Origin of the sequence: Streptomyces sp. NPDC018029 (assembly GCF_044327655.1) — a bacterium.
In the GTDB taxonomy this organism is placed as follows: domain Bacteria; phylum Actinomycetota; class Actinomycetes; order Streptomycetales; family Streptomycetaceae; genus Streptomyces.
The window spans coordinates 453,109-568,451 of sequence record NZ_JBIRFV010000006.1 but is presented as its reverse complement, the minus strand read 5'-3'; the positions used below and the strand labels follow the sequence as shown (position 1 = coordinate 568,451).

Here is a 115,343-nt window from a genome sequence, read left to right as displayed (position 1 = left end):
CCGGCACGTCCGCTTGCCGCAGGCGCGCCGCGTACGCCTCCCCCTCGTCCCGGAGCACGTCCGCCTCCGCCGTGAGGACCAGCGCCGACGGCAGCCCGCGCAGCAGGCTCACCGGTGCGCGCAGCGGCGAGACCGCGGCGTGCGCACGGCTCTCCGGGTCCGGCGCGTACTGCCGCCAGTATTCGCGCATGGCGGCGCGGCCGAGGAAGTACCCCTCCGCGAACCGGCGGTAGGACGAGGTGTCCATCGCCGCGTCGGTCACCGGACAGACAAGGACCTGGTGGCGGAAGCCGGGCCCGCCGCGCTCGCGCGCCGCGAGGGTGAGGGCCGCCGCCTGCTGGGCGCCCGCGCTGACGCCGACGACCGCCATCCTGCTCCCGTCCAGGCGGCATTCCGCGCCGTGCCGGGCGACCCACCGGGCGACGGTGTGGGCACGCTCCACGGCGTGGGGGTGCCGCGCGTCCTCCGGTACGTCGTACTCGGGAACGACGACCGCGGCGTCCGCTCCGAGCACGAGGTCCGTCACCAGCCGCCGGTGCGCGTACGCGTCCGTCAGCATCCAGCCGAGTCCGTGCAGGTACAGCACGACGGGCAAGGGCTCGTCCGTGCCGGCGGGGCGCAGGATCCGTACCCTGATCCGGCTCCCTGCGGGTCCCGGCAGGGCGAGCCACTCCTCCTCGACATCCGGTTCGTCGCCACCGCCGCCGTCCCAGAGGGCCGCGACGCGGGCCCTGGACGCGGCAGGGTCGGTCTCCGACGGCACGGGGCACGCGTACGCCTCGGCGAAGGCCCGTGTCCATCGTTCGAGGACAGGTGTCTCCCGGGCGGCCGGGACGTCTGCTTCCACGGGGACTCCTGCACGAGGGGCGGATCACGGGGCCGTTCGCGGCTCCGCCGGGCACGGAGTACTCACCCTAGGACGCCGTCGGCCCGAAAGGGGCCCGGCCACCTTACGGATCCATGCCGCTGCGTGCACACTTCGGCCGCCCACCCCGCCGGCCACCCGCCCTCATCACACCGAAGGACAGTCATATGACCTAACGCCTCCCCCGGTTGTCGGCCGAGACTCGCGGCAGGGCCGTGGGCCAGGGGCGACCGTCCCCCTCTGCCACGCACCGTGCACCGGCCCGGGGACGGACGAAGGGAGCCCTCCGTGAACGCTCGATCCGCGACGGCCGTGTCACCGGGCCCGGGCACCGAGACGTCGACCGACGTGGCAGCCGCCTTCTCGCGATGGCTCACGCCCGTCGTCGCACCCGCCGAACCGGACACGCGCCCCGACGGGCTCGTGACACTCCACCACTTCGGATACGTACGCGTCCTCACCTGCGAGGCGGTCGGGCCGCTGCGCCTCGTCCGCAGCTCCCGCTCCCCCGCGCGGGACTCGGCAGACGCGGTCGCCCTCCTCGTCCCCCGCGAAGGGACCGTACGGCTGGCGCAGGACGGGCGCGGCACGACCGTGTCGAGCGGCGAGCTGACCCTGATCGACCTGCGCCGTCCCTTCTCGATCGAGCACCAGGAGCAGGCCCGGACCCTCATCCTCCGCCTGCCCCTGCACGCGCTGCACCTCCCCGCGGTGCCCCTGCGCTCCCTCACGGCCCGCGCCGTCACCCCGTCCGAGGGCGCGGCCGCGCTCCTGCCCGCGCTGCTCCCGCGGTTGGACGCGCCGGGGTCCCGGGTGCCGGCTCAGGTGGGCGAGCGGCTCGGGGGCGTCATCGCGGACCTGGTCGCGGGTCTCGTCGAGGACCTCGCCGCCGACGCGGAGGGCCCACCGGGCCCCGACCGCCACCCTCTCCTCGTCACGATCCTCGACTACATCGAGACCCACCTCGGCGACCCCGACCTGTCCGCGGAACGCATCGCCGCGGCACATCTCATCTCGATCCGCTACCTCCACCGCCTCTTCGAGGCAGAGGGCGTGACCGTGGGCCGGCTGATCCAGCGTCAGCGCGTCGAGAAGTGCGCCCACGAGCTCGCACGACGCGGGCGGGTGAGCCCGTCCATCGCCGTGGTGGCCGCCCGCTGGGGCTTCCGCAGCGCGGCCCACTTCAGCCGCGCGTTCAAAGCCGTCCACGGTCACTCGCCACAGCAGTGGCGACGCCTGGCGACCTCGCCGGAGGCGGACCCCAGCTGACGGCTCCCGCGGCGGCCTACGCGGCGGGTCTCGTCCTGCCGTCGCGCCAGTCGCTGGGGGACATGCCGTATGCCGCGCGGAAGCTGCGGCTGAAGTGGGTGGCGCTGGCGAAGCCCCAGCGGCGGGCGACCGCCGACACCGTGATGTCGTCGCGCCCGGGGCGGGCGAGTTCCCGCCGCGCCTCCTCCAGGCGGCGGCGCTGGATCCACCGGCCGACCGTGCTGTCCCGGCCTTCGAAGAGCTTGTGCAGATAGCGGATCGAGATGTGCTGGGCCTCGGCGACGCTCGCCGGGGTCAGGTTCCTGTCCCACAGATTGGCGTCGACGTACGCGTGCAACCGGCCCATCAGGGCCTCGCGTTCCTGCCCGCCCTCCCGCGGCACGGGGCCACTGTCGCCCGGACCGCTTTCGTCGTCCTCGACGGCGAGCAGCCCGACCAGGTCGGCGACTGCACCCGCGAGCCGGAGCTCGGTGCGTGGCGTCTGCCCGGGCCGTGAGCCGGCGACGTCCCGCAGCAGCGGACCGAGCAGCGGCGCGACGGTCCCGTCGGCGAAGGGGACCCGGCCGCCCAACTCCCTCACCTGCCGATCGGTGAGGGTGAGCGCGCGCCGCGGTATCCGTACGAGGTGCAGTTCGAAGTCTCCCTCCTCGTCCAGGACGAAGGGTTCCGCTCCGTCGCAGGCGAAGAGGTCACCCGGCAGGCAGACCTCGGTGCTCCCCCGCCGGACGAGGGTGGCCCGGCCGAGGCTGTGGATGCCGAGGAGGACGTACGGTTCGGTGACCGCGTCGCCTTCGGGGTCGTGGTGGGGGTCGTGCCGCACGGACTGTGCCGTTCCCCGCACCGTACGCACGTGGAGGAAGCCGACCGTGCGGGCGGTACGGGCGTCGCACATGGCGGTGGGGCTGTGGGTCATGATCGTTGTCAGGCTCATACGGAGTCAGCCTGGGGTGTCCTGCCGTCCTTGACGAGGGCGTGCGGCATGCCCTGCGGGCAGGGGCAAGAGCCGTGCACGGTGGGGCATGGCGGCGGTGTCACGGTGATTCGGAGGCGGTCCGTACGCGACGGAATGCGGTCGGCGGATGGATACGGCCGGCGGGTGAATGCGGTCGGACCGGTGCGTGCTGTCGGACGGGCCACGGGCCATGGCAACGGGACGAGGGGAAGGTCATGGGGAACGGACAGGGCGACAGGACACTTGTCGGCCGCCGGCGCGAACAGGCGCTGCTGGAACGGTCCCTGGAACGTGCGCGGGCGGGAGCGGGCGGCTCGGCGACGGTGCTGCGCGGCGACGCCGGCATCGGGAAGACCACCTTGCTCGACTGGACGGCGACGCGCGCGGCGCGGGACGCCTTCACCGTCCTGCGCGTCGTGGGGAACGAGGCGGAGTCCGGCATCGCCTTCGGCGCGCTGCACCACGTACTGCGGCCGCTGCGCGAGAACTCACGCGCGCTGCCCCCGCACCAGCGGCTCGCGCTCGAACGGGCCCTCGGCCTGCGGGACGGGCTGCCCCCGGAGGGCTTCATGGTGGGCGCGGCGGCGCTGGCCCTGCTCGCGGAGGAGGCGCGCCGCCGTCCGGTGCTCGTCCTCGTCGACGACCTGCACTGGGTGGACCCGTCCAGCGCCGCCGTCTTCGTCTTCCTTCATCAGCGGGTCGCCGAGCTTCCCGTGGTCATGGTGTGCACGAGCCGGCCCGACCGCGCCGCCCTGGAGGGCTGGCCGGCCCACCCGGTGGACGTCGAGGCGCTGTCGGGCGAGGACGCCCGCACCCTGCTGCGGCGCTGGCACCCCGGGCTCGCGGCCGCCACTGCCCGGCGCGTGATGGACGAGGCCGCGGGCAATCCGCTGGCTCTGGCCGAGTTGCCCGGCCAGTTGGCGGCCGAGCACCGCAGGGGTGTGGTGCCGCTGCCGGAGAGGCTGCCGCTGGGCGAGCGCCTGGAGGAGCTGTTCGCCCGGCGGCTGCGGTCGCTCCCCGAGAGCGCGGCACGGGCCCTGCTGCTCGCCGCGCTGGACGGCGCCGCCACCGTCGGGAACGACGCGGTCGGAAACGACACTGACGTGAACGACGCAGGCGGGAACGACACAGACGGGCAGGAGGCGGACGAAGACCGTGCCGAACGGATTCTCGGGCGTATCGAGGCGAGCGGTCTCGCACGCCTGGACTCCGTGGGGCGGCTGGTGTTCCGGCATCCGCTGGTACGCAGCGCGGTGATCGCCTCCGCATCGGCGGCCGAGCGGCGCGCCGCCCACCGGACGCTCGCGCAGCGGCTTCGCGAGGACGACCCCCGACGGCTGCTGCACGAGGCGTCCGCTGCGGACGGCACGGACGAACGGCTCGCCGCGCGGCTGCAGGAGGCGGGGACCCGCATCGCGCTGCGCGGCGGTGACGCGGAGGGAGCGCTGCTGCTCGACCGCGCGGCGGCCCTCGGGGCCGACCCCGGCGACCGGGCGCGGCGGCTGACGTGGGCCGCCGTGATGTCGGCCCGGGGAGGACGCCTCGCGTACGCGGCGGAACTGGTGAGGGAGATCCGGCGCGGACCGGTGCCCGAGGACATCGCCCCGCTGTTCGCCTACGCGGTCGTGTACGTCGACCAGAGTCATCACGTCGACTTCGCCTCGTCGTTCGCGCTGCTGCCCGGCGCCCTGGCCGCGCTGACCGCTCCCGGCGCCCCGGCGTTCGGCGATCTCGTCGAGCAGATGGCGTTCAAGCTGCTGCTGGCCTCGGCCTACACCGGCGACCGGCGGGGGTGGGAGGCGCTGGAGCGGCATCGCGAGCACCTCTCCCCCGCGGCTCTGCTGTGCCACCGCGCCTGGTCGGACCCGCCGCGCACGGCGCACGGCGCGGAGGCGGAGCTGCGGGGCCTGGTGGCGCGTATGGCGGTGCAGCGGGAAGCCGCCGGTGCGTGGCTGCTGTTGTGGGCGGCGGCGGCGGTGGACGCGGCCGACGAGAAGCTGTGGCGGCTCTTCAACGACGAGCACACCTATGCCACTCAGGGGTCCGTCGCCAAGGCGCGGTGCCATCAGGCGTTTCTGCGGGGGCGTTGGGATGACGCGGAGGCGTGTCTGCGCGAGGCCGACATCGCCGAGGAACTCGGCTACCACTGCAATGCCCTGCTCTTCCGGCACTACTACGCGCACTTCCTGGCAGGCCGCGGCGACGAGCGGGGCCTCCGCGCGGTGCGGGCCCGCGTCGAACCGGCGGCGGCGCGGGCACGGATGCGGTTCGTCACCGACCACCTCGACCGCCTCCAAGCCCTCGCGGCCTTGGCGCACGGTCGGCACGAGGAGGCGTACACGCTGCTACGCCGTTTGATGGCGCCGGGTGAACTGCCGCGCGGCCTGGCCTGGTTCCACCTCCCCTTCTTCGACTTCGTCGTCGCGAGCCTGCGCTGCGGCCGCCGGGCGGAGGCACTCGCCCACGTCGAGGCCGGGCGGGCGGCGGGGATGGACGCCGTCTCCGCGCACCACGCCTTTCTGCTGGCCGCGGCCTGCGCGATCACCGCCGACGACGAGGAGGCGGATGCGGCGTACGCGGCGGCCTATGCGGTACCGGGCGCCGGCGAGTGGGTCTTCGACCTGGCACGCCTTCGCCTGTCGCACGGCAGCTGGCTGCGCCGCCGGGGCCGGTGCGCCGAGGCGACGGAGCCACTGCGCGCCGCGGCCCGCGCCTTCCAGGAACTGCGCGCCGACCCCTGGCTGGCCCAGTGCCAGGCGGAACTACGGTCCGCGAACCGCTTCCGGGTCTCCGCACCTGTTTCGCCCCCCTCGACCGCTGCAACTCTCCCCACCGTCTCGACTCTCCCGAATCTCCCGACCGTCTCGGCCGACGTGCTCACGGCCCAAGAACTCCGCATCGCCCGCCTCGTCTCCACCGGCCTGACGAACAAGGAGGTGGGCGCCGCCCTACACCTGTCCCCACGCACGATCGGCGCCCACCTCTACCGGATCTTCCCCAAGCTGGGAGTCACTTCACGGGCCGCTCTGGCGAGGGCGCTGCCGGGGCCGGACTCCGGACGAGCCGATCACCGCGCCACGCGATAGCGGAGGTAGACGACTTTGGAGTTGAAGGTGCGGGTTTCTACGAGGTCGAGGTTCACTCGGCGCTCATGCCGGGGGAAGAACGGGGTGCCGCCGCCGACCAGCACCGGGTGGACCACGGCGCGGTACTCGTCGATCAGGTCCGACGCGGCCGCCTCGGCGGCGAGGGTCGCGCCGCCGATCGCGATGTCGCCCTCGCCCGGCTCGGCCCGCAACCGCTCGATCTCCTCGGCGAGGCCGCCGGAGAGCAGGCGGGCGTTGCCCTGCACCGAGGTCAGCGTGGTGGAGAACACCACCTTCGGGAGCGGGTTCCAGAGTGCGGCCCACTCGCGCATGGAGTCGTCGAGCGAGGGGTCCTGGTCGGCGGTCTCCCAGTACAGCATCGTCTCGTACAGCCGTCGTCCCAACAGGTGAACGTCGACGTCTCGGATCTCGTCGATCCAGAAGCGGAAGACATCCGGGTCGGGGTCCGTCCAGTCGAAACCGCCGTCCGGGCCGACGATGTAGCCGTCGAGCGAGACGCCCATCGAATAGGTGACGCTGCGCATCAGAAGTCCTCCTCGGTGACGGTCGCGTCCGTACCGTCCGTACGGACGCCGGACGCGCCGGTGGCGTCAGGGGAAGTACAGGGACGCCTTCTCCAGGACGTGACGCGTGAACATTCCGCCCCACGCGACTCCGCCCCGGTACATGGTGACCCGGGTGGCTCCCGGGGCTGTCTCCACCGTGAGAGGGCGGCCGACCACGGACGTTCCCAGGATCCGGGCGTCTCTGGCAGCCCACTCTCTCGCGGACGGCTGGACGCCGCCACTGACCAGAGCGGGCAGGACCATCATCGCGTTGCGGGCACCGGGCAGGCCGCTACGGAGGCTCTGCGCATAGCTCAGCGCCCACCCGGTGAACTCGGCCAGCGAGGCGTCGTCGACTTCGGGGACCGCGGCGGCGAGGACGAACAGCTCCACCTTCGTGCCGAACCACCGCGCTTTGCGGTCCGAGCGGCTGCCGACCGCTACCGGGTGCTCGCGCCAGGTCGTCGCGGTCACCCCGCATCCGTCGGCCGCCAGCCGCTCACGAAGTGCCTCCACGTAGCTGTCGGCCGCGTCGGCCGGTGGTGCTCCGTCGGTTCGCTGCTGAGTCATGCGGGGATCATCCAGCACAAGGGGGGCACGGGGAAGACGGTTACACCGATCGGCCCGCTGCCTGCTCTCCGTCTTCGAGGGCGCGGGCGATGCCGGCCCGCGTCGTGATGCCGAGCTTGGGGAAGACGCGGTAGAGGTGCGCGCCGATCGTGCGCGGCGACAGACCGAGTCGCTCACCGATCTGCCGGTTGGTCAGCCCTTCTGCCGCGAGTTCGGCGATGCGTGTCTCCTGTGCCGAGAGGGACGGGTGCCGGTGTCCTCCGGTTGGTCCGCCGGGTGTCCCGACGGCCGCCGTTGCCGCAGCGAGTTCCTGCGATGCCTGTGCGGCCCAGGGCGCGGCGCCGAGACGGTTGAACGCGGTGAGCGCCGTCCGGCAATGCGTGGCCGCCCGCTCGGGCCGACCGTGGCGTCGGAGCCACGCCGCGTGGGCCAGGTGGGCGCGGGCGAGCGGGAAGGGCCAACTCTCCGCGCCGGGCAGGGTGTACACGGCCTCGTACCGCTCCGCCGCCTCGTCCTCCTCCGCGGCGAGGGCTTCGGCGACGGCCACCAGGAAGGTGTGGTGCGCTGACGTGCGGGCGAGGCCGGACGAGCTGACGGCGTGCAGGTGGCGTCGCGCTTCCGCGCGCCGTCCGCTGTCGACCGCCGCCTGTATGCAGTCGACGAGCGACAGATGGAGCCACGGGCTGCGGGCGGGGAGCTCGCCGGGCGGCATGAGAGCGCGCGCGTGATGCCACGCCTCCTCGGCGAGACCGTGCCCGAGTGCGCACAGCACTTGCGCCGCCCGCAGGCGATCGGTGACCAGGCGCAGGCCGTGGGCTCTGGCGGACGCGCCGAGCGCGGACTCCAGCGCGGCGAGCCCGGCCCGGTCCCCGCGAGCGGCGAGGATCTGTGCGGTGTTCTGCAGGAACAGCGTCTCGGTCAGCGCGTAGCCGTGGTCCGCGGAGGTGCGGGCGCCCGCGCGGGATGCGGTCAGGGACGCGTCCCAGCGGCCGTGCAGGAAGTCGTCGTGGGCGCGCAGGCTGTCGATGAACGTCTGCGTCGCGTACGCGTGGCGGCGCGCGAAGGCGCTCCAGAGCGCGTCGTGCTCGCCGACGGCGTCGACAGCGGCGGCTGCCCACAGGAGGAGCCAGGCGCCGGTGGTCTCTCGGTCGGCCGGCAGGGTCGCGATGGTCTCGCGGAGCCGGAGAGGCACGTCGTGGACGGCCTTCTGGAGAGGCACCTCGTGGACGGCCTTCCGGAGAGGCACCCCGTGGGTGGGCTTCCGGAGCGGTGTCTCGTACGCGGCTCGCCCAGGACCGGACCAGGCCTCCAGGGACAGCGTCGCCGCCGGAGAGGCGTGCGCCGCGTGGCGTTCGACGGCAGCCCACGCCCGCTCGTCCCCGGTGAGAACGGCCGTCACGAGGAGAAGGAAGAGCATCGGCTCGCGGAGCACGGCCCGCTCGTCCCGGCGGCCCTCACCTTCCGGTGACGGTGACGACGACGATGGCGATGACGTCTGCGCGTCCAGCACGGCCGGAAGCAGTTCGATCGCGGGGTTCGGATCGGCGTCGAGCTGGAGGCGGGTGTAGGCGACGGCGAAGGCGTATGGGGCCGCGGGTTCGGGTTTTCCGGGGCAGGCCTCCGTCTCGGCCTCGGCGACGAGTTCCGCCGCGAGGTGCGGGCGGCCGCTGCGCACGGCGGCGGCCGCGGCGGCGACGAGGCGGGCCGTTCTGCTCGCCGGGTCCGGGCTCAGCCGGGCCGCCCGCGCCATCAGCTCGGCCGCCTCCGGGTCACCGCCCTGGGCGGCCATGCTGTCGGCTTCCGCGTGCAGCAGTGCGGCCAGTTCGCCGTCGGTGCCGAGCGCGGCGGCGGCCAGGTGCAGGGCGCGGCGGGGGCTCTTGGCGGGCAGGGCGTCCGCGAGCAGCCGGTGTGCGGCGCGGCGCTCGGCCGGTGAGGCGATGTGCACCAGGCAGGCGCGCACCAGCGGATGGTGGAACACGACGAGGCCGCTCTCCGCGTCGGTGTGCGCGAGACCGGAGCTTTCGATGTGCTCCTTGAGCTGTGTCCACGGTGTGCCCGTGGCACGGTCGGCCATGTCCCGCAGCACGGTGCCGCGCCGGGCGGACGCGTCGTCGAGGGCGGCCACCAGCAGGAGGCGCCGCACGGCGTCGGGCAGGGCGCGCAGCCTGTCCTCGTACAACCGCCCGAGGCGCTCGCCCAGCGGCAGTGCGTCGAAGGGTTCGGTCAGTCCGAGCGCGGCGGGGCCCGCGAGGAATTCGGCGCGGTCGGCGGCCACGCGCCGCAGTTGTTCGGGGAGTTCGTGCAGGGCGAGCGGGTTGCCGCCGGCGGCCCGCAGCACCCTGCGGCGTGCCCCGTCGGGCAGTGCGGGGTGGATCGTGCGGAGGAGCCGCTCGGCCTGTGGCGCGTCCAGCGGCGGCAGGTCGATGACCTGTCCCGGCAGGCCCTGGGTGGCGTCGCGCTTCTCTTTGACGGCGGCCGGCGCGCGGCCGGCCGTGTCGCCCGCCCGCCGGGTCGCGGCGATGGCGACGACGGGCAGCGGGGCCAGATGACGTTGTACGTATCCGAACACGGCGATGCTGGAGGAGTCGGCCCACTGCAGGTCGTCCAGGAGAACCACCGCGGGGCGGCGCGCGGCGGCGTGGGCGAGCAGGGTGAGGGCGGCGCTCGCCACGGTGAAGCCCTCGGGCGGCGTGCCTTCCCGAATACCCAAGGCGCTTTCCAGGGCGTTCCGTTGCTCCTCGGAGAGGCCCTGCGCGTCGTCGAGCAGCGGCCAGAGAACCTGGTGGAGGGCGGCGAAGGGCAGCCCGGCCTCGGCCTCGGCGCCGGTCATCCGCAGTACGCGCAGACCGGCACGACGGGCTGTCGCCTCGGCCGACCTCAGCAGCGCGGTCCGCCCCGTGCCGGGGTCGCCGCGCAGGATCACCGAGGTGCCGGTGGAGCCGATGTCCGCCAGGGCGGCCTCGATGACCGCGATCTGGGCTTCACGCCCCATCAGGTGGGGGGCGTCGCGGCCCGTCGGATCGGCAACGTCAGCGCCCATCAGCGTTTCAGCACGCCGTCCAGCCATTCCACGACCTCGGGGGTCACCGGGTCGGCGAGATCGGCGAACTCCTCGTGCTTCGTCAGGAACTTCGCCACGTAGGGGCAGACGGGCACGATGCGCAGGCCGGCGCTTCGCACGTCGTCCAGTGCTTCTTGTACGAGGGTCGAGGCCAGGCCCTGTCCCGCGTAGGCGTCGTCGATCTCGGTGTGGAAGAACACGCGCCGGCCGTCCCGGTCGCGGTACGCGGTGAATCCCGCGGCCTTGTCCTCGACCAGGATCTCGTACCGGTGCCTGGCGTCCACGCGTCGAACCACCGGAGCCGCTGCGGGCTGCGTCATTGTCGTACTGCCTTTCGGTGGCGCCGATGAAATACCACCACATCTTAAACAGTTCCGGCGTCTGCCCAGGTCAAGAGCGTGATCTGGGAGGTCGGCCCGGATTTGTCAGAGGCGGCAAGTAGCCTCAGGCTCCATGGGGATTCAGATCGATGTCGTGGTGCAGTATCCGGACGGCGACGAGATGGAGCGGGTGCTCGGGCTGGCCGAGGCGGTCGGCGAACCCGTCGCCGTCACGTTCGTGTGGGAGGGGGGTGCGGAGGCGGAGCGGGCCGTGCTGGTGCCCGCGGCCACGCTGGCGCTCTGGGAGCATTGGGCCCCCACGGCATACGCAATGAGAGGCGCCGACAACTCCGGTGACGAAGACGGAGCTGAGGCGCGGGAGCCGGAGCTGGCCCACCCCGCGGAGTTCGGCGCGTTCACGCTCTTTCGGCGTCGCGCGGGAGGGCGCACGGCGGTCGCTCGCGGAGGCGTGGTGGTCGCCGAGCTGCTGGATCCCCACGAGGCGCACTGGTTGGACGAGCAGGCCCGCCACGTCCGCCAGGGCTTCATGGACCCGAAACAGAGGGCGGCGTTCGAGGAGTTCCTCTCCCGACAGCCGCCCGTCCATGAGCAGTGACGCGCCGACTCGATCAGTGACAGTGTCCGACGCCTCGGCGGATCGCGATCTCCACGGGAGAGTAGTGGTCCCCGTCCGGACGTTCGATGCTCGGCCCTTGACCCGGCGCGGGAAGCAGCGGCGGCTGCGCCATGAAGCGGGGTTCGGCACCGTGGTGCGGCTGCGCGGCGTGGACGAGGAAGGGGTGGCAGAGGTAGACGTCACCGGCCCGGCCGGTGGCCAGGGCGAGCGGCCGGTGCTCGGTGGCGGGCACGGCACGCTCGGCGAGTTCCATGAAGGGCAGACCGCCCTCCTGCTCGGGTCCGAGGAGTGCGGCGACGTCCAGGTGGGACCCGACGCGGATCCGGGTGGGCGCGTCGTCCTTCCCCACGTCGGACATGAGGAACAGCATCAGGAGCCACCGCCCGCGAGAGGCGACGTTCACCCGGTAGGACATGAAGTCGGCGGGGTCGTCTCCCGGGTAGCTCGCGTCGATGTGCCATCCGTCGTCGCCCGGGTCCCGGTCGCTGGGGAACCGCACGGGGAACGTACCGAGTCCGCCGAGAGGCGCCCAGCGCCCCTCACCGACGAGGGCATCGAACGCGGCGTGGAGGCGGGGCGAGTTGGCGGCGGCCCGGAAGGGCTCCTGCGCATAGGCGCCGAGCCGCACCACGGGGCTCTGCCACGTCGCCGGGTCGTCGGGCTCACCGTCGATGTCCTGCCACATGATGTCTCGGCAGGCCGCCGCGAGATCGCGCGAGAAGGCCCCCTCCACGCGGAGGAACCCCTTCTCCACGAACTCGGACACGTCGCCGTCACTGATCACTGACTCACTCATGCTGTGAGCGTGTCATCGGGGCGAGGACGCCCACCCGACAATTCCCGCACGGCTGCTGTCGGGCGACACGGCTGCCTGTCAGGCGACCCGGCTAGAACACCGACCAGCCCGTCACCGTGGTGAAGTGGTCGAGCGCCGCCACGCCCGCCACAGAGTTGCCGTAACTGTCCAGGCCCGGGCTCCAGACGCACAGGGTGCAGCGTCCCGGGATGACCGCGACGATGCCGCCGCCGACCCCGCTCTTGCCCGGCAGGCCGACGCGGTAGGCGAAACTGCCCGCCGCGTCGTACGTACCGCAGGTGAGCATGACCGCGTTGACCTGCTTCGCCTCGCGCGCGGGCAGCAGGCGCGTGCCGTCGCCGCGCAGCCCGTGCCGGGCCAGGAAGGCCCCCGCGAGCGCGAGGTCGCGGCAGCTCATACGGATCGCGCACTGCCGGAAGTAGTGCTCGAGGACCGTGGCCACGGGGTTGTCGAGGTTGCCGTAGCTCGCCATGAAGTGCGCCAGAGCCGCGTTGCGGTCGCCGTGCTCGGCTTCGGAGGCCGCGACCACCGGGTCGAAGGCGACGTCCGGGTTGCCGCTCTCCGTGCGCAGGAACTCCAGCATCGTCGTGGCGGCGTCTCCGGTGAGGCTCTGCAGCCGGTCCGTGACGACCAGCGCGCCGGCGTTGATGAAGGGGTTCCGCGGGATGCCGTTCTCGTACTCGAGCTGGACCAGCGAGTTGAAGGGGTTGCCGGACGGCTCCGTGCCGACCCGGTCCCAGATCCGCTCGCCGCCCTCCGCCAGGACGAGCGCGAGGCTGAAGGCCTTCGAGATGGACTGGACGGAGAACGGCTCCTGCCAGTCCCCCACCCCGTGCACCTCACCGTTGACGTCGGCGACCGCGATGCCGAACCGCTCGGCGTCCACGCCCGCGAGCGCCGGGATGTACTGAGCGACCTGGCCGCGGCCCACCAGCGGCCGGGCGAAGGCAGCGACTTCTTCTAGAACGGCCTGGTAGTCCACAACAACCTGAGCTCTCTGCGTGTACGGCGCGGCCGTCTCATCCTGAAAAGCCGCTGGTCCGGGGCTGTGTCGTCGACCGCGGCCACAGAATATCGCCCGGTGGAGACGTCCTCTTGTCCGGGATGTCGGGATGGCCTGTTCACCGCAGACGAGCGCGCAGGAACCTCCCGCCGAGCCGCACCGCCGCAAGCGTCGGCGGGCTGTCGCGCAGAGCGGTCAAGGACACGAAGTCGTGGACGGTGCCCTGGAAGCGCGCCGCAGTAGCGGCGACACCGGCCTGGCGCAGCCGGTCCGCGTACTCCTCCGCCTCGTCCCGTGCGACATCGGCCTCCGCGGTCACGATCAGCGCAGGCGGCAGTCCCGCCAGCTCGGCCATGCTCGCACGCAGCGGGGCCGCGGTCGGCTCGTCCCGCTGCCGGGGTTCGACCGCGTACTCCCGCCAGTAGGACCACACGGCATCCCGGGTGAGCTGGTATCCCGTGGCGAACAGCCGTTGCGACGGGCTGTCGCAGCGGGCATCGGTCAGGGGGTAGTACAGCAGCTGGGCGCGGAGCTCCGGGCCCCCACGCTCCCGGGCCAGCAGCGTCAGCCCCGCGGCAAGGGTGGCCCCGGCGCAGTCACCGGCGACCGCGAGCCGTTCGGTGTCGAGCCTGAGCGACTCGGCCTGTCCGACCGTCCAGTTCAGCAGGGCGTAGCACTCTTCGAGGGCGATCGGGTAGCGGCTCTCGGGTGTGCGGCTGTACTCGGGCACGACGGCCGCGACACCGGCTTCCCGCACCAGCTCGCTCACGAGCCACGCGTGGGTCTGCGCGTCGCCCAGCATCCAGCGGCCCCCGTGGGCGTACAGCATGGTGGGGGGCCGGCCCGTGACTCCGGTCGGCCGGAAGACCCAGAAGCCCACCAGGCCGGTGGGTCCGACGGGCGCCGCGTGAAACGTGGCAGCCACGTCGAAGTCGTCGATCCGGTCCCCCTGGGCCTCCTGCAACGCCTGGCGGGCGGTCGCCGGTTCCAGCTCGTGGAGGAAGGGTGGTGTCGCCGATGCGTCGACGAGCCGTTGCACCAGGGGGTCGAGAATCACGGGCCGCGGCTGCTCGGCGTGCCTCTCCCGGTCAGGCTCCGGCCGCATTCGTTCCGCCTCTCGCTCGGGCCCCTGGGTACGGGTCGTTCGCACGTCAGCTGTCGTGCAGGAGGTCCCGAAGTTGATGGCGGTTGCTGATGCCCAGCTTGGGATACACGTTGTAGAGGTGCGAGCCCACCGTACGCGGCGAGAGGAAAAGCCGTTCGCCGATCTCGCGGTTCGACAGGCCGGCCGCGGCGAGCCGCGCAATCTGATGCTGCTGGGCCGTCAGCTCGGCAAGCCCCTCCGCCGAGGCCGAGGTGGCCGCGGAGGCGTCGACGGCGCCCGTCGCGCGCAGTTCGCCGCGGGCGGCTTCCGTGAGTTCCTTGGCGTCGAGCCGGGCCGCCGTCTCGAGCACCGCGGTCAGCTGTGCGCGGGCCTCCAGGGGCCTGCGGCGCCTGCGCAGCCAGATCGCGTAGTGCAGACGGGCCCGGGCCCGTTCCATCGGCCAGGTGTCGCCCTCGGGGTTGACCAGAGCCAGCCGGAAATGGTGCTCGGGGTCCGCTGTGGCGTCGACGAGTGCCGCTGCGTGGTGCATCAGGAGTGTCATGCGGGTCGTCGGCCGCTCGCCCAGGCCCGCCCGCACCGCGTCGAGCACGCGCGCCGCCTCGCCCTTCCGGTCCACGCGCTGCGCGGCGGTGGCCAGCTCGCCGACGGAGCGCGCGGGCAGGAAGGGGACGACTGGCGATCCGTCTGCACCGAACAGGGACCTGAAGTGGCGGAACGCACGCTCGGCATCCCCCAGGGCGAGCGCGTGCAGGCCGCTGGCGCGCAGCATCCTGGCCCGGGTGGCGCGGTTCTCGTCGAGGCTGACGGAGCGCCAGTGCGAGCTGGTGAACGGGATGTCCGGCAGGCTGTCGCCGCGCAGTGCGCGCAGCGTCACGTCCAGCGCCTCGAGGTCCATGTCGACACGGGGCAACCGGTGGACGACCGCCTCGGAGCGCCCTTCTTCGATCAGGGCCTGGGCCTCCGGCCATCGGCCCATGGCGATGAGGGTGTCCACGTGGTTCGGCAGCGTCCACAGCCGTGAGGCCCACGTCCGGTGGGCGCCGTGCAGTGTGCTCGCCTGCCGGTACATCTCCGCGCACCGCTCCGACTCGTCGGCGTAGTACGCCACCGAGGCGTGGGTCAGCAGCCGGGTGGGTGGAGTCGGGCCGGCATGCGTTCCGGCGTGCGGTCCGGACGGTGGGACCGGCGTCCGGCGAGTTCTGCCGCCCCCGCGGGCATGGGCATCGAGACCGACCGATACGTAGGTTTCCAGGGCAGCCAGGACACCGGGCCCGGTGAGGCCGGAGAACTCGCACGGGTCCACGCGTTCGGTGCCTCCGGCGGGTCCGGTGTCTCCGACGGGTTCAGTGCCTCCGGTGGGTGTGTCGCGTTCGGAGTGCTCGGCCCGGTCGCCCCCCGGCCCGGGTGTCGCCCGGGCCAGCCGGCGTGCGTGGTCGAGCAGACGGGGCAGCTCCTCCCGATGCTCCGGCAGACCCGACTGCTGGGCGATCGCCGCCACGAGCGCCGTGAGCGCGAACGACGTGGTGGCGGTACGCGGTGGAGCGTGCCGCGACGTGTCCAGCAGGAGCCCGAAGGCTTCCCTCTGGAAGGAGAGCAGCGACAGTGCGGCGGCCATGGCACAGGCCGCGACGCAGCGCAGGTCCGGGTCGCGGGCGACCCGGGAGAACTCCGCATACAGCTCACAGACCCACTCCGGGTCCCCGAGCATGCTCGCCGCCGTCATGGCCGCGGTGAGGCGACGGGCCCGGCCCTCGTCGTTCCCGCTGAGCCGCGCCGCCTGCTCCAGTGCCCTCGCCGCGATGTAGTGGTCTCCCGCGTTCGCGGCGTGCACGGCGGTCACGCGTTCCAGTGCGGCGGCGACCTCCTCGTCGGGACCCATCGCGGCGGCAGCCAGATGCCAGGCTCGGTACGCCGGGTTCTGGCCCTCCGCCGCCGCCAGGTCGCGGTGGGCCCGCTGCCGCAGCTTCGCAGGCACTCGTTGGAATGCCGCCGCGCGCACCAGCGGATGTCCGAACGCGAGGCGGCCGTCGGCGATGCGGATCAGCCCGCCCTCCTCCGCCGGGGTCCAGACGGTGAGGTCGTCGGTGTCCAAGGCCGCCATCACGACGCGGAGTTCCTCCTCCCGGAGTGCGGCCGAGGCGTAGAGCAGCGCGCGTTGTGCGTGATCAGGAAGGGCCTCCAGACGTGACGCGAACACCTGCGGGGCCGAGGCCGATCCGGCACCGGCGCGCGATGCCCGGTGCAGGTCCACGATCGCCAGCGGGTTGCCCTCCGCCTGCCGCAGCAGGTCCAGCCGGAGCCGCCCCCGAGGCGCGTCGGGCTGCGCGTCCAGGAGCCGGGCCGCTGCCCCGGCGGACAACGGCCCGAGCCTGAGGACGGGAAGATCCGCCGGGACTCCGGACGGAGGGGCTTCGCCGCGTGCGGTGAACAGCATGGTCACCGCCTGGTCCGTGAGCTGCCGCCATACGGAGAACAGGACGTCCAAGGAGGCGTTGTCCCACTCCTGCACATCGTCCACCGCCACCAGCAGCGGGTTCCTGCGCGCGAGGCGGGTCAGGAGTGCCAGCGTGGCGGCGCTCAGCGCACGTCGCTCCCGCACAGCTCCCACGCCCGGCTCGTACGCGGTACGCGGCACCGGCCACCGGGCCCACGGAAACATGTCCGGCTCCTCGGACACCGGGAGCAGCAGCCGGTGCAGCGCGGCGAAGGGCGCCGGTTCCTGTCCGCCCGGGCCGCGCGTCGACAGAACCCCGGACCCTTGCGCCGCGGCCGACTCCGCGGCGAACCGCAGCAACAGAGACGTGCCGGTGCCGGTCTCCCCGAGCACGAGCAGTCCCTGCGGGCCGGACCGCGCGTCAAGGCACCGCAGGAGCCGGCTGACTTCCTCCTCACGGCCGATCGGCACAGCCGCGCGTCCCGCTTCGAACTCCGTCATCGCACTCCGAACTCGCCTTGCGGGCGGCTTCTTCCCACCCCCGCGGGAATGGTCCCAAGAGGGGGTACAGGCCGCTTCTGTCATGTGACCAGTCATGCGGGCCGAGCGCCTGGCAAGATGACATCAACGCTGTGAGCAGGTATTTCGCGGCTGACCCCGCACCACTGGGCGGTCCGGGGCAGCCGTGGGGGCGGGACTGGGGAGAACATGGACGTCGGCGCCGTGGAGGCACACACGCGGAGCATCCGCGGCAGGGCCCGTGAACGGGAGCGGATCGGCGGACTCGTCGACGCCGCGGACGGCCCCGGCGCGAAGGTGCTGGTGCTGACCGGTCAGCCGGGTGCCGGCAAGAGCACCCTGCTGGAATACGCCGCCGACCTTGCAGCGGCGCGAGGAAGGCGGGTGCTCCGCGTGCGCGGCTGCGAGGGTGAGCAGAGCCTCGACTTCGCGGGAGTGCACCAACTGCTGCGCCCCGTACTCCGCGACCTCGGCCGGTTGCCGACGCGTCAGCGCGAGGCCCTACGACACGCGTTCGGTATGGACGACGGTGACGGTGTCGCCCACGGAGCCGGCGGCACGGACGACGGTGACGACACAGGCGACGGGGCCGGGCAGCAGATCCCTGAGCCGCTGGTGATCAGATCCGGGGTGCTCACCCTCCTCTCCGAGGCGGCGACGGAACGGCCCCTGCTCATCGTCGTCGACGACGCCCAGTGGCTGGACGTCTGCTCCCTGGACGTGCTGGCGTTCGTCGCCAGGCGTCTCGAAGGCGAACGGATCGCCCTGCTGCTCGCGGCACGGGACGAGTCGGTGCCGGCGCGCTTCGACCGCGACTTCCCCCATCTGGCGACCGGCCCCCTCGACGGGGCGGAGGCAGGCCTTCTCCTGGACGACCAAGCGCGCCCGCCGCGCGGCAGGGCACGCGCCCAGATCATCGAACAGGCCGCAGGCAACCCGCTCGCACTCATCGAACTCGCCCAGGCCTTCGCCGAGGGGCGGGGCCTTCACAAGCCCGGTGCGGTCGACGCTCTGCCCCTCACCACCCGGCTCGAGCGGCTGTTCGCGGCCGAGCTGCCGGGACTTCCGCCCAAGACCCGGCACGCGCTGCTCCTGGCGGCGGCCGCCGGCACGGACCGGCTCTCCGATGTCCTGCACGCCGTGCCGGGCCTGGACGACCCCGAGGTGTGGCGGCCCGCCGAGGAGGCACGGCTCGTCCGGGTCGAGAACGGCGACGTCCGGCTGCGCCATCCGCTGATCCGCTTCGCGATCCACCAGGCCGCCTCCTTCGCCGACCGCCGTGAGGCCCATCTGACACTCGCCGCCGCGCTCGCACACGAGCCCGACCGTCGAGCCAGGCACCTCGCCGCGGCCGCGTTCGGCCCGGACGAGGAGGTCGCCGACGCTCTGGCGCAGAGCGCCGAGCGCTCCCGGCGGCGCGGCGGATACGCGGCAGCGGCCACCGCGCTGGAACGAGCGGCCGAACTCACCCCGGACACCGAGCGTCGCGCCCGGCGCCTGCTCGCCGCCGCCGTCTCCGCCATGTTCGCCGGATATCCCCAGTGGGTCGGCGAGATCGCGGCCCGGGTGGGCCCCCTGACGCAAGATCCCGAGCTGCTCGCCGAGGCCTCCCTGTGCGGAGGCTGGTCGCTGTCCGTCACCCTCCGACATGAGGACGCGCTGCGCTTCCTGCTGCCGGTCGCCGAATCGATGGCCACCGCGGCGCCCGCCCTGGCGTTGGACGCGCTGGGGACGGCGGCGACTCCGGCGTACAACTCCGGTGACCCCTTCTACCGCGCCGAACTCCAGCGCGTCGGTGACCTGATCCCCTTGCAGCCGGACCGGAGCGACAGGCTGTGGGCCGAGGCGGTCGCCCACCCCTTCACGGAGCGGGAAGAGGCGCTGCGACGTCTGCGCGACGTGGCGGGCCCCTCCTGGGAGGGCCCGGTCTCGGACCCCACCACGCTCGGCGACCTCACCATGCTGGGGGCCACCGCCTGGATCCTGGACGAGACCGACCTGTCCGTACGTCTCCTCGGCCGGGCCATGGACCACTACCGTCCGGCCGCCACGGCCGGCGCCAACTGCACGGTCACGCAGGCACTCGCCCTCGCCCTCTTCGACAGCGGGGCATGGACGGCGGCCTGGTCCGCGGCCGAGGACGCCTACTCCCTGGCCGCGGAAGCCGGGGCGGAGAACGTCGCCGTGGGGGCGCCGATCCTCCAGGCCACGTTGCGTGCCGTCCGCGGTGACCACGCCGGTGCGCGGGAGCGGGCCGCAGCGGCCGTCCGCGGCGTCGAGCTGGGCAAGTCCCGCAGTCTGTACGTCCGGCACTGCCAGGCGCTCGGCATGGCGGCGCTCGCGGAAGGCGACCACGGAGCGGCATACGAGCACTTTCGGCGCGTATTCACGCAGGATTCCCCTCCCGTCCCCGTGCACCACCATGCTTCGCCCTACCATCTCGCCGATCTCGCCGCGGCCGCCGTGCGCGTCGGCCGGGCGGACGACGCCCGGGCCGTGCTCCGAGCCGTCGAGGACCACGTGGGCACGCCACGCTCCAGCCGCCTGGCCACGATCGTGCACCGTGCCACGGCGCTCCTGAGCCCACCCGACGACGCTGAGCCGCACTTCCTTTCGGCGCTCACCGACCCCGCCGGCGCGCGGTGGCCCTTCGAACGCGCCCTCGCACAGCTGGACTTCGCCGAATGGCTGCGCCGTCGCCGCCGGGTTGCGGAGGCACGCCCGCTGCTGGCGAGCGCCCTGGAGGTGTTCGAGCGGCTCGATGCCCGCCCGTGGACCGAACGTGCCATCGCCGAGCTCCGCGCGGCCGGCGTGGCCGTCGGGGCCTCCACCGCCCCGGAAGCCGTGGCCGGTCTGACGCCGCAGGAGCTGCAGATCGCCCAACTGGCCGCCGAGGGGCTGACGAACCGGGAGATAGGCGCCCGGCTCTATCTGTCCCCTCGCACCATCGGCTTCCACCTGCACAGGATCTTCCCGAAGCTCGGCATCACGGGACGCGGTCAGCTGCGGGACGCCCTCAGCCCTTGACCGGACCTCCGTCAGCCCCTTCCACCGGTGAGCTCGCTGATGGCGCGGTCGAGGTCCAGGTGGAGGTTCTCCGCTCCCTCGGGCACCAGCGCGAAGGTCCGCCGGAGAAACATGGCCACCTCCGGAACCGCCATTTCGACCAACGCCGAGCCGCTGGTGTTCCTCAGGACGATGCGCAGGGAGCTCCGATGGCAGCGGTGCCGGGGAATGACCAGCACGTCACCTGAGCCGGTCGGCCGGTGCAGTCCTTCGGTCATCAGCTTCCGGGCGAACACCCAGTCGACGGGTCTCGTCAGCGGTGCGCCCAGGGAAAGGCGGACGGCGTAGGGGTCCGTCATGTCGTAGTGCAGCTCCGCGGGCAACGGTGCGGGCATGCCCTTCGGAACGCTGACGTGCGCCGTCACCGCGTACGTGACCGTGCTGAGACGCTGATCCATGAATGCCCCAAAGAATGATTGCGGAAGCGGTTTTCTACGCCCGACCATAAATTTCGGTGGCTGGCACAGGTTGTCGCGGAACGCACGGAACATGGCCCATGAATGAACTGTGTTCCGGATCGTGTCTCCACGAATGCCACGCGAATTCGACCGGTGGTCGTCCGGCGCCCATGGGCCGAAAGCCGAGCGCTGCCGTGGTGCACTGCCGGGCCCCGAACAGTGCACGGAGGGACAACTGCTGCGCCCGGCTCCTCATTAGCGTGGCCACCGCCCCGTGAGCGACCATCCGAGGAGCACCCGTGCCCAAACAGACCGTTGCCGAGCAGTACGTCGACCTCATGGCCCGCGCCGGAGTGCGCCGCATGTACGGGGTGGTGGGCGACAGCCTCAACCCCGTCGTCGACGCCGTCAGACGGCACGACGCCCTGGAGTGGGTCCAGGTCCGGCACGAGGAGGTCGCGGCCTTCGCCGCCGGCGCCGAAGCCCAGCTCACCGGCAGGCTGGCGGCGTGCGCGGGGTCCTGCGGACCGGGAAACCTGCACTTGATCAACGGCCTGTTCGACGCCCACCGTTCGATGGCTCCGGTCCTCGCGCTGGCCGCGCAGATCCCCAGCCGCGAGATCGGAACCGGCTACTTCCAGGAGACGCACCCTGACCGGCTGTTCGAGGAGTGCAGTCACTACTCCGAGCTGATCTCCTCGCCCCGGCAGATGCCGCGGGTGGTGCAGACGGCGATTCAGCACGCGGTCGGGCGGCGTGGAGTGTCCGTCGTGTCGCTGCCGGGAGACGTCGCCGCCGAGAAGTCCCCGGTGGGCGGGGCCGAACTCGCGATGCCGCTGGACCGGCCGGCGATCCGTCCCGCCGACCATGACCTGACCCGGCTGGTGGAGCTGGTGGACGCCGCCGAGACGGTGACCGTGTTCTGCGGCCGGGGTGTCGCCGGTGCCCACGCCGAGGTGATGGCGTTCGCCGAGAAGGTCAAGTCCCCGGTCGGCCACGCGCTCCGGGGCAAGGAACACATCCAGTACGACAACCCGTACGACGTCGGCATGTCCGGACTGCTGGGATACGGCGCCGCGTACGAGGCCATGCACGAGTGCGACCTGCTGATACTCCTCGGCACCGACTTCCCGTACACGAACTTCCTGCCCCGGCACGTCAGAACGGTCCAGATCGACATCCAGCCCGAACGCCTCGGCCGCCGCACCCAGTTGGACTTCGCCGTGTGGGGGGACGTCCGCGAGACGCTGCGGTGCCTGACCCCGGCCGTGCGGGAGAAGCCGTCCCGCCGGTTCCTCGACCGGATGCTGGACCGGCACGTCCACGCCCTGGAGGGCGCCGTCGGCGCCTACACCCGCGATGTCGACAAGCACACCCCCATCCACCCCGAGTACGTGGCGGCGGTCCTCGACGAAGAGGCCGCCGACGACGCGGTGTTCACCGTGGACACCGGGATGTGCTGCGTGTGGGCCGCGCGCTACCTCACACCGAACGGCCGCCGCCGCATCCTGGGCTCCTTCGTGCACGGTTCGATGGCCAACGCCCTGCCGCAGGCCATCGGCGCGCAGTTCCTCGACCGGACGCGTCAGGTGGTGTCGCTCTCGGGCGACGGCGGCTTCTCCATGCTGATGGGCGACTTCCTGACGCTGGTGCAGTACGGACTGCCCGTGAAGGTGGTCGTCTTCAACAACTCCTCCTTGGGCATGGTCGACCTGGAGATGATGGTGGACGGGCTGCCGCCGTACGGCACCGGCTATCCGCACACGGACTTCGCGGCCATAGCCACGGCCGCCGGTGCGCGCGGCATTCGCGTCGAGAAGCCCTCGGAGGTGCGTGACGCGCTGCGTGCGGCCTTCGCCCATGACGGGCCCGCCCTGGTCGACGTGGTGACCGATCCCGACGCACTTGCGATCCCGCCGAAGATCACCTCCGAGCAGCTCACCGGCTTCGCCCTGTCGGCGAGCCGCACCGTCCTCACCGGTGGTGTCGGACGCATGGTGCACCTCGCCCGCGCGAACATCCGGAACATGCCGCGGCCATGAGAGACCGGGACCAGCCCGGCAGCCCCATCCCCCCCGAACCGACTGGACACACATGGAAGACCCGACCGGCACGACACATCACACCGCCGTACTCAACGGGATCAGGCAGCACTGGGTGACCGCCGGGCAGGGTCCGCCCGTCTACCTGCTGCACGGCTTCCCCGAGACCTGGTACGGCTGGCGCAAGCAAATACCCGTACTGGCCGAGCGGTTCACCGTGATCGCTCCGGACCTTCGCGGCTACGGAGACACGGAGAAGCCCGCCTCCGGCTACGACAAGCGGACCATGGCCAACGACATCGTCGCGCTGATGGACCATCTCGGGCACGAGAGGATCGCCCTCGTCGGCCACGACCGCGGAGCGCGCGTCGGCACCCGGTTCGCCAAGGACCACCCCGGCCGGATCGACAGGTTCGTGGCCATGGACAACATCCCCACCCGGATCATCGCCGATACCTACGACGTGAGCCTCGCCCGGCAGGGGTACTGGTTCTTCACCTTCCTCGGCGTGCCCGACCTTCCCGAGGCACTGATCTCCGGCCGTGAGGAGATCTGGCTCACCCACTTCTACCGGAGCTGGTCGTACAACCCCGACATGCTCACTCCGGAGGAGATCGCCGTCTACGTACGCGCCTACCAGCAGCCGGGCGCGGTGCGCGGATCCTGCATGGACTACCGAGCTGCACCCGAGGACGTCGCCCAGGACCGGGAAGACGCCGACCAGCTCATCGACTGCCCGGTGCTGACCCTGTGGGGCGAGGACTTCAGCGCCGTCGGACAGGCATACGACGTCCTGGACGTATGGAAGGGCATCGCTCGCGACGTCCGCGGCGTGCCCATCGCCCAGTGCGGGCACCTCTGCCAGGAGGAACGCCCCGACGTCGTCAACCGGGAACTCCTCGACTTCCTGGCCGACTGGAACGGCTGACCGGGACGCCGTATCCCGGTCCCGGCCCCGGGAAGAGCGCGCCCGCCGACGTGGACACGCTCAGGCCACAGACAGGGCGCTGACAGACAAACACCCCGGCCGGCCGTCCCTAGAGTTGCTCACATCCGGTCAGCGCATAACGCACGCAACCGGCACCGGGGGCGGGACCCGCGACATCTCGCGGTATTTCCCCGACGCCGCCTCACGGCATCCCCGCCGAACACCCAACCCCACCCCACCACCCCATTGATGAGGGAGTTTCCCATGCCCAGTTCCGCCAAGCCGACCGTCGTCCTCGTGCACGGCGCTTTCGCCGACGCCTCCAGCTACGCCCAGGTCATCCCCCGGCTGATCGCCCGCGGCCTGGACGTGGTCGCCCCGGCCGTCCCCAACCGCAGCCTGATCGGGGACGCCGCCTACGTCGCCTCCGTCGTCCGGCAGATCCCCGGTCCTGTCGTCCTGGTCGGCCACTCCTACGGGGGCGCGGTCATCACCGTCGCCGGTACCGAGGACAACGTCAAGGCACTGGTCTACCTGGCCGGTTACGCCCTGGAGAAGGGCGAGAGCCTGGGCGAGCTGCAGGGCCGCTTCCCGGACAGCGACCTCGCCGCCGCGCTCGTCTACACCCCTTTCCCCATCGAGGGCTCGGCGACGCCCGGCACCGACGTGTCGGTCCGTACCGACAAGTTCCCCGCCATCTTCGCCGCCGACGTCGACCCGGAACTCGCCGCCGTCCTCGCCGTGTCCCAGCGACCGCTGGCCGCACAGGCCTTCGCCGACGCCGCCCCGGCCGCGGCCTGGAAGACCAAGCCGTCCTGGGGCCTGGTCGCGTCGTCCGACCACACCATCAACCCCGACGTGGAGCGCTACGGCTACCAGCGCGCCGGCATGACCACCGTCGAGGTCGACTCCTCCCACCTGGTGATGCTCGCCCACCCCGAGCGCGTCGTCGACCTGATCGAGGAAGCCGTACGGGCCACCTCCAGCTGACGCCACACCCACCTCTTCGCAGATCCTCCACCCCTCCCAGAGAGCTGAACGATGAACCCACCGATCTCCCGCCGCACCGTCACCGTGTCCCTCTTGGCCGGCGCCGCCGCCCTGGGGACCGCCGGTGCCGCACAGGCCGCATCGGCCGCACAGCCGGCCACGGCCGACCGCCCCGCCGACGGGTACGGACGCCCCGCCGCGCCCACCATCGTCCTGATCCACGGCGCGTTCGCCGACGCCTCCAGTTGGAGCGCGGTCGTCGAACGCCTGCAGCACCAGGGCCACCGCGTACTGGCACCGGCCCTGCCCCTGCGCGGACTGGCGAGCGACGCCGCCTACATCCGCAGCGTGCTCGACAGCGTCCCCGGACCGATCGTGCTGGTCGGGCACTCCTACGGCGGAGCGGTCATCAGCCAGGCCGCGGCCGGCCACCCGCGGGTCAAGGCACTGGTCTACGTCGCCGCGTTCGTGCCCGACGTCGGGGAGAGCGCGCTCCAGCTCACCGACAAGTTCCCCGGCAGCACGCTGGGACAGGCGACCGCCACGCAGTACTACCCGCTGCCCGACGGCGGACAGGGAGAGGAACTGGTCATCAAGAAGGACCTGTTCCGCAAGCAGTTCGCGGCCGGTGTACCCCGGCAGACCGCCCAGGTCATGGCCGCGGGACAGCGTCCCATCACCCTGGCGGCCCTCCAGGAACCGGCCACCGCGGCCGCGTGGAAGAAGATCCCCAGCTGGTACCTCGTGGCCACCGAGGACCGGAACATCCCGCCGGCCGCCGAGCGTTGGATGGCCAAGCGTGCCCGTGCCCACACGGTCACCGTCCGCGCCCCGCACGCGGCCGCGGTGAGCGATCCCGGCCCCGTCACCGGCCTGATCCTGCGCGCGGTCCGCTCCGTCCGCTCCCACCACTGACCGGACCCGCCCCCGGACGACATACCTCGCCATGGAAAGGAGAGCCGTATGGCCCTGCTCGATCCGGAACCGGGAAAGCTGCGCCCGCGGCAGACCCGGCCCCCTGCCACCGACCGGGTGCCCGACGAACGGGCGTCGGGTGCTCCCGAGGCCCTGCGGGACGACCTGATCCGCCTGCTGGGCTCCCACAAGGTGCTGCACACCCTGTCGGACCTGGTGAAGTACGCCTCGGACGCCAGCCCCTACCGCTTCGTGCCCCAAGTGGTCGTGATCGCCGAGCACGTCGAGGACGTGGCCGCGGTGCTGCGGTACGCCCACGAGCAGGACCGCGAGATCGTCTTCCGGGCGGCCGGGACCTCGCTCAACGGCCAGGCCCAGGGCAAGGACATCCTGGTCGACGTGCGCCGCCACTGGACCGGGGTCGAGGTGCTGGACGGCGGGAAGGAAGCCAGGATCGGGCCGGGTACCACCGTGGGACGCGCCAACATCACCCTGTCCCGTCACGGCCGGCTGCTGGGCCCCGACCCGGCGAGTTCCAGCGCCTGCACCGTCGGCGGGGTGGTCGCCAACAACGCCTCGGGCATGACCGCAGGAGTCACCCGCAACTCCTACCGCCTGCTGTCGTCCCTCACTGTGGTCCTGCCGTCCGGCACGATCGTCGACACTGCGGCTCCGGACGCCGACGCGCGCCTCCGGGAGGCCGAGCCCGAGCTGTGGGCGGGGCTGCTGTCGCTCAAGGGCGAGATCGAGGCCGACACCGAGTTGGTCGCCCGGATCCGCGCGAAGTACGCGTTGAAGAACACCAACGGCTACCGTCTCGACGCCTTCCTGGACGGCTCCACCCCCGTGCAGATCCTGCGCGGGCTGATGGTCGGCTCCCAGGGCACGCTCGGCTTCATCGCCGAGACGGTGTTCCGGACGGTCTCCCTGGACCGGCTCACCCACACGGCGCTGTTGTTCTTCCCCGACCTCGCCGCCGCCGCGGCCGCGGTACCGCTGTTCAACGACGCCGGAGCCCGCGCCGTGGAGGTGATGGACGGCAACACTCTCCGTGCCTGTGCGAGCGTCGAGGGAGTCCCCGCCGACTGGGCCGACATCCCAGGGGACACCGCGGCACTCCTCGTGGAGTTCCGCGCCGCGGACGCGGCGGCCCGCGAGGCCTACCGGCAGGCCGCCGCCGCTGTCCTGGCGAACCTGACGCTGGTGGCCCCGGTGGCTTCCGTCACCAACCGCTTCGTCGAGGACCCGGCCACGATCCGGACGTACTGGCACGCCCGCGAGGCGTTCATGACGGCGGTCGGCAAGGCACGGCCCGCCGGGTCCACGCTGATCACCGAGGACTTCGCGGTACCGCCCGCCCGTCTGGCCGAGGCGTGTGAGGCCCTGGCCGAGCTGCAGCGCCGACACGGCTTCGACGCCGCGGTGGCCGGCCACGCGGCCCACGGCAACCTGCACTTCCTGCTCGCCTTCGACGCCGCCCGTCCGGAGGAGGTCGAGCGCTACGCCGACTTCATGGACGAGTTCTGCACCATGGTGGTACGCCGGTTCGACGGCTCGCTCAAGGCCGAGCACGCCACCGGCCGCAACATGACGCCGTTCCTCGAAGCCGAGTGGGGCGCCCGTGCGACCAGGTTGATGTGGCAGGTCAAACAGACCCTCGACCCCGCGGGGGTACTCGCCCCCGGCGTGGTCCTGAACCGCGACCCCGAAGCCCATCTTCAGGGACTCAAGACCATCCCCACCATCGAGGCGGTCGCCGACCCGTGCATCGAGTGCGGCTTCTGCGAGCCCGTCTGCCCGAGCCGCGACCTCACCACCACGCCGCGTCAACGGATCGTCCTGCGGCGCGAGATGCTGCGCCAGCCCAACGGCTCCGCCGCCCTGGAGAGCCTCCTTGAGTCCTACGGATACGACGCGGTCGACACCTGCGCCGGCGACTCGACCTGCAAGACGGCCTGCCCGGTCGGGATCGACACCGGCGCCATGATGAAGGCGTTCCGCCACCAGCGGCACTCCGAGCGGGAGGAACGGAACGCGGCCCGGGTCGCGGAGCGGTTCTCCCTCGTGGAGTCATCGGTCAGGACCGCCCTCGGCATCGCGGACCATGTCGGCGACCAGGTCCTGGGACGCGTCACCTCCGCCGCCCGCAAGGTGGTCTCGCCCGACCTGGTGCCGGAGTGGATTTCCGCCGTACCGTCCCCGGCGCGTACGCAACTGCCCGGCACGGCCCGCGGGACAGCCGTTGCCGTCTACTACGTCGCCTGCGTCAACCGAATCTTCGCGGGACCCGACGGCGTGGCCGGGCCCACCCTGCCCGAGGCGATCGTCGAGGTCTCCCGGCGTGCCGGGCGGCCGGTGTGGATACCGTCGGACATGGCCGGTTCGTGCTGCGCCACCATCTGGCACTCCAAGGGGTACGACGACGGAAACACCGTCATGGCGAACCGCATAGTCGAGCGGGCCTGGGAGTGGACCGACGCCGGACGCCTGCCGCTCATCGTCGACGCGTCGTCCTGCACACTCGGCATCGGGCAGGAGGTCACGCCGTATCTGACGGCCGAGAACGCGCGCAGGCACCGCGCTCTCACCGTGGTGGACTCCGTCGTCTGGGCCGCCACCGAACTGCTGCCGCACCTCGACGTCACCGACCCGATCGACAGCGCGGTGCTCCACCCCACCTGCTCCATGCGTCACCTGAAGGACGTCGACCAGTTGCGGGCCGTCGCCGAGTTCATCGCGCGGGACGTCAGCGTGCCCGTCTACGCGGAGTGCTGCGGCTTCGCCGGTGACCGGGGGCTGCTGCACAAGGAACTGACCGAGGCGGCGACAGCACACGAGGCAGCCGAAGTCTCCTCGGGCACGTTTGACGCCTATCTGTCGGCCAACCGCACCTGCGAGCTCGGCATGGAGCACGCCACGGGCCGCCCCTACCAATCCGTGCTGCTCGCACTGGAACGTGCCACCCGACCTTCCACCTGACAGGGAGCGCGCCTTGCGCATCGCCCATCTCGCCGGCCGACTGGTCGTGATCACCCACGGCCTGGCAGCCGACGTGCACACCGCCAGCGGCGGCCTGTTCTCCTCCGACCCACAGGCGGTCTACTCCCGCTGGGACGAGTTCCGCACCTGGGCCGCCCGGGCCGACCTCGACGGCGTCCCCTTCGACCCCGCGGACCTCGGTGCGCCCGCGCCGGCCCCGCGCCAGCTCTTCGCCATCGGACTCAACTACAGGGAGCACGTCGTCGAGGCCGGATTCACCACGCCCGAGGGCATGCCGCCGGTCTTCACCAAGTTCGCGACCGCTCTCACCGGCCCGGTGACCGAGGTGACGCTGCCACGGGACAGCCACACCGACTGGGAGGTGGAGCTGGTGGTGGTTGTCGGCAAGGAAGCGCGCCGGGTGCCCGAAGCCGACGCCTGGGACCACGTCGCGGGCCTGACGGTCGGCCAGGACATCTCCGAACGCGTCCTGCAGATGGGCGGCCCTGCCCCCCAGTTCAGCCTCGGCAAGTCCTACCCGGGCTTCGCTCCGACGGGCCCCTGGCTGGTGACCCCTGACGAGTTCGATGACCCCGACGACCTGGAGTTGACCTGCGCCGTCAACGGTGAGGAGGTGCAGCGTGGCCGTACCCGGCAGCTGATCTTCTCCGTGCCGGCCCTTGTCGCCAAGCTGTCCGATGTGCTGCCGCTGCTGCCGGGAGACGTCATCTTCACCGGCACACCGGCCGGTGTCGGCCTCGGCCGCACGCCTCAGCGTTGGCTGTCCGTCGGCGACGAGCTCGTCAGTGCCGTCGAGGGCATCGGCGAACTCCGACAACGGTTCGTCGCCTGACCCTCTCCGAGTTCCGGCGTTTCCCGAGTTTCCCGTAATCGACCACCCATCGAAGACAAAGAGAAGAGACCCCCATGCCCGGATTCCTGACAGGCACGCGCACCCGCCTCCTGGCCTCCGCCGTCGCGGCGGCGCTCACCATGACCGCGGCCGGCGCCACGGCGGCGGCCACCGCCGCCCCGAAGCCGCACGTGCGCTTCGTGGCCCACCTGAACATGGCCGACGGACAGCGCCCGGAGAACATCACCCTGGAGCCCGGCGGCAGTGCCGTCGTCACCTTCGCCTACAGCCGTCAAGTGGCCCGCGTCCACCGCGACGGCCGCGTACAGGTTCTCGCCACTCTCCCCGAGCCCCCGGTCGGCGCGGAGACCCCTGCCCTCTCCTCGCCCTTCCTCGGCGGCATCGTCCGTGCCCATGACGGAACCCTTTACTTCCTGTACGCCACCGGCAGCAGCGACCTGACCGGACTGTGGCGTCTGCGCCCCGGCGGCACCCCGCAGCGCATCGCCGCGCTCCCGGCCGACGGCCTGCCCAACGGCCTCGCCCTCGACCGGCACGAAGGCCGGTTGTACGTGGCCGACTCGGTCCTCGGCACGGTGTGGCGGGTGCCCGTCACCGGGGGCAAGCCCGCCCGCTGGACCACCGCACCCGAACTGGCCGCCACCGGGTTCCTCGGAGCCAACGGCATCAAGGTCCACAAGGGGGCGGTCTGGGTGTCCAACCTGGACAAGGGCACCGTGCTGCGCATCCCCGTCACCCGGTACGGCGCCGCAGGCCGCGTCGAGACCCGGGCCACCGGCCTGACCAACATCGACGACTTCGCGTTCACCGGCCCCGGCACCACGCTCCTGGCCGCGATCAACGCGGACAACGAGGTGGCCCGCGTCAGGCCGGACGGCAGCCACACCGTCGTACTGACCGGCGCCGACGGCCTGGAGAACCCGACCTCGCTCGCCGTGCGCGGCAACAAGGCCTACATAGCCAGCGGCGCCTACTTCACCAACAACGACCCCAACCTCTTGGCCGCCCGGATCACCCCGGCCCGCTAGAGACCCCGAACGAGAGGACAGAGTCGATGACCCAGCAGGACACACGGCAGGCACCAGTCACCGAGCCGCCCGAGTTCGACCCCGGAACATTCCTGGTCGTCCCGGCCAGATCCTTCGAGGACCTACGCGTCGGTGAAGTCTTCCGAGCCCCCAGCCGCACCCTGACGGACGCTCACGCCGCGGCCTTTCAGACCGTCTCCGCGGACAATCACCCGGTGCATTACGACGCCGAATGGGCACGCAAGCACGGGCACTCGGCGCCGGTGGTGCACGGCCTGCAGGTGCTCGCCTTCACCGCGCCGGGCGCCACCCTGTTCCCCCACTTCATCGGAGAGGTGTTCATCAGCTTCCTAGAACTATCCTGCACCTTCCTGGCCGAAGTGCACTCCGGAGACACCCTGTACCCGGCGCTCACCATCACCGGCCTGCAACATCAGGACGACAACGGGGTCGTGGTCACCGCGGCCACCATCCACAACCAGCGCGGCGAGCTCGTGCTGTCCGGCCGGCACAAGTACCTGCTACGGCGGCGAAGTGAGGAGGCGACGTAACGTACGGCAGACCAGTCGGCCGACTGATGCGTCCGTCCCCGGTGCGAAGGCACGCTTGCCCACATGTCAGCAATCTTTACCGGGCCGCAGATGCGTCGTCGACAAGTGACCGGCACGGACGGCCTCGGCTCGCTGCGGGCCTCCGTGCTGTGTTCCGACGACAGGCAGACCGCCGTCCCGCCCTGGCTGTCGGAGGCCGGCCACGAAGATGTCCTGTACGTCGCCCTGCATGTCCACGGTTCAGTCGCGGTCTGTCACGACGGAGGCGACGCCTTCCTGCAACCGGGTGACATGGTCTTCTGCGACACGCGGCTGCGTGACGCCCCTCGCTTCGGCGAGCGGTTCCGGCTGACGGTCTTCCGTGTGCCGCGACGCCACCTGGAGGTCGCCGAGTCCGATCTGCGCCGGGTCATGGGGGCGCCTCTCCGCTGCGGAGACGGTGTGGGAGCGCTGGTGTCCAGCTTTCTCTCCGCGCTCGCCGCTGAGACGGCGTTCCACCAGACGCACATCGGCCACCGGCTCGCCCGCAACGCCGTGGATCTCCTCGCCGCACTCGTCACGGAGTTCGTCGAGGAGGAGCGCGCCGACGCCTCAGGCGTCGGTGCGCAGACGACGCTCTCACGCATCCGGACCTTCATCGAGCTGCACCTCGCCGATCCGGACCTGTCACCGGAGTCGATCGCGCGCGCCCACCACATCTCCGTCCGCTATCTGCACAAGCTCTTCCGGAGCGAGGGCACGACAGTGAGCCGGCTCATACGGCTGCGCCGACTCGAGGCCTGCCGACACGAGCTGAGCCGGGCACCGGAGCGCAGGCTCGCCGTCGCCGCTGTGGCGCACCGTTGGGGTTTCGCCAGCGCGTCACACTTCAGCCGGGTGTTCCGGGCCACCTACGGCATGTCGCCCACGGAGTGGCAGGCTTCGGCGTGACGGCAGCCGGTCGTCGTGCCGACCGGCTGCCCGACAGGCCTCAGAGCTTGCGCAGCTTGGTCGTGAAGACGTGGTTGGCGATCTTGTCGCCGAGTACGAGGCCGTCCTCGGCGTCCCACGGGAAGTGGACACCGAGCCAGACCCGGCTCTGGGCGTCCTCCTTGGCGGCCTGGCTGAAGCTGGTGAACGAGCGGGACTTGATCGGGGACTGCGGTTCGTCGGTGGTCATGGTGAAGGCGATGTCGTCGTTGCGGAAGTAGCGCTTCATCACGCCGGCCCAGGCGGCGCCGAAGGTCGCGTGTCCGGAGGCCCAGGCCGGGAAGCACGGCGTCACGTTCACGCCTGCGCGCGTCTTGAGCAGGGGCTTCCACTCGCGGTCCAGGCCGCTGTCGCGGATGGCGGAGACCGGCCGCCACAGGTCGATCTGGGTCAGGAACTTCACGTCCCGCACCGCGATCCCCGCGTCCGCCATCGCGATGGAGACGAGTGCGAACAGACGGGCGTTCTCGTACGTGTTGAGCTTCTGCTGGGTCGCGACCTCACGGGTGGCCTGGAGCAGCTGCCCCGGCGGCTTGTACGTGCCGTCCTCGTCGTTGGCCCAGAACCAGGCCACCGCTTCCTGTTCCGTGGTGCGGTTGATCTCGGGGGTCTTGGCGGTGGGCCCGTCGGCGCCGGCCTTGCGCACCACTTCGACCTGCTGCTTGTAGGCGTCGCTGGCCAGCAGCTTCTCGTAGGTGCCGTACAAGCCGGGGGTCGGCGGCCGGAACTGCGAGCCCGAGGTCAGTGCGAAGGGTTTGACCTGCCCCCAGAACGGGGTCACGGCCTGGCTGGCCTGGGTACAGCTGGGGTCGACCATGTCGGGGTAGCTGGTGGGCCGCCAGGCGCCGGGCTTGTTGTCCGCGACGTACTTCTCGTCGTTGTCGGATCCGTCGGCGTTACGGGCGTCCCGCATCTGCTTGACCATCGGCCCGACGATCGTCGTGTCGAGGAGGTCGAACCCGGTCGGCTCGGTGCCGAAGCGCTCGCGGAACCGCGCGTCCAGGTAGTGGGTCTGCCCCGGGTAGAGCCCGAGCAGGATGTTGTAGGCCGTCCGTCCGACGACCCGCTCCTCCTCGTCAGGCCCCTCGACCCAGCCCGCGTACTTGTCGGCGCGTATGTAGGGCTCGGACGTGATCTTGCCCTTCCACTTGAGCTGGTAGGAGGACTCCGCGTCGTAGATGGCGGCGTTCAGCATCGCGGCGGACCTGGCCATCGGGCCGGGACCGCCGCCCTCTCTTCGTACGACCTCCATGAGCACGTCGTTCCAGTAGTGCACCGGGTCCGCGATGGTCTGCGGCGGCAGCGCCGCACGGGCTTGCTGCGGCACCGCGGTCAGCGTGGTGCTCGCGGCGGTCAGCGCCACGGCGACCACCAGAGCCCGGCGCCAGCGCGCCGTCCGCTTGTCGTTGCCGGTCCGTATGTGCGCGGTCATGGTCAATCCCCCTGGGGCGGTCCGTGTCGAGATCCACCGGAGCGGTGGCGGCGAGATCCTCGCCCCCGCGCACCGGCGGCACGGACCGCTCCCGGCGGAATGTCCGGCCCCGGCCAGGTGGTTGTCCGAAACCCGTCAGGCGCGGACGAGGGTGACGTCCTGCCGCCCAATCGCGTGGAACTTCGGCAGCGGGAGGCCGCTGCGGGTGTCCAGCTCCATCACGGTCGCCTCGACATGAGCCGCGCCCGGTTCCAGCTTGGATGTGGTACGGCCGCTGTTCTGCCAGCGGTGCTCCGCGCCGTCGCAGACCGCGCGAGTGCCGCCGATGCCATGTCGGACAACGGCGGAACTCTGGCGCACCGAGGAAGACACGAAGACCGGGCCCGCTCCACCCGAACAGCGGTAGGTGCCGGAGAGAGTGACGGTGCCGTCCGCGGCGAGCCTGCCGGTCGGGTCCACGGTCACCGTCTCCCCGGGAAGCCGGGGAATCCGGGGGTCGGCGAACGCGTCGGTGGCCGGGGCGGTGAGCAGGAGCAGTGCGGTGCCGATGGACGTGGCGGTGACCTGGCGCAGGGACATGGGAATTCCTCATGGCGTAGGGGCGCTCGGAACGAGGAGTTCCACATATACCCGGATGCCGTCCGCCCGGGCATGATTGACCCGGCTTGCGTCGTGTCCCGGATCAGTAGCCGTAGATCATCTTGTAGGCGGCCTCGGGGAGGAACTGGCCGGCCGAGGAGCCGGCTCCGACGCCGCAGTCGCCGTCGGACTCACCCGGGACCTTGATCCACAGGAGCATTTCCGCGCCACCGCCCAGCTGGGTGGGGGTGCCGATACGGCGACCCGCGGGGTTGCACCACTGGCCGTTGGAGCCGTTGCCGTTGCGGCTCGTGTCCACGACGAACGGCTTGGTGTAGCCGTAGCGGACCTTGAGTTCACTGTTCACGGCGTTGCCGTACGCGGTGTTCTCGGCCGTGGTCAGGTAGTTGGAGACGTTGAGCGAGAAGCCGTGGGCCTGTCGGACACCGGCTTCGTGGAGGCGCCGGGCCATGGTCGCCGCGCTCGCCCAGGCCGGGTTGCCTGCGTCGAGATAGACCCAGGTGTTGGGGGCCCTGCGGTTGAACTCGGTGAGCGCGCCGGTGAGCATGGTCTCGCGTTCGTCGATCTGGGCCTGGGTCATGCAGCCGTAGTCCCCGAGGGAGTCCGGTTCGAGGACGACGACGGCCGGGCGGTCGGCGATGCCGCCCGCGAACCGGGCGATCCAGTCCGCGTAGGCGGCCGGCGAGGCGGCTCCGCCCGCGGAGTGCCCGCCGCAGTAGTCGCGGTTGTATATGTTGTAGGCGACGAGGAGGGGCAGCTTGTCCCGGGCGTCCGCCGCGCCGACGTACGCGCCGGTGGCGGTACCGATGCTGCCGCTCCACGAGCCGAACCAGCGGGCCGTCGGGGTGTTGGCGATGGAGGCATTGATGGCAGGCGCCCGGCCGTCACCGGGGTTGGCGGCGACCCACCGCTTCGCGCTCGAGTCGGGGTCCACGTAGAACCCGTTGGTCATGGTCGTCGGGTCGGCCGCGTGGGCCGGTGCGGCGGCGAGCGCCAGCGGCAGTGAGAGGAGCGCTGCCCATAGAGCGTGCAGTCTGCGGCGCATGACGGTACCTCGGCTTTCTGTCAGGAATGCGGCGGACGGTCGGTGGTGAACAGCTCCGGACATGCGGAGCGGCTGTTTCCCCGCGCGGTCTACTTGACCCGCGTCTCGCACGACATCCGGCGCTCGTGCCCCACCTCACGCACCGGCCCGGTCAGGGTGAGCGGCACGGTGTGGTGGACATGGGCGCTGGAGGCGGCGATGCGCAGTTCGAGGGCGCCGGGTTCGACGACGCGCCGGCCGTCGGCGCCGGTGTACGCGGCGAGGTCGGCGGGGAACGTGGCGTGCACCTCGGCCGACGCGCCGGCCTCCAGGGGCACCCGGGCGTAGCCGACGAGGCGGACCTCGGGGCGGGCGACGGTGCCGACCGGGTCGTGCAGATAGAGCTGGACGACTTCGGTTCCGGGACGGTGGCCGGTGTTGCGGACGGTCAGCCGCAGCGCGGTCTCGCCATCGGTGGCGAACTCCCATGTGTCGCACAGCGGTTGGCTCCAGCTGAACGTGGTGTACGACAGGCCGTGCCCGAACGGGTACAGGGGTGTCGGGTCCACGGAGCTGGGGAAGCCGTGCCGGCCGAGCGGCGGTGCGAGGTACGGTGCGGGCTGACCGCCCGGGCTGCGCGGCACCCCGACGGGCAAGCGCCCGGAGGGGTTGACGCGGCCGGAGAGGACGCCCGCGACGGCGCCGCCGCCCTCCTGCCCGGGGAAGAACGCCTGGACGACGGCGGCGGCCCGGTCGGCCCAGCGGCCGAGTGCGTACGGTCTTCCGCTGAGTACGACGATGACGACCGGCACTCCGGAGGCCATCGCCTCGTCCAGTATCTCTCCCTGCCCGTACGGGAGTTGGAGGTCCTCGGCATCGCAGCCCTCGCCCGAGGAGCCGCGGCCGAACAGGCCCGACCGGTCTCCCACGACGGCCAGGCAGACGTCGGCCGCCGCCGGATCGTCGACGAACACGGCGTCCGGGAACTCGGCGCGCAACGCCTCGGCGAGCGTCGGCACCTGGACACCGGTGGGCAGTTCGGGATGGTGCACGCCCACGTGCCGGGGGAACGTGTAGCAGCCGAGCATGGCGGCCTGCTCGTCGGCGAGCGGACCGACGACGGCGATGCGCGGCCCGGCACCCAGCGGCAGCACCCCGGAGTCGTTGGCGAGCAGGACGACCGACTCCTCGGCGACCTTGCGCGCCAGTTCCCGCAGGTGCGGGGGGTTCAGGTCGACCGTCTCTCCGTCCGTGCCAGGCACCCCGTCCATGACGGGCTCCCAGTCGGGGTCGAGCAACCCCAGTTCGCACTTCTGCGTGAGGACACGCAGTGCGGCACGGTCGAGCAGGTCTTCGGGCGGCGGGGCGGCAGGGTCGAAGCAGCGCGCCGCCGGCAGCTCCACGTCGACACCGGCCGCCAGCGCGAGCCGTGCGGCACGGCCCTCGTCGGCGGCGATCCGGTGCGCCTCCTCAAGGAGCGAGACGCCGTAGTAGTCCGACACCACGGTGCCGGTGAACTGCCATCGCGTACGCAGGAGTTGTGTGAGCAGTCCGCCGTGGGCGTGGGCGGGCAGGCCGTCGACGTCGTTGTAGGCGGGCATCACGGAGCGGGCACCGCCATCGCGTACCGCCATCTCGAACGGCGGCACGATCACGTCGGCGAGCTCCCGCGGGCCGAGCGAGGCGGGCGCGTGGTTGCGGGCGGCGCGCGAGGCCGAGTACCCGGCGAAGTGCTTGAGCGTGGCGACGATTCCCGCCGACTGCAGGCCGCGCACATACGCGGTGCCGATGGTGCCGACGAGGTAGGGATCCTCGCCGATCGTCTCCTCGGTCCGGCCCCAGCGCGGATCCCGTACGACGTCCAGGACCGGGGCGAGCCCCTGGTGGACGCCGACGGCCCGCATCGACACACCGACGGCCTGCGCCATCTCGGTGATCAGCGCGGGGTCGTAGGTGGCACCCCAGGCCAGCGGCGTCGGAAGGACGGTGGCCTGCCAGGCGGTGAACCCGGTCAGGCACTCCTCGTGGGCGATCGCGGGCAGGGCGAACCGATTGCCCGCACGGATCGTGCGCTGCAGTTCGGCGAGGCGGGCGACGCCCTCGGCGGGTGCGACGGGCACGGTGCCGAAGGGCCGGGTGAGGTGGCCGAGACCGTGAGGCAGCAGGGCGTCGAGGGCGGCGCTGCGGGCCGCATAGGTGTGCTGGCCGGGGGCGACGTCGGAGGCTCCGCCGCCGTCGGCATCGGCATCGGCGCCGATCCATACGCTGGTCAGCTGGGCGGTCTTCTCCTCGGCGGTCATCCTGGCGAGCAGGTCTGCCGCCCTGACGTGGGCGGGCAGGGTGGTGTCCTGCCATGGCTCGACCATGGAACTCCTCAAGTACGTGGTGGGACGGGCGTGTTCGCGGCTGTGGGCTCAGCCCTTGGTGGCGCCCGTGGTGATGCCCCCGATCAACTGCCGTTCGGCGACCGCGTAGAACGCGAGGGCGGGCACCATGGCGAGGACGAGGTACGCGAAGACGCGGGCGATGTCGGTGCCGTACTGGCCCTGGAACTGCTGGACGCCGATGGGGATCGTCCACCAGGACTGTTCGCTGAACACCAGTAGCGGGAGCAGGAAGTTGTTCCAGCTGCCGACGATGGCGAGGATGGACACGGTGCCGAGTGCGGGCCGTGCCATGGGCAGCAGGATCCGCCAGAAGAAGCCGAACGCGGAGCAGCCGTCGAGGGTGGCGGCCTCCTCCAGTTCGCCGGGGATCTCCCGGAAGAAGCCGCGCAGGATGACGATGGTCATGGGCAGTCCGAACGCGGCCTGCGGCAGGATCACGCCCCAGGGGTTGTCGAGCAGCCCGAAGGTGCGCAGCAGGACGAACAGCGGCAGGATCGCCACGGCGAACGGGAACATCAGCCCCACGGCGAAGAGCGTGAAGAGCACCTCCCGGCCACGGAAGGCGAAACGGGCGAGCGCGAAGGCGGCGAGGGCCGCGGCGCCCACCGTCAGCACGGTCGTGCCGACGGCGATCAGCGTGGAGGCGCCCAGCATGCGCCAGAACGAGCCGGAGGCCAGTACGTCGGTGTAGTTGGAGGTCACCCAGGGCGAGGGCAGGCCGAAGGTGTTGCGGGAGAGCTGGTCGGTGGACTTGAACCCGGAGACGAACGCGTACAGCAGCGGCGTGACCATGACGGCGCCGACCAGCCACAGCGTCACGTACAACGGCACGGAGCGCAGCTTCCTGCGCACGCCCGCGCTCATCGGGAGGCTCGCATGGTGGTGAGGGCTCCTTGGGTGTCGCGGCGCAGCACGGATCGCTGGTAGATGAGGGCGAAGACGAGGCTGATGAGGAACATGGCGATGCTGATCGCGCTGGCGTAGCCGATCTGGTAGCGCTTGAAGCCGAACTGGAACATGGTCACGGCCATGGTCTCGGAGTGGTGGTCGGGGCCGCCCTGCGTGACCACCCACACCAGGTCGAAGAGCTGGATGGCGCCGATCACGGAGAGGAAGACGCTGATGCGGATCGTCGGCCCGAGCAGCGGCAGGGTGATGTGGCGGAAGCGCTGCCAGGGGCTCGCGCCGTCGATGCGGGCCGCCTCGTGCAGTTCGGCAGGGACGCCCTGCAGCCCGGCCAGGTACAGCATCATGTGGAAGCCGAAGTACTTCCATGTCATGACGAGGAACAGCGTCGGCAGCACGTGGTCCTGGTCGGCGAACCACAGTCCGCCGAGGCCGTCCAGGCCGACCGAGCCGAGCACCTTGTCGGCGAGCCCGTCGTCCGGCGCGAAGATCATGGAGAAGAGGACGCCGGTGACGACCTCGGACAGGACGTAGGGGGCGAAGAACAGCACTCGGTACAGGGCCCGTCCGCGCAGTTTCCGGTTGAGCAGCACGGCCATGCCGAGCGCGAACGGCAGCTGCACGCACACCGAGAACAGTACGAGCAGCAGGCCCCGCCACAGGTCACCGAGGAAGACCGGGTCGTGGATGAGCCGGCTGTAGTTGTCGAGGCCGACGTAGTCCGAAGGGGACCCGAATCCGCCCCAGTTGAAGAGGCTGACGTAGAGGGCGTACAGGATCGGGGCGAGCACGAGCGCGCCGAACAGGAGCAGGGCGGGCAGGGTGAAGCAGAAGGCGGTCAGCCAGTCGGCGGCCCGGCGGGCCATCGGCCGCCCCGGTCTCGTGTCCGGCGGCCGCGGCGGGGCCGCGGGCTCGGGGGCTTTCACGTACGTGGAGGTCATGTCGGTCACTGGCTCTTCGCGACCTGGGTGATCGAACGGGCCACCTGCTCAGGTGACTTGGACCCGGCGATCAGGGCGGCGACCGAGTCGTTGATCTCCTGGCCGACGGCGGGCGGGTACGCCTGGTCGAGGTAGAGCTGGAAGCCGGTGGCCTTGTCGACGGTGTCGGAGACGAGCTTGAGATTGCGGTCGGTCAGAGCGCTCGTCGCGTCCTTGACGACCGGCATGATCGAGGCCTCCTTCACGAGGATGCGGTCGGATTCGGCCGTCATGAAGAACCGCAGGAAGTCGACGGCCGCCTCGGGCGCGCCCTTGCGCACCGCGTAGCCGCCTCCTCCGCCGAAGACGTCAGTGAGGGCGCCCTTGCCGCCGGCGACCGCGGGGAACGGGAAGAACCCGAGGTCCTCACCGATGCCCTTGCCCGCGTCGGCCTGCGCGACGGGCGCCCACTGGCCCATCAGCTCCATCGCCGCCTTGCCGTTGCCCATGGTGGCCGCCTCGCCGTTGGGCGTGGCGTACGCGGCACCGAGGTGGCCCTTCTGGAACGGCCGGAGCGAGACGAGTTCCTCGAGGTGCTCGCCCGCCTTGACGAAGTCGTCGCCGGTGAAGTCCTCGGCGTCAGCGGCCTTCCGCATGCCGTCGACTCCGGCGATCCGCATGGACAGGTAGGCCCAGTAGTACATGCCGGGCCACTTCTCCTTGCCCGCGAGGGCGATGGGGGTGAGCCCGGCGCTCTTCAGCTTCTCGACCGTGTCGAGGTAAGCGGCCCAGGTGGCGGGCGGCGTCTCGATGCCGGCCTCGGCGAACAGCGCCTTGTTGTACCAGAAGCCCACCGCCCCGATCTCGAAGGGCACGGCGTACGTCTTCCCGTCGATCTCGTACGGCTTCAGCGAAGCCGGCATGAGCGTGTCCGCCCAGGGCTTGATGGACGGGGTCAGCTCCTCGACGAGACCGGCGTCGACCTGCTGTTCGAGCACGCCGCCGCCCCAGGTGTGATAGATGTCCGGCAGTTTTCCGGAACTGGTCAGCGCCGTCATCTTCGACTTGTAGGCGTCGTTCTCCATCGTGACGAGCTTGATGCGCACATCGGGGTGCTCGGCCTCGAACGCCTTGGCCCGCTCGGGCCAGACGGACTTCGACGGCTCCGTGGTCTGGATGTTCCACCACTCCACGACGGTCCTGCCCTCGCTGTCGGTGGTGGTGGACCCGGAGTCCGAACAGGCGGAGAGGCCGGCCGCGCCCAGTCCCGCCGCTGACGCGGCCCCCAGGAACCGGCGGCGGGAGAGAGCTGACAACGCGGCGCCGGACGCGGACGTGACGGCTCGGTCGAAGGCTGGCATGGCGCACCTTCCGGAATAGTTCCGAGAATTATCGGTAGATGGCCATGGAAGTTACGGGCATACGTCGGGGGCGTCAACGGCCCTGACAGAAACGGGCGTTGACGCCCCCGGTGTGTGCTGTTCCGCTAGGCGGGGCGTGGTTCTGCTGTGCGGGGCGCTGTTTCGCTGTGCGGGGCGCTGTTTCGCTGTGCGGGGCGCCGTTCCGGCTATGCGAGGCGCGGTGGCGCGGTGCTCGCGCGGACCACAAGCTCGGTCGCGAGTTCCACCCGCGGCGACGCCAACTCGACGTCCCGCGCGAGGTCGAGCAGCATCCGCGCCGCCACCTTGCCCATGTCGGACAGGGGTTGCCGGACCGTCGTGAGGGGCGGCGACGACCAGCGCACCTCCGGCAGGTCGTCGAAGCCGACGACGCTCATGTCCTCCGGCACCCGCAGGCCGCGACGGCGCAGTGCCTCGATCGCGCCGAGCGCCATCTGGTCGCTCGCGGCGAAGATCGCGGTCGGCGGTTCATCGAGGTCCAACAGCCGCCCGGCGCCGGTGAATCCGGACTCGTGGTAGAAGTCACCGGGCACCACGAGCGCGTCGTCGACGGCGGCCCCGGCCACGTCGAGCGCGGCCCGGTAGCCGTCGAGCCGGGCCCGTGAGCACAGCAGTCGCGGCGGGCCCTCGATGAAGCCGATGCGCCGGTGCCCGAGCTGGAGCACGTGCTCGGTCGCCGCCATCCCGCCCGCCCAGTTCGTGGCGCCGACGGTCGGCGCCTCGGTGGCGGGGGACCCGGCCGGGTCGATCACCACCAACGGCACGCCCAGCCTGCGCAGTTCGTCGTGGAGGCCCGGTTCGAGCACCGACGTCACGAGGATCACTCCGTCGGAGGCGCGGGCCCGCAGATTGGTCATCCACTGTCGCGCGGCGCCCGCCCGGTCGTGGATCGCGGAGACCACCGTGCCGACACCCGCCTCGTGTGCGACCTCCTCCACACCCCGGATGATCTCGACGGCCCACGGGCTGTCCAGGTCGTTGAAGACCAGGTCGAGCAGTGCCGCCCGGGCCCCGGGCGCGGACGGCCGACGCCGGTAGCCGTGCCGGTGCAGGAGGTCCTCGATGCGGGCGCGGGTCGCGGACGAGACGTCCGAACGTCCGTTGACGACGCGTGAAACGGTCGGCACGGACACGCCGGCTTCCCGGGCGATCTCGGCGATCGTCACCTTCGCCACCCCGTCCGGGCCCCGCGTGCCCGTCTTGCGCTGGGTGCCTGTACTGCGCTGGGTGCCTGTCTTGCGCTGAGTGGCTGCCTTGCGCTGAGTGCCTTCCCCGGCCACCATCCCCACCTCCCCGTCACTGGACACCCGGAAAGTCCGGGCGCCTTCCGGAAACCGTAAGACATCCGGATGGTGTGAGGTCAGGAAAGGTCTTCGCCGAGCGTGGCCACGACGTGCGGCCCGTGGCCCGCGGTGGCCAGGGGGCGGCGGATGTCGCGTTCGAGGTCGGGCAGGTAGCCGACGAGTACGTCGGCGGGGCCCTGGACGCGCACTTCCCCGAGGGCGGCGGGCAGCAGTACCGTCTGTGCCCGGCCCAGCTCCAGCGCCTCACCGGCGCAGGTCACGGTGGCCGGCGCTCCCGCGTTGCTGAGGATGTGCGCGGTGCCGAAGCCGTGGTCGAGCACGGCTCCGCTCCGTACACGCCAGCGTTCCAGGGCGAAGTACGGGCCGGCGCACAGGAACACCCGGTCGACGCCGTCGCCGACGGGAAGGCGCAGCCCAGGGACGAAATCCGGTCGGCGATCGGGCTTCCACTGCTTCAGGAGCGCCTCGATGTTGGCGTGCCACTCTTCGTCGGAGAGCGCGGCCCCGTCCTCCATGCGGTGCCGCATCGCGTGCTCCTGGAGGTCGGAGGTCTGCTCGATCTCGTAGACGAGCGTGCCGGGACCGAAGCTGTGCAGGGTGCCGGCCGGGACGTACAGGGTCTCCCCGGCACGCACGGGCAGGCGGCGCATCACGGCGTCGAAGTCCTGTGCCAGCAGCGCGCGTCGCAGCTCCTCCCCCGTGACGCCCGGCCGCACGCCGACCAGGGCGGTGGCGCCCGGCTCGGCTTCAAGGATGTGCCACGCCTCGGTCTTGCCGTTCGGCTCGCCCTGACCGCGCGCGGCGCAGTCGTCGGGGTGCAGGTGCACCGGCAGAGGGCCTGCCGCGTCGATGAACTTCGTCAGCAGGGGAAAGCGTCGCCCGCGCCAGCCCCGGCCCACCAGACCCTCCGGGTCCCGCTCGGTCAGCTCGCGCAGTGTGCTGCCGCGCAGCTGCCCCTCCCGTACGCGCGACTCGTCGCCGTCGACATCACTGACCTCCCACGTCTCGGCGATCCGGCCCGGGGGCAGACCGGTACGCCCGAGCCGGTCCGGGATGGTCCGGCCGCCGAAGAGGTGCTGTTTGACCGGCGTGGTGAGCCGCAGCGGGTACCAGTCCATGGCCGCCTACAGGATGGGCTGTCCGCCGGTGACCGCGATGCGGGCCCCGGAGACGTAGCTGCCTTCGTCGGAGGCGAGCATGACGTACACCGGCGCCACTTCGGCGGGCTGTCCCGGCCTGCCGAGCGGCACGTCCTGCCCGAAGCCCTCCACCTGTTCCGCCGGCATGGTCGAGGGGATGAGCGGTGTCCAGATCGGGCCCGGCGCCACGCTGTTCACCCGGATGCCCTTGTCCGCGAGGAGTTGGGACGCGGCCCCGACGAAATTGGCGATGCCCGCCTTGGTGACGTCGTAGGGCAGCAGTTGCGGCGGAGGCATGTCGGAGTTGACGGATGTGGTGGCGATGATCGACGCCCCCGGCCGCATGTGCGGAACGGCGGCCTTGCACAGGTGGAACAGCGCACTGAGGTTCACCGCGAGCGTGTGGTCCCACTCCTCGTCGGGGATGTCCTCCAGGGTGTCGCGGGTCATCTGGTACGCCGCGTTGGACACGAGGACGTCGATACGGCCGAAAGTCTCCGCCGCCGTCCGCACCACGGCGCGGCAGTGCTCCGGGTCCGCGAGGTCGCCGGGGACCAGGACCGCCTTGCGGCCGGCCTCCTCGACCCACCGTGCCGTGTCGCGGGCGTCCTCGTGCTCGTCGAGGTAGGAGATCAGGACGTCGGCGCCCTCGCGAGCGAAGGCGATGGCCACGGCTCGTCCGATGCCGCTGTCCCCTCCGGTGATCACGGCGCTCTTGCCGGACAGCCGGCCGGAGCCGCGATAGGTCTCCTCGCCGTGGTCGGGCCGGGGACGCATCTGTCCGGTGGTGCCGGGCGGGGACTGCTGCTGCGGGGGCTGGTTCACCAGGTTCTCCTGCCGATGACGTGCGAGGGACCGCCCCTACGGGGGTGCCGGTCCGCGTTCTCCTAGCGTGTAGCCGCTCACGGACATTTCTATGCATAAGACCCTGGGGGCGCGCCGTCTGGACCGGCCCTCCCGAACATCGGGCCTGCTTGGAAGGGATCGGACGGGGCATCCGGTTTCCCTGGGAACGGGAGGATGCCATGACCATGACCGAGCGACCGGTCGAGCCGGCGGACGAGGACGCCGTCTGCTGTCCGCGCCACCACAGTGACGGCTCGGGGAGCGGCGGTGCCGAAGCGCCGGAGTCCGCGCGCGACCGGGTCAATCGACGCTGGAACGAGATTCTTCAGGAGACGCGCGTCGCCCAGACGGGCGTGCAGATCCTCTTCGGATTCCTGCTCAGCGTGGCGTTCACCCCTCTGTTCCGGGAGCTGGAGACGTTCGACCGCGTCGTCTATGTCGTCACCGTGGTCCTGGGCGCGTCGGCCACGGGATCGTTGATCGCACCTGTCTCCATCCACCGCTTCCTGTCCGGGCAGCGCATGAAGGACGAGGTGGTGCAGACCGCGGGACGCCTGATGATGTGCGGCATGGTCCTCCTCGCGCTGACCATCGGCTGCACGCTCCTGTTGATCCTGCGCATCGTGGTTCCCGGCCCACTCGCCGAGGCACTCGTCGGCGGTGTCATGCTGTGGTTCGCCATCTGCTGGTTCGCGCTGCCGCTGCGTTTGCGGCACCGCGCCGCTCGGCGGACGACGCGGCCGCGCGAGGACGGCGGCGCGGCTTCGTCGTGACGGCGGCACGGCTCCATCCTGACGGAGGTACAGCTCCGCCCTGACGGAGCGGCTGCCGTTGCCGCGGCGGTCGTCGCGTTCCGCGCGGTTCATCTCCCCGGGGCATCGGCCAGGCGCCCGCCGACGCGGGCGGCCGTCTCCCGGAGCCATATGTGCGCCGCGTCGTGGGTGTGTACGGGGTGCCACCACAACGCCTCCCGCAGGGGCACCGCCTCGTACGGCGGCTCCACCACGCGCACGGCGGCGAGCGGCGCGAGGAGCCGGGCGAGGCGGGCCTGGATCAGGGCGATGCGCTGGGTGCCCGCGACCAGCAGCGGCATGATCTGGAAACTCTCGACGGACACCTCGACCCGAGGTTCGATGCCCAGCATGCCGAGCTGCCGGACGGCCGGCGCGTCGTAGGTGCGTTGATAGGTGACCCAGGGCAGGCGGGCCAGGTCCTCGTGAGTCAGCCGGTCGTCGATGCTCGGGTGGTCGTCAGCGACCAGGAAGACCCACCGGTCCTGGTAGAGGTCGGTGGCCGGGAAGTCGCTGATGACGCCGTGCGGCATGAGCAGTCCGTCGATGGTGCTCAGCAGGGTGTCCGTGGCGTCCACCACGGTGGTCGGGGTCTGCGCGAAACGCAGCCGGATGCCGGGGGCCTCCTCGTGCACGACCCGGGCGAGTTCGGCGCCGAAGACGGCCACCGCGTAGTCGGACGCCACCAGTGTGAACTCGCGGCTCTCCCTGGCCGGATCGAAGTACGCCTGGCTGGCGAAGAGGCGCTCCAGCAGGTCGTACGCCGTGGACACGCGGGCCAGGAGCACCTGACCGAGGGCGGTGAGTTCGTAGTGGCCGCCGACCCGGGCCAGCAGGTCGTCGTCGAAGTGACGGCGCAGGCGGGACAGCGCCGCACTCATCGCCGGCTGGCTGAGGCCGACGCGCTGTCCGGCACGGGTGACGTTGCGCTCCTCCAGCAGAGCTCGCAGGGCGACGACGAGATTGAGATCCAGGCGACTGAGATTCACGGGCGCATCCCCTAGCTGCTTTGCTGCCTGTACGGCGATGACCTGCGGACATTCACCGCGTGGATGCCAGCTATCCACAGAATCTATTTCCATGATCGCGGGCGGCGGGTCCAGATTAGTGCCATCGCAATCAGGAGGACATTCGTGAAACCTGAAGCCGCGTCCGCTCTCTTCGCCGGACCCTTCGCTCTGGCCACCCTTTCCGCCCCTGGGGAGCCGGCCTTCCCCGCTCTCGTCACCCCCGACGCCCAGGTGATCGACGTGCGATCCGCCCTCGGCGACGCCGAGTTGACCATGAGGGGGGTCCTGGAGTGCTGGGACGCGGTGGTGCCGCGGCTGGCGGCGCTGGCCGATGACAAGGCCGCCCGGCGCGAGCCGCTCGCGGAGTTCCGGGTGCACGCGCCGGTCGAGCCGCGTCAGGTGTTCCAGTCCGGCGCGAACTACCGGCAACACGTCATCGACCTGCATGTCGCGCACCGGGCGCCGGGCGACGACCGTGCGGAGGAGGAGCGGCGCGCCGAGGCCGCCGAGATCATGGACCGGCGTGCGGCCGAGGACCTGCCGTACGTGTTCATCGGCCTGCCGAGTGCGATCACGGGCCCGTACGACGACGTGGTCCTGCCGGCCTGGGCCGAGAAGCCGGACTGGGAGCTGGAGTTGGCGGCCGTGATCGGGCGCCCCGCCCACCGGGTGCCGGTGGAACAGGCGTTGGAGTACGTCGCCGGATACACGATCGCCAACGATCTGACCGACCGCGCGACCGTCTTCCGCCGGGACATGCCGCAGGTCGGCACGGACTGGCTGCGGAGCAAGAACGCGCCCGGCTTCACCCCGCTGGGCCCGTGGATCGTGCCCGCCGCATCGATCGCCGACCCGGGTGACCTGCGCCTGACGCTCAAGCTCAACGGCGGGACCATGCAGGACGAGTCCACCAAGGACATGCTCTTCGACGTGGCCCGCATGGTCTCGTACGCCTCTCGAACCGCCCGGCTCCTCCCCGGCGACCTGGTCCTGACGGGCTCCCCGGCCGGCAACGGCATGCACTGGGGGCGGTTCCTGCGCGACGGCGATGTCATGGACGGCGCCATCTCCGGCCTCGGTGCCCAGCGCACCCGCTGCGTGGCGGAGGTGACGTCGTGACCCCGGGCCATACCACCCCGCAAGACACGCCAGACCGCATCGCCCCTCACGATCCACCGGACCGCACCGCCCCGCTCGATCCACCGGACCGCACCGACCCGGAAGGCGCGATCGCCGCGGCGGCCAAGTCGTTCTCCAACTGGGGGCGTTGGGGTGCCGACGACCGCCTTGGCACCCTGAACTTCCTGGACGAGGCCAAGCGGCGCGAAGGCGCGGCGCTCGTGCGGCGCGGCGTGAGCTTCTCCCTGTCCCAGCGCTTCGACATGGACGGCCCCCAGCGGGGCTGGCGCCGCCGCACCAACCCCGTGCACACGATGCTCGACACCGGCACGGACGCCGCGCTGGCCAACCAGGGCTTCCCGCACGGGCACGGCGGCTCCGACGACGTGATCTCCATGCCGCTGCAGTGCTCCACCCAGTGGGACGGCCTCGGCCACATCTTCGATCACGGCATCGCCTGGAACGGCCGCGCCGCCGAACAGGTCGTCACCTCCGCCGGGGACCAGGTCACCGGCATCGAACACATGGCGCCGCACATCGCCGGACGTGGCGTCCTGCTGGACGTGGGCCGTGTCCTCGGCGACGCCGACGGCGAGCTGCCCGACGGGTTCGCCATCACCGAGGAGCACTTGGAGCGGACGGCCGCGGCCCACGGTGTGCGGGTCGGGCGCGGCGACCTCGTCACGGTGCGCACCGGGCGGCTCGCGCGTGCGCGCCGCGAGGGCTGGGGTGAGTACGCCGGCGGTCCTGCGCCCGGCCTGTCCTTCACCTCCGTGGGCTGGCTGCACCGCACGGAGATCGCCGCGATCGCCACCGACACCTGGGGTTTCGAAGTGCGGCCCAACGAGTTCGAGCACGCCTTCCAGCCCCTGCACCAGGTCGCCATCCCCCATATCGGGCTGCTCATCGGCGAGATGTGGGACCTGGACGGACTCGCCGAGGACTGCGCGGCCGACGGCGAGTACGCGTTCTGGCTCACCGCCGCGCCGCTGCCCATCACCGGCGCCGTCGGCTCCCCCGTCAATCCGGTCGCCGTCAAGTAGGGCGAGCAAGCAAGGAGTTCTGCATGAACCACCCCCGCACGGTCCTCGTCGTCGGCGGCGGCGCGGCCGGCAACGCCGTGACCATCCTGCTGCGCCGCGCCGGTCACACGGTGGACCTGATCGAAGCCAAGGACGACTGGAACGCCACCGCCGGATCCGGCATCACCCTCCAGGGCAACGCACTGCGCGTCCTGCGTGAACTCGGTGTCTGGGAGCAGGTAGAGGCGTCCGGTTTCGGCTTCGGCTCGATCGGCATCGTCGCGCCCGACGGCACGGTCCAGCACGTACAGGACGACCTGCGCACCGGCGGCGACGAGCTGCCCTCCACCGTCGGCATGCAGCGCCCCCGGCTCCAGCGGATCCTCAGCGAGGCAGTGCGCGCGAGCGGCGCGTCGGTCCGGCTCGGCACCACCGCCGAGATCCTGGGCCAGGACGCCGACGGCGTCTCCGTCCGGCTCTCCGACGGCTCCGAGGCCCACTACGACCTGGTGATCGCCGCCGACGGCCTCGGTTCGGCGACCCGCGCCGCGATCGGCGTCACCGTCAAGCCCGAACCCACCGGCATGGCCATCTGGCGCGTCGCGGCGCCGCGCCCGGCCGGCGTCACCCGCGCCGACATCGTCTACGACGGTCCCGCCCATATCGCCGGTTACTGTCCCACCAGCGACACCACCCTGTACGCCTTCGTCGTCGAGGCCAACCGCGACCGCGCCGCCCTGCCCCGCGAGACGTACGCGGACGAGATGCGCCGGCTGGCCTCGGCCTACGGCGGCCGCTGGCCCGAGATCACCGAGCACATCACCGACCCGGCGAAGGTCAACTACACCTGGTTCGACCGGCTGCTGGTCGAAGGCTCCTGGCACCGCGCACGGGTCGTCCTCGTCGGTGACGCCGCCCACTGCTGCCCGCCCACCCTGGCCCAGGGCGCCGCCCTGTCCCTGGAGGACGCCTGGGTCCTCGCCCAGACGCTGACCGGGTCCGACACCTGGGACGACTCGCTGTTCCAGGCGTACTACGAGCGGCGGATCGCCCGCGTCCGGCCGGTCGTCGAGGCGTCCGTTCAGATCGGACAGTGGCAGCTCGACGGGGTGCGCGGCGACGTGCCGGGCCTCATGGCCCGCACCATGACCATGCTGAGGGAACTGCCGTGAAGACTCAGGTAACTGCCCTGAACGCACCCACCGTTGACGTGCACGCCCACGTCCTGCTCCCCGAGGTCGACGCCCTCGTGGAGGGGCGGCCGGGGCTCGCCGAGGCGCGCGCCCTGGAAGCCCGCCGCAACGGCCCGGACGCCCTCGCGGTCAGCGGGACCATGGTCCGCGAACGTCTCCCGCGACTGACCGACCCGGGCGTGCGCCTGGCCGCGATGGACGCCCAGGGCGTGGACGTCCAGCTGGTCAGCCCCTCCCCCTCGCACTACCACTATTGGGCCGACGAGGAGACCGCGGAGAAGGTGTACCGGCTGGCGAACGAGGCGTCGGCCGCGCACTGCTCGGCCGCCCCCGACCGGCTGCGCGGACTGGGTCTCGTCCCGCTCCAACACCCGGCGCTCGCCGTCGAGGCACTCGACCACGCCCTCGCGCAGGGCCTGCTCGGCGTGGAGATCTCCAGCCACACCCCTGGCCGCGAACTCTCCGATCCCGCCTATGAACCCTTGTGGACCCGGGCCGAGGAGACCGGCGCCCTGCTCTTCCTGCACCCCTTCGGCTGCACGCTCGACGAGCGCCTGGACCGGTGGTACCTGTCCAACACGGTCGGCCAGCCCACCGAGAACGCCGTCGCGCTCTCGCACCTGATCTTCTCCGGGGTGCTGGACCGGCACCCCGCGCTGAAGCTGATCGCGGCGCACGGCGGCGGTTACCTGCCCACCCACATCGGCCGCTCCGACCACGCCTGGTCGGCCCGCTCCGACGCGGCCACCGACTGCGCACACCGGCCCAGCAGCTACCTGAAACGGCTGTACTTCGACTCCCTGGTCCACGACCCGCCCGCCCTGCGGGAACTGGTCCGGGCCGCCGGGGCCGACCGGGTGCTGCTCGGCTCGGACTTCCCCTTCGACATGGGCACCGAGGACCCCGTCGGCGCGCTGCGTGCCGCGCGGCTCCCCGAAGCCGACTTCCACGCCGTACGCGGCGGCAACGCCTCCGCCCTCCTCCGGAAGGACTGACACCATGCGTCTGCTCACTCATCTGCGGCACGTCGACCTCGCCGTGCCCGACTACGACAAGCAGCTCGACTTCTACGCCGGTGTGTGGGGTCTGACCAAGGTCGCCGAGGACTCCGGCATCTCCTTCCTCGCCGCCGAGGGCTCTCCGGAGCAGTACGTCGTACGGCTCCGCAAAGCCGCGGAGAAGCGGCTCGACCTGGTCTCCTACGGCGCCGCGTCCGCCGCCGACGTCGACACGCTCGCCGAACAACTCCTCGCGGGCGGCGCCCAGTTGGTGTCGCGTCCTGGCGAGGTCGACACCCCCGGCGGCGGCTACGGATTCCGCTTCTTCGACGTCGACGGACGCACCATCGAGGTCTCCGCGGACGTCGAGGTCCGGCAGCACCGCAGGATCGAGGAGAAGGAGGCGATCCCGGTCAAGCTCTCCCACGTCGTCCTCAACTCCCCCGATCTGAACCGCACCCGCGCGTGGTACGAGCGCCACCTCGGCTTCGCGCTCTCCGACACGCTCAGCTCGCCGCACATGGGCGAGGTCATGCACTTCATGCGGATCAGCAACCAGCACCACTCCATGGCGCTGGCGAAGGGCCCGCACACGTCGCTGCACCACGTGTCCTTCGAGATGCGCGGCATCGACGAGTACATGCGCGGTTCCGGACGCGTCACGCGGGCGGGCTTCACCAAGATCTGGGGGCCGGGGCGGCACCTGGCCGGGGACAACACCTTCACGTACTTCCTCGACCCGCACGGCAACACCGTCGAGTACACCACCGAGTTGGAGTGCCTGGACGAGGACACCTGGCACCCCCACGTCTACGACTTCTCCCGGCCGGAGGTCACCGACCAGTGGGGCACCGCCAACCCCATGAATGAACTGGTCGCCAAGGAGTCCTTCAACGACCCCGACCCCGGCGTCTTCACCGCCCCGCCGGTCTAGGTCGGCGGCCCGCGTCCGACTCCTCTTCGATCCACGCTTCTTCCGATCCCACGCCGCTGGAGCCGCGCCATGCGTTTCGCCGCCTACGAACACCGACACCGCCGCCGGGTGGCGGTCGTCGAGGGGGACGGCACTCTCTTCCCGCTGCCCGGCGTCACCTCGCTCACCGACCTGCTCCGGGAGTCCGGCGGGCTGCCGGGGTTGCTCGCCGCCGGCGCGGCGGTCCTCGACGTACCCCCTGGCCCGCACGTCTGCGAGGTCCGGCTCCTGCCTCCCCTCCAGCCCGCCTCGGTGCGGGACTTCGTCACTTTCGAGGAACACGTCGAAGGGGTACGCCGCTCGGTGGAGGGAACCGGCGGCGTCCCCGAACAGTGGTACGCGGCGCCGACCTTCTACTTCTCCAACCCCCACGCGATGTACGGCCCGCACGACGGCGTACCCGTGCCGCCCGGTTCGGCCGTCCTGGACTTCGAGCTGGAGGTGGGCGCCGTGATCGGCCGGGAGGGCCGCGATCTCACCCCGGAGCGGGCGCGCGACCACATCGTCGGCTACACCATTCTCAACGACTGGTCCGCCCGCGACCTCCAGGGCGCGGAGATGAAGGTCGGCCTCGGCCCCTGCAAAGGCAAGGACACCGCCACCACCCTCGGCCCGTACCTCGTCACCGCCGACGAACTGGAACCCCACCGCGACGCCGACGGCTTTCTGCGGCTCGCCCTCACCGCGGAGATCAACGGCGACACCGTGGGCGAGGACCTGTTGTCCAACATGAGCTGGACCTTCGAGGAGATGACCGCCTACGCCTCCCGCGGCACGCGAGTCGTGCCCGGCGACGTACTCGGCTCCGGCACCTGCGGCAACGGCGGCTGCCTCGCCGAACTGTGGGGCCGCGACGGCGAGCAGAGCGTGCCCCCGCTCAGGCCCGGCGACACCGTCACCCTCACCGCCGAGGGCATCGGCACCCTCACCAACACCGTCGCGCCAGGTACCGAACCCGTCCCGCTGCCCACCGGCCGGCGCCGGTCCCCGGAACGACCGTGAGCGACAATGGCCACACTGTTCTTTGTCGTCACAGTGGTTGCGTACCCAGGACAGCACAGGCGTGCGCGCGGAGAGGGGAAGACGTGAGTGTGAGCCAGCACCCGTCAGACGTATCGGCCAGGCTGAACACCGGAGTCGCGCACAACGCGCGGGTGTGGAACTACTGGATCGGCGGGAAGGACCACTACGAGGTCGACCAGCAGGTCGGTGACCAGGTCGCCACGATGTTCCCGGTGATCCGCGACGTGGCCCGCGCGGACCGCGAGTTCCTCGGCCGCGCGGTCCGGTTCCTGACCGCCGACTGCGGAGTGCGGCAGTTCCTGGACATCGGCACCGGGCTGCCGACCCTGGACAACACTCACGAGATCGCCCAGCGGATCGCGCCCGAGTCCCGGATCGTCTACGTCGACAACGACCCCATCGTGCTCGCCCACGCCCGCAGCCTGCTCGTCGGCACCCCACAGGGCGCCACCGACTACATCGACGCCGACGCCCACCACCCCAACAGCGTCATCGAGGGCGCCTCGGCGACTCTCGACCTCGACCGGCCCGTCGCGGTCATGATGCTGGGCATCCTCAACTTCGTCCTCGACACGGAACAGGCACTGGACATCGTGCGCCGCGTCATGTCCTCGGTGCCGTCCGGCAGTTACCTCGCCATGACGCACCCGACCACCGACACCGACCTCGGCGGCGAGGGCAACGTCGAGGCCATGAAGTTCTGGAACGAGAACGCCACGCCCCCGATCACCGCCCGGAGCCGCACGGAGATCAGCGCGTTCTTCGACGGCCTCGACCTCCTCACGCCCGGCCTCGTGTCGTGCTCGCGGTGGCGCGCCGATTCGGAATCCCCGGCGGTACTCCCCCAGTTCGGCGCAGTCGCCGTGAAGCCCTGACCGGCATCACGGCGACTCCGGGTCGGCTTGCGCCGGACGTCAGTCCTCCTTGCCCATGGCCTTGCGGACCGCGTCCTTGGTGCGGTCCATGAGCGCGGCCACCGGACCGAGGGCCATGTTGGCCGCGCCGGACTCCACGCCCGGGTGCGGCCTCGTGGGCGCTATGGCCTCGGCGGCCTTCACCGCCTTGGCCATGGCGGCGAGGCTGGTGGCGTCGGTGCTGCGCCGGATGTGGGTGAACTCGTACCGCTCCTCGGCGCGCGCGTGCTCCTGGACGTCCTTGCGCAGCTTCAGCAGCTGGGGCATGAACTTGGGGTCGTCGGTGTCGTAGTCGTCGAGCGCGGCGAGGGTCTCCTTGGCCGCCTTCTCCTCGGCGAGCCGGTCCTCCACGACCTGCTTGCCGCCCGGAAGGCCGCGCCGGGCGAAGGGGTGGACGACCTCCTCCTCGGCGGTCTCGTGCACGGCGAGCAGCCGCACCAGCCTGCGGAAGGCGTCGCGGCGCTCCTCGCCCTTCGCTGCCTCGACCTCGTCGAAGAGGTTGCGGATGTCGCCGTGCTGACGCATCAGCAAGGAGACGACGTCGGTGTCCTTGGACCGGTCGTCACCGGCCTGGGGCGTGGTGTGGCGAGTGGACATGGCCGCCTCACTTCTCCCGCTGGGAAGGATCGGGGTGCTCGCCCTCGGTCTGCAGGCGGTACTCGCGCCCGAACATCTCGCCGTGTTCGACCATCACGCGGTCGCTCGGGGGCGACTCGCCACCGTGGATCCGCTCCTGCATCTTCTCGAACCGCTCGTGGGCCTCACGGACGTAGCCGGCGCCCAGCGTGGTCAGGTCCATCTGGGTGTCGAGCAGCTCCCGCACATAGGCCTTGTTCGGCTCGAAGGTCAGCACGTTCGGCAGCTCGGGCGCCAGCACCTCCTGCGGCTCGCGCCCGTCGTGGCGGCGCATCAGGTCACAGGCGATGTGCAGGTGCTCCAGCTCCATGTTCAGATGCAGCTCCCAGATCGCCTTGACCCTGGGGTCGCTCTCCTGCTCCATGAACGAGTAGTACAGATAGCACTCGTTGTACTCGTGGTTGACCAGCTGCTCCCACCAAGTCTCCCCCGGGTCGACGAGCGACTCGTAGTGGGTGACGTGCTCTTCCTCGATGAGCCCGATCTCCTGGTAGAGTCGGCGGGCGATGGGCTCCATGTAGGTGGGGCCGGTGTTCATGTAGAAGTTCATGGTCTGCTGCTCGGCCGACATGATCGTCAGGGCATGCAGCTTGGACAGGGGGCTCGTGGCGGACGTGTCGTAGGCGTCGCGCACGTTGTCGACCGGGTCACGGTGGTGGAACCGGGTGGGCCGGCCCGGCATGACCTCGGTCAGGCCGTCCACGATCGACTCCGCCTTGCGGTGCTCGATCATCTCGTACAGGTTCGCGTACCGGTACAGATGGTCGAAGTCCTCCAGCACACCGAACTGATACGCCTGCTTCAGATACGGATCCGGCTCCATCCGCGCCACCCACGCCGTCAGGTCCACCGCCACCTGCTCGTACGCGATGGTCGTCTCCAGCACCGACGACACACCCGGCAGCAGCCAGTTCACCACCTTCTGCTGCTGTGCCTCGATGTAGCGCACACTGGCGAGGTTCCGCTTGACGTCCGGGTCCACCGTGTTCCGGGCGAGTTGGTGGCTGAACATGATCGCTTCGACCTCGATGCCGTTCATCGCGATGATCCGGCAACGGGTGTACGGGTCGCAGTGGTCCGGGTCGATGGGCGCCACGTCGAGCTCCCGCCAGCTGCGCAGCTGACGGTCCAGCGGAATACCCCGCTGTTCGAGCGGATTGAAAGCCATCTCAATGCCTCCTGCACCGGGGCAGCGTGTAGGGCCACCAGGTACCCCGCCATCAGCGGCGAGCACAGGCCCCTGCACGAGTCCGGGCGCGACCGGCAGGTTCCGGCCACCGCCGGCGCACCAATGCCCGCGGTTCCCCCTGCTGGGTCAGCCGGGGCGCTCCTCCCACGACGTAGGACATGACGCAAACCACGCCGCACCGAAGCAGGACGGATATGCCTCGGGCGCCCGGTGCCCGACTCAGACCGCGGTGGTCTCGGTGACGATGAGGTCGATGACGGCGCGCACGCCGCCTTCGGCCAGGGCACGGCGCTGCCGGTCGGCCGCCGTCCCCTCCTGGAGCAGGCGGTGGACGAGCGCGGTGACCTCGCGGGTGTCCCCGGCCTCTTCGAGTGCGGGCATGATGTGGTCCATCAGCTGGGACAGTACGTCGCCGGAGCTGCGCAGCCTGCCCTCCCGGTCGACCAGCGAGCCACTGAGCCCGTGCCGGGCCGCGTGCCAGTTCGCGGCCTGCAGCAGTTCCGGCGCGCAGGGCAGCACCGGGACGCCTGCTTTGACCTCCGCGATGGCGGTGGCGACGAGCGCGCGCACGATGCCGGTGTACATCACCGCCTCGTCCGTGCGGAGCTGCACGTCCGAGCAGCGCACCTCGATGGTGGGGTAGCGGTTGGAGAGGCGGGCCTGCCAGTAGATCTGGCCCAGGTCCATGAGCGCTCCGGAGGCCAGGAGCTGCCCCACCCGGCGCTCGTGGTCGGCGAGGCCGTCGAAGTGCGGTGGCGGGCCGCTGACCGGCCAGCGCCCGAACACGACCGTGCGCCAGCTGGCGAACCCGGTGTCGTGGCCCGACCAGAGCGGGGAGTTCGCCGACATGGCGACCAGGACCGGCAGCCACAGCCGGACCCGGTTCAGGACGGCCACGCCGACTTCCGGGTCGGGCACGGCGGCGTGCACGTGCATGCCGCACACCAACTGCTCGGCGACGAGCTGCGGCGCCTGCGCCCGCAGGGCGCGGTAGCGCGGCAGGCTCGTCACCGGCACCGGCGCCTCCTCCTTGAGCGGCGGCGTGCCGCAGGCCGCGAGGCGGCACCCGTGGCTCTCCGCCGCACGCCCCAGCGCGTGGCGCAGCCGCAACAGGTGACCGCCCACTTCGTCGAGATCGGTGCACACCGGGGTGGCCACCTCGACCTGCGCCTCGATCAGCTCCGCCTGGATCTCCCGTTCCTCCACGATCGGCTCGAGACCGGCGGCAACACGGACCTGCTCGGCCAGCGGAACGGGGTAGCCGGAGGAGGGATCGAGCAAGAGGTATTCCTCTTCGACACCCACCGTGATCAGACTCATCGTGCTCCGAGCCTAAGCGAAACACACGGTCACTTCCCGCCGGCCCGACCCGGTCTGCGAAACTGACCGCGTGAGCGAACCCCGGAGCACAGCGGCTGGAAAGGTCCTGGAGATCCTCTCGGTCTTCGATCACGAACATCCTTCGCAGACCCTGTCGGAGATCGCCCAGCGCACCGGCCTGGCCCTGAGCACCGCCCACCGCGTGATCGCCGAGCTGGCCGAATGGGGAGCGCTGGAGCGCGGGGAGGACGGCGCGTGGCACATCGGACTCAGGCTCTGGGAGATCGCCTCGGGATGCCCCCGGACGCAGATTCTGCGGGATGCGGCCCTGCCGTTCATGCAGGACCTCTACGAGGCGACCCACGAGAACATCCAGCTCGGGGTGCGCGAGGGCATCGAACTCGTGTTCGTGGAGAGGATCGCGGGGCACCGGTCGGTGCAGCTGCTGACGATGGTCGGCAGCCGGTTTCCCATAGGCTCCACCGGGATGGGCCGGGTGCTGCTGGCGCACGCGCCGCGGGACGTCCAGGAGGAGGTCCTGGAGTCGCCGCTGCGGGCCTGGACCCCGCACACCGTGACCGACCCGAAGACGCTGCGCGGCCAGCTGGACCGCATCCGCCGCGAGCAGGTCTTCATCAGTGACCGGCAGCTCTCGGAGGACACTCTCGCGGTGGCCGCGCCGGTGCGGATCGGCCGGGCGGGGCCCGTCAGCGCCGTTCTGGGGATCGTCGTCACGGCGCGGGGCACCCGTCGTGCGCGAGGCCTGCGCGAGCCGCTCCTCAGGGCCGCGCACGGGATCTCCGACGAGCTCGGCCGGCGGGCGCGTACGGCGGTCTGATCGCGGGCGGCTTCCGCCTGACGGAAACACCGGCGACCGACAGCTCCCCCTGATGCCAACGTTCTCGGTGTTCCGAACGTCCGCAGTCGCTCAGGAGATGCCATGGCCGACGCCGCCGTCGACACCGTTGTCTCGGTTCCCATAGCTGTCATCGGGGCCGGCCCGGCCGGGCTGATGCTGGCTCACCTGCTCGGGCGCGCGGGCGTGGAGACGATCGTGGTCGACACCCGTTCGCGGTACGAGATCGAGACGACGCAGCGGGCCGGCATCCTGGAGGCCGACGCGGCCCGGGACCTGGTCGAGACAGGTGTCTCCGACCGCATTCTGCGCGAGGGCCACGAGCACGAGGGCATCGAGCTCCGGTTCGGCGGCCGGCCGCACCGCATCCACTTCAAGGAGCTGGTGGGCGCGTCGGTGTGGCTCTACCCGCAGACCGACGTGTTCATCGACCTGGCCGACGCCCGGGCCCGCGACGGCGGCACGGTCCACTTCGGCGTCCAGGAGACCGAGGTCCTCGACATCACGACCGACGCTCCCCGCGTTCGCTACACCGCGTCCGACGGCACCCGGCACGAGATCAGGGCGCGGTACGTCGTCGGTGCGGACGGGTCGCGCAGCATGTGCCGTGACCTGGTGCCCGAGGAGCGGCGGGCGCGCTACGGCAACGAATATCCCTTCGCGTGGTTCGGCATCCTGGCCGAGGCGCCGATGAGCGCGCCCGAACTGGTCTACGCCCACTCCGAGCACGGGTTCGCGCTGATCAGCCAGCGCACCGAGACGGTGCAGCGGATGTACTTCCAGTGCGCCCCCGACGAGTCCGTCGAAGCCTGGTCGGACGACCGCATCTGGGAGACGCTCCAGGCCCGGGTGGCCGGGCAGGACGGCTTCCGCCTCAAGGAGGGGCCGGTTCTGGAGAAGACGGTGCTGCGGTTCCGCTCATTCGTCCAGGAGCCGATGCGCTGGGGCTCGATGGCGCTCGCCGGCGACGCCGCGCACACCGTGCCACCGACCGGTGCCCGCGGGCTCAACCTCGCGCTGCACGACGTGAAGGTGCTCGCCGACGTCCTGCCGCGCGCCCTCGGCAGCGCGGGCGAAACGGCGCTGGACGACTATCAGCCGCGCGCCCTGCAACGGGTCTGGCGGGCACAGAACTTCTCGTACTGGATGACACAGTTGCTGCACACCGCCCCCGACGGCACGCCGTTCGGCCTGCGCCGCCAGCTCGGCGAGCTCGACAACGTGGTGGGCACCCGCGCCGGTCGCACCTACCTCGCCGAGCAGTACACCGGCTGGCCCTCCTCGACGTGAAGGCCGACCGCATTCCCTGAACCGCGCCCCGCCGGCGGACCGCGTACATGCGGATGGCGACGACGACGTCGCCCTCGGGGCGGGCCGCGCCAACCCGGTGAGGCCCCGGTTGGCGTCCCCCGGTTGACAGGCAGACGATGGAGTGAAGGGGTCGGCCGGTGACGTCGACCGTGGACCCCGCGGCGGCGACGACTGACTCCACGGCACAGGCACAGCCCGGACGGAGGAAGTCGTCATGATGGAGGTCAAGACGGTCGAGAAGCCGGACGAGCGGCGAGATTTCCCCCACGGTCACCTCGAAGCCGTCCATCTGACAGGCCTGGATTTCGCGGTGGGCACCTTCGAGCCCGGTTGGCGCTGGTCCGAGTCCGTGGCCCCGATCGCGGGGACCAAGAGTTGCCAGGTCCACCACAACGGCTACGTCGTCCAGGGCCGCATGCGCATTCGCATGGACGATGGAGGCGAAAGCGAAGTCGGACCGGGCGACGTCTTCGTGTGCTCGCCCGGTCACGACGCCTGGGTCCTCGGCGAGGAACCGGTCGTCCTGTACGACTTCGCGGGAGGCATGGCAGACGAGTACGCGAAGGCACCGGGCCCGACGGGGTAACTCGCCTGACGTCCTCGGGGGGCTCCGTCACTTCCGTCCCCCGGGGCCGCGCCGGGGGGCGTGCCCCCTCGGCGGCCGAAAAGTGTTCACTCGCCAGGGTGACGAAAGCGACTGGCCGGAGCTGCTAGCGTGCCGCATCGACGGCTTCTTCATGGCTTTCTTCTTCGCCATCTCCTTCCCTTCCCTTTCCCTTTCTCCTTCGCTTCCTGACGCGGCAGTTCGCGGGGCGGCGGACTCCAAGACGCTCCAGCCAGGCGATTCGTCATGCGCTGAACACCGCGGCGGTGCCGCAGTTTGAGGGGGACGACAGCATGACCGGACTGACCAACTCCACCCGGGCGATCCTCAAAGCGACCTACACCCAACCCGCCCCTTCGGCCGTGCCGGCCGAGCCCACCGATCCCGGTGCGGCCACCGTGCGGGGAACATCGATGTCGGTGTTCGCGAAGCTGAACTTCATGCGGTCCCTGGGGCTGACCCGTTCCGAGACCGAAGCTCTGGGAGAACGGCTCTCAGGACAGAGCAGCGAGAGCAGCGAGCTGGCCGACGCGTTCGCGGCCATCCTGCCCTCCCTCCGCGACAGCGATCCGGCCGCCGCCGCGAGCACCGCCCGGCTGTACGCCAGTGTCACCCCCGAGACGCTGGCCGCCCTCGGCCGAGAGGTCGCGGCGCTTCGGACGCCGGACGGCACGGAGGCGGCCGACGCGGGATCCGGGACCGTACAGCCCGGTGCAACCGACGTCGCCCTGCTCGTCGACCGCTTCGTCGAGGAGGCCGATATCCAGCCGGTCGGCTGGCTCCATTTGGAGCGGATCGAAATGCAGCCGGTCGGCCTGGAGCGCGGCGAGCTCGTCTCGACCATCCCGATGGCACCGGGCGAGACCGTGCGCGTGAGCCACAAGGAGTGGTCGACACAGAGCGAGGAGCTGTCCCGGATCGTCACGGACGAACTGGAGACGTACGCCGAGAAGGGCGTGGCCGAGAAGACGGACGTGGCCATGTCCACCACCAACGAGTCCAAGCGCGACACCAACCTCAACTTCGGCGTCACGGCCAGCGGCAGCTACGGCACGGTATCGGTCACGAGCACGTTCAACTACGGCGTGTCCACGTCCGACCACGAGTCTCGGCAGGCCAGCAACAAGCACGCCACGGAGATCACGTCGAAGGCCTCCTCCCGCTCGCGCAAGGAACACAAGGTCTCCTTCCGTACCGAGACCCGGCGCGGCGAGGAGGACGAGGCCGCCCGCGTGATCACCAACAACTCCCCCCGCGTGATGCGCATCGACTACTACCGGATCATGCGCAAGTGGCGCGTGGACCTCATGCGCTACGGCCTGCGCATGACGTACGACCTGGTCGTCCCCGACCCCGGCGGGGCGCTGCGGCGCCAGCTCATGGAGCTCGCCGAGATCGACAAGACCCTCGCCACCCCCTACGAATTCGCCTTCGGCATCGGCCAGATCGACCGGACCAACTGGATGACGCTCGCCGCCCGTTACGGCGCGTCGGTGACCGCGCCACCGGAGGAATACCTCAGCCCGCCCGACTACACCTACGAGTTCCCCTCCATCATCGGAGAGGACGAAGCCGTGACGACGCGGTACCAGTCCTGGCAGATCGACCTGCCGGAGGGCTATGAACTCGTGCCGATCCTCTTCGAGGTCAACTACTACGGCTGGCGCCCCGCCGACCTGGCCCGCTTCGACGTGATCGGCGACGAGGCCCCGGAGGTCACCGCGACCCAGGTCGGCCCGGAGATCAAGGGCCGCTACCAGTCCCAGCTCCTGCACCTGAACGGCAAGACCGGCCACCTCTCCATCCAGTACACGCACCGCAACATCAGCTGGGCCGGCTTCCGGCTCGCCGCCACCCTGCGCCTGTCGGACCAGGCGTATCTCGCCTGGCAGGTCGCCACCTGGCAGAAGCTGCGCGAGGCCGCCGAGCAGCAGTACTACACGCTCCAGCAGCGGGTGCGGGACCGCCGGGAACAACTCCTCGCGGAGCTGAACCGCGACGACACCCTCACGCTGCGCCGCGCCGAGCGCGAAGAGCTGATGAAGCGGTCCCTGCAGTGGCTCTTCGGCTCCGACTTCGACACGGCACCCGACGAGATCGACGCGATGCTAGCGGCCCTCGGCACCAGCGGCACCCCCACCTGGACCGACGACATCGACCCCTCCACGCTTCCCGTCACCACCGCGTCCTGGCTGAAGATCCGGAAATTCGGCGAGTTCGTGAAGTTCCTGCACCAGGCCGTCGAATGGGAGAACGTCCTCTACTTCTTCTACCCGTACTTCTGGGGGTCGGAAAAGCTCGCCGAGACGAAGCGGCTGCTGTGGCACCCCGACCCGCTGCGCCGCGAATTCCTGCGGGCGGGTGCCGCCCGCGTGGTGCTGCCCGTCCGGCCCGGGTTCGAGCGCGCGTTCTCCCGGCTGATGTCCACCGGCCGCATCGACGGCGACGGTTCGCCGGACCCCCAGGACCCGCCGTACATGTCCATCGCCGAGGAGATCCAGGCGTACGCACGGACCAACTACCCGGGCATTCCGCCCGCCAACCCCGACATCGCCGCCCGGGCCCGCCCCCTGCTGACGGTGAACCAGCAGCGGGCGTGGCGCGAGATCGAGGCCATCGTGGAGGCCCTGGAGGAGTACGCGGAGAAGGCGAAGCAGCGGGTCGACCCGGATTGGCGCGGCGCGCCGATCGAGCCGGAGTACTACCCCACGACCCGGCAGGGCCTGCGGGTGCTGCTCGACAGCCGCCCGAATCTGATCCTCACCGACCCGTGGGGGCGGCCGTATCTCTACCAGAACCCGGGGCGCACCGCGCCGTTCGTGGTGACCAGCCAGGGCGCGGACTCGTCGGCGGGCGGCACGGACGAAGGGCTGGACATCTCCACCGACGCGGAGGGGAATCTCGTCGGCACCTGGTTCGAGTACACGCCGTGCAGCGGCCTCGACATCGAGGTCGGCTCGGACTTCGCCGAGAACGGATAGCGGGAGCGCCATGGCGGACATTCAACTCCTGGACTCCTACTGCTCGTTGCCGACGCGGAAGATCGGCGCGGACGGCAACGGGAACACCGACGGCATGCGCCGGTATCTGGAGGCGCTCACCGCTGAGTACTACATGGTCGAGTGCTTCACGAAGTACTACACGCAGCGCTACCCGGACTCCGAGGTGTTCAGCGAGATCAGCTACCTCAACACCAAGCGGTTCCGCGGCGCGACGGAGATCCTCGCCAAGTGGATCCTCGCGGAGTACCGCAACGTATTCGGCCGCGCCGCCCTGAAGCGCGACATCAGGTCACAGACCTCCGGCCGGCAGCTGCGTTCGGACATGCTCGGCGTCCGGACCGAGGGGACGACCATACTCCTCGAACTCGTCGAGGTGACCACGGTCGACGAGGCCGCCGACGCCGAGGTCGAGGACCTCCAGCACAAGATGAACACCCTGAGACGCTTCGTCATCGACCCGGCCCTCAAGGAGATGCTCACCCTCCAGCGCGCCGGGCGGGTGAGCATCGGCGCCCCGACGCGGATCGAGGTGCGCCGCTCGACCTGGCGGCCGTACTGGAACGAGCTGTACTACCCGCTTCTCCCCACCCAGCCCTCCACCGGAGCGCCCGGGAACGTCAAGTACGAGTGGATCTGCTACAAACCCACGTTCCGCCCCGACGGCATCGGCAAGGACGGCCTGGTGCTGTACGAGATCCACACCACGCCCCTGCCGCAGGGCGCCCCCCTCGAGGTGCTCAAAAGGGTCGCCCGCCGCCTGCGCGAACTGGAGAACCAGCATCAGCTCGTGCTGCTGCCCGCGATGCAGCAGTACTGGGACGACAACACCGCCGACAGCAGGGAGCTGAAGAAGTGGCTCGCCATCGGCCTCGGCGCGGCCCTGCTCGTCACGCTCGTGGTGCTTGCCTGGCCCACGGCGGTGCCGCTCGCGGCGGCGGCCGCCGAAACCACAGGGGCCGCGGGAGCCGCAGGTGCCGCCGAGGCCGCGGCCGCGGCGGAGGCCGCGCAGTTGGCGAACGCCGTCCGGTACGCCCAGAGCGCGGCGAAGGTCCCCGGCTACTTCGAACGGGCGCAGGCGGCCCTGCGGCCGCTGCTGTCCGGCGGCCTCGGCCGAGGCCTCGCGGGAAGCCACTGACGAAGCGGCGGCGCGATCCCGGTGTGACATGTCACCTGTCCGTCTGTGATGTCTCATCAGGCGCTCCCGGCGCGGGTTTGTGAGGATCGGTGGGCATGAGCGACAGCGTGCATGAGCCCACAGGCAGCGGCCTGGCCTGGGACGACGATCAGGACTTCGCCGACGCGGACCGCGGTCTCCTCGGCCGGCTCGAGCCGGGTACGGTGACGGACTCGGACGCGAGCGTGGTGTGGGACGCGGACGCCTACGGCTTCCTGGCCGGTGACTGTCCGCCCACGGCGCACCTGTCGCTGTGGCGGCAGAGCCGACTGGTGGCGAGGCAAGGGCTGTACGAGGTGGTGCCCGGCATCTATCAGGTGCGCGGCCTCGACCTGTCGAACATCTCCTTCGTGGAGGGCGAGCGCGGCGTCATCGTCGTGGACCCGCTGATCAGCTCGGAAGTCGCGGCCGCCGCGCTCGCGCTGTACCGCGAGCATCGCGGCGACCGGCCGGTGACCGCGGTGATCTACACGCACTCGCATGTCGACCACTTCGGCGGGGTACGCGGCGTCGTCGACGCGGCCGACGTGGCGGCCGGCCGGGTGCCGGTCATCGCGCCCGCCGGGTTCCTGGAACACGCGGCGAGCGAGAACGTCTTCACGGGTACGGCGATGGCGCGTCGTGCGAGCTACATGTACGGGGCCTCGCTGCCGAAGGGGCCCACCGGGCAGATCGGCTGCGGGCTCGGGCAGACCACGTCGACCGGCAGCGTCGGACTGCTCGCGCCGACCCTGGACGTGACGTACACGGGACAGGAGGAGACGGTCGACGGCGTACGGATCGTCTTCCAGCTCACACCCGGCACCGAGGCACCGGCGGAGATGAACTTCCACTTCCCGGAGCTGCGGGTCCTCTGTGCCGCCGAGAACGCCTGCCACACCCTCCACAACGTCCTCACCCTGCGCGGGGCCCTGGTCCGTGACCCGAGCGCGTGGGCCAGGTACCTGACCGAGACGATACGGCTGTTCTCCGACGGCACCGATGTCGTCTTCGGCTCCCACCACTGGCCGACCTGGGGCCAGGACCGCGCCGTCCGGTTCCTGGAGGAACAGCGCGACGCCTACGCCTTCCTGCACGACCAGTCCGTGCGGCTGATCAACGCCGGGTACACCGGTGCGGAGATCGCCGAGGTGCTGCGCTTCCCGCCCGGGCTCGAACGGGCCTGGCACGCGCGCGGCTACTACGGTTCGCTCAGCCACAACGCCAAGGCTGTCTACCAGCGGTACATGGGCTGGTTCGACGGCAACCCGGCCCATCTGTGGCAGCATCCGCCGGCCGAGGCCGCCCGCCGCTACCTGGAGTTCATGGGGGGCGCCGACGCGGTGGTCGCCAAGGCCCGTGAGTCGTACGACGCGGGGGATCTGCGGTGGGTCGCGGAAGTGCTCGGCCACGTCCTGTTCGCCGAGCCCGGGCACGCCGCGGCGCGCGCTCTGCAGGCCCGGACGTTCGAGCGGCTCGGCCAGGGCTCCGAGTGCGGCCCGTGGCGCAACTTCTACCTCATGGGCGCCGCCGAGCTGCGCGACGGCGTCCTCGGCACCCCGACCCGCTCGGCGCCGGACATCCTGGCCGCGCTCACCGCCGAGCAGATCTTCCAGTCGATGGCCGTACGGCTCAACGGTCCGCGCGCCGCCGAGGCCGGGCGCCTGGTGCTGCGCTGGGAGTTCACCGACACCGGCGAGAACTGGACACTGCTGCTCTCCAACGGGGCGCTGACCCCGATGCGCGGCGACGCCCCGCGCGGTGAACGGCCCGTCGCCACCCTCCGGTTGGCGCGCACCACCCTCGACTCGATCCTCGGGGGACGTGCGACATTCGCCGACGAGATCGCGGGCGGCAGGGTCGCGCTCGACGGTGACTCCCGGGCGCTGGTGACCTTCAGCGGGCTCCTCGACGCGCCGGATCCCGACTTCGCGATCGTCACCCCCTAGCGGGATCCGCCGCGGCGTCGACGGATCGCACCGCCAAGGCGGCGAGGGCCAGCGCCGCGTCCCGCGGTGAGCCGAGGTCGAGGCCGGTCAGTTCCTGGATCCGCGTGAGCCGGTTGTCCACGGAGTTGGGGTGGAGGCTCAGGACGCGGGCGGTGGCCCGGCGGTCCTGGCGCTGCCCCAGGTGGATGCGGAGGGTCTGGACGAGTTCGGGACGGCCGTCCAGCGGGGCGAGGAGGGCGGCGATCCGGTCGCTCGCGTCACTCGGGCGTGACAGGTGGTACTCCAGCAGGACGTCGTCGAGCCGGTGCAGACCGGGCGGGTGGCCGCAGGCGCGGGCCACCCGGACCACCTCGGCGACCTGCCGGCCGATCGCCGGAACGTGCCCAGCCGACCGCGCCCCGGCGCAGGCCAGCCGCGTCTCCGGGCCCGCCGCCTCGCGCAGCGCCTCCAAGAGCCTGGCGGGCGCTTCGCCGCAGCCGCGGATGACGACGTGGCCGCCACCGCCGTCCAGCAGGGCGAGGGTTTCGGTGCCGAACGCACGGTCGAGTGCGGTCTGCACGCGGCGGAGCAGGCGCCGAGCGGCCACCGGTGACCGCTCCCCCGGTGGGGCGGGGTCCGTGAATCCCACGTACAGCACGAGGGTGAGCCCGTCGGCCGCGGGCCCCCTCGGGTCCACGCCGGCCTCCAGCAGGGCGCGGGCCCGGGAGCGGCGCTGCTCCTGGCGTTCCGCGACGAGGGCGGCCTGCTCGTCGAGGTAGCTTTCGGTCACCGCGCCGACGATCCGGTCCTCCGCGGTGAACAGCGCCTCGGCCAACTCGGCGAGGGCATCCCGCTCGTCGTCGGCGGCGGTTTCCCGCAGCACCCGCCACAGTTCCCGTACGCCCAGGCCGTAGGTGCGCAGCAGCAGGTGCAGCGGCATGCCCTCCTCGGCGCGCTGGGCGGCGCGCTCCTGGAAGTACTCCAGCGGATCCGCAGCCGCTCCCCTGGCGGGGCCGCGCAGGAACAACCGCATCGCGTGCCGGGCCGTCGCCGCGATCTCCACGTCTTTGACGTCGGCGGGCAGGTCCGCGTATCCGTGCAGCTGCTCGAAGACTCCGCGGGCCATGCGCCGGGCCAGTTCGTTGACCCGGGGTTCACAGCGGGCGGCGAGCGCCACGGCTGCCGGCGAGAGACCGGCCGACCACGTCCGGTCGTCCTGCGGCTCCTCTTGCTGTGCCATGGTCCACCTCGCCCGACGACTGTGATCAGTCACAGTACCTGGCACGCACGACTGTGATCCCGATGGGTGTGCCCGCACCTCCCCTGCCTGCAAGATCGGCGCCACCTCGGAGAAGCGAACCCCTGAAGGAGCCGCATGCCCCCGCTCACCCGACACAGCTCCGGTATGACACAGCACAGCTCCGGTTGGCAGACCACGTGGGCGCTCCTGGTCTTCATGCTGGTCAACTTCGCCGACAAGACCGTGCTGGGGCTGGCCGCGAATCCGATCATGGATGATCTCGGCCTGACCCGGGAGGAGTTCGGCACCGCCTCGGCGGCGTTCTTCGCGCTGTTCAGCGTCTCTGCCCTGGCGGTGTCGTACCTGACCCGCACGGTCCGGACGACGGTACTGCTGCTGGTGATGGCGCTGCTGTGGTCGGCCGCTCAGCTGCCGATGCTGTGGACGGCCGCCGGCTTCGGCACCCTGGTGGCCACTCGGGTGCTGCTCGGCGCGGCCGAGGGCCCTGCCATGCCGGTCGCGACCCATCATCTGCACGGCTGGTTCGAGCAGCGGGAGCGCACTCTGCCGACCGCGGTGCTGCTGACCGGCGCCGCGGCCGGAGTCGCCGTCGCGGCCCCCACGCTCACGCTCGTGATCGACCACTTCGGCTGGCGTTGGGCGTTCGGCGCGGTCGGCCTTGTGGGTCTGGCGTGGGCGGCCTACTGGGCACTGCGCGGGACCGAGGGCCCGTACGCCCGCCGTGCCGAAGAGGACGGGGCCCCTCAGGAGTCCGTCCCCTACCACCGCATCCTGCTCTCGGGCACCTGGATCAGCGCCGCGCTCGGCGCGTTCGCCGCCTACTGGATGCTCAGTGCCAATCTGACCTGGATGCCGGACTACCTGGAATCGGTCACCGGGTTGAGTCTGCACCAGGCCGGCATCCTGGTGACCGGCGCCGCGCTCGCCAACGGTGTGGTGCTCGTGGGACACGGGCTGCTGGTCGGGCGCCGGCCGAAGCCGCAGAGCGGGGCGGGCACGGGCGCCCTGATGTGCCTTGCGGCGGTCGCCGTGGGCGTGTTCGCCCTGACCGACGCCGTGTGGCTCAAGGTGTTGTTGATGCTCGGCCCGATGGCGCTCGGCAACGTCATCATGACGGTGTCCCAGACCGCGTGCGCCCGCATCGCTCCGGCGTCCCAGCGTGGAGTGGTGCTCGGTGCGCTGGCCTTCGTCTATGCCCTCGCCGGAGCCCTGTCCCCCTGGGCGGTCGGGCGGGTCGTCGACACCGCGGACTCGGTTGCCTCCGGCTACCGCGCCGCTTTCCTGCTCACCTCCGTCCTGCTCGGCCTCACCGGGCTGCTGGCTCTGGCGCTCCTGCGTCCCGAACGCGACGCCCGGCGCATGGCGGACACCGCTCGCGACAGGTCGTGCGGCGTCACGGGTTGAGCCGCTTCTGAACATTGCCGGGGCATGATGCCCACGTGACGGGAGAGAATGTTGAACACACCGAAGACGGCCACTTCATCATCGTCAAAGGGCGACGCTGGCGGGCCACCGACCCCGACCTGGCCGAGAACGTGAGGGAGCGGCTGGTCCATCACCTGATGGCGGCCCGCCGGGCGGTCGCCGCCGCTCGCGACGACGAAGCCGCGCGCAAGGCGGCCCGGGCCCGCGTGCAGCTCGCGAAGACGGGCCTCGGGGAACGCGGCACGGCGTGGTGGGAGCTGTCCCCGGCCGAACGAAGCGAGCGGGCGGACGACTGTCTGCGCAGGCTGGAAGAGGACGGACCAGAAGAAGGCAGACCGGAAGAAGCCTGAGACCCGGCAGCGGTCACCGCGCATACGGCGCGTTGGTCTCGCCCGCGATGGTGTCGAAGGCGCGCAGAGCGGGCTCGGACATCTCCTCGCGCCAGCGCAGGTCCAGCACGATCGCGGGCGGGTGACCGAGGTAGTAGGCGCGTTTGCTGGGCTCCAGAGGGACGGTCCGGCCCGTGGTCCGCGCGGCGCGTTCCCGCGCCACGATGTACTGGGTCCCCTCGTTGCCTCCCAACGGATGCTGGACGCCGGCCCAGGGGTCGAGCATCGCGGGGCGGAAGGAGAGGCCCAGCGTCGTACTCAGGTGGGACAGGACGTCTTCGGGGTGGGTGGCGATGTCCTCGTAGTGCAACCGGCTGACGGCGCCGGGCCAGCGGGCCGCAAGGTCCTCCGTCCGGCGCATCTGGGCGACCCACTCCGAGGCCACCTCCGCGGGGCGGGCGTCGGGATACTTGCGCAACAGGGAGTTGACCACCGCCCGGCCGTCACGCGCCAGCACCACCAGATGACGGTGGACGGCTCCGGGCAGCAGTGCCGCTTGCTGCTCGATCCAGCCGACCGCTTTCGTGGAGTCCACGACGACGGGACGGCCGCACCGCCGGGCCAGCACCTCGTAGAGGTCGGGACCGGTGCTCGGCAGCGGGCTGCCCCACACGGGACAGCCGTCGGCGCAGAAGTTGCAGCCGACGGTGCGCCCGCGTGCGTCGGTGGTGCCGAGGCGGGTGCTGTTCCACGCCTCGCCGGCAAAGCAGATCGCCGGGTGCGCACCCAGCATCAGTCCGAGCAGCGTGGTGCCGGAGTGCCCGGCCCCGCAGATGAAGACCACCGTCTTGTTGCGCCGCTCACCGCTCGTCACTTCACAGCACCTCCGTGGTCGGGAACCGGTCACCGGTCCTGTGACAGCTTGTGCAGTTCCGCGAACAGGCCGCCCCGGGCGAGAAGTTCGTCGAACGTTCCCTCCTCCGCGATGCTGCCCCCGGCCAGCACGACGATGCGGTCCGCGACGCGGGTGTTGGTGAGGTTGTGCGTGACGAACACCGCGGTCCGGCCTTCGGCCAGCGCCTTGAACCGGCTGATCACCCGGTGTTCGGCGCGCGGATCCATCGCGGAAGTGGGCTCGTCGAGGACCAGGACGCCGGCCTCCCGGTAGCAGGCGCGGGCGACGGCGAGGCGCTGCCACTGGCCGCCCAAGAGGTCGTGCCCGCCCCAGAACGACTTGGCGAGCAGTGTGTCGAGACCGTTCGGCAGTCCGGCCAGCACACTGTCCGCGCCGGCCTCGCGGGCGGCGGCGTGCACGAGGCCGTCCCCGCCGCGGGCCTGGCCGAGCGTGATGTTCTCCCTCGCGGCCATCGGCCACTTGGTGTAGTCCTGGGGCACCAGTCCGACCCGCGACCAGACCGACTGCGGATCCGCCTGGGCCAGGTCGATGCCGTCCCAGCTGACCGTGCCGTGTGTGGGCAGGTAGAGGCCGGTGAGGAGGTGGGCGAGCGTCGTCTTGCCGGAACCGTTCTCACCCACCAGGGCGACGACTTCACCACTGCGCAGGGTGAGGCTGACCTCGCGTACGGCAAAGTCGTTCGGCGGGCTGCCGGGGTGCCGGTAGGACACCCGGTGGGCGCGGATCTCCCGGGGCCCTGCCGAGTCGATCGCCAGCGGGCCGCGCGTGGCGCGCAGGGTGTCGGCGAGAGCCAGGAAGTCCCGCCAGTCCTGGAGGTGCAGCGAGGTGCGGAACAGCCGGGCGCCCGCCACCACCATGGAGTTGAGCGCGCCGGTGGAGGAGCGGACCGCGACCACGGCCGTGACGGCGACCGCGAGCGCGATGGTGCCGTTCATCGCCAGCAGCCCGACCGTGAGCCAGGTGAGAGTGAGCATGACGCCGGTCCCGGCCGCTCCGCCGAGCGTCACCCGCAGCACCCTGGGCGCGGCCGCCCGGTGCCTGGTCCTGATCCGCGTGGCGACCTGGGCGTACCACTGGCGCAGGAACGCGGCCATGGTGCCGGCCCTGACTTCGGCGGCCGTCCGGCGGTCCGTGCTGTGCTGGCGCAGGATGTAGCGCAGTCGGTTGTCGGCGAGGCTCGTGTGGGCGGTGTGGTGGGCGATACGGGCTGCGCCCAGCGCGGCGGCCCCCTTGGGGAGCATCGCGAGGATCAGCAGCGGCAGCAACAGGGGGTTCAGGAGGGTGAGGACGGTCGCCGCGGCCGTCAACTGCGCCACTGCGGAGATCAATTGCTGTGTGTCGGCGATCAGGTCCTGCGTGGCCATCGCCCCCAGCCCGGCGGCCTGGAGCGAGTCGTTGAACTCCGGCTGGTCGTACGCGGTCAGCTCGACCTCGGGGGTCTTGGCGAGGATGCGTTCCTCGGCGAGGGCGGTCACCTCCGGCCCCAGTTTCACCGCCGCGTACTGGGAGACCGCGTCCGACGCCGCCCGCGTCGCGGCCGCCCCCGCCGCGAGGAGCAGGGCAGGCACCGCGGCGTGCAGCCGCTCGGTGGCCTGACCCTGCCCGACCAGCGCTCCGATCACCCGGGCGGTCGCTGCCAGGACCACCCCGGCGGCGGCAGCGGCGAGGAGCTGGGCCACCAGCAGTTGGAGAACCGCCCACCGGTCGGCGGCCCAGCTCAACCGGGCGGCGGCGGCGATCGTGGCGGGCAGCCGAGCCGCCATCTGCGGCAGGCCCGCCGCCGCGACGTGGTCGTGATGCGGGTCGTCCCAGCCCAGGCGCAGTTCGGGCTGGTGGGCGGAGGTCGAGGGAGCATGGGTCGGCACCCGGGTCATCCTGCCGTCACTCCCGGTGCCGGACAGCAACACCGCACCTCTCCGGGCGCAGAAACCCCACGTGCGGATGACGGCGCCGTGCAGGGTTTCACACTCTCGGGAAGGGGCCCGGTGGAATCGGTCGGCCGAGAAAGGGGGCGAGCTTCTCCCAGCCCTCGCCCCCGCAGATGTCCAGTATCAGCAGATCCCGGGGGCGGCGGGCGAAGTGGCGCTGTACGCGGACGAGTTGTTCCTTGTAGACCCGAGCCAGTCGCACCCGGTCGAAGGTCTCCCCGCCGCAGATCCGCGTACGGAATCGGTACGCCGCCTCCCTGTGGGCGGCCCGCTCGGCCGCGGGTGCCCCCGTCGGCCAGCCGGTGTCCCAGAGCCGCTCCACCGCGCGCAGCCAGCTCTCCTTCTCCCGTACGGTGAGGACGAACCGCGCCCCCGGATGCCGCACGTCCAGTGCCGTCAGGGACGGGAGTGCGAAGACGCTCGTCAGGCCGTCGTAGTGCCGCAGCGCCGGGAAGTCGCCGTCCCGGCGGCGCAGGGCCGCCAGGTCCGCCGCGCCCAGCGGGTAGTGGGCGAGGTCGAAACCGAGCCGGTGGAGGGCCTCGACCAGGCTCCGGGTCGCCGTACCGGGCAGGCCGAGGGAGAACACCTTGGGCCGGTCGCCGGCGGGGCCGAGGGTCTGCGGGGCGCGGGCCGCGGTCTTCCTGACCTCGGCCATGGTCAGCCGGGGGCGGTCGGGCAGGCGCAGCTCCCCGACCACGCGGGCCGCCAGTTCGGGCAGGCCGTCGAGGTACCGGCCGAGCGCCTGCGGGGTGACATCGGCGGGTACCACCGAGCGGCTGTGCCGTATCGCCTTTCTGGCGACCACGAAGTCCGGGTCGTCGCCCCAACGCCGTAGGGCCGACTCCAGTACCGCGCGTCCGCTCTCGGTACGGCTGCGCACCTCGCGCAGGGCGTACTTGGCGAAGAGGTCGTGGTAGTGCTGGAAGTGGTCGTGCAGGATGTGGAAGCCCTTCAGCTGTACGTCGGGCTGGAGGGCGCGGCGGGCGAGGTGCCGCCGGAAGGCCTCGGGCCGCAGCATCGGCCCGCGCCCCGCCGCCGGCGCCTCCGCTTCCACGTCCACCTCCCGCATGGCCCGGACCAGGTCGGTCCGGGTGATGTGCACCCCGCAGTGGACCCGGCCGCGGAACCGGTCGTGCACGAAGCAGTCGACGTACGCCAGGTCGTTGGCGTCGAGAAAGGGCCTCATGTCCTCGAGGATCAGGCAGTCGGCGTCGACGTGGACGACGTGCGAGGCGTCGCCGTGGTCGATGTGCACCTGGCGGTCCACGGCGCGGGCGAGCGGCCGGATGTTCTCGGCGATGTGAACCCGGCGCGGACGGATGTGCCGGATCGCGAGGCCGAGGGCGAGGCGGGTGGTGCGCTCACCGACCGTGCGGAGCACCAGGTCGACCGGGCGGCCCGCGGGGGGTGACCAGTCGCCGGGGAGGGTGCGGATCGCGCCGGTCACGGACGGTCCTGGGCGGGCGAGGGCCGGTTGACGTTCGGGAAGGGGTGGTCGGGGATCTCCCTGCCCAGGAAGGGGGCCAGGCGTTCGTATCCGTCGCCCCCGACGATGTCCAGGACGAGCAGGTCGTCGTTCCTGCCCGCGAAGTGGCGCAGCACCTGTTCGACGTGGCGGCGGTGGACGCGGGCGAAGCGCTCCGGGTTGAATTCGTGACACCCGTAGACGGCCGCACGCAGGAAGCGCTGCATGTCCGGATACCCTTCGCCGAGGTCGGTCTTGCTGTCCACCGGCCGTGTCCAGTGCGTCGCGCACGAGCGCAGCCAGTCCTGCTCCTCACGGACCGTCAGGATGAATTTGGCTCCGGGCCAGTCGAGATCGAGTTCCTCGTAGTACGGGACCACGCTGATGTCGGTGATTCCGTCGTGGTCCGCCAGGAGTGGGAAGCGCCCGGTGCCAGCGAGCAGGGTCCGGTAGGTGGCGGGGTCGGAGGGGTAGTGCACGATGTCGAAACCCAGCGTGCGCAGCGCGGCGGTCAGCGAGCGGGTGCCGGTGCGCGAGAGGCCGATGCCGAAGACCTTGGGACGCGGAGGGTGGCGGCGCGGCGCCGCCGAGGGAATGCCGCCGGTCACGTGACGCCTCGCCACGGGGCTCGCGGGCGGGCGATGCCGGGCTCGGGCCGACGCGCCAGATCGATGACGGCCTGGTCGGCCATCGCCGCCAGGCCGTCGTCCAGTTCCGTGCGGGGCCGGTATCCGAATGCCCGTGCCGCCAGGGCTATGTCGGCCGCGGTGTGCCGGGCCTCGCCACGGCCGCTGGGCCGTGGATCCAGGTGCACGGGGCCGACGAGGCGCTCGACGGCCGCGATGGTGTGCTTCATGGACACCGGGGCGTCACCGCCCAGGTTGGCCACGCCGGTGAAGGAGGAGCAGGCCGCGTCCCGCATCGCGGTGACGACGTCGTGCACGTAGGTGAAGTCGCGGATCTGCTCGCCGTTGCCGTAGAGCGGGAAGGACCCTCCGGTCAGGGCTGCCTCGATCAGGCGGGCCAGGGCCATGTCGGGCCTCTGCCGTGGGCCGTACACGCTGAACAGGCGCAGTGACACCGCGGGCAGGCCGAAGTTGATCCGATAGATCTCACACAGGTGTTCCGCCGACAGTTTGGTGACGCCGTACGGCGTGAGCGGCCGGGGGCACACCGACTCACCCGTGGGAATGACCGGGGCGTCGCCGTACACGGAGGAGCTGGAGGCGTAGACGAACTTGCGCAGCGGCCGGTCCCTCACTGCTTCCAGGAGCCTTTGCGAGGCCAGGACGTTGCGACGGGCGTACAGCTCGAATTCCTCTCCCCACGACGGCCGTACGCCTGGTTGACCGGCCAGGTGGTAGACGACGTCCGCTCCGTCGACGAGGGTTTCGAGAGGGGCTGCCAGCAGGTCCACGCGGTGGAAGGCGAAGGACGGGTGCGGGGTCAGGTCGCGCAGGTTCCGTTCCTTGCGGGCCGGGTCGTAGTAGTCGGTGAGCGAGTCGACGCCGAGGACGCTGTCGCCCGCCGCGAGCAGGTGGGCGCAGAGGTGGGAGCCGATGAAGCCGGCGGCGCCGGTCACCACGGCCCGCATCAGCGCCGCGGCCCGGTCGTGTCGCCGAGCCCGGGCAGCACCCGGTCGGCCCGGATCCGCCAGGTGTGCCGGTCGTTGAGCTGCCGCCGCGCCTCGCCGCCCAGGGTGTCGCGCAGGTGCGCGTCACCGACGAGCCTCTTGACCGCGGCCGTCCACGCCTCGACGGAGTCCGGCGGGCAGAGGAGGCAGTTGACTCCGTCGGTCAGGATCTCCCGGAGTACGGGCAGGTCCGAGGCGATGACGGGCTTGCCGTAGGACATGTACTCGAACAGCTTCATCGGCGACACCCAGCGGCTGATCTCGCCCACGCCTCCGGCGCAGTACGTCCTGCGTTGGTAGGGCGCGAGGACGATGTCGAACGCCCGCTGGTAGGGGGCAAGTTCGGCGGGTGGGAGATGCCCGTGGAAGTGGACGTTGGAGCGTGTGGAGCGGCTCTGCCAGTGTGCGCGGTCGGCTGTGGTGCCGCCGACCAGGTGGAAGTCGGCCTCGGGTACGCGTGCGGCGAGTTCGAGGATGACGTCGGTGCCGCGCCCCGGGTACAGATGACCGACGTAGCCGATCTTCGGTGCCTCCGGGCGGCCCGGCAGGTCTGCCACCGGCCCGTCGGCCGGGGCGGGGTCGGCACAGTCATGAGCCGTCACCAGATCCGTCCGCCGCGACGAGTCGAGCTCTGGAAAGACACGGCGGTAGTCGTCGGCGAGCGCCTGGGACACGAAGACCACGCGGCGCAGGTTCCTTCTGCGGAACAGGACGCCTTCGATCCTCCGCACGATCCGCTGCGGCCACATGAGATGCGTCTCGTACACCAGAGGGGCCCGGCCCGACGAGACGAGCAGGGCGCGCAGGTCTCGTCCGTACAGCAGGTCGGGGGTGCCTCGCCGGCGCAGGTCGGCGCGGATCCGCCAGGCACGGATCCATACGCCGAGGCCCGGCAGCGCGGGCTGAGCGATGCTCCGTACCTCGAAACGGTTGCGGGTGCCGTAGTAGCGGTGCGCGTCACCGGCGGGCACGGTCCCCGGCAGCGCGTAGAGGACGACCTCGTGCCCCGCGTCGGTGAAGGCATCGCACATCCGCATGACGTGGACGCCGTTCGCGTAGACGGAGGGGATGCTGCCGGAGTGCAGGTAGGCGATCCGCATGGCTGGATGGGCCTCCGGGATGCTGGTGAGGGACACCCATGCTCCGCAGCGGGGCGTCGGGGCACAATGCCCGCCACCGGGCGGCCGTGGCACACAGGGGCGCACAGCAGCGCACGGGCGGGCCCGGCCTCACCCTTGCCAGCCAGATTTGACGGGCCGACAGGGTCCATGGCGTCCCACGCGTCACATGGGCACCGCCAAGGGCCGGTCACCGAAACGCCGTTCGCCTGTTCCATGCCGTGGTGGGCGGGCCGGAGCACGGAAGCCCCGCGCTGTCCGGTTCCCGCACCGGCCGTACGTCCGCCGATGGTGTGCCGTCCTGCCGTGCGGTACTTCTGATCGGGGCGTCACCCGACGCTGCCACCGGGCCAGCGAGCAGCCATGGAGGACATCGTGGAGCACGAGGACATCGAGCAGGTCACCGAGGAACTCCCCGAGTACGCGCTCATGATCGACATTCCGGACCAGGACTGAGCGGTCCGGACAGGTCGCACCCCGCCCGTTGTGCCGGTGCTCCTGTCGGCGAGGTTCGTTCCGCCGGAGCCCGGCAGTCCGGCGTAGGACGGGCCTTGCCGGCCACGGCACCGGCCCTTATCCCTGGAGATTCCTGACCCCTGGAGTGTCCTTGCCCCGGAGAGTCCTTGCCCTGGAGAGTCCTTGCCCTGGAGAGAGAGTGAACGCGTGGAGGTGAGCAGGTGCTGCGCGTAGCACCCGACACGCGTGAGGCAGTGCGGGATGAGGGAGCGGTCCATCGAGTGGTCTGTTCCGTCCTGACGGCGGCCGGACTCCCCGCCCCGCCGGAGACGCATCCCGCCGTGGTGGCGGCCGCGTTCGCCCTTCAGACGGATCCAGGGCCCGCTCCTTCGGCGATCTTGCGCAGAGTGCGTGACACCGAGGCCCGCGAGAGCCTGGCGCCCGCGGAGCCGTCCCCCCACCTCGTCCGTTCCGTGACCCGCGCACTGTCCGCGCTGCCCACCGGAGCGGACGCCACCGGGGGCTCCCGCGTGGTGTCCTGGCAGCGACCGGACCTGGCCGTACTCGACGAGAGCGTCGCGCGACTGGCGGCAGCCTGGCCGCTGATGCTGAGCGAACTGCGTATCGGTGTGGCGCAAGTGGCTCTCCTGGAGGGCCCGGCGATCGACGGCTTCACCGACTTCGCCACCCATGGTGCGATCTACGTCAACCGGTCACGGCTGCGCACCAGTCCACGCGGGCTGCCCGGTCCTGTGCGGTGCGCGGAGGCACTGGTGCACGAAGGCACCCACACCCGTTGCAACGCCGCCCAACTGAGCACTCCGTTCCTCACCCCGGCCGCGGACTCCGCGCGTCCCGTCCGCACTCCCCTGCGGGCCGATCCCCGGCCTGTGGCGGGGCTGTTCCAGCAAATGGTCGTCCTGGCCCGGAGCAGCGTGCTCTACGCGCTTCTTCTCGGCGGCGACACCCCGGCCGCGGACGCGCTGGAGGCCCGCAGGGTCCTGCTGGCGGAGAGGGCGCGGCAGGCGATCGGCTCCCTGCGGGACCGCGCACCACTGCTGACCGGACACGGGCTGACCGTGCTGGAGGAGTGTGCCGCCCTGCTGAGGACCACCGCCGTCTGACCCGAGCCCCCGGAGCCACGCCGATGCCGCAGCCCACAGCTCCCTCCTCGCCCGCCACGTGGGAGCCCCAGGTCTTCGCGCCGTTCTCCGTCGAACCGGCGGTGCTCTTCGGGCGGGTCGCCGCCCGCAGCCCGCTGTTCGCCGCCACGGACAGCGCCGGTGGCGACCACGTCCTGATCGGCAGCGCTTCGGGGGAACACCCCGACGACGTCGCCGTACGGGCCCGCGGCGAGCTGCTGGAGCGCCTGGGCAACGTGCTGGCGGCCCGCGCCGCCGAGAAATCCCCTGCTGTCCTCGCCGATCACACCGAACTGGTCCGTCGGGGCGCTCCCGCCCTGGACCCCGCGCCCTGGTCCGGGCCGGCCACCCGGACCGTGCGCCAACTCTGGGTCACCGGGCGCTCCCTGCTCTCCGGTTCGGAAGTACTGGTTCCGGCAGGTCTGGCCTTCCTGCAGCACCGCCCGCCCACCGGGTGCGCGGCGCCGGTCCGGGCCGGCTCCACGGGCCTCGCGGCCCACCCCGACCGGAGCACCGCGGTCGAGCACGCCGCATGGGAGACACTCGAACGCGATCTTCTCCGCCTGAGCTGGCAGGACCCGGCGCGGCATCCGCCCCGCCACCGCCCCGTACACGACGAACTCCCCCTCCCCCTGCGCCGCATATGCGAGCACCTCGGGCTGCGGGCGACCGCCTTCACCCTGCCCGCGCCCGGCGCCCACGCCGTCGCGGTCTGTCTGCACACGCCCGAGCACGGTGAGCAGACCTTCGGTGCTCGTGGCGGACCTGCCGGGCAGGATGCCGAGCTCATCGCCCGCGCGGCCTACGAGGCGCTCATGGTGCGCTGGAGCATGCGCACGTCGGCGGCCCGGCGGGTCCGCGGGCGGTCCCTGCCGGGCGGTACGCCGGTCTCCGCGGTCGAGCACGCGGTGTGGACGTATCTCGGCTGCCAGGACGCGATGGCGCGTTGGCTGCCACACACCACGGCGGACCGGCGCCCGGCAGGCCAGGAACTGGTGGACCGGCGCCCGACAGGGCAAGGCCCTGTGGACCCCGTGCGCCTGCTCGCCGAGCACACCGGCCAGGACGTGATCGCGGTCGACACGACCCCCAGCTCGTTCGCCGCTTCCGGCCCGGCCGTCGTCCGGCTGATCGCCCCCGGCGCCCTGCCGCTGCCGTCCGTCTCCCCCACCGGCTCGCGCGTGCCGCCGCACCCCTTCGGCTGAACCACTCACAGAGGAGCAGCATGCCACCGAGTCCCGATTACGCCGTGGATCTGGCCGACCACTACGACGACTGGTTCACGCCGCCGACGGCCACCACCGACGCCACGGTGGCCCTGCTCGACCGGCTGGCATCGACCGCGCCGGAAGGGCCCATGCTCGAACTCGGCATCGGCACGGGACGGATAGCCCTTCCGCTCGCCGCGCGCGGGCGCGAACTCCACGGCATCGACGCCGCGAAGGCCATGGTCGAACAGCTCCGCGCCAAGTCCGGGGGCGGCGACATCGCTGTCAGCATCGGCGACTTCTCCGATGTGCAACACGAAGGCCGGTTCGCCGTGATCTACGTGGTCAACGGCACGTTCTTCGAGCTGACCTCCCAGGAAGCGCAGATCCACTGCCTGACACGGGCCGCGGCGCGGTTGCTGCCGGGTGGGCTCTTCGTCCTGGACGCTCATCTGCCGGAGGTTCTGGCCGTCGGCGCCGGGGCCGGTTCCCAGCCTGTCCAGACAGCCAGCGGTGACCCCGTCACGCGGACGCGCCGGATCCACCCGACGACGCAGCGCTACACCTCCGACTACAAGGTCGTCCACAACGGCGACGTCCGACACATCCGGGTGGCCTTCCGCTACGCATCCCCCGGCGAACTCGACCTGATGGCCGCCACGGCCGGCCTGCGACTGCGCGAACGGTTCGGCGGCTGGTCCGGCGTCCCGTTCACCGACAGCAGCAACTACCACGTCAGCGTGTACGAGCTGCCCGCGTGAGCGCCGCGGACCTGTCCAGTGGGCCTCGCGACCCGGAAGCGTACCTGCGCGACAACCGTGAACTGTGGCGCCTGTGGACGCCGTTGAAGGCCGCATCGGCCCAGTACGACCTGGCCGGATTCCGGGTGGGCGGTTCCCGCATGCGCGCACTCGAGCGTGCCGAGGTCGGCGAGGTGCGCGGCCGCTCGCTGCTGCACCTGCAGTGCCATGTCGGCGTCGACACGCTCTCCTGGGCGCGGCTGGGCGCCCGGGTGACCGGTGTCGACTTCGCCGCCGAGGGCGTGGCGACGGCACGTTCCCTGGCCGCCGACATCGACCCGTCGGCGGTCTTCGTGGAGGCGGATGTCCTAACGCTGCCCGACCATCTGGACGGCCGTTTCGACATCGTGTACACCTCCCACGGCGTGCTGGGCTGGCTGCCCGATCTGCGCCGCTGGGCCGAGGTCGTCGCCAACTTCCTCGCACCGGGCGGCTTCGTCTACGTCTTCGAGTCCCATCCCGCGGCCTGGATGCTCGACAACCGGCTCGACACTCCCGAATTGCGGCTCCGTTACTCGTACTTCGGTGAGCCGGAGCCCCTTGCCTTCGAGTACCGCAGTCCGACAGCGGTGCCGGGCCGGGAGGTGCCGGGAGTCGAATACGCCTGGGGGCACTCACTCGGCGAGATCGTCAGCGCCCTCGCGTCCGCGGGACTGACCATCGAATTCCTTCACGAATGGCCCTTCGTGGCCTGGCGGATGCTTCCCTGCATGGTGGAGCACGACGACTACTGGTGGCGGCTGCCGGACGGGCTGCCGTCCATGCCCCTGTCCTTCTCTCTCCGTGCTTCCAAGCCGCCCGCCTGAAACAGCGTCCGAGACAGGGGAGAAGCAGCTTGCCCGCAGTGACCTCACACCGCTTCCTCGACGACCTCGACCTCCGCGACGTCCTCGACGGCCGGATGGTGGTCGTCCGGGGCGGTCTCGCACAGCTCACCTCCAGGGACTCATGGACCCGAGCGGCCCTGGCGGCCATCGCCTCCGCCATCTCGACGGAGGCCGCCGAGCAGGTATCGGAGCGAGGGCTGGAACACATTCACACCGTCGCCGACATCGATCGGCTGCGCGCCGTCCGCGACGACCTGGACCGTCGCCTCAGGCCCGCCGTACGCCACCTGCTGCTGCGCTTCACCGCCCTGCTCCCGCCACAACGCCGCAAGGTGTACGTCAGCGACCACTTGGGCGTGCGGATCATGCCCCCGAGGATCACTGTCCACGGGCGGGAAGAAGAACTGGGTGGGTACACCGGCTTCATGATCCCGACCGGCGCCCACGTGGATTCGTGGTTCAACACGGCCGTCAATTCCGTCAACCTGTGGATGGCCCTCAGCCGGGTCCGCCGGGACAACGGCCTGCTCATCTGGCCCGAGGCGTATCGGCGCCCCCTGCTCCACGACGGGGTACGGCTGCTCCCCGACCAGGCGGTCGGCGAACCGGTGGAGATCGAGCTCGACGCAGGCGACCTGTTGCTCTTCGCGGGCGACCATCTTCATGCCACTCGTCCCAACAGTGGGCCGGAGACCCGGTGGGTGGTCACCAAGCGCGTCTGCCTCGGCCCGCCCCGCTACCACCCGCGCGCCACCGGCTGGGTTCCGTACCTCGACCCGCGACTGCTCCACACACCGCTGCGCCCTCTGGCCCCCCTGCGGTCAGTTCTGACCGCGGGACGCGCCCGCCACCTCGTCCGGCAGGTCCGCCTCGGTGGGCTGAGGGCCAGTGAACGCCGCGTACCCGACCCACCCGAACCGGTGGGCCGAGCCGTCCGGCGCGAGCCGTAGCGCCTGGCCGTCCGGAGGACCGCCGATCACCAGACAGACGTTGCCGTCCCGGCCGATCCCGGTTCACTCCGGCCACTTCCACTCGATTCCATAGACACCCGGCGAGCAGTGCGCCGGCAGCAGGTGGGCCGTGTGGAAGGCGTCCAGGGTCGAGCGGTGGCGGTGCTGGGGCTCGGCGCCGATCTGTTTGCGGTGGTAGCTCCAGCAGCTGACGGGGACCGCCAGGGGATGGAAGCGCACGTGCAGCAGATACGTGCGCAGCGGTGTGGTGACGCGGCGCTCGTGCTGGTGGGAGACGTCCGATGCGGACCGGAGCGTGTAGGCGACCACCGCTGTCTCGGTGCGGGCCAGCCGGCGTCCGAGGGGGATGTCGGCCGCCACACAGCCCAGCTCCGGCACGAAACGGATGCGCGGCGGCGGACCACCGGGAAGGGTGAGGTCGACCGTCCCCGCCTTCGGGGAGTCGAGGAAGTGGACGACGGTCAGATGCCGGACGCCGCCCCGGACGGCCTGCACCACGGTGACGATCGACGTCTCATGGATGGAACGGTGCTCGTCCAGGCTCACGGTCTCGTGGATGGTCAAGGGCCGCAGACCCTCGTTGAAGTGCGGGAACGCGTCACCGAGGGCCTGTTCCACGTCCGAGTTCTCGCCGAGGACCTTGCGGGCGGCGGCCGGGTCGTGCGGCGGGGGCCCACCGCGCGGCCGGTGCGGGCCCAGCAGCGAGCGGAGGGTGCCGGTGGGCAGGTTGAGCAGCGGCTCCAGCGCGTCGACGGCGAGCAGGGACTGGGCTCTCTCCGGCTGGCTGCGACCGCGCTGCCAGTGGCTGAGGGTGGCGAGGCTGACGGTGATCTGCTGGGCCCGCAGGTGGTCGCGTATGCGTTCCAGCGGCAGGCCGCGCTGTTGCAGGGCCTGCCGGAACACGGTGGCGAACGTCGTGTCGGGCCCTTCGGCGTGGGGGTTGTTCGGCATGGCGTCTTTCAGCGGGCGGGAGGCACCATCGGCTCTTGGGTCGGTGGTCCCTCGCTCCGATGAAGGCACGGCTCAACGGCGGTTTCAGGCCACACAGGCGACCAGGGGCCGCCCACCTTAGCCGGTGGTCGGCCCCTGGTCTTCCCTCGAAGGCCGGTCAGTTGGTGTTGAGTGTCAGCCCGTAGTACGAGAGGGTGTCGTCGAGTGGCTGAAAGTAGGAGGAACCGCGCGAGTTGACGCCGCCCGTGCACTCCTGGCGGAGCGGGCCGCCGGAGGTCATGCCCTGGGCCTGGTTGCCTGAGATGTACGCGCCGCCGCTGTCGCCGCCCTCGGTGCAGACGCTGGAGGTGGCGAGACCCGTGACGACCGTGTCGGGGCCGCCGTTCTGGTCGACGTAGGTGACGGAGACGTTGTAGGAACCGATCGCGCCGCACGTCCACCCGGTGGTCGCGCCGGACTTGCAGATCGTGGCGCCGGCCGCGGCACGGCGGCTGCCGCTGACGGCCACGTCGGAGGCTTGGCCCCAGGTGCCGACCCTGGTCGTGATCGAGTGGCCGGAGTTGACGGAGGCGACGCCCATGTCGACGCTGCGGGTGCCGAGCGCGAAGCGGGTGGCGGTGCCCTTGGCGAACGCGACGCCGCCGTAGCGCAGGGTGGGCAGGCCGGCCACGCAGTGTCCGGCGGTGACGAGGTACTGCTTGCCGGAGCGGTCGCGGGCGCCGTAGCCGACGGAACACCAGCCGGAGGTGTCGTTGATCGTCATCTTGCTGCCGGGGGCGATCGCGGCCTGCGGCGCGAGCTTCTCCTCGCCCCGCACGATCCGGACGGCGGAGCCGTACTTCGCGGCCTTGGCCAGGAACGCCTTGGCGGGGGCTCCACGGTCGCTGTTGACCTTGACGGTGACCTTGTCCGCGGCGAGATCCACGGACCAGTCGGTGATTCCGGCGGGGGTGCGCCGGACGGCCGCGGCGTCCAGCTGCGTCTTGATCTCGTCGAGCTTCTCCTGGCCGCGGACGGGCACCCGCGCGTCGAGGCCGGCCTTCTCGATGGCGGCGACGTCGGCACGGTCGTCGGCGTTGACGGTCAGATTTCCGGAGGCGTCGAAGAATGCGCCGTCCTCGGATATCCCGTTCTTCTTCAGCTCGGCGAGCTTGTCCTGCTGTATTTCCTGCCGGTCGAGCCGGTCGATGGCGGCTTTCTCGCTCACACCGAGTGATGCGGCCAGTGCCCGCACCATCTCCGGCTGATAGCGGGCGGTGGGTGCATTGTCCGGTGCCTGTGCCTGGGCTTGCACCTGCGCCTCTGCCGTGACCTGGGTTCCCATGACCACTGACGCCGAGAGCAGAGCCGCCACGGCGGTGAATCTGTATCTACGAGATGCACGAGATGCGGGCACACCGATTCCTTCCGGATGGCAGGCAGGAACTCTCGGGAAATACCGGAAGACAGTGGGGGTGTATTCACCGATGGATGAGTCCCTGCCCAACGACGGGCGTGGGGCCCGCCGTGGCATGAACTCTCGCGCCGACACCCGGGATTCGGCAAGGTCCGGAACAGCGGGAGCTTTTAACAGAACATCAAGGGAACTGTTAAAACGGCCCACTTGGGCGGCTGGCCCCCGGTGTGCCGGGGACGGCCCCGATCAGTCCACGGACTCGTCCAGATAGTGTTCGTCGATGTGCGCCCGGTAACTGGGATCGGTGACGCGCAGGTCTCTGTCGAAGCGCGGGGCGTCCTTCACGCGGTCCTTCGTGCGGGGCACGTAGACAGTGCGGCTCACTTCGTCGACATCCGCGATGACCCAGAGGGGCAGCAGTACCTTCTTGCTCAGCAGCGCCCCGCCGGTGTCGACGACTATGTGGTCGGGCGCCACTTCCTCGGAGACGGGGTCGACTTGCCCGACCGACCCGTCACTCGCCTCCACCGTGCAGCCGATGAGACCGACGGCGGAAATCCGCCTGTTCTGGTTTCCGGAGACCTGGAATTCGTCGGACATTCGCTCTGATCCTCTCCCGCGTCGATGGAGTGGGAACCAGATGTCCACGCCGACGCGGACGAAACCTGGAAGGAAGGGCCGGGCGGCGAGGGGCGAGCGGCGGCGCGGCGATGCGGCGGGTGCGGCGTTGCGGGACCTTCACATCTTCGGGTCCGTGAAGGCGTTCGAGTGGGGCAGGCGAGAGGGGACGCCGCGGGGAGGTCGCCGCAGATGTTAGTTGTCGCTCTCTTGTTGTTGCCGGTCATGGGGCTTCTGCTGATCGGCATGGACCGGGTCGAGGACCGGTTGAACGGACGTGCCGCATCGCCGGCCGGCCGCCATCGAGGTCACCTACGGCTCATTCACGGGCAGAAACGTACGGGGCGCCGCGACGCGGTACCGCAGAAGCGCCGCAGCTCCGAGAGCCGCAGCTCCGGAAAGCGCCCCGAAAAGCGCCACGCGGCCTGAGGGGTCGATTGGAGGTGCGTACGCAGCCATAGGTGCCACCTATGGCGGGCATGGTGAGCGCGTCTTGGACGCTATGCGCCCAGGTCACGCAGACTGAGTACGTCGGTACGCGGCGCCGGAACCGGCCGCGTACCGGCGTGCACCGCCCGCCGAAGACCCCACCGGAGGCACGACGTGGACTACGTACAACGCACCATCGACCTCGCCCGTCGGAACGTCGAGGACGGCGGTCGCCCCTTCGCCACCGTCATCGTGAAGGACGGCGAGATCATCGCCGAACGCGCCAACCAGGTGGCCCAGACCCACGATCCGACGGCCCACGCGGAGGTGCTGGCCATCCGTGACGCCTGCACCCGCCTCGGCACCGAGCACCTGACGGGCGCCACGATCTACGTCCTGGCGCAGCCGTGCCCGATGTGCCTCGGAGCGCTCTACTACTGCTCTCCGGACGAGGTCGTCTTCCTCACGACCAGGGACGCCTATGAGGCGCACTACGTCGACGACCGCAAGTACTTCGAACTGAGCACGTTCTACGATGAGTTCGCCAAGCCGTGGCAGGAGCGCCGCCTCCCGATGCGCCACGAGCCGCGGGACGGCGCCGTGGACGTCTACCGCCTGTGGCAGGACCACAACGGCGGGGACCGACGGGTGCCGGGGGCACCCACCGCCGCCCGGTGACATCGTCGAAACCCATGAGCACAGCACGCCGCATGCGCTTCGACGGATGGATCGCGGGAGTGGGCACGACCGCCGGCGTACGCATCGTCGTCGGATACTGGCCGCTGTCCCCACTCGGGCCCTTCGCCGACGTCATGGTGGAGCGGGCCGACGGGCACCGGATACTGCTGGCGCCCTCGCAGGAAGTGGCGGAGTTCGTCACCGCCACGTACCGGTTCGACGAAGTCGTCATCTGCCCTGTCACCGTCTCCCCCGCCCGTGACCGGTGGGAGGTGACAGCCGGCCCGCTGCTGCTCTCCTTCACGCCAGGCCGGTCCACCGTGCTGGGGCGTCTGCTGAGGCTGGCCCCCGCCCGTCTGGCAGGCAGCCCCGGATGGGCCGCGCTGTGCGATGTGCCGGCCCGCGTGCTGATGCGCGGTGTGCGGACACGTGGCAGCGCGGGGGCGGGGCGCCGTGAGTGGTACGCCGCCAGGGACCTGCGCTCCATCACCGCGGCGGAGGCGTCCTGGGACGGGCAGCAGCTGGGCGCACTGAGCGATGTGCACCCTCCGGTCCGCTTCGGCTTCGGCTCCGTACCCCGCCGCCCTTCCCTCACCCGTGTCGTCACCACGGTGGAGGTCTCCGCCCCCGGCCGGCGCGCTCGGCCGTAACCTCGATGCCATGGTGTTCGACTCCTCCCGTTTCGATCTCCAGCCGTACGCCGGTTTCGACATGGCTCGTTACGTCCGGCGGACGTACTGCAGCTGGGAGACCGCGGGCTGGCAGTCCCTGCTCGTCCAGCGGTTCGAGCACGTTCCCGTGGCCGAGGACATGGAGCTGCCGGGTGCGGCAGACCTGCACTTGGTGCTGCCGGTCGCGGGGCGGGCGGCGATGGAGACGCGGCGTGACGGTCGGACGACGCGTCACACGTGGGCACCGGGGCGACTGGAGATGGGCATCCCCGGGCAGCCCGTCCTCCGCCGCTACCGTGCGACCGGGGCGATGCGGAGCGTACAAGTACACATTCCGCGTGACACGGTCGAGACGGTCGCGGCACAGCTGGGCGGCCGCGCGGTGGACTACGAGGCCCTGGCCGCGTCCTTGGCGGCCGGAGACCCGCTGATCGAGGAGGCTGTCCGCGCACTCGGCTCCCCCGACGAGGTGGCCGGTGACCTGTACGCCGAATCGGCGGCGGCCTTCCTGACCGTGCACCTGCTCACGCGCCACGGGCGCAGTTCGGACCCACCCCCGCATGCGCCTTCACGTTCGCCTTCGTCTTCGCGGGAAGACGCGCGTGTAGAAGCCGCCATCGCGATGATGCGCGACCGGCTGGCCGAGCCGGTCACCTTGGCCGAGATCGCCGGTGAAGTGCACCTGAGCGTCTACCACTTCGTCCGGGTCTTCAAGGCGGCCACGGGAGTGACCCCGTACAGATACCTCACCCGGCTGCGCGTAGAGGAGGCGAAACGGCTGCTGCGCGGCACCGACCTGCCGATCGCCCGGATCGCGGCGCGGTGTGGTTTCGCCGGCCCCGGCACCCTGTCGGCCACCTTCCTCCGGCAGACCGGAGCGCGCCCCTCGGACTACCGCTCCGGCCACCGCAATTCCTGACCGCCCCACCGCAATCCCACGCATGGGCCCGGCACCATGACGTCCCTAGGCTCCGCCTCATGATCAATCTCGAGACATCATGAGGAGCGCCGAGATGCCCGACATGCACTCGTACGACGTCACGGCCGAATCGACGGCACCGCCGGAGACGATCTGGATGCTGCTGCGCAACCCGCGGAGCTGGCCCGAGTGGTCACGCATCGACGCGCTGGACACCGGCCGGTCGCACGACCTCTCGCCCGACGGCCAGGACGGAGTCGGAGCCACCCGTGCCTTCCGTACGGGAAAGGTCGTCACCCGGGAACGCATCACGCGCCTCGCGCTCGAGCCCGAACACCGCTTCTCGTACGAGGGTGTGGACATCCCGCAGATGGCCGACTACCACGCCACCGTCGAACTGCATGAACTGCCCGGCGGCGGAACGCGGATCCACTGGCACGGCACGTACGTGGCCCGCGGCAGGATGCGCTGGGCCTTCCAGTGGTACCTCCGCCGCTTCATGCAGGCGATGGCGACGGGCCTCGCCGAACACGCCGCAGGCCTGGAATCCCCACCGGCGTCGGGTCCCGCCGGGGCGGGTACCGGAGCAGGCGCCGCGCCGGAATCCGACTGAGGCGGCCTGTCCGGAGGGTGCGTCGAGCCCGGGACGCCGCCTCAGCCGAGGACGGCTCGCATCTCCTGCTCGATGATCTCCTGGAACGGTATGTCGTCCTGATTGCCGAGGACGACGCCGACCCAGCCGGTGTCCGGGTAGATGTTCCAGCTGGCGACTGAGCCGGGGTTGACGCCCGCGCGACCGTTCACCCAGCGGCCGCCCACGAGGCTGACCGGCATCATGTAGGCGGCGAACGACGCGTCGGCCGGGGCCGTCCGGCCGGCCAGGCCGCCGCCCTGCGGGGGCAGGGGGGCCTTGGCTCCGGTGAGCAGTTGGGCGTAGGGGCGGTCCAGTACGGTCCCGTCGCTCAGCGCGTGCGCGAACCGGACGAGGTCCGGCGCGGTCGCGAAGCCGCCGTCCCCCGGTGGGTCGATGAAGTAGCGGCCCGGGTTCTTGCCGAGTTGGTACGGGTCCGGGCTGCCCTTGTCCAGGTTGCGGACGGCGTCCACCCGGCTGCCGTCGGCCAGCCGCATGTACGAGTGCGCGATGTGCTGGTCGGTGAGCCACTGCGGCCGGGTGTAGAACGCGGTGCCGGTCATGCCGCAACGCCGGAAGACGTGCTCCTCGACGTAGTCCCAGTAGGTCGTGCCGGTCACGGCCTCCACGATCAGCGCGGGGATGGCGACCTCGGCTCCGGCGTGGTCGGTGGGTGTACCGGGTGCGCTCACCAGTTTCGCCTGCCTCGCCCACCGCTCGTAGAACTCCCGTACCTCCTTTCTGCTCTGGAAGACGCGCTGCAGGTCCTCCTCCGGGGTGTTCAACCCGGAGGTGCCGGAGAGCAGGTGATGGATCGTCACCTTCTCGGCGATCTCCTCGGCGAAACCGGACAGATGGGTGCCCACCGTGTCCGAAAGTCTCAGCTTGCCGCGCTGCGCCAGCTGCAGGATGGCCACGGCGCCGAACGGCTTGCCCGCGGAGGAGAGGTTGAACGCGACGCCCTCGTGGTTGCGGACTCCCTTCTCCTTGTCGGCCATGCCGTAGCTGCGCGAGAGCACGGTCCGGCCTCGGTGTGACAGCAGCACCACGCCGGAGAACCTGTCCTCGGCGGCGAGCTTCGCCACGTACCGGTCGTAGGCCCCGCCGGGCCGGGTGTCCGGCGGGACGGCGGCGGAATCGACGGCGGGCGGGGCGGCGAGCCCGGCCCGGGCACTCACCGGCCGGGCACCCGCCGCCACCACGCCAACGGCCGACAGCCCACCCCACCCGAGCAGCCGACGCCGGTCAACACCGGCTACGGAATCAGAGCCCATCCCCATGTCCTGTTCCTGCCTTTCCTGGTCGACGGGCCGGCCGGTTTCAGGCACCGGCCCGTCCGACCACTGAACAAGGAGGGGCGTTGCGGGGGCGTATGCGGTTTTCGATACGTCCGCGATATGTGCGGGATCCTCGTCGCCGGGCGTCGGCTCCGCCCATAGCCACTGCTCAGTCCGGAATCGGTCGATCGATTCGGTAGACGTAGTGCGCACGACCCTCGGCAGGGTTGTCCGGCTCGAGGTCGCCCTCGGCGACACGACGCAGCCCGGCTTTCTCCAGGGCCCGCCAGGACGCTCGGTTGGCCGCCTGCACCGGCACCAGGATGCAAGAGGCATCGGGATGGTCGTTCCAGGTCGTCCGGATGACCGACCGGATCATCCGTGGGCCGTGCCCGTGGCCGGTCTCCTGAACCTCACCGATGAGATAGTCGATGGTCATGGCCCCGTCGGGCACCTCGATGAGGGCGGCGAGCTCTGCCAGGTACGCGGGGTAGTCCGACAGGCGGCAACGCTGCACGAGGCCGATCGGGCGGCCGCCGAGGTGAGCCAGCAGATCCTCGGACGGCTCCTCTCCCCTGATGGCAGGCCCGAAGTCTCGCGCCACCGCCTCCTGGGAGGTCTCGTGGTTCCACCATCGGGCCACGTGCGGCTGCCGCAGCCAGTGCCCCAGTAACGGAAGGTCGTGCTCGGCGAGGCGACGGAAAGTGAACATGGGGTGTCTCCGGTGGGCGTGGTAGTCGTCGCTGACAGTCTCCGTGTTGCAGCAGGTTTTCGTGGTGGGTCGGCGGATGGTGGAGGTCAGCAGCAGTCGCATCCGGGGCGGCAGCCACAGGAGTCTGTCTCGGCACCGACGGACGGCGCCGACGCTGCCGTGGGTGCACAGCAGCCCTTGCCCTGCCAGGCGTCGCGGCCCTCCTTCACCGCGACGGCCGCGATGACCAGAGCGGCGATCGGGTCGGCCCAGGACCAGCCGAGCGTGGCGTTGAGAACCAGGCCGACCAGCAGGACGGCGGACAGATAGGTGCACAGCAGCGTCTGCTTGGAGTCGGCCACGGCGGAGGCGGAGCCGAGTGCACGCCCGGCCTTGCGCTGGGCGGCGGACAGGAACGGCATCACGGCCAGGGAGAGGGCTGCGATGACGATGCCGGGGATCGACCGCTCCGCCTCGCCGGTGCCGGCCAGCGCGCGGACGGCGTCGACGGTGACGTACGCGGCGAGCGCGAGGAAGGAGACGGCGATGATGCGCAGGGTGGTCTTCTCGCGGGCCTCGCGGACGGCGTGCTCACGGGCGGAGAACTGCCACGCGACCGCCGTGGCGGAGGACACCTCGATGACCGAGTCGAGGCCGAAGCCGATCAGGGCCGTGGAGGAGGCGAGCGTCCCGGCGGTGATGGCGACGATCGCCTCGATGACGTTGTAGGTGATGGTCGCGGCCACCAGCAGGCGTATCCGGCGGGCGAGAAACTCGCGGTGGCCCGGGCCGGGGCCGAGGGACAGGGGTATGTCCGCGGTCATCAGCAGCAGCCCTTCCCGTCGGCGTCCGCGCAGGTGCGGTCGGTCTCGACGGCGACCACGGCGGTGCGCAGGTCGTCCAGCGCGTGGCCGAGGCGTTCGTCGGCGAGTTCGTAGCGGGTGCGGCGGCCGTCGGGGACGGTGACGACCAGGCCGCAGTCGCGCAGGCACGCCAGGTGGTTCGACAGCCGCGTACGCGACACGCCGAGCGCGTCGGCCAAGTCGGCCGGATAGGCCGGAGCTTCGCGCAGGGCGAGCAGGATGCGGCAGCGGATCGGGTCGGCGAGCGCGCGGCCGAACCGGGCCAGCACCTCGATGTCGGAGGCAACAGTCAGCACATCTCGATAGTACACGTATCGCTGAATTCAGGGAAACGTGGATTATGCAGGGCTGAGTGCGACCTCCGCCTGCGGGCCGTCGGCCCTGGCGCCCCGCTCAGTCGGGTGGAGCGCCTGTGTCGACGATCCGGTATCCCACGCCGGGTGTGGTGGCGATGACCGGAGGGCCGCCTAGTTTGCGGCGCAGGCGGCTGATGGTGACCGTGACGGTGTTGGTGAACGGGTCGGCGTGTTCGTCCCATACCTGTTCAAGGAGGTCCTCCGCGCTGAGAAAGGCGGGGCTCGCGTCCAGGAGGGCTTCGAGTACCGCGAACTCCTTGACCGACAGGTCGAGTTGGCGGCCGTCGCGGCTGGCGGTGCGGCGCATCGGGTCGAGTTCGATGCCCGCTGTGCGCAGGGTGCGAGACCGGGCGGCAGGGCGGCGGCGGGCCAGGGCGCGGATGCGCAGGACGAGTTCGGGGAAGTGGAAGGGCTTGGCGAGGTAGTCGTCGGCGCCCAGGGTCAGGCCGCTGACGCGGTCCCCGGGTGAGACGGCGGCGGTCAGCATGAGGACCATCGCGGGGCTGTCCCGCTCGGTGATCATCTGGCAGAGGGTGTCGCCGTGGATGCCTGGCAGGTCGCGGTCGAGCACGACGACGTCGTACGTGTTGACGTCCAGCTTGGCCGCTGCGTCGAGCCCGTCGTGGGCCACGTCCACGGCCATGCCCTGATCGCGCAGTCCCTCGGCGATGACTTCGGCGAGGGGGCGGGCGTCCTCGACCACCAGGACCCTCAACGCGCCGCGCCCGTCTGTGTGTCGGGGGCTTCCGCCGTTGCCCTGCCCTCCGCGCTGGGGAGGACGACGGTGACGCGCAGGCCGCCGTCGGGGCGGGCGCGCAGGTCAAGGGTGCCGTGGTGGGCCTGGGTGATGGCCGCGACGATGGAGAGGCCGAGGCCGCTGCCCCGGCCGGTGCCGGTCCGGTCGGCGCCGAGGCGGCGGAAGGGCCGCGCGAGGTCCGCCACCCGCCGCTGGTCGAGAACCGGTCCGCTGGACTCGACGACGAGGGACACTGCGCCTGCGTCGTCTCCTTCGGACCGTACTGCGACACTGATCCAGCCTCCGGGGTCGTTGTGCGCGATCGCGTTGTCGACCACGTTGTCGGCCACGCGGCGCAGCAAGGTCTCGCTCCCCCACACCCACGCGGAGTCGTCGATCCGGTTTTCGCGCACGGTCAGGTCCTTGGCCGCGATGTCTTGTGCCCGTCCGGTCAGGGCGGTCAGCGCGAGTTGGCCGAGGGAGAGGCGCGCCGAGTCGGTGAACTCGCCGTGCTGGGTGCGGGCCAGGACGAGGAGACTCTCCAGCAGCCGGTCCACCTGGTCGAGTTCGGCGCGCATCCGGGTGGCCAGGGTGGCCGTGGTCTCGGGTATCGGGCCCGGCTTGGCGAGGGCCACGTCCAGGGAGGCCCGCATCGTGGTGAGTGGGGTGCGCAGCTCGTGGGAGGCGTTGGCGACGAAGAGGCGCTGGGCGTCGAAGGCGCTCTCCAGGCGGCCGAGGAGGTCGTCGATGGTGTCGGCGAGGTCCTTCACCTCGTCGCCGGGGCCGGCGATGGCCAGGCGTTCGTGCAGGCTGTCGGCGGTGATGCGGCGAGTTGCCGCTGTCATCACCCGCAGCGGGCGCAGCACTCGGCCGGCGACGAACCAGCCGAGGCCGACCGAGATCACCGCCATGACGCCGAGGGCGATGGCGGAGCCGATCAGGATCTGCTGGGACTGGGTGTCGTGCGCCTGGGCCAGCTGCTGCTCCAGCTCATCGATACGGCCCTCGGCCTGTGCCGCCGTCGCGGGCTGATCGGTGCCGGCACCGGGGACGGCCCGGCTGGAGCGCGATCCTCCGGAGGCCACCACGGCCGCGATGGCGAGCAGCGCCGTTCCCGACAGCAGGAACAGAGTCACGTACAGGGCAGTGAAGCGGGTGCGGGCCGTGCCACGGCGCAGGCCGAGCCGGGCGGTCGGGCCGAGACGGGTGGTCAGGCCGAGCCGGGTGGTCAGGCCGAGCCGGATGGTCTGGCCCGCGAGCCGTCGGGGCGGACCCCATTTCATCCGCATGCTCCCCTCTCGCCACCGCACCAGGACACGTACTGGGGCACGTACTGAGACACGTACCAGGCCAGGCTAAGCCGAGGCGCCTAACTGCGAGATGACAGCGGCCGTTCGGTCCCTGTAACTCGCTCCGTCACAGGCTGGGCCCATGAACAATGAGAGTACGAAGGCGACGATCGAGGTCATCGGCCTGCGTAAACGCTTCGGGTCACAACTGGCCCTGGACGGGATGACGTTCACCGTGCGGCCCGGACGGGTGACCGGCTTCGTCGGCCCGAACGGCGCGGGCAAGTCCACCACCATGCGCGTGATCCTGGGCCTCGACGCGGCTGAGGAGGGACAGGCTCTGGTCGAAGGGGTGCCGTACCGCACCCTTCGGCGGCCGCTTCGGCATCTGGGGGCACTGCTCGACGCCTCTGCGCTGCAGCCGAGCCGCACCGCCCGCAACCACCTGCTGTGGCTGGCCCATTCACAAGGTGTGCCGGCCCGGCGGGTGGATGAGGTCATGGAACAGGCCGGCCTGGGCACGGTGGCCCGGCGCAGGGCCGGCGGCTTCTCGCTGGGCATGCGTCAGCGCCTGGGGATCGCGGCGGCGCTGCTCGGTGACCCGCCGGTCGTCATGCTGGACGAGCCGTTCAACGGCCTCGACCCCGACGGCATCGTGTGGATGCGCGGCCTGCTCTCGTCGCTGGCCCGGCAGGGCCGCGCCGTTCTGGTCTCCAGTCACCTGATGGGTGAACTCGAAGACACCGCGGACCATCTCGTGGTGATCGGCCGCGGCCGGGTCGTCGCGGACACCAGCGTGCCCGAACTGCTCGCCGAGGCGGGCGGCGGCCGCGTCACCCTGCGTACCTCCGCGCCTCAGCGTGCCGCCCAGGTCCTGCACGGCGCGGGCGCCACCGTTCTCACCACCGGCCCCGACACCCTCGGCGTCACGGGCCTGCCCGACGAGGAGATCGTGGCCCTGCTCGCCCGGAACGGGGTGCCGTTCTCCCAGGTGTCCGCGCATCGGGCGACGCTCGAAGAGGCGTACATGGAACTCACCCGGGACGCGGTGGAGTACCGGGGCATCCCGGCGAGGGAGGCCACGCGATGACCGCCACTCTCCCCTCGCGCACGCCGGCCACGAGGCACGCCGAGCGGGGCGGGTTCCTCAGGACGCTGCACGCCGAGTGGACGAAGTTCCGTACCGTACGCGGCTGGGTCCTCGCCATGGCGGGGGCGCTCCTGGCGACGATCGTGGTCGGCCTGCTCGGCACGGCCGCGCCCGGCCCCGGCGATGGCGGCGGCGACTCCGCCTCGTATCCCAAGGGTCCCGGCGGCGAGGCCGTCAACGACAGCTTCTACCTCGTCCGCAAGACGCTCACTGGCGACGGCACTCTCACCGTTCCCCTGCGGTCGCTGACTGGTGTGGTCGACAACGGGACCGGCAAGACGGCCCAAGGCGTCCAGCCCTGGGCGAAGGCCGGAATCATCGTGAAGGAGAACCTCACTCAGGGATCGTCGTACGCGGCGGTCTTGGCCACCGGCGGCCACGGCGTGCGCATGCAGTACGACTACACGCAGGACACGGCGGGCCCGTCCGGCAAGGTCTCCCAGGGGTCCCCGCGCTGGTTGCGCCTGGTCCGCTCCGGTGACATTCTCACCGGTTCCACCTCCACCGACGGCTCCCACTGGACCGAGGTCGGCCGTGCGAAGCTGCATGGGCTTGCACGCACCGTGCAGGCCGGGCTCTTCGTGACGTCACCGGAGGCGAAGCAGGACACCGGGGCGGGCGCGGGCTTCAGCCCCGCCGTGGCCACCGGCGCCTTTGGCCGGCCCGCCCTCACCGGCGACTGGTCCCGGGGGACGTGGAGCGGCACCCAGGTGGGCGGTGACGCGGGCACCTCCGGCAGCTACACGAACACCATCAAGGGCGGCTTCACCCGGACCGACGGCGGCGGGTTCACCGTGACCGGGGCCGGTGACATCGCACCGGTCGTCGGCGGGCCCGTGATGGGCGTCGGCTTCTCCGTCGAGAACTTCCTCGTCGGCACCTTCGTCGGACTGATCGTGGTGATCACCGTGGGCACGGTGTTCATCACCGGCGAGTACCGGCGCGGTCTGCTGCGTACGACCATGGCGGCAACTCCCCCGCGGGGCCGGGTGCTTGGCGCCAAGGCGCTGGTGGCCGGGGTCGTCGCGTTCGCCATGGGCCTGGTGGCCGCCGCGATCACCATTCCCCTTGGGGAACACAGTGCACGCGGCAGGGGCTTCCATGTCTTCCCCGTCGCGTCGGCGACCGAAGTGCGCGTCATGGTCGGCACCGGCTTGCTCTGCGCGGCCGCCGCCGTGTTCGCCCTCGGCGCCGGTGCGCTGCTGCGGCGCAGCGGGACGGCGGTCGTCCTGGTCGTCGCCTCGATCGTGCTGCCCTTCCTGCTTGCCACCTCCGGCGTACTGCCCCCGGGCGTCTCGGAGTGGCTGCTGCGGGTGACCCCGGCTGCGGGCTTCGCCATCCAGCAGACCCTGCCGCGGTACGCGCAGGTGCTCAGCGTGTACGAGCCGTCGACCGGCTACTACCCGCTGGCGCCCTGGGCCGGCCTCGCCGTGCTGTGCGGATACGCCACGCTCACCTTTGGGCTGGCCGTGGTGCGGCTGCGCCGGAGGGACGTATGAGGCTCCTGAGCGGTGTACGACTCATGAGTTCGGCGGACGGCGCGTGGCGAGGGGGCTTCGGCCGCGCCCTGCGCGCGGAGTGGACGAAGCTGCGCACCGCAGGAGACACGGTCAGGTTGCTCCTGCTCGCCGTCACGCTGACCGTGGCCGTCGGCTGCGGCACCGCCAGGACCGTGAAGTGCCCGGACACGGGGTGCAACCAGGACGCCGTCAAGCTCGCCCTGACCGGCGTCACCGTCGGGCAGGCGGTCATCGCCGTCCTCGCGGTGCTGGCTGTCAGCGGCGAGTACGGCACCGGGATGATCCGCACCACGTTCACGGCGATGCCGAACCGGCTCACCGTCCTCACCGCCAAGGCCACGGTCCTCGCCACGGTCGTCCTGGCCGCCGGGACAGTTGCCGTCCTGGCCTCCCTCCTCGCCGGCCGCCACATCCTGCCCGGCAACGGATTCACCGAGGCGCACGGCTATGCCCCGCTGTCCCTGACCGACGGCCCGACCCTGCGCGCGGCCGCGGGATCGGTTCTCTACCTCGTCCTGATCGCCCTGCTCGGCCTCGGCGTGGCGACGGCGGTACGGGAGGCTGCGCCCGCCATCGGGATCGTGCTCGGGCTGCTCTACCTCTTCCCGGTCGTCACCCAGGTGGTCAACGACCCGGAGTGGCAGCGACACCTCCAGCAGATCTCGCCCATGACCGCAGGGCTCGCGGTCCAAGCCACCATCCGTCTGCACGAGATGCCCATCGGCCCGTGGGCCGGCCTGAGCGTGCTCGCCACATGGGCCGCGGCCGCGTTGCTGGTGGGCAACCTGCTGCTGCACAGACGCGACGCGTAGCCGAACCGAGCGGACCGCAAGCACGGCGGCTTGGGGCCGCTCCCCAACTCGACGGCGCCTCACCCGGCCGTAGCAGCCAGCCCGGCCACCGAGCCGATGCCGACCGCGCAGGACGACGAGGGCGTCCAGGAGGTGCCCGACTACCTGCCGCCGGACCGTCGCATGCCCGCCGGCAACACCAACCCGTCACCCTGGCCGGGCAGTTGCGCGCCACGTGATCGGAAACCACAAACGGCTCCGGTGGGCGCACAGTCAGGCCTCAGCGCTTTCTTGAGTGATCGATCCAGATAAGTTACGGTGGGGCCATGGCAAGAACCCGGGAGTTCGATACTGAGGCGGCGGTGAGCCGCGCCATGGAACTGTTCTGGACGCGTGGCTACGAGGCGACCTCGGTGCGCGACCTGACTCAGCACCTGGGGATCGGACAAGGCTCCTTGTACGCGGCATTTGGCGACAAGGACGGCCTGTACAGAGCCGCGCTGGAGCACTACCGCACCACACTCGCGGCGGCCGCCCTGCGCAGCCTGGAGGAGGGGGCGGATGCCCGCTCGGCGATCCGGACGCTGCTGACAGAGCGGGTCCGCATCGCCGTCGGACACGACGGCCAGGGCTGCCTGGTAGTCAATGCCGCCTGCGAGCGCCTGCCGAAAGACCCGTCGATCCGGCGCATCGTGCGGGACACACAGGACGCCAGTCGGGACGCGCTCGCCGAAGTGCTGCGGGTCGCGGCGGAGCGGGGTGAGATTGCGGCGCGCCATGACCCGAACACTCTCGCCGCCTTCCTCGTCACCTTCCTCAACGGCCTGCTGGTCTCCTCGAAAATCACGCCGGACTTCCAGGGCCTGAAACCCCTCGTGGAGGTCGCGCTGGCCGCCCTCGACTGACTTTTTCATGGCCAAAATCTGTATCGGGTGATCCAGAAAAGGCGCCGGAGCCGCAGGAGTGGGAGCTGCAGGGCCCTTCCACTGCTCGGACAACCTCGTATGCCACCGGACCGAGCCACCTGACGACTCTCGTCGACCCGACCCTCCGCACGCCCACTGACACGCGCACCGCGAAGCACAGCAGAAAGGTTGGAAAACATGATGCTCGATCATGAAGGAACGCCTGTTCGCACGGGCCGTGCCGCCGTCAACGGCACGAGCCTGCACTACCGCACGGCCGGATCCGGCCCCGCCGTGGTGCTGCTGCACGGCGTGCCCAAGACGAGCTACCACTGGCGCCACCTCGTCCCGAAGCTGACGCCCCACTACACCGTCGTCGTGCCGGACCTTCGCGGTCTCGGCGACTCCGCCCGCCCCTCGGAGGGCTATGACTCCGCGACGATGGGCGACGACATCGCCGAGTTGATGACCCACCTCGGACACGAGACATACGCCGTGGCGGGCGAGGACTGGGGAGCGGTGATCGGCTACCAGCTCGCCGCACGCCACCGCGACCACGTCACGGCTCTCGTGTTCGCCGAGGCGCTGTTCCCCGGATTCGGCTTCGAGGACCACACGGCCCTCACCCCCGAGAACGTCTCCAGCGGCATGCACCTGTGGCATCTGGGCTTCTACTTCCAGCCGGACATACCCGAGATGCTGATCGCCGGACACGAGCGCGAACTGATCACCTACATGATCAAGAACGAGCGCAGCCACCCCGACACCGCCACCCCCGACGCGGTCGACGAATACGTGCGCTGCTACTCCATGCCCGGCGGCATCCGCGCGATGCTCTCGATCTACAGGGCAATGCTCGTCGACGCCGAACAGAATCGGCAGGCCGCACAGAAGAAGCTGGACATCCCGGTCCTGGCGCTCGGCGGATCCGCGTTCATCGGCGACCGCAACGAGTCCCAGATGCGGCGCATGGCCCACGACGTCACCGGCCACGTCTTCGACGCCGGCCACGACTTGGCGGAAGAAGTACCCAACGAGATGGCCGCCGTCCTCCTGCCGTTCCTGGCCGCACACCTGTAACCGACACCCACCACCGAGGCCGACGATCCCAGCCCGGAGCCGACCCCGCCCCGCGCAACCACGGCGCCCACGCAGCTCGTTCACGGGGTGCCCTTCTTTTCGGTACGGCGATTGATGACGGCCAGTCGTACGCTGTGCGCCAAGGAGACGACGGCCAGGGTGGGGAGGACCGCCAGGGTGGGATTCACCCAGGCCGGGACCAGGTCGTAACCCGCGTGGCATTTTTCGTGCAGCGGGTACCACTGTCCGAATTCGCGGAAGTGTTCCCCGCGGTACGCCGAGTCGTAGGCCTGGCCTGAGCTGTGGCATTCCTCTTCCGTGTCCAGCCCACCGGCCAAGGCGCCGATGAGGTAGGTGACCCCAGTCCCCAGCAGAAGGAACACGGCAGTCACGGCGAACCAGACGGGACTGCTCCGCCAACTTCCGGCTAACAGTGGGTAACACCAGAGCCCAATCAGGACAGGCACAAGGATCAAGATGATGCTCATGGAGTAACCCTGCCCGTTCTTCCCTGCCCTTGGCCCCCGCCGCCCGCTTCGCGGCCTGCCCGCTGGTGAGCGGCAAGGTTCTCCTTGTATCGGGCAGTCTTGCGGTTCCCCAAGCCGATGAGGGCGGGACTTCGCGGGTCTCGTCGGTCGCGTCGAGGAGACCGGGGAGCGGGTGTGTGTCATCGACGGCGGCAAGCCGACGAGTGTGCTCCTGCCCGCGGCGGAGCTCGCCGAGCTGGAACACCTCGCCCAACGGGCCCCCGGTGACGCGCGGCACCGGCCCAGATCCGGTTCGGGACAGGGGCACCCGTCCGGCCCGGACCAGCAGGGCCCGTACATCCGGTACGTGCACGCCGACGGGAGGCGGATGACCTTCGTCCGGGACCGGGTGGTCGTGGCCGAACTGAGGTCCGTGGCGGAGCTCGACTGGCTGGAGGACAGGGCGCGCACGGCCCGCCAGAGCTACATGCCCCCGAAGCAGGCGGCCGCGTTCGAGGAGTTCCTCGCCCGCCAGGGCCCGGTGGGCGACGGCGTGGCGTGGATCGCCGACAGTTGGCGCAACCAAGAACCCTTCACAGAACTCGTGTTCATCAAGGGACCGACCGCCGAGGACGTCGCCCTCGCCTACGGAGCCGACGCACAGGACATCGCCGACGGGCTGCTGCTCCATCAGGTCGAGGAGCGGGACGCACGGGAGGGCACCGACGACCTCACCCGCGTGCTGGCCTTCGGGGAGGAGAACGGCTGGACGTGGCTGAGCTACCACGACTTCGACCATGCCTTCTCACGCTCCCTCGACCCGCCTCCCGAGCAGCAGATCACGCTCAACGCGACCATGGCCAAGGCCATCTACGACTTCAGCTACTTCAAGGATGAGGTTATCGGCGCGTATGCGGTTTTTGATACGCGGACGATATGTTCCCGCTCGTAACATCGAGGGCATGCGTGTCTTGATCGTCGAGGACGAGCCTTATATGGCGGAAGCCATCCGCGATGGCCTGCGCCTGGATGCAATCGCAGGTGACGAGATCGCCAAACGCATCGTCGCCTCGGGCAGCGGCATGCCGAGCCTCATGCTGACCGCTGCCGACCGCCTCGACGACAAGGCATCCGGCTTCGAACTCGGTGCCGACGACTACCTCACGAAACCGTTCGAACAGCAGGAACTCGTTCTCGGGCTCCGGGCGCTCGACCGCAGGCGTGCCCACAGTCGGCCGCCGGTGCGTGAGATCGCGGGGCTGCGGTTGAATCCGTTCCGCCGCGCGATCCACCGGGACGGCCGCTACGTCGCGCTGACGCGCAAGCGGCTCGGCGAGCCCCGGATCATCGCCACCGTGCCTGGCGTCGGCTATCGCATCGGAGGCGACAGTGGATAGACCCCCCGGCTTCAGCGTCCGCCTCAAGCTCACCCTCAGCTATGCCGGATTCCTCATGCTCGCCGGCGCCCTACTGCTCGCCGCCGTGAGCTGGTGGCTCCTGCGAGAGGGGTGGTTGCAAACCAACGAAGAGGGGGCGTGGAGAGCAACTCCGGGCACCACTTTCGTGCGCGGATTCACTCCCATCGCGGCCGCGGTCATGGTGTTCCTCCTGGTGTTCGGCCTCCTCGGGGGATGGGTCCTCGCCGGCCGTATGCTCGCCCCCCTGACCCGCATTACGGACGCCACCCGCACCGCCGCGACCGGGGCGCTTTCGCACCGCATCCGGCTGCCGGGACGCCAGGACGAGTTCCGCGAACTGGCCGATGCCTTCGACGCCATGCTCGAACGGCTTGAAGCCCACGTCGCCGAGCAGCAGAGATTCGCAGCCAACGCCTCGCACGAACTACGCACCCCACTGGCGATCTCGAAGTCACTTCTCGACGTGGCCCGCACCGATCCCTCACACGACACCGCCGAAGTCCTCGACCGCCTCCAAGCTGTCAATACCCGAGCGATCGACCTCACTGAAGCCTTGCTCTTGCTCAGCCGAGCCGGCCAGCGGTCCTTTACCCGAGAACAGGTTGACCTGTCCCTCATGGCGGAAGAAGCCACCGAGACGCTGCTCCCCCTCGCAGAAAAGAACGGCGTCACCATCGAGACCCGCGGCGACATCACGCCCACGAACGGATCGCCGGCGCTCCTGCTGCAACTGACCATGAACCTCGTGCACAACGCGATCGTCCACAATCTGGCCGGCCAGGGCATGGTGTGGGTCACTACCAGCGCCCACCCCGGCACCGTGGTGCTCACGGTCGAAAACACCGGCAAGAAACTGACTCCACGCCTGGTCTCGACGCTCACCGAGCCATTCCAGAGGGGCACCGAGCGCATCCACGCCGACCAGGCGGGCGTCGGCCTCGGCTTGGCAATCGTCACCACCATCGCTCGCGCACACGACGGCACCGTCACCCTCACCCCACGCGACACCGGCGGCCTGCTCGTCACGGTGCAACTGCCCGCGGGTACGCACCCGCAGACGTGATACGGCCCCGATCCCCTGCTGAACGGATCGCACCAGCGCCGCCATGTGCCCAGTCCTGCTCGACGGCCGCGCCTGGGCGGCCACGCGGGCCGAGAGCGTATCCCCAGCGTATCGAAAACTGCATACGTGCCAGCAACACCCCGTTTCCTTGAATGGATACATGACCTACAGCGAACCAGTGGGAATCACCGCTTTCGAATGCGGGTGGGACGAAGCCGCACGGTTCCGGGAGCTGGCACCCCGATTCGGAGTGACGCCGACGATCACAGAATCCGCGGTGTCGGAGAAGACCGCACATCTGGCAACTGGAAACCGTTGCGTCAGCGTCGGACACAAGACCCGGATCACCCCGGCGACACTTCGTGCGCTGAGCCGAGTCGGCGTCTCCTATATCTCCACGAGAAGCATCGGGTACGACCACATCGACGTGGATTACGCGGGCCGCGTCGGCATTTCCGTCGGGAACGTCTGCTACTCCCCCGACAGCGTCGCCGACTACACGCTGATGATGCTGCTGATGGCGGTGCGTCACGCCAAGTCCACCGTCCGCCGCGCGGACGTGCACGACTACCGGCTGCACGACGTACGGGGCAAAGAGCTGCGCGACCTGACCGTCGGCGTGGTCGGCACGGGGCGCATCGGCACGGCCGTCATGGAGAGGCTCCGCGCCTTCGGATGCCGGATTTTGGCGTACGGAAATCGTGCCAGTGAATCCGGCGACCCCGGCGACTCCGGTGACTCCGGTGACTCCGGCCACGAGGTGTCGCTCGATGAACTGCTGAGGTCGAGCGACGTCGTCACACTCCATGCGCCGCTCAACGCCGAGACGCACCACCTTCTCGACCGTGAGCGCATCCAGCGGATGAAACCCGGCGCGTTCGTGGTCAACACCGGGCGCGGTGCCCTCATCGACACGATCGCGCTGGTCGCGGCGCTGGAGGACGGTCGTCTGGGTGGTGTCGCCCTCGATGTCGTCGAGGGCGAGGAAGGGGTGTTCTACGCCGACCGGCGGAACGCACCCATCGACAGCAAATCACTGCTGCGGCTGCAGGAAATGCCGAATGCGTTCATCAGTCCGCACATCGCGTATTACACGGACCGCGCCCTGAGCGACACGGTCGAGAACTCGATCATCAACTGCCTGGAATTCGAAAGCAGGAATCAGCATGCCTAAGGCCAAGCTTCAGGTCGGAATCCTCTTCGGAGGCTGCTCGGAGGAACATCCCATCTCCGTCAAGTCCGCGCAGGAGATCGCGCGGAACCTCGACCCGGACAAGTACGAGCCGTACTTCATCGGGATCACGCGCGACGGCGCCTGGAAGCTCTGCGAGGGCCCCGCCGCGGACTGGGAGAGCGGCGCACACCGGCCCGCCGCGCTGTCCCCGGACCGCGGCGTGCGCGGACTGCTCGTCTTCGATCAGGGGAAGTACGAGACGATCGGTCTGGATGTCGTGGTGCCCGTCCTGCACGGCAAGCTCGGGGAGGACGGCGCGATCCAGGGCCTGCTCGAGCTGTCCGGAATCCCGTACGTGGGCTGCGATGTCCAGAGTTCGGCGTTGGGCATGGACAAGTCCCTCGCCTATGTCGTCGCCGCCGGCGCCGGAATCGCCACGCCGAATTTCTGGACGGTCGCGGCGGGCGAGGACATCGACGCCGACCGGCTCACCTATCCCGTCTTCGTGAAGCCGGCCCGCTCGGGATCGTCCTTCGGGGTCAGCAAGGTGGCGAATGCGCAAGAACTGCCGGCCGCGCTGGACATCGCCCGGCGCTACGACATGAAAGTCCTGGTCGAGGAGGCGGTCGTCGGCAGTGAGGTCGGCTGCGCAATCCTGGGCGGCGGAACGGACCTGACCGCGGGAGAAGTCGACCGCATCGCCCTGTCCCACGGATTCTTCCGGATCCACCAGGAGGACGAACCCGAGAGCGGCTCCGACAATTCGACGCCGATCGTCCCCGCCGACATTCCGGCTGAATCCCGGGCACGCGTCCAGGAAGTGGCAAAGGCCGTCTACCGCGCCCTGGGCTGCAGCGGACTCGCCCGCGTGGACCTGTTCCTCCAGGACGACGGACAGGTCGTCCTCAACGAGGTCAACACTTTCCCCGGCATGACCTCGTACAGCCGTTATCCGAGGATGATGGCCGCCGCCGGCGTCCCGCTGTCCGAAGTGATGGACCGCCTGGTGACCGGGGCGCTCGCTCTGCCGCTGTCGCTGCCCCTGACTCCGACGGAGCAGGCCGATGCGTAACGACTTCGTCTTCATAGATGAGTACATGGCCGGGGTCCGCTGGGACGCCAAGTACGCCACCTGGGACAACTTCACGGGCAAACCGGTCGACGGATATCTGGCCAATCGGATCGTCGGCACCAGGGCCCTGTGCGCGGCATTGCAGAGCGCGCGCGAAGAGGCGGCCTCGCACGGATTCGGCCTGCTTCTCTGGGACGGCTACCGCCCGCAACGCGCCGTGAACTCCTTCCTGCGCTGGTCCAGGCAGCCGGAGGACGGCCGCACCAAGCACCGCCACTACCCCCATATCGACCGGCCCGAGATGTTCAAGAACGGATATGTGGCCGCCAAGTCGGGCCACAGCCGCGGCAGTACCGTCGATCTGACGCTGTACCACCTGGAAAGCGGCGACCTCGCCGCCATGGATGGTGACCACGATCTGATGGACTCGGTCTCGCACCACGGAGCGGAAGGAATCTCGCGGGCCGCGGCGGACAACCGCAGGCGTCTTCGCTCCATCATGGAGACCAGCGGCTTCAGCTCCTACGCCTGCGAATGGTGGCATTACACGCTCAAGGACGAGCCCTACCCGGACACCTATTTCGACTTTCCCATCACACAGGTGAGTCTGGGATGAATACGCCAAGGCTCCGGCGGGTCCGGCGGGTCCGGCCGGAGCTTCGGCCCGTCCCTGGACGCCGAGCGCGAGGGCGAGCCCCCCACCTCCACCAGAGCCCACCACGTATCGCCTACGTATCGAAAACCGCATACGCACCGGCAACACCCCGCCGCCTTCACTGGATCCATGCGTCAGAGCCAGCCGTCCCCCGCCCCGCACCCCCTCTCCCTCGCCGAGATCGCCACGCTCGTCGGCGGCCGGGTCACAGGTGACGCGACCGTCACCGTGAGTGCGCCGGCTGTACTCGACAGCCGACACGGCGAACCAGGCGGTCTCTTCGTCGCCATGGCCGGTGAGCGCGTCGACGGCCACGACTACGCCGGCCGCACCCGCGCGACCGCCGTGCTCGGCTCGCGGCCGACACCGCTCCCCACCGTCGTCGTCGACGACGTACCGGCCGCACTGCAGACACTCGCCGCCCACGTCGTGGCCCGGCTGCGCGAGCGGCTGACCGTCGTCGCGGTGACGGGCTCGCAGGGCAAGACCAGCACCAAGGACCTGCTGTCCGTGGTCCTTTCGGGCGCAGGGCCGACCGTCGCCACACACGGTTCGTACAACAACGAACTCGGCGTGCCTCTGACCATGCTGCGCGCCGACGCGCGCACCCGCTTCCTCGCACTCGAAATGGGCGCCCGCCACCTCGGCGACATAGCCCGCCTCACCGGCCTTGTCGCACCCGACATCGCGGTCGTGCTCAACGTCGGCCAAGCCCACATCGGGGAGTTCGGCTCGCGCGCGGCCATCGCACGGACCAAGGGCGAACTCGTGCGCGGCCTCGCTCCCGACGGCATCGCCGTCCTCAACGCCGACGACCCCCGCGTCGTCGCGATGCGCGCGCTGACCGACGGGCCGGTCCTGACCTTCGGCCGTGCCGAACACGCCGACGTGCGTGTCCAGGACCTGGTCCTCGACCACCTGGGCCGGGCGGCCTTCACCCTGCGCGCCTACGGCGCCTCGGCCCGTGTCGCGCTGCCACTCTTGGGCGCCCACCAGGCACTCAACACGGCGGCCGCCGTCGCGGCGGGACTCGCGGCCGGCATCCCCCTGGTCACCTCCGCGGCGGCCCTCAGCACCGCCTCACTGTCCAGGTGGCGCCTGGAGCTCCGCACCCTGGCCTGCGGCGCGATCCTGCTCAACGACTCCTACAACGCCAACCCTGACTCCACCCGAGCCGCCCTGGACACGCTCGCAGCCATCGCAGGCCGCCGCCGTATCGCCGTACTCGGCGCGATGCTCGAACTCGGCGCCGATAGCGAGGCCGAGCACCGAGCAGTGGGCGCATACGCGGCCGCGCGCGCCGACCTGGTGGCCGTCGTCGGTGGAACAGCCCGTCCCGTCGCCGACGCCGCGGGAAAGCGGGCGATCGCACTCACCGACAACCAAGCGGCCGTCGACTGGCTGCGCGAGCACCTCACCGATGGCGACATCGTCCTCGTCAAAGCATCGCGCGGCGCCCGCCTCGACGAGGTGGCCGCCGCACTCGGGTAACCGCTCGGCGCGGGCTCAGCGCTCGCGCCGCCGCATGTACAGGTCGAACGCGCGGTAGACCAGCGGACGCAGCGGCAGATCCCACTCCCCGACGTACCGCACCGCCCGCCCGCCGGTGCCGACCTTGAACCGGATCAGGCCCACATGCGGATCGGCGGCGTCGAGCGTCGGCGTGATGCCCCGCAGGTCGTACACGTCGCAGCCCGCCGCCATGGCGTCACGGATCATCGCCCACTGGCACGCGTTGGAACCCCGCACCTCGCGCTTGGCCGTCGACGAGGCGCCGTACACATACCAGGCGTGCGCGCCCACCCGCACCAGGATCGTGGCGGCCACCAACTCGCCTTCGTGGCACGCCAGATAGAGCGCGATCCGCCTGGGATCCTCGGCGCTCAGCTCCGCGAACATTGTCTCGAAGTACGCCGGCGGCCGCGGCCTGAATCCGTCGCGCGCGGCGGTGTGCACGTAGAGCTCGTGGAACGCCGCGAGGTCCGGCGCGCCACCGACCGTGACCTCGACCCCGGCCTGCGCGGCCTTCTTGATGTTGCGGCGCCACTGCTGGTTCATGCCCTTCAGGACGTCCTCCTCGGACCTTCCCACCAGCGGCACCTCGTACGTGAACTGCGGCTGCCCGGCGCCGAACCCGTCCTCGGGGCTCTGCGGCAGCCAGCCTGCCGCCCGGAGCTGTCGGCTCACCTCGGCACCGACCGGATCGACGTGCCCGTCGGGGAGACTGGTGAGCCGCCGCACCCCCGGATCGGCCACGCCCTTCTTGACCTGCGCCGCATCCCAGGTGTGCGTCCGCACCGGCGGGCACAGCCGGATCGCGAACGCACCGCGGGCCTTGAGATATGCGGCCAGCGGGTCGAGCCACGCACCGATGTCCCCGGACCAGTCGATGTCAGGACCCCACGGCAGATACGCAAGCGTGAACCGCGACAGTCCCGGCACCGGCCGGTGAAGGACAAGCCCCGCCCCCACAAGCCGCCCGCCGCCGAACCATCCGAGCGACTCACTGCGCCACTCCGTCTTCACCCGCCCCCACGCCGGAGTCTGCACAAAGTTCACCGACCGCCGCGCCCGCACGAAGGCCAAGTGCTCGGCGTCGCTGATCTGCGCGACGGTCAGCGTCACAGGGAGGGACATGGGTGCTGGTTCGCGATAGGACATGACGCCAGTCAAGTCGGCCCTGTGTTGCCGACGCGTATCCGCTTTTCGATACGCCGACGATACGCGCCGCCCAGGCGCTCCGCGCCCGCAACAGGGCAGGGTGCGCGACGCGAGCGTTGGGCTCTTCGAACAGGGCGCAGCCGTAGAGCCGGTGGTGCCACTCGTTGGCGTCCAGGGCCGGTTTGGTCTTGAGGACCGGGTGGGGGGCCGTCTCGACGAGGTGCAGGAGTGTCCAGGCGACCCCATAGCAGTCGTCGGGGCCGAAGCAGGTGACGAGGGCGGCCGCTTCCTGTTCTGTCACCGGCTTGCTGATCGATTCGAGCTGGGCGGCACGCCGATCCATCACCCACGCCGCAACGCTACCCCTGCCTACGGCCGGCTCCCCGGCGGGGCGCCACGCCCCCGTACAAATGCGATGAGGGTGCTCGGTGGGGGCTGAAGTGCCCGCCGAGCACCCTCGGTGACGACTACCCGGTCTGCTGGCGCAGTGGTCGGGTGTGAAGCGGGGTTACCAGTCGGACCCGCCGCCGCTACCGCCGCTGCCACTGTCGTTCTCGTCGCTGCCGCCCTCGCCGTCGACGCTGGCGGTGGTCAGGACGTCCACCTCCATCTTGAACTTGTGGACGTTGTTCGGGTCCCAGGGCTTCAGGAGCACCATGACCTGGACTTCGGCCTTGCTGCCGTGGACGTCGTGGACGCGGGTCCGCAGGACCTTCTCGCAGGCGGGAAAGTCGTGCTTGTTGCCGTTGGCGTCGAGGTAGAGCATGCGGAAGCCCTGGATCGCGCACTGGATGATCGGGTCTCCCTGCTTGGTGCGGGAGATCGGCCCGGGGAGTGTGATCTCCCGGGACATGGTGACCGTGTTCCTGGCCGGGGCCGGCTCGTTCATCTGGAAGCGGGTGACCTCGAACGCGATGTTGCGGGGCGCCGCAACGGGCTGGTTGTTGTTGTTCACGGGACGCTGCTGAGGCATGTCAGGTTCCTTTTCTGGTTGGTGCATCCGCGGGTGCGGGTGCGGTGTTGTGGTGACCGGTCGGGGTCACCAGGACTGGGTGCGTTCGTCCCACACGGACGACAGGTGCAGGACGTTGCCGAACTTGTCGCCCAGGCGCAGAGAGGCCCGCAGGCCGCCCTTGTCGGTCAGGGCGCTGTAGTCGTAGTAGCGGGGGCCGCCTTCGCCGGAGCCGGTGGCGGTCACCTGGACGTCGGCCACCCGCCAGTCGTCCTGGTCGTCCTTCGGCTTGAACCGGAGGTAGGCCGGGAAGGCGTCGAGGTCGTCGGTCGTCAGCTGCGGGGACCGTGGGTCGTTGTCGCGGGGGTTCTCGACGTTGCTTCCCTCACCGAACACGAAACTCTCCGGGGTTCCGTCCGGTGAGGGTTGGTGTGTGTCGTTGGGCTTGTCGAGGACGAATTCGCGCCCGCCGATCCCGAGGTATACGTAACCGTCGGTACCGGATCCGGGAGTCGAATGGGTCACGGTCTGCACTTCAAGCGACGTGATCAAGTCACGCGGCATTACCCCTCCTTTGCATACTGATTGCGGGGCGCTCGTAACGTGAGGGAGTGTCAGATCGGAAGCCGAAAGGCAGGCTTGAGTAGCCGCTGACTGGGCACGACCGGGGTAAACCGCAGGACGTGCTCACGAAAGGGTGTGGGAAGCGCCCGGGGTGTTCCGGTCAACCTCACGCGGCCAGTGCCGTGCCCCAGCCTGTGAGGGTCGGGGCACGGCTGTGTCGCTGGTCAGTGTGAGTCGTTGCTCGGGTGGCACGGGCCGCACGAGGCGGCGTCCGCGCGCAGCGGCAGGAGCTGCGAAACCAGACACCCCTTAAGGGCCGAGCCGGATCCCGCGTGCTGCGGCGACGGCGTCCAGGGCGCCGACGTGCCAGGTGTCGAAGTGCTTCGTCCCGTAGCAGAACGCCAGCACGTGCTCGTACGCCTCTTCGGTGCCGATCCGCAACAGGGCCTGTACGGCGGGCTCGTGGGCGCCGAACCAAGTGTCGGGGCCCAGGAGGGCCGTCAGGGGAGTGAGGTCCCGCGGCGAGCCGCGTTCGACGAGCGCGAGGGACGCCACCTCCCGGGTCGGGGTCGATCGGGACAACCGGCGCTCATCGGAGGCCGCGTACGTCGTCCCGTCCCTCCAGCCCGGCGGCGGCGCCGTGGCGAGTCGGAGCAGCGCCCCGGTCGCCTCCGCCTCTGGGTGGGCGGCGAGCGCCCCGACGAGCCGGTGGCCCACGTCCTCGGGCAGGCCGTCCGCGTCGGCGGCGAGCCGGACGAGGACCGGCAGCGCCGTGCCGCCGATCTCCCGCAGTGCCCGCACGGCGGCACGCGCGAGGTCCGGCTCGGCGTCGGGCGTCACGAACTCCCCGAGCGCGCGGGCGGCTTCCGGCACCGGGAACGCGCCCAGGGCCACGACCGCCCGTCGCCGCCCCGCCTCGTGCGGCGACCGCGCGCAGACGAGCACCACCGGCAGCGTGTCCGGCACGCCGATCGAACCGAGGGCCCGCACGGCGTGCGCCCGGAGGGTGCCGGGCTGCTCCTCGTCCGTGGCCAGGGCCGCGAGGGGCGGGGCGGCGGCCGCGTGCCGCAGGGCGCCGAGCGCGTCGGCAGCGGACGCGCGTACCCCGACCGGCGTCGTGTCGTCCGTCAGGGCTGACAGGAGCACCGGGGCCGCATCCGTGCGTCCGGCGAGGCCCAGCACGCGCGCCACGCTCCGCCGTCGGGCGACGGATTCGTCAGGGCGCGTGAACAGGTCCAGCAGCTCCGGCAGCTCCGACCCCGGCAGCGCGGCGACGAGGTCCGCCACCGTGTCGCCGATGTGCGCGTCACCGAGCGCCGCAAGGAGCGCGCCGACGGCCCCGGCCCCCGCGGACGCGGCGAGCGCCCCGGCGGCGGCCCGGCGCACGGCCGGTGCCGCCGCCTCGCGCAGATGGTGTGCGAGCAGGGCGTGGTGTTCGTCGGGGTTCGGTACGGCGAAGAGGCAGGGTTCCGCAGCGATGTGCGCGCAGACCGCCGCCACGGCGTGGGGCGGGCAGTCGGGGCCGGAGGGGTCCGCCGCGCCGCGAAGCACGTCCCACAGGTGGGCCCGGCCGTCCTCGGTCCTGGCGAGCAGGGCCGTCGCGAGGCGGGCCGTTTCGGGGTCCGGGTCGCGCTGGGAGGTGTGCAGGAGTCGCTCGGCGGCCGGGTGCCGGTGCGGGGGCGGCCACGCGGCGGCGGGCAGCGCGTGCAGCGCCTGGACCGCGGCGCGGCGCAGGTGCGTGTCCGAGGCAGGTGAGTGTGCGAGGACGAGCAGGGCGGAGGCGGCCCGCGGGTCCCCGATCGCGCCGAGTGTGCGCACGACGCGTACCGCGAGATCCGGCAGATACCCCCATAACGCGGCCAGGAGAGGCGTCACGGCCTCCGGGGCCCGCAGCGCGGCAAGGGCCTCGAGCACCCGTACCGTCCAGTACCCCCGGCCGGACGGCAACCGTTCGCACAGGCCCACGAGACCGCGGACGACCTCTGGTCCACCGATGGCCAGCAGAGCTTCGCACGCCACCTCGTCCAGTTGCCGGCGGTTGTGGTCCGACTCGGCCAGGGTACTCAGCAGCAGAGGCACGGCCCCCTCCACGCGCAGCCTGCCCAGGGACGCCAGGGCGTGCCAGTGGAGTCCGGGAAACGGCTCGTCCTCACGCGTGAGACAGAGGTGCAGTGTTCTGACGACTTCCGGCGTGGGTACCGCGCCGCCCAGCATCGCGGTGGCGTACACGGCGGCGTCATGGTTCTCGGACCACGTGGCCCGGCACAGCCCCGCCACGTCGCCCTCCATGCGCATGCGCATCACGTCGGAGATGGACACCGCCCGCTCCACTCAGGCCTCCTCGCCCTCGTGCACTTGGTCGGACATCGCCACGTACAGCGGTGTCCCGACGACGATCGTCAGCTCCTCACCGTTCTCCCGCGTCACGGTGGAACGCATCAACTGCCGCGCCAGGAAGTCGCAGTACACCGGTGGCACCGTCAGCCTCTCGACCGCGTGCAGCACGTCGTGGGCCACTCCTCCCCGGCTCGGCATCCGGCCGCCGAGCGACCGCACGTTGAACTGGCTCTCCCACTCCGGAGGGGTGTCCTGGAGCAGCCGGAAGAGCGACGGCAGCCCCGAGAAGCCGATCCTGCCCATCTCCGGCGGCGCCTCATAGCCCACCAGGTGGTGGGCGGAGCCGATGAGCGCGACCACGGTGTCGCCGTCGCGGCCCGTCATCAGCGTCGGCTTGTTCACCTCGCCGTATCCGGCGATGCGCAGCGCGAGGTCGCCCCGGAACCAGGCAGTTGGCTCTGTCATCCAGCCGACGTCGTACTCCCGCTCGAGGTACGTCTCGACGATGTCCAGCCGGTCGTACGCGCTCGCTTCAGCACGCGGCGACTGTACGGCCAGGCTGAGGACCTTGAGGTCGACCTTCGCCTCGACGGCGAGCCGTTTCAGCAGCTTGGGCGGGATCTGCCCGTACAGCATGTCCACCTTGGCGGTGGAGAGGTAGACGTAGTACCTCATGTGCCGGCCAGGTGCCGGGCCTGCTCTGTGCTGTCACTGGACTTGCACCACTGCAATGCCGCGCTCATTGCTCTCCTGGCAAACGGCCCAACGGGCCTTTGATTGCGTTGGGTTGAGGGCCTGGGTCCGCAGCATCGCATACTTGCGCTCCGGAATGGTCCCTTCGTCAAGGGGGTGATCAAGTTGGCGGAGCCGCTCTCCCCGGCTGCCCTGCGGGAGTTCCGCGCGTCGATGGCGGGGCTCTCCTCTCACCGCGACGAGAAGCGGCCCCGGCTTCGTCGACGTCAACGTGACAGAGGTGTTGGTGGTGTGACCTGAAACGTTCGCCCGGTTGCTTGATCAGGCGAGAGCCGGTCGGCCGCCCAGCGGATGTCTTTCTCGCGGGTGTTGACGTTTCGACGCTACGCGGAGCCGTGTGGCATGACCTCAGCCGGTCGCCTGCCGCTTGCGCAAGGCATCACCGAGAGCTTTGCGGACCGGGGTGGGCAACGGCTCGCCCTCCGTCGTCGCGATCAACTCTTCCGCGACCGCGCGCAGTTTGGTGTTGGAGCGCTGCGACACCTCGACCAGGATCTCCCACGCCTCGTCCGCGGTGTGCGGGCCCAGCGTCATCAGCATGCCCCGCGCCTGGTCTATGGACGGGTGGGACTCCATGGCGCGATGGAGTTCGTTGACCTCCGTACGCAGCGCCTTGATCTCGGCGACCTCATCCGCACAGTCGTCGCCGGAGTCCTGCGGCTCAGTGTCGCGACGAGGATTCGGTGCCGATGTGTTGCGAGAGTCCGGTGAGGAATCCACCTGCTCTACCTCTCGTCTACTCGGGCTGCCTCTGTCGAGGCCGGCAGAACCGCTGATGAGCTGAGCATCCCAGATTTCTCGCGCCCATGGCCATACTTTTCGGTTCTGCGTATGCGGCAGCGCCGGTGGCTGTCTGTCCAACCGACCGGCGCCTACGTCGCACAGCGCTGTGCCTACGCAGCGAACGGGTAGCCACCTGCATTGATCCCAAACAGAGCCGGCCGCTGCTCGCGCTCGGCGCCAAGCCCGCCGCCGTCGGCCAGACCGGCGTCGCCGAGAGCTGGCACGTCCTTACCGACCCGCAGGGCAACGAGTTCTGCCTGCTGGACGCCCGGATCCAGCCCGTCTGACGGGGGGCCGAAGGAATGTCGCCCGGGCTCCCGCGAATCACGGCGTGGCGGGGTGGTTCCTCATGGGCAGGTGTGGTGATACGGGGCTTCAGGGGCGAAGCGTTTCCACTCCTGGCGGGTGAGACTGCGGTTGACGGTGGCACACAGTTGCTCCGCGGTGCGTTCGGTGTGGGTGTTCCACAGCACGGCTTTGCCGTCGACGGCTCCGGTGGCCAGCGTGGTGCCGTCGGGGCTGAAGGCGAGGGTGCGTACCTGACGGGTGTGGCCGGTGAGGGCGGCCAGGTGGTGGCGGGTGGCCGTCTGCCACAGGTCGACGGAGATGTCGGCGCCGGCGGTGGCCAGGGTGCGCCCGTCGGGGCTGAATGCCACGGCCATGGCGGAGGAGTCACCGGTGAGGGTCGCCTTGCGAGTGCCGCGGGCGGTGTCCCAGAGGATGACTCTGCGGTCGAGACCGGCGGTGGCCAGGGTCCGGCCGTCAGGGCTGAAGGCGACTGCCCGCAGTGATCCGGTGTGCCCGGTCAGGGTGAGCCGACGGACTCGCTTGGCCGCGTCCCATAGCGCGGTGGTGCCGTCGTGGCCTGCTGAGGCGAGGGTTCGGCCGTCGGGGCTGAAGGCCACCGCGTTGACGCCCCATTTCGCCTCTCCCCCGGACGGTTCGGCCCCGCTGGGCCGGGTCGGTCGTGTTCCCTGGCGGAGGGTGGCCAGAGCGATTCGCCGCACGGTGTCCCAGAGGATGACGGCGTCGTCGGAGCCCGCGGTGGCCACCGTACGACCATCGGGGCTGTAGGCGACGTCGGTGACGCGGTCCATGTGCCCGGTGAGCTTGGCAACGGGGCGGGCAGGGGCGCCCGCGCGCCAGAGCACGAGCGCTCCGGGCCTCGGGGGATGCAGGGCTTCCCCGGTGGCGGTGGCCACCGTGTTCCCGTCCGGGCTGAAGGCGACCGACCCCACGTTCCCCGTCCTCCCGCTGTACGTGGTGGTGCGGATGCCCCGCCTCAAGTCCCACAGCACCGCGGTGCCGTCATCGCCGGCAGTGGCCAGGGTGCGGCCGTCCGGGCTGAAAGCGGTTCTGTTCAGGCGGTCGCTGTGGCCGGCCAGGGCGATCCGGGCCGGATCCCACAGCGTAATGGAACCGTTCTCACCTGCCGATGCCAGCAGCGGCCGGCGGCCGGGGGCGAAGGCCATGCTGTAGACGTTCGTGCCGTGTCCGGTCAGGGTGGCGGTGCGGGTGCGACGTGTGGGGTCCCAGAGCATGACGGTCCTGTCGAGTCCCGCGGTGGCCAAGGTACGGCCGTCGGGGCTGAAGGCGAGGGCTCTGACGTCTCCGGTGTGGCCGGTGAGCGTGGCCAGGCGAGTGCCGCGGCCGACGTCCCACAGCAGTGCCCTGTGGTCGTCCCCGGCAGTGGCGACCGTGCGGCCGTCCGGGCTGAACGCGACGCTCATGGCGTGATCGGTGTGGCCGTTCAGGACCTTCCGCCGGGCGCCTGTAGCCGCGTCCCACAGCGCTGCCGTACGGTCCTCACTCGCCGTGGCAACAGTGCGGCCGTCGGGGCTGAACGCCACCGCGCCGATGCTTCCGGCATGGCCGCGAAGGGTGTGCCTGAGGGACCGGTCACGCAGGTCCCACAGAATCACGCTGCGATCCGCGCCGGCAGTCGCCAGCGTGCGGCCGTCGGGGCTGAACTCAAGGCTTCTGACGATGCCGGTGTGGCCCGCCAGGGTCGCTGTACGCCGACGAGTGGCGATGTCCCAGAGCAGCACCTTCTTGTCGTCCCCCGCGGTGGCCAGCGTGCGGCCGTCGGGGCTGAACGCCACCGTTCGCAGCCAGGTGCCGTGGCCGGCGAGGACGGCCTTCCGCGTGCGGCGCCGTGGGTCCCACAGCATGATCTTCCGGTCGCGGCTGACGGAGGCGAGTGTGCCGTCGGGGCCGAACGCGACCTGGGAGACGGCGTCGGTGTGGCCGGTGAGTTCGGCCTGGTGGTACTGGTAGGTGGACATCGTCAGCAGCGCACCGCGTGCTTCGGGGGTGGGGGCTGTGTGGAAGGCCTCCACACTGAGCAATTTGGCCACGGAGGGCCGGGTCGGAGCCAGGCTGATCGCCTGCGCCGCGAGCTGGCGGGAGGTCGCCTGTAATCGGGCGTGCTCGGCTTCCCGACGCTGATCGATAGCGAGCACGCCGGCCCCTGTCGTCACCGCCAGGAGAACGGCGAGGCCGGCCGCGAGGAAGCGGATGTGGCGATTGCGGCGTGCGGCCGCGGCCCGCTCCTCGTCACGCGCCCCGATGCTGGCGGCCAGGAAGTCCCGCTCGGCGACGGTGAAGTCGTCTTGGCCGTGCGGTATGCAGAACTGCTCTTCGGCCGTGCTCAGCCGGGTGCCCCGGTACAGAGCCCCGGGGTCGCGCCCGAGTTCCTCCCACACGGCAGCGGCTTGGGTCAGGCGGCGATGGGCCACCAGTCGCTCCCGGTCCTCCTCGACCCAGCGGCGCAGCCGCGGCCAGGAAGTGATGAGCGCTTCGTGGGCGAGGTCCACCAGGTTGTCGTCGAGGGTGATCAGGCGGGCTCGGGACAGGTGTTCCAGGACCGGGTCGGTCTCGAAGGGGTCGCTGGTGTCCAGTTCCGTGCGGTGAACGGGGCGGCGGGTGTCCGGTGCGCCTTCGCCGGGAGTGATCAGGCGCAGCAGGATGCGGCGGGCCTGCGCGGCCTGACGGGAGGAGAGACCGCGGTAGAGGTCTTCGGCGGTCTGGGCGATGGCACCGTGGATGCCCCCTGCCGCCTCGTAGCCGTCCAGCGTCAGGGTGCGGCCGCGGCGCCGGCGCCAGGTTTCCAGCAGTACGTGCGACAGCAGCGGCAGCCCACCGGGTTCCGATCCCGTCTCCTCGATCAGACGGGCCGTCAGCGCTCGCTCCACCACCAGGCCTTCGGCCGCCGCGGGTCTGATGATGACTTCCCGCAGTTCGGACGGCGACATCGGGCCGACCGGCAGACTCGCCTTCCCGATGACCGTGGCCAGGCTCCCGTACTCCAGGCAGCGGGTATAGAAGTCGGCCCGCGCCCCCAGCACCACCCGCAGCCGACTGCCGGGATCCCGGGCGGACAGGACCAGACCGACGAACTCCTGCCGCTCCGCAGCATCCCGGCAGAGAGTGAACGCCTCCTCGAACTGGTCCACCACCAGCCAGGTCTCCCCCGCCCCCGGGGCGGGGACGAACAGCTTCCGGTGTTCGTGCACCGGCCGGGGGCCGGGTGTGAAGATCCGGATGACCGCCGGACGCGAGCCCTCGTCCACGGCGGTCCGTAATCGGGAGACCAGCCCGGCCCGCAGCAGGGAGGACTTCCCGCTGCCCGAAGGGCCGAACACCGCCACGCACCGGTGCGCCCCCACCAGACGCAGGAGGTCCTCGATGAGCGTCTCTCGGCCGAAAAACCGTGCGCTGTCGCGCGCCTCGAAACGGGCGAGTCCCTTGTAGGGCGGATCGGCCGTCTCCTCCTCCAGGACCGGTACTTGGGCGGCCTCCGTCCGCTGGGCCTCACGCCAGCGGTGCTCCCACTCGGTGGCATCACCGCCGCAAGCCTCCGCATACGCCAGCACCACCGGCAGCGAGGGCAGTCGGTCTCCCGCGGCCGCCTGGGCGAGCGTGGCCACCGAGTAGCCGGCCTGCCGCGCCATCGCCCGGTACGTGGGAGCACCCGCCTTCTGCCGCAACGTGCGCAACTCGTATGCGAACCGCTGCACCGGACCCGCCCCGGGATCCAGCGGCTTCTCACGACGCCCCATGACCCGCCC

The 115,343-nt window shown here is 70.9% G+C and carries 99 protein-coding genes and 1 pseudogene (1 of these 100 running past the window's edge); 51 read left to right on the top strand and 49 right to left on the bottom strand.

From position 1 onward, the window contains the following. A protein-coding gene (locus tag ACH4D5_RS21665) for an alpha/beta hydrolase (RefSeq protein ID WP_398304829.1) crosses the window boundary here: on the bottom strand, positions 1-847 show its 5' portion. It extends 131 nt beyond the left edge of the window; only the first 847 of its 978 coding nucleotides appear in the window; the start codon lies at positions 845-847; its stop codon lies beyond the left edge, outside the window. A gap of 306 nt (positions 848-1,153) precedes the next feature. On the opposite strand from ACH4D5_RS21665, the gene ACH4D5_RS21660 reads away from it, so the two are divergent. After that, positions 1,154-2,134 (top strand): helix-turn-helix domain-containing protein, encoded by a 981-nt coding sequence (locus ACH4D5_RS21660; RefSeq protein WP_398304826.1) that lies wholly within the window; start codon positions 1,154-1,156, stop codon positions 2,132-2,134. A gap of 16 nt (positions 2,135-2,150) precedes the next feature. On the opposite strand, the gene ACH4D5_RS21655 is transcribed toward ACH4D5_RS21660, so the two are convergent. Continuing rightward, positions 2,151-3,065, bottom strand: coding sequence for a helix-turn-helix domain-containing protein (locus ACH4D5_RS21655; RefSeq protein WP_398304823.1), 915 nt, complete (start codon positions 3,063-3,065; stop codon positions 2,151-2,153). A gap of 236 nt (positions 3,066-3,301) precedes the next feature. On the opposite strand from ACH4D5_RS21655, the gene ACH4D5_RS21650 reads away from it, so the two are divergent. Beyond that, entirely contained in the window at positions 3,302-6,172 is a 2,871-nt protein-coding gene (locus ACH4D5_RS21650) for an AAA family ATPase (protein ID WP_398304820.1), read from the top strand. Here ACH4D5_RS21650 and ACH4D5_RS21645 read toward each other — a convergent pair. From ACH4D5_RS21645 to ACH4D5_RS21630, 4 genes are all read right to left on the bottom strand, one after another. After that, positions 6,154-6,717 (bottom strand): dihydrofolate reductase family protein, encoded by a 564-nt coding sequence (locus ACH4D5_RS21645; RefSeq protein ID WP_398304817.1) that lies wholly within the window; start codon positions 6,715-6,717, stop codon positions 6,154-6,156. The genes ACH4D5_RS21650 and ACH4D5_RS21645 overlap by 19 nt on opposite strands. A gap of 66 nt (positions 6,718-6,783) precedes the next feature. Next, complete coding sequence (locus ACH4D5_RS21640) at positions 6,784-7,308, bottom strand: hypothetical protein (protein ID WP_398304814.1); 525 nt, start codon at positions 7,306-7,308, stop codon at positions 6,784-6,786. A gap of 40 nt (positions 7,309-7,348) precedes the next feature. Beyond that, positions 7,349-10,348, bottom strand: coding sequence for an AAA family ATPase (locus ACH4D5_RS21635; RefSeq protein WP_398304811.1), 3,000 nt, complete (start codon positions 10,346-10,348; stop codon positions 7,349-7,351). Next, positions 10,348-10,689 (bottom strand): GNAT family N-acetyltransferase, encoded by a 342-nt coding sequence (locus ACH4D5_RS21630; RefSeq protein ID WP_398304808.1) that lies wholly within the window; start codon positions 10,687-10,689, stop codon positions 10,348-10,350. The genes ACH4D5_RS21635 and ACH4D5_RS21630 overlap by 1 nt, the downstream gene beginning before the upstream one ends. A gap of 133 nt (positions 10,690-10,822) precedes the next feature. Between ACH4D5_RS21630 and ACH4D5_RS21625 the strand changes: the two genes are divergently transcribed. Then, positions 10,823-11,305, top strand: a complete 483-nt coding sequence (locus ACH4D5_RS21625; RefSeq protein WP_398304805.1) for a hypothetical protein — start codon at positions 10,823-10,825, stop codon at positions 11,303-11,305. Between the two features lie 13 nt (positions 11,306-11,318). Here ACH4D5_RS21625 and ACH4D5_RS21620 read toward each other — a convergent pair whose 3' ends face one another. The 4 genes from ACH4D5_RS21620 to ACH4D5_RS21605 all read right to left on the bottom strand — a co-directional run bounded on the left by ACH4D5_RS21620 (position 11,319) and on the right by ACH4D5_RS21605 (position 17,186). Beyond that, positions 11,319-12,122 carry a phytanoyl-CoA dioxygenase family protein gene (locus tag ACH4D5_RS21620; protein WP_398304803.1) on the bottom strand — a complete coding sequence of 268 codons (804 nt, stop codon included), beginning with the start codon at positions 12,120-12,122 and terminating at the stop codon, positions 11,319-11,321. A gap of 91 nt (positions 12,123-12,213) precedes the next feature. Then, positions 12,214-13,125, bottom strand: a complete 912-nt coding sequence (locus ACH4D5_RS21615; protein ID WP_398304800.1) for a glutaminase — start codon at positions 13,123-13,125, stop codon at positions 12,214-12,216. Between the two features lie 139 nt (positions 13,126-13,264). Continuing rightward, positions 13,265-14,251, bottom strand: a complete 987-nt coding sequence (locus ACH4D5_RS21610; protein WP_398304797.1) for an alpha/beta hydrolase — start codon at positions 14,249-14,251, stop codon at positions 13,265-13,267. A gap of 46 nt (positions 14,252-14,297) precedes the next feature. Continuing rightward, entirely contained in the window at positions 14,298-17,186 is a 2,889-nt protein-coding gene (locus ACH4D5_RS21605; protein ID WP_398304794.1) for an AAA family ATPase, read from the bottom strand. 207 nt (positions 17,187-17,393) lie between these two features. Between ACH4D5_RS21605 and ACH4D5_RS21600 the strand changes: the two genes are divergently transcribed. Beyond that, a complete protein-coding gene (locus tag ACH4D5_RS21600; RefSeq protein WP_398304791.1) occupies positions 17,394-20,231 on the top strand; it encodes an AAA family ATPase in 2,838 nt (945 codons plus the stop codon). A gap of 11 nt (positions 20,232-20,242) precedes the next feature. On the opposite strand, the gene ACH4D5_RS21595 is transcribed toward ACH4D5_RS21600, so the two are convergent. Then, a complete protein-coding gene (locus ACH4D5_RS21595; RefSeq protein ID WP_398304788.1) occupies positions 20,243-20,668 on the bottom strand; it encodes an SsgA family sporulation/cell division regulator in 426 nt (141 codons plus the stop codon). A 299-nt stretch (positions 20,669-20,967) separates the two neighbouring features. Here ACH4D5_RS21595 and ACH4D5_RS21590 point away from each other — a divergent pair, with 299 nt between their 5' ends. The 9 genes from ACH4D5_RS21590 to ACH4D5_RS21550 all read left to right on the top strand — a co-directional run bounded on the left by ACH4D5_RS21590 (position 20,968) and on the right by ACH4D5_RS21550 (position 31,905). Then, complete coding sequence (locus tag ACH4D5_RS21590) at positions 20,968-22,710, top strand: pyruvate dehydrogenase (protein ID WP_398304785.1); 1,743 nt, start codon at positions 20,968-20,970, stop codon at positions 22,708-22,710. A 52-nt stretch (positions 22,711-22,762) separates the two neighbouring features. Beyond that, the gene (locus ACH4D5_RS21585) at positions 22,763-23,638 is read left to right on the top strand and encodes an alpha/beta fold hydrolase (protein ID WP_398304782.1); all 876 of its coding nucleotides are present in this window, start codon (positions 22,763-22,765) and stop codon (positions 23,636-23,638) included. A 264-nt stretch (positions 23,639-23,902) separates the two neighbouring features. Next, a complete protein-coding gene (locus tag ACH4D5_RS21580; protein ID WP_398304779.1) occupies positions 23,903-24,628 on the top strand; it encodes an alpha/beta fold hydrolase in 726 nt (241 codons plus the stop codon). A 51-nt stretch (positions 24,629-24,679) separates the two neighbouring features. Beyond that, positions 24,680-25,543 (top strand): alpha/beta fold hydrolase, encoded by an 864-nt coding sequence (locus tag ACH4D5_RS21575; protein ID WP_398304776.1) that lies wholly within the window; start codon positions 24,680-24,682, stop codon positions 25,541-25,543. Between the two features lie 48 nt (positions 25,544-25,591). Beyond that, entirely contained in the window at positions 25,592-28,522 is a 2,931-nt protein-coding gene (locus ACH4D5_RS21570) for an FAD-binding and (Fe-S)-binding domain-containing protein (RefSeq protein WP_398304774.1), read from the top strand. Positions 28,523-28,535: 13 nt separating this feature from the next. Then, positions 28,536-29,375 (top strand): fumarylacetoacetate hydrolase family protein, encoded by an 840-nt coding sequence (locus ACH4D5_RS21565; protein WP_398304771.1) that lies wholly within the window; start codon positions 28,536-28,538, stop codon positions 29,373-29,375. Between the two features lie 74 nt (positions 29,376-29,449). Beyond that, on the top strand, positions 29,450-30,424 hold the full coding sequence (locus ACH4D5_RS21560) for an SMP-30/gluconolactonase/LRE family protein (RefSeq protein WP_398304769.1): 975 nt from the start codon (positions 29,450-29,452) through the stop codon (positions 30,422-30,424). 26 nt (positions 30,425-30,450) lie between these two features. Continuing rightward, the gene (locus ACH4D5_RS21555) at positions 30,451-30,975 is read left to right on the top strand and encodes a MaoC family dehydratase (RefSeq protein WP_398304766.1); all 525 of its coding nucleotides are present in this window, start codon (positions 30,451-30,453) and stop codon (positions 30,973-30,975) included. 63 nt (positions 30,976-31,038) lie between these two features. Next, positions 31,039-31,905 (top strand): helix-turn-helix domain-containing protein, encoded by an 867-nt coding sequence (locus ACH4D5_RS21550; RefSeq protein WP_398304764.1) that lies wholly within the window; start codon positions 31,039-31,041, stop codon positions 31,903-31,905. A gap of 40 nt (positions 31,906-31,945) precedes the next feature. Here the strand turns inward: ACH4D5_RS21550 and ACH4D5_RS21545 are convergent, their stop codons facing one another. The 10 genes from ACH4D5_RS21545 to ACH4D5_RS21500 form a co-directional block, all read right to left on the bottom strand. Beyond that, a complete protein-coding gene (locus tag ACH4D5_RS21545) occupies positions 31,946-33,376 on the bottom strand; it encodes a vanadium-dependent haloperoxidase (protein ID WP_398304761.1) in 1,431 nt (476 codons plus the stop codon). 135 nt (positions 33,377-33,511) lie between these two features. Then, on the bottom strand, positions 33,512-33,955 hold the full coding sequence (locus tag ACH4D5_RS21540) for a DUF6299 family protein (RefSeq protein WP_398304759.1): 444 nt from the start codon (positions 33,953-33,955) through the stop codon (positions 33,512-33,514). A 103-nt stretch (positions 33,956-34,058) separates the two neighbouring features. Then, positions 34,059-35,021 (bottom strand): glycoside hydrolase family 6 protein, encoded by a 963-nt coding sequence (locus ACH4D5_RS21535; RefSeq protein ID WP_398304756.1) that lies wholly within the window; start codon positions 35,019-35,021, stop codon positions 34,059-34,061. Positions 35,022-35,110: 89 nt separating this feature from the next. Then, positions 35,111-37,366, bottom strand: coding sequence for a glycoside hydrolase family 3 N-terminal domain-containing protein (locus ACH4D5_RS21530; protein ID WP_398304754.1), 2,256 nt, complete (start codon positions 37,364-37,366; stop codon positions 35,111-35,113). 48 nt (positions 37,367-37,414) lie between these two features. Then, a complete protein-coding gene (locus ACH4D5_RS21525) occupies positions 37,415-38,251 on the bottom strand; it encodes a carbohydrate ABC transporter permease (protein ID WP_398304751.1) in 837 nt (278 codons plus the stop codon). Beyond that, entirely contained in the window at positions 38,248-39,234 is a 987-nt protein-coding gene (locus ACH4D5_RS21520) for a carbohydrate ABC transporter permease (RefSeq protein WP_398304748.1), read from the bottom strand. Before ACH4D5_RS21520 ends, ACH4D5_RS21525 begins: the two co-directional genes overlap by 4 nt. Before the next feature lie 5 nt (positions 39,235-39,239). Then, positions 39,240-40,574 (bottom strand): extracellular solute-binding protein, encoded by a 1,335-nt coding sequence (locus ACH4D5_RS21515; RefSeq protein ID WP_398304745.1) that lies wholly within the window; start codon positions 40,572-40,574, stop codon positions 39,240-39,242. A 206-nt stretch (positions 40,575-40,780) separates the two neighbouring features. Beyond that, a complete protein-coding gene (locus tag ACH4D5_RS21510) occupies positions 40,781-41,896 on the bottom strand; it encodes a LacI family DNA-binding transcriptional regulator (protein WP_398304742.1) in 1,116 nt (371 codons plus the stop codon). 77 nt (positions 41,897-41,973) lie between these two features. After that, complete coding sequence (locus ACH4D5_RS21505; protein ID WP_398304739.1) at positions 41,974-43,035, bottom strand: type I phosphomannose isomerase catalytic subunit; 1,062 nt, start codon at positions 43,033-43,035, stop codon at positions 41,974-41,976. A gap of 6 nt (positions 43,036-43,041) precedes the next feature. Beyond that, positions 43,042-43,881 carry an SDR family oxidoreductase gene (locus ACH4D5_RS21500; RefSeq protein WP_398304736.1) on the bottom strand — a complete coding sequence of 280 codons (840 nt, stop codon included), beginning with the start codon at positions 43,879-43,881 and terminating at the stop codon, positions 43,042-43,044. Between the two features lie 200 nt (positions 43,882-44,081). On the opposite strand from ACH4D5_RS21500, the gene ACH4D5_RS21495 reads away from it, so the two are divergent. Then, entirely contained in the window at positions 44,082-44,675 is a 594-nt protein-coding gene (locus tag ACH4D5_RS21495; RefSeq protein WP_398304734.1) for a DUF6328 family protein, read from the top strand. A gap of 89 nt (positions 44,676-44,764) precedes the next feature. On the opposite strand, the gene ACH4D5_RS21490 is transcribed toward ACH4D5_RS21495, so the two are convergent. Continuing rightward, the gene (locus tag ACH4D5_RS21490; RefSeq protein ID WP_398304732.1) at positions 44,765-45,682 is read right to left on the bottom strand and encodes a LysR family transcriptional regulator; all 918 of its coding nucleotides are present in this window, start codon (positions 45,680-45,682) and stop codon (positions 44,765-44,767) included. A 144-nt stretch (positions 45,683-45,826) separates the two neighbouring features. Between ACH4D5_RS21490 and ACH4D5_RS21485 the strand changes: the two genes are divergently transcribed. The 7 genes from ACH4D5_RS21485 to ACH4D5_RS21455 all read left to right on the top strand — a co-directional run bounded on the left by ACH4D5_RS21485 (position 45,827) and on the right by ACH4D5_RS21455 (position 52,906). Beyond that, on the top strand, positions 45,827-46,822 hold the full coding sequence (locus tag ACH4D5_RS21485; RefSeq protein ID WP_398304729.1) for a fumarylacetoacetate hydrolase family protein: 996 nt from the start codon (positions 45,827-45,829) through the stop codon (positions 46,820-46,822). Positions 46,823-46,860: 38 nt separating this feature from the next. Beyond that, on the top strand, positions 46,861-47,865 hold the full coding sequence (locus tag ACH4D5_RS21480; RefSeq protein ID WP_398304904.1) for a cyclase family protein: 1,005 nt from the start codon (positions 46,861-46,863) through the stop codon (positions 47,863-47,865). A gap of 23 nt (positions 47,866-47,888) precedes the next feature. Continuing rightward, on the top strand, positions 47,889-49,016 hold the full coding sequence (locus tag ACH4D5_RS21475) for an FAD-dependent oxidoreductase (protein ID WP_398304726.1): 1,128 nt from the start codon (positions 47,889-47,891) through the stop codon (positions 49,014-49,016). After that, a complete protein-coding gene (locus ACH4D5_RS21470) occupies positions 49,013-50,032 on the top strand; it encodes an amidohydrolase family protein (protein WP_398304723.1) in 1,020 nt (339 codons plus the stop codon). Before ACH4D5_RS21475 ends, ACH4D5_RS21470 begins: the two co-directional genes overlap by 4 nt. Positions 50,033-50,036: 4 nt before the next feature. Then, on the top strand, positions 50,037-50,969 hold the full coding sequence (locus ACH4D5_RS21465; RefSeq protein WP_398304720.1) for a VOC family protein: 933 nt from the start codon (positions 50,037-50,039) through the stop codon (positions 50,967-50,969). 69 nt (positions 50,970-51,038) lie between these two features. Continuing rightward, positions 51,039-52,010, top strand: a complete 972-nt coding sequence (locus tag ACH4D5_RS21460; RefSeq protein WP_398304717.1) for a fumarylacetoacetate hydrolase family protein — start codon at positions 51,039-51,041, stop codon at positions 52,008-52,010. An 83-nt stretch (positions 52,011-52,093) separates the two neighbouring features. After that, the gene (locus tag ACH4D5_RS21455; RefSeq protein ID WP_398304714.1) at positions 52,094-52,906 is read left to right on the top strand and encodes an SAM-dependent methyltransferase; all 813 of its coding nucleotides are present in this window, start codon (positions 52,094-52,096) and stop codon (positions 52,904-52,906) included. Positions 52,907-52,945: 39 nt separating this feature from the next. On the opposite strand, the gene ACH4D5_RS21450 is transcribed toward ACH4D5_RS21455, so the two are convergent. The 3 genes from ACH4D5_RS21450 to ACH4D5_RS21440 all read right to left on the bottom strand — a co-directional run bounded on the left by ACH4D5_RS21450 (position 52,946) and on the right by ACH4D5_RS21440 (position 56,090). Continuing rightward, the gene (locus ACH4D5_RS21450; protein WP_398304711.1) at positions 52,946-53,542 is read right to left on the bottom strand and encodes a hemerythrin domain-containing protein; all 597 of its coding nucleotides are present in this window, start codon (positions 53,540-53,542) and stop codon (positions 52,946-52,948) included. A gap of 7 nt (positions 53,543-53,549) precedes the next feature. After that, complete coding sequence (locus tag ACH4D5_RS21445; RefSeq protein ID WP_398304709.1) at positions 53,550-54,749, bottom strand: hypothetical protein; 1,200 nt, start codon at positions 54,747-54,749, stop codon at positions 53,550-53,552. 240 nt (positions 54,750-54,989) lie between these two features. After that, positions 54,990-56,090 (bottom strand): glutamate--cysteine ligase, encoded by a 1,101-nt coding sequence (locus ACH4D5_RS21440; protein WP_398304706.1) that lies wholly within the window; start codon positions 56,088-56,090, stop codon positions 54,990-54,992. A gap of 70 nt (positions 56,091-56,160) precedes the next feature. Between ACH4D5_RS21440 and ACH4D5_RS21435 the strand changes: the two genes are divergently transcribed. The 6 genes from ACH4D5_RS21435 (at position 56,161) to ACH4D5_RS21410 (ending at position 64,965) form a co-directional block, all read left to right on the top strand. After that, the gene (locus ACH4D5_RS21435; protein WP_398304703.1) at positions 56,161-56,928 is read left to right on the top strand and encodes an IclR family transcriptional regulator; all 768 of its coding nucleotides are present in this window, start codon (positions 56,161-56,163) and stop codon (positions 56,926-56,928) included. A gap of 102 nt (positions 56,929-57,030) precedes the next feature. Then, positions 57,031-58,236 carry a 4-hydroxybenzoate 3-monooxygenase gene (locus ACH4D5_RS21430; RefSeq protein WP_398304701.1) on the top strand — a complete coding sequence of 402 codons (1,206 nt, stop codon included), beginning with the start codon at positions 57,031-57,033 and terminating at the stop codon, positions 58,234-58,236. A 235-nt stretch (positions 58,237-58,471) separates the two neighbouring features. Continuing rightward, complete coding sequence (locus tag ACH4D5_RS21425) at positions 58,472-58,843, top strand: cupin domain-containing protein (protein ID WP_398304698.1); 372 nt, start codon at positions 58,472-58,474, stop codon at positions 58,841-58,843. Between the two features lie 311 nt (positions 58,844-59,154). Further along, a complete protein-coding gene (locus ACH4D5_RS21420) occupies positions 59,155-61,842 on the top strand; it encodes a type II secretion system protein GspG (RefSeq protein ID WP_398304695.1) in 2,688 nt (895 codons plus the stop codon). Between the two features lie 10 nt (positions 61,843-61,852). Next, positions 61,853-62,998: a hypothetical protein gene (locus tag ACH4D5_RS21415; protein WP_398304692.1), complete on the top strand. Its 1,146-nt coding sequence runs from the start codon at positions 61,853-61,855 to the stop codon at positions 62,996-62,998. Between the two features lie 95 nt (positions 62,999-63,093). After that, positions 63,094-64,965, top strand: a complete 1,872-nt coding sequence (locus tag ACH4D5_RS21410; protein WP_398304690.1) for an alkyl/aryl-sulfatase — start codon at positions 63,094-63,096, stop codon at positions 64,963-64,965. On the opposite strand, the gene ACH4D5_RS21405 is transcribed toward ACH4D5_RS21410, so the two are convergent. After that, on the bottom strand, positions 64,955-66,184 hold the full coding sequence (locus tag ACH4D5_RS21405) for a PucR family transcriptional regulator (protein ID WP_398304687.1): 1,230 nt from the start codon (positions 66,182-66,184) through the stop codon (positions 64,955-64,957). The genes ACH4D5_RS21410 and ACH4D5_RS21405 overlap by 11 nt on opposite strands. A 165-nt stretch (positions 66,185-66,349) precedes the next feature. Here ACH4D5_RS21405 and ACH4D5_RS21400 point away from each other — a divergent pair, with 165 nt between their 5' ends. Further along, positions 66,350-67,609, top strand: a complete 1,260-nt coding sequence (locus ACH4D5_RS21400; protein ID WP_398304684.1) for an MFS transporter — start codon at positions 66,350-66,352, stop codon at positions 67,607-67,609. Positions 67,610-67,644: 35 nt separating this feature from the next. Beyond that, a complete protein-coding gene (locus tag ACH4D5_RS21395) occupies positions 67,645-67,980 on the top strand; it encodes a hypothetical protein (RefSeq protein ID WP_398304681.1) in 336 nt (111 codons plus the stop codon). A 13-nt stretch (positions 67,981-67,993) separates the two neighbouring features. Here ACH4D5_RS21395 and ACH4D5_RS21390 read toward each other — a convergent pair whose 3' ends face one another. From ACH4D5_RS21390 to ACH4D5_RS21365, 6 genes are all read right to left on the bottom strand, one after another. Continuing rightward, positions 67,994-68,833: a sulfotransferase family protein gene (locus tag ACH4D5_RS21390; protein WP_398304679.1), complete on the bottom strand. Its 840-nt coding sequence runs from the start codon at positions 68,831-68,833 to the stop codon at positions 67,994-67,996. A 29-nt stretch (positions 68,834-68,862) separates the two neighbouring features. Beyond that, positions 68,863-70,749 (bottom strand): ATP-binding cassette domain-containing protein, encoded by a 1,887-nt coding sequence (locus ACH4D5_RS21385; protein ID WP_398304676.1) that lies wholly within the window; start codon positions 70,747-70,749, stop codon positions 68,863-68,865. Positions 70,750-70,837: 88 nt separating this feature from the next. Further along, the gene (locus tag ACH4D5_RS21380; RefSeq protein ID WP_398304673.1) at positions 70,838-72,250 is read right to left on the bottom strand and encodes a sulfotransferase; all 1,413 of its coding nucleotides are present in this window, start codon (positions 72,248-72,250) and stop codon (positions 70,838-70,840) included. Further along, positions 72,247-72,876: a sulfotransferase family protein gene (locus tag ACH4D5_RS21375; RefSeq protein ID WP_398304670.1), complete on the bottom strand. Its 630-nt coding sequence runs from the start codon at positions 72,874-72,876 to the stop codon at positions 72,247-72,249. Before ACH4D5_RS21375 ends, ACH4D5_RS21380 begins: the two co-directional genes overlap by 4 nt. Further along, positions 72,873-73,850 (bottom strand): NAD-dependent epimerase/dehydratase family protein, encoded by a 978-nt coding sequence (locus ACH4D5_RS21370; RefSeq protein WP_398304668.1) that lies wholly within the window; start codon positions 73,848-73,850, stop codon positions 72,873-72,875. The genes ACH4D5_RS21375 and ACH4D5_RS21370 overlap by 4 nt, the downstream gene beginning before the upstream one ends. An 11-nt stretch (positions 73,851-73,861) precedes the next feature. Continuing rightward, positions 73,862-75,037, bottom strand: coding sequence for a glycosyltransferase family 4 protein (locus tag ACH4D5_RS21365; RefSeq protein WP_398304665.1), 1,176 nt, complete (start codon positions 75,035-75,037; stop codon positions 73,862-73,864). 845 nt (positions 75,038-75,882) lie between these two features. Here ACH4D5_RS21365 and ACH4D5_RS21360 point away from each other — a divergent pair. The 5 genes from ACH4D5_RS21360 to ACH4D5_RS21340 are packed head-to-tail and all read left to right on the top strand — an operon-like array spanning position 75,883 to position 80,402. Further along, positions 75,883-76,599, top strand: a complete 717-nt coding sequence (locus ACH4D5_RS21360; RefSeq protein ID WP_398304662.1) for an aKG-HExxH-type peptide beta-hydroxylase — start codon at positions 75,883-75,885, stop codon at positions 76,597-76,599. A 23-nt stretch (positions 76,600-76,622) separates the two neighbouring features. Continuing rightward, complete coding sequence (locus ACH4D5_RS21355; protein WP_398304659.1) at positions 76,623-77,822, top strand: YcaO-like family protein; 1,200 nt, start codon at positions 76,623-76,625, stop codon at positions 77,820-77,822. 20 nt (positions 77,823-77,842) lie between these two features. Next, positions 77,843-78,586 (top strand): class I SAM-dependent DNA methyltransferase, encoded by a 744-nt coding sequence (locus ACH4D5_RS21350; RefSeq protein WP_398304656.1) that lies wholly within the window; start codon positions 77,843-77,845, stop codon positions 78,584-78,586. After that, positions 78,583-79,431: a methyltransferase domain-containing protein gene (locus ACH4D5_RS21345; RefSeq protein ID WP_398304653.1), complete on the top strand. Its 849-nt coding sequence runs from the start codon at positions 78,583-78,585 to the stop codon at positions 79,429-79,431. The genes ACH4D5_RS21350 and ACH4D5_RS21345 overlap by 4 nt, the downstream gene beginning before the upstream one ends. Positions 79,432-79,469: 38 nt before the next feature. Next, positions 79,470-80,402 carry a phytanoyl-CoA dioxygenase family protein gene (locus ACH4D5_RS21340; RefSeq protein ID WP_398304650.1) on the top strand — a complete coding sequence of 311 codons (933 nt, stop codon included), beginning with the start codon at positions 79,470-79,472 and terminating at the stop codon, positions 80,400-80,402. A gap of 63 nt (positions 80,403-80,465) precedes the next feature. Here ACH4D5_RS21340 and ACH4D5_RS21335 read toward each other — a convergent pair whose 3' ends face one another. The 3 genes from ACH4D5_RS21335 to ACH4D5_RS21325 all read right to left on the bottom strand — a co-directional run bounded on the left by ACH4D5_RS21335 (position 80,466) and on the right by ACH4D5_RS21325 (position 83,370). Next, positions 80,466-81,374, bottom strand: coding sequence for a hypothetical protein (locus ACH4D5_RS21335; protein ID WP_398304647.1), 909 nt, complete (start codon positions 81,372-81,374; stop codon positions 80,466-80,468). 157 nt (positions 81,375-81,531) lie between these two features. After that, the gene (locus ACH4D5_RS21330) at positions 81,532-82,698 is read right to left on the bottom strand and encodes a S1 family peptidase (RefSeq protein WP_398304901.1); all 1,167 of its coding nucleotides are present in this window, start codon (positions 82,696-82,698) and stop codon (positions 81,532-81,534) included. Between the two features lie 318 nt (positions 82,699-83,016). Beyond that, complete coding sequence (locus ACH4D5_RS21325; protein ID WP_398304645.1) at positions 83,017-83,370, bottom strand: PRC-barrel domain containing protein; 354 nt, start codon at positions 83,368-83,370, stop codon at positions 83,017-83,019. A gap of 621 nt (positions 83,371-83,991) precedes the next feature. Between ACH4D5_RS21325 and ACH4D5_RS21320 the strand changes: the two genes are divergently transcribed. The 4 genes from ACH4D5_RS21320 (at position 83,992) to ACH4D5_RS21305 (ending at position 86,698) form a co-directional block, all read left to right on the top strand. Beyond that, positions 83,992-84,495, top strand: a complete 504-nt coding sequence (locus tag ACH4D5_RS21320; RefSeq protein WP_398304642.1) for a nucleoside deaminase — start codon at positions 83,992-83,994, stop codon at positions 84,493-84,495. A gap of 14 nt (positions 84,496-84,509) precedes the next feature. Next, complete coding sequence (locus ACH4D5_RS21315; RefSeq protein ID WP_398304640.1) at positions 84,510-85,145, top strand: hypothetical protein; 636 nt, start codon at positions 84,510-84,512, stop codon at positions 85,143-85,145. A 10-nt stretch (positions 85,146-85,155) separates the two neighbouring features. After that, a complete protein-coding gene (locus tag ACH4D5_RS21310; RefSeq protein WP_398304637.1) occupies positions 85,156-86,085 on the top strand; it encodes a helix-turn-helix domain-containing protein in 930 nt (309 codons plus the stop codon). A 94-nt stretch (positions 86,086-86,179) separates the two neighbouring features. Continuing rightward, positions 86,180-86,698, top strand: a complete 519-nt coding sequence (locus ACH4D5_RS21305) for an SRPBCC family protein (protein ID WP_398304634.1) — start codon at positions 86,180-86,182, stop codon at positions 86,696-86,698. A 41-nt stretch (positions 86,699-86,739) separates the two neighbouring features. On the opposite strand, the gene ACH4D5_RS21300 is transcribed toward ACH4D5_RS21305, so the two are convergent. The 6 genes from ACH4D5_RS21300 to ACH4D5_RS21275 form a co-directional block, all read right to left on the bottom strand. Next, entirely contained in the window at positions 86,740-87,894 is a 1,155-nt protein-coding gene (locus ACH4D5_RS21300) for a serine hydrolase domain-containing protein (protein WP_398304631.1), read from the bottom strand. Positions 87,895-88,162: 268 nt separating this feature from the next. Beyond that, positions 88,163-88,705 carry a GNAT family N-acetyltransferase gene (locus ACH4D5_RS21295; RefSeq protein WP_398304898.1) on the bottom strand — a complete coding sequence of 181 codons (543 nt, stop codon included), beginning with the start codon at positions 88,703-88,705 and terminating at the stop codon, positions 88,163-88,165. A gap of 86 nt (positions 88,706-88,791) precedes the next feature. After that, positions 88,792-89,508, bottom strand: a complete 717-nt coding sequence (locus tag ACH4D5_RS21290) for a cation transporter (protein WP_398304628.1) — start codon at positions 89,506-89,508, stop codon at positions 88,792-88,794. After that, on the bottom strand, positions 89,508-89,843 hold the full coding sequence (locus tag ACH4D5_RS21285; protein ID WP_398304626.1) for an ArsR/SmtB family transcription factor: 336 nt from the start codon (positions 89,841-89,843) through the stop codon (positions 89,508-89,510). Before ACH4D5_RS21285 ends, ACH4D5_RS21290 begins: the two co-directional genes overlap by 1 nt. A gap of 97 nt (positions 89,844-89,940) precedes the next feature. Then, the gene (locus ACH4D5_RS21280; protein ID WP_398304623.1) at positions 89,941-90,618 is read right to left on the bottom strand and encodes a response regulator transcription factor; all 678 of its coding nucleotides are present in this window, start codon (positions 90,616-90,618) and stop codon (positions 89,941-89,943) included. Continuing rightward, positions 90,615-91,922, bottom strand: a complete 1,308-nt coding sequence (locus ACH4D5_RS21275) for a sensor histidine kinase (protein ID WP_398304621.1) — start codon at positions 91,920-91,922, stop codon at positions 90,615-90,617. The genes ACH4D5_RS21280 and ACH4D5_RS21275 overlap by 4 nt, the downstream gene beginning before the upstream one ends. 148 nt (positions 91,923-92,070) lie before the next feature. On the opposite strand from ACH4D5_RS21275, the gene ACH4D5_RS21270 reads away from it, so the two are divergent. The 5 genes from ACH4D5_RS21270 (at position 92,071) to ACH4D5_RS21250 (ending at position 97,374) form a co-directional block, all read left to right on the top strand. Further along, positions 92,071-93,018, top strand: coding sequence for an ABC transporter ATP-binding protein (locus ACH4D5_RS21270; protein WP_398304618.1), 948 nt, complete (start codon positions 92,071-92,073; stop codon positions 93,016-93,018). Then, complete coding sequence (locus ACH4D5_RS21265; protein WP_398304615.1) at positions 93,015-94,577, top strand: ABC transporter permease subunit; 1,563 nt, start codon at positions 93,015-93,017, stop codon at positions 94,575-94,577. The genes ACH4D5_RS21270 and ACH4D5_RS21265 overlap by 4 nt, the downstream gene beginning before the upstream one ends. 23 nt (positions 94,578-94,600) lie before the next feature. After that, positions 94,601-95,410: an ABC transporter permease gene (locus tag ACH4D5_RS21260; RefSeq protein WP_398304612.1), complete on the top strand. Its 810-nt coding sequence runs from the start codon at positions 94,601-94,603 to the stop codon at positions 95,408-95,410. Between the two features lie 305 nt (positions 95,411-95,715). Continuing rightward, positions 95,716-96,294: a TetR/AcrR family transcriptional regulator gene (locus tag ACH4D5_RS21255; RefSeq protein ID WP_398304609.1), complete on the top strand. Its 579-nt coding sequence runs from the start codon at positions 95,716-95,718 to the stop codon at positions 96,292-96,294. 198 nt (positions 96,295-96,492) lie between these two features. Continuing rightward, on the top strand, positions 96,493-97,374 hold the full coding sequence (locus ACH4D5_RS21250) for an alpha/beta fold hydrolase (protein WP_398304606.1): 882 nt from the start codon (positions 96,493-96,495) through the stop codon (positions 97,372-97,374). A gap of 80 nt (positions 97,375-97,454) precedes the next feature. On the opposite strand, the gene ACH4D5_RS21245 is transcribed toward ACH4D5_RS21250, so the two are convergent. Next, positions 97,455-97,862: a hypothetical protein gene (locus ACH4D5_RS21245; protein WP_398304604.1), complete on the bottom strand. Its 408-nt coding sequence runs from the start codon at positions 97,860-97,862 to the stop codon at positions 97,455-97,457. Between the two features lie 172 nt (positions 97,863-98,034). On the opposite strand from ACH4D5_RS21245, the gene ACH4D5_RS21240 reads away from it, so the two are divergent. The 7 genes from ACH4D5_RS21240 (at position 98,035) to murF (ending at position 104,714) form a co-directional block, all read left to right on the top strand. After that, complete coding sequence (locus tag ACH4D5_RS21240; protein ID WP_398304601.1) at positions 98,035-98,793, top strand: hypothetical protein; 759 nt, start codon at positions 98,035-98,037, stop codon at positions 98,791-98,793. Positions 98,794-98,803: 10 nt separating this feature from the next. Further along, positions 98,804-99,238: a response regulator gene (locus tag ACH4D5_RS21235; protein WP_398304598.1), complete on the top strand. Its 435-nt coding sequence runs from the start codon at positions 98,804-98,806 to the stop codon at positions 99,236-99,238. Continuing rightward, a complete protein-coding gene (locus ACH4D5_RS21230) occupies positions 99,231-100,322 on the top strand; it encodes a sensor histidine kinase (RefSeq protein WP_398304595.1) in 1,092 nt (363 codons plus the stop codon). Before ACH4D5_RS21235 ends, ACH4D5_RS21230 begins: the two co-directional genes overlap by 8 nt. Positions 100,323-100,482: 160 nt before the next feature. Continuing rightward, a complete protein-coding gene (locus tag ACH4D5_RS21225; RefSeq protein WP_398304592.1) occupies positions 100,483-101,496 on the top strand; it encodes a D-isomer specific 2-hydroxyacid dehydrogenase family protein in 1,014 nt (337 codons plus the stop codon). Continuing rightward, positions 101,489-102,568 carry a D-alanine--(R)-lactate ligase gene (gene vanA / locus ACH4D5_RS21220; RefSeq protein WP_398304590.1) on the top strand — a complete coding sequence of 360 codons (1,080 nt, stop codon included), beginning with the start codon at positions 101,489-101,491 and terminating at the stop codon, positions 102,566-102,568. The genes ACH4D5_RS21225 and vanA overlap by 8 nt, the downstream gene beginning before the upstream one ends. Then, positions 102,561-103,184 carry a D-Ala-D-Ala dipeptidase VanX gene (gene vanX, locus ACH4D5_RS21215; protein WP_398304587.1) on the top strand — a complete coding sequence of 208 codons (624 nt, stop codon included), beginning with the start codon at positions 102,561-102,563 and terminating at the stop codon, positions 103,182-103,184. Before vanA ends, vanX begins: the two co-directional genes overlap by 8 nt. 168 nt (positions 103,185-103,352) lie before the next feature. Beyond that, entirely contained in the window at positions 103,353-104,714 is a 1,362-nt protein-coding gene (gene murF, locus ACH4D5_RS21210; protein ID WP_398304584.1) for a UDP-N-acetylmuramoyl-tripeptide--D-alanyl-D-alanine ligase, read from the top strand. A 15-nt stretch (positions 104,715-104,729) separates the two neighbouring features. Here murF and ACH4D5_RS21205 read toward each other — a convergent pair whose 3' ends face one another. The 6 genes from ACH4D5_RS21205 to ACH4D5_RS21180 form a co-directional block, all read right to left on the bottom strand. After that, on the bottom strand, positions 104,730-105,884 hold the full coding sequence (locus ACH4D5_RS21205) for a lipid II:glycine glycyltransferase FemX (protein WP_398304581.1): 1,155 nt from the start codon (positions 105,882-105,884) through the stop codon (positions 104,730-104,732). A gap of 508 nt (positions 105,885-106,392) precedes the next feature. Further along, positions 106,393-106,857, bottom strand: a complete 465-nt coding sequence (locus ACH4D5_RS21200) for a hypothetical protein (protein ID WP_398304578.1) — start codon at positions 106,855-106,857, stop codon at positions 106,393-106,395. Positions 106,858-106,923: 66 nt separating this feature from the next. Continuing rightward, positions 106,924-107,400 carry a hypothetical protein gene (locus tag ACH4D5_RS21195; RefSeq protein WP_398304575.1) on the bottom strand — a complete coding sequence of 159 codons (477 nt, stop codon included), beginning with the start codon at positions 107,398-107,400 and terminating at the stop codon, positions 106,924-106,926. Between the two features lie 309 nt (positions 107,401-107,709). Then, positions 107,710-109,719 (bottom strand): HEAT repeat domain-containing protein, encoded by a 2,010-nt coding sequence (locus tag ACH4D5_RS21190; protein ID WP_398304574.1) that lies wholly within the window; start codon positions 109,717-109,719, stop codon positions 107,710-107,712. Positions 109,720-109,731: 12 nt separating this feature from the next. Continuing rightward, on the bottom strand, positions 109,732-110,412 hold the full coding sequence (locus ACH4D5_RS21185; protein WP_398304571.1) for a DUF7019 family protein: 681 nt from the start codon (positions 110,410-110,412) through the stop codon (positions 109,732-109,734). Between the two features lie 426 nt (positions 110,413-110,838). Beyond that, complete coding sequence (locus tag ACH4D5_RS21180; RefSeq protein ID WP_398304568.1) at positions 110,839-111,210, bottom strand: ANTAR domain-containing protein; 372 nt, start codon at positions 111,208-111,210, stop codon at positions 110,839-110,841. Between the two features lie 221 nt (positions 111,211-111,431). Between ACH4D5_RS21180 and ACH4D5_RS21175 the strand changes: the two are divergent. Further along, positions 111,432-111,560: pseudogene (locus ACH4D5_RS21175) on the top strand (VOC family protein); the annotation flags it as partial. 60 nt (positions 111,561-111,620) lie between these two features. On the opposite strand, the gene ACH4D5_RS21170 reads toward ACH4D5_RS21175, so the two are convergent. Further along, on the bottom strand, positions 111,621-115,334 hold the full coding sequence (locus ACH4D5_RS21170) for a hypothetical protein (protein WP_398304565.1): 3,714 nt from the start codon (positions 115,332-115,334) through the stop codon (positions 111,621-111,623). Positions 115,335-115,343 lie beyond the last annotated feature (9 nt).

Bases quoted from the DNA above. Each gene is read 5' to 3' on its own strand.
- ACH4D5_RS21655 (WP_398304823.1), bottom strand. From the start codon at position 3,065: ATGAGCCTGACAACGATCATGACCCACAGCCCCACCGCCATGTGCGAC.
- ACH4D5_RS21650 (WP_398304820.1), top strand. From the start codon at position 3,302: ATGGGGAACGGACAGGGCGACAGGACACTTGTCGGCCGCCGGCGCGAA.
- ACH4D5_RS21645 (WP_398304817.1), bottom strand. From the start codon at position 6,717: ATGCGCAGCGTCACCTATTCGATGGGCGTCTCGCTCGACGGCTACATC.
- ACH4D5_RS21640 (WP_398304814.1), bottom strand. From the start codon at position 7,308: ATGACTCAGCAGCGAACCGACGGAGCACCACCGGCCGACGCGGCCGAC.
- ACH4D5_RS21635 (WP_398304811.1), bottom strand. From the start codon at position 10,348: ATGGGCGCTGACGTTGCCGATCCGACGGGCCGCGACGCCCCCCACCTG.
- ACH4D5_RS21630 (WP_398304808.1), bottom strand. From the start codon at position 10,689: ATGACGCAGCCCGCAGCGGCTCCGGTGGTTCGACGCGTGGACGCCAGG.
- ACH4D5_RS21625 (WP_398304805.1), top strand. From the start codon at position 10,823: ATGGGGATTCAGATCGATGTCGTGGTGCAGTATCCGGACGGCGACGAG.
- ACH4D5_RS21620 (WP_398304803.1), bottom strand. From the start codon at position 12,122: ATGAGTGAGTCAGTGATCAGTGACGGCGACGTGTCCGAGTTCGTGGAG.
- ACH4D5_RS21610 (WP_398304797.1), bottom strand. From the start codon at position 14,251: ATGCGGCCGGAGCCTGACCGGGAGAGGCACGCCGAGCAGCCGCGGCCC.
- ACH4D5_RS21605 (WP_398304794.1), bottom strand. From the start codon at position 17,186: ATGACGGAGTTCGAAGCGGGACGCGCGGCTGTGCCGATCGGCCGTGAG.
- ACH4D5_RS21600 (WP_398304791.1), top strand. From the start codon at position 17,394: ATGGACGTCGGCGCCGTGGAGGCACACACGCGGAGCATCCGCGGCAGG.
- ACH4D5_RS21595 (WP_398304788.1), bottom strand. From the start codon at position 20,668: ATGGATCAGCGTCTCAGCACGGTCACGTACGCGGTGACGGCGCACGTC.
- ACH4D5_RS21585 (WP_398304782.1), top strand. From the start codon at position 22,763: ATGGAAGACCCGACCGGCACGACACATCACACCGCCGTACTCAACGGG.
- ACH4D5_RS21580 (WP_398304779.1), top strand. From the start codon at position 23,903: ATGCCCAGTTCCGCCAAGCCGACCGTCGTCCTCGTGCACGGCGCTTTC.
- ACH4D5_RS21575 (WP_398304776.1), top strand. From the start codon at position 24,680: ATGAACCCACCGATCTCCCGCCGCACCGTCACCGTGTCCCTCTTGGCC.
- ACH4D5_RS21570 (WP_398304774.1), top strand. From the start codon at position 25,592: ATGGCCCTGCTCGATCCGGAACCGGGAAAGCTGCGCCCGCGGCAGACC.
- ACH4D5_RS21560 (WP_398304769.1), top strand. From the start codon at position 29,450: ATGCCCGGATTCCTGACAGGCACGCGCACCCGCCTCCTGGCCTCCGCC.
- ACH4D5_RS21555 (WP_398304766.1), top strand. From the start codon at position 30,451: ATGACCCAGCAGGACACACGGCAGGCACCAGTCACCGAGCCGCCCGAG.
- ACH4D5_RS21550 (WP_398304764.1), top strand. From the start codon at position 31,039: ATGTCAGCAATCTTTACCGGGCCGCAGATGCGTCGTCGACAAGTGACC.
- ACH4D5_RS21545 (WP_398304761.1), bottom strand. From the start codon at position 33,376: ATGACCGCGCACATACGGACCGGCAACGACAAGCGGACGGCGCGCTGG.
- ACH4D5_RS21540 (WP_398304759.1), bottom strand. From the start codon at position 33,955: ATGTCCCTGCGCCAGGTCACCGCCACGTCCATCGGCACCGCACTGCTC.
- ACH4D5_RS21535 (WP_398304756.1), bottom strand. From the start codon at position 35,021: ATGCGCCGCAGACTGCACGCTCTATGGGCAGCGCTCCTCTCACTGCCG.
- ACH4D5_RS21530 (WP_398304754.1), bottom strand. From the start codon at position 37,366: ATGGTCGAGCCATGGCAGGACACCACCCTGCCCGCCCACGTCAGGGCG.
- ACH4D5_RS21525 (WP_398304751.1), bottom strand. From the start codon at position 38,251: ATGAGCGCGGGCGTGCGCAGGAAGCTGCGCTCCGTGCCGTTGTACGTG.
- ACH4D5_RS21520 (WP_398304748.1), bottom strand. From the start codon at position 39,234: ATGACCTCCACGTACGTGAAAGCCCCCGAGCCCGCGGCCCCGCCGCGG.
- ACH4D5_RS21515 (WP_398304745.1), bottom strand. From the start codon at position 40,574: ATGCCAGCCTTCGACCGAGCCGTCACGTCCGCGTCCGGCGCCGCGTTG.
- ACH4D5_RS21510 (WP_398304742.1), bottom strand. From the start codon at position 41,896: ATGGTGGCCGGGGAAGGCACTCAGCGCAAGGCAGCCACTCAGCGCAAG.
- ACH4D5_RS21505 (WP_398304739.1), bottom strand. From the start codon at position 43,035: ATGGACTGGTACCCGCTGCGGCTCACCACGCCGGTCAAACAGCACCTC.
- ACH4D5_RS21495 (WP_398304734.1), top strand. From the start codon at position 44,082: ATGACCATGACCGAGCGACCGGTCGAGCCGGCGGACGAGGACGCCGTC.
- ACH4D5_RS21475 (WP_398304726.1), top strand. From the start codon at position 47,889: ATGAACCACCCCCGCACGGTCCTCGTCGTCGGCGGCGGCGCGGCCGGC.
- ACH4D5_RS21465 (WP_398304720.1), top strand. From the start codon at position 50,037: ATGCGTCTGCTCACTCATCTGCGGCACGTCGACCTCGCCGTGCCCGAC.
- ACH4D5_RS21460 (WP_398304717.1), top strand. From the start codon at position 51,039: ATGCGTTTCGCCGCCTACGAACACCGACACCGCCGCCGGGTGGCGGTC.
- ACH4D5_RS21450 (WP_398304711.1), bottom strand. From the start codon at position 53,542: ATGTCCACTCGCCACACCACGCCCCAGGCCGGTGACGACCGGTCCAAG.
- ACH4D5_RS21445 (WP_398304709.1), bottom strand. From the start codon at position 54,749: ATGGCTTTCAATCCGCTCGAACAGCGGGGTATTCCGCTGGACCGTCAG.
- ACH4D5_RS21440 (WP_398304706.1), bottom strand. From the start codon at position 56,090: ATGAGTCTGATCACGGTGGGTGTCGAAGAGGAATACCTCTTGCTCGAT.
- ACH4D5_RS21430 (WP_398304701.1), top strand. From the start codon at position 57,031: ATGGCCGACGCCGCCGTCGACACCGTTGTCTCGGTTCCCATAGCTGTC.
- ACH4D5_RS21425 (WP_398304698.1), top strand. From the start codon at position 58,472: ATGATGGAGGTCAAGACGGTCGAGAAGCCGGACGAGCGGCGAGATTTC.
- ACH4D5_RS21420 (WP_398304695.1), top strand. From the start codon at position 59,155: ATGACCGGACTGACCAACTCCACCCGGGCGATCCTCAAAGCGACCTAC.
- ACH4D5_RS21415 (WP_398304692.1), top strand. From the start codon at position 61,853: ATGGCGGACATTCAACTCCTGGACTCCTACTGCTCGTTGCCGACGCGG.
- ACH4D5_RS21410 (WP_398304690.1), top strand. From the start codon at position 63,094: ATGAGCGACAGCGTGCATGAGCCCACAGGCAGCGGCCTGGCCTGGGAC.
- ACH4D5_RS21405 (WP_398304687.1), bottom strand. From the start codon at position 66,184: ATGGCACAGCAAGAGGAGCCGCAGGACGACCGGACGTGGTCGGCCGGT.
- ACH4D5_RS21400 (WP_398304684.1), top strand. From the start codon at position 66,350: ATGACACAGCACAGCTCCGGTTGGCAGACCACGTGGGCGCTCCTGGTC.
- ACH4D5_RS21385 (WP_398304676.1), bottom strand. From the start codon at position 70,749: ATGACCCGGGTGCCGACCCATGCTCCCTCGACCTCCGCCCACCAGCCC.
- ACH4D5_RS21355 (WP_398304659.1), top strand. From the start codon at position 76,623: ATGCCGCAGCCCACAGCTCCCTCCTCGCCCGCCACGTGGGAGCCCCAG.
- ACH4D5_RS21350 (WP_398304656.1), top strand. From the start codon at position 77,843: ATGCCACCGAGTCCCGATTACGCCGTGGATCTGGCCGACCACTACGAC.
- ACH4D5_RS21335 (WP_398304647.1), bottom strand. From the start codon at position 81,374: ATGCCGAACAACCCCCACGCCGAAGGGCCCGACACGACGTTCGCCACC.
- ACH4D5_RS21330 (WP_398304901.1), bottom strand. From the start codon at position 82,698: ATGGGAACCCAGGTCACGGCAGAGGCGCAGGTGCAAGCCCAGGCACAG.
- ACH4D5_RS21325 (WP_398304645.1), bottom strand. From the start codon at position 83,370: ATGTCCGACGAATTCCAGGTCTCCGGAAACCAGAACAGGCGGATTTCC.
- ACH4D5_RS21315 (WP_398304640.1), top strand. From the start codon at position 84,510: ATGAGCACAGCACGCCGCATGCGCTTCGACGGATGGATCGCGGGAGTG.
- ACH4D5_RS21310 (WP_398304637.1), top strand. From the start codon at position 85,156: ATGGTGTTCGACTCCTCCCGTTTCGATCTCCAGCCGTACGCCGGTTTC.
- ACH4D5_RS21305 (WP_398304634.1), top strand. From the start codon at position 86,180: ATGCCCGACATGCACTCGTACGACGTCACGGCCGAATCGACGGCACCG.
- ACH4D5_RS21295 (WP_398304898.1), bottom strand. From the start codon at position 88,705: ATGTTCACTTTCCGTCGCCTCGCCGAGCACGACCTTCCGTTACTGGGG.
- ACH4D5_RS21290 (WP_398304628.1), bottom strand. From the start codon at position 89,508: ATGACCGCGGACATACCCCTGTCCCTCGGCCCCGGCCCGGGCCACCGC.
- ACH4D5_RS21275 (WP_398304621.1), bottom strand. From the start codon at position 91,922: ATGAAATGGGGTCCGCCCCGACGGCTCGCGGGCCAGACCATCCGGCTC.
- ACH4D5_RS21270 (WP_398304618.1), top strand. From the start codon at position 92,071: ATGAACAATGAGAGTACGAAGGCGACGATCGAGGTCATCGGCCTGCGT.
- ACH4D5_RS21265 (WP_398304615.1), top strand. From the start codon at position 93,015: ATGACCGCCACTCTCCCCTCGCGCACGCCGGCCACGAGGCACGCCGAG.
- ACH4D5_RS21260 (WP_398304612.1), top strand. From the start codon at position 94,601: ATGAGTTCGGCGGACGGCGCGTGGCGAGGGGGCTTCGGCCGCGCCCTG.
- ACH4D5_RS21255 (WP_398304609.1), top strand. From the start codon at position 95,716: ATGGCAAGAACCCGGGAGTTCGATACTGAGGCGGCGGTGAGCCGCGCC.
- ACH4D5_RS21250 (WP_398304606.1), top strand. From the start codon at position 96,493: ATGATGCTCGATCATGAAGGAACGCCTGTTCGCACGGGCCGTGCCGCC.
- ACH4D5_RS21245 (WP_398304604.1), bottom strand. From the start codon at position 97,862: ATGAGCATCATCTTGATCCTTGTGCCTGTCCTGATTGGGCTCTGGTGT.
- ACH4D5_RS21235 (WP_398304598.1), top strand. From the start codon at position 98,804: ATGCGTGTCTTGATCGTCGAGGACGAGCCTTATATGGCGGAAGCCATC.
- ACH4D5_RS21225 (WP_398304592.1), top strand. From the start codon at position 100,483: ATGACCTACAGCGAACCAGTGGGAATCACCGCTTTCGAATGCGGGTGG.
- vanA (WP_398304590.1), top strand. From the start codon at position 101,489: ATGCCTAAGGCCAAGCTTCAGGTCGGAATCCTCTTCGGAGGCTGCTCG.
- vanX (WP_398304587.1), top strand. From the start codon at position 102,561: ATGCGTAACGACTTCGTCTTCATAGATGAGTACATGGCCGGGGTCCGC.
- murF (WP_398304584.1), top strand. From the start codon at position 103,353: ATGCGTCAGAGCCAGCCGTCCCCCGCCCCGCACCCCCTCTCCCTCGCC.
- ACH4D5_RS21205 (WP_398304581.1), bottom strand. From the start codon at position 105,884: ATGTCCTATCGCGAACCAGCACCCATGTCCCTCCCTGTGACGCTGACC.
- ACH4D5_RS21200 (WP_398304578.1), bottom strand. From the start codon at position 106,857: ATGCCTCAGCAGCGTCCCGTGAACAACAACAACCAGCCCGTTGCGGCG.
- ACH4D5_RS21195 (WP_398304575.1), bottom strand. From the start codon at position 107,400: ATGCCGCGTGACTTGATCACGTCGCTTGAAGTGCAGACCGTGACCCAT.
- ACH4D5_RS21185 (WP_398304571.1), bottom strand. From the start codon at position 110,412: ATGAGGTACTACGTCTACCTCTCCACCGCCAAGGTGGACATGCTGTAC.
- ACH4D5_RS21170 (WP_398304565.1), bottom strand. From the start codon at position 115,334: ATGGGGCGTCGTGAGAAGCCGCTGGATCCCGGGGCGGGTCCGGTGCAG.